Annotated in this window: 105 protein-coding genes (2 of these 105 only partly in view); 49 read left to right on the top strand and 56 right to left on the bottom strand. The window is 60.3% G+C overall.

The window, feature by feature from the left end; genetic code table 11:
* Positions 1-365, top strand: the end of a protein-coding gene (cls, locus tag AO064_RS10125) for a cardiolipin synthase (protein ID WP_064053192.1). The gene continues 1,075 nt to the left of window position 1, outside the view; only the last 365 of its 1,440 coding nucleotides appear in the window; its start codon lies off the left edge, out of view; the stop codon is at positions 363-365.
* 133 nt (positions 366-498) lie between these two features.
* On the opposite strand, the gene cfaB is transcribed toward cls, so the two are convergent.
* From cfaB to hflK (AO064_RS10085), 8 genes are all read right to left on the bottom strand, one after another.
* On the bottom strand, positions 499-1,683 hold the full coding sequence (cfaB, locus tag AO064_RS10120) for a C17 cyclopropane fatty acid synthase CfaB (protein WP_064053191.1): 1,185 nt from the start codon (positions 1,681-1,683) through the stop codon (positions 499-501).
* Between the two features lie 87 nt (positions 1,684-1,770).
* On the bottom strand, positions 1,771-2,559 hold the full coding sequence (locus tag AO064_RS10115) for an HvfC/BufC N-terminal domain-containing protein (RefSeq protein ID WP_064053190.1): 789 nt from the start codon (positions 2,557-2,559) through the stop codon (positions 1,771-1,773).
* Positions 2,550-3,395 (bottom strand): MNIO family bufferin maturase, encoded by an 846-nt coding sequence (bufB, locus tag AO064_RS10110; protein WP_046035810.1) that lies wholly within the window; start codon positions 3,393-3,395, stop codon positions 2,550-2,552. Before bufB ends, AO064_RS10115 begins: the two co-directional genes overlap by 10 nt.
* A 65-nt stretch (positions 3,396-3,460) precedes the next feature.
* Entirely contained in the window at positions 3,461-3,712 is a 252-nt protein-coding gene (gene bufA2, locus AO064_RS10105) for a BufA2 family periplasmic bufferin-type metallophore (RefSeq protein ID WP_015886627.1), read from the bottom strand.
* Between the two features lie 117 nt (positions 3,713-3,829).
* The gene (locus tag AO064_RS10100; RefSeq protein WP_064053189.1) at positions 3,830-5,716 is read right to left on the bottom strand and encodes a cation-translocating P-type ATPase; all 1,887 of its coding nucleotides are present in this window, start codon (positions 5,714-5,716) and stop codon (positions 3,830-3,832) included.
* Positions 5,713-6,747: a protease modulator HflK gene (hflK, locus tag AO064_RS10095; RefSeq protein ID WP_015886629.1), complete on the bottom strand. Its 1,035-nt coding sequence runs from the start codon at positions 6,745-6,747 to the stop codon at positions 5,713-5,715. Before hflK (AO064_RS10095) ends, AO064_RS10100 begins: the two co-directional genes overlap by 4 nt.
* A complete protein-coding gene (gene hflC, locus AO064_RS10090) occupies positions 6,744-7,730 on the bottom strand; it encodes a protease modulator HflC (RefSeq protein WP_064053188.1) in 987 nt (328 codons plus the stop codon). The genes hflK (AO064_RS10095) and hflC overlap by 4 nt, the downstream gene beginning before the upstream one ends.
* A gap of 12 nt (positions 7,731-7,742) precedes the next feature.
* Positions 7,743-9,647: a protease modulator HflK gene (hflK, locus tag AO064_RS10085; protein WP_064053187.1), complete on the bottom strand. Its 1,905-nt coding sequence runs from the start codon at positions 9,645-9,647 to the stop codon at positions 7,743-7,745.
* Between the two features lie 319 nt (positions 9,648-9,966).
* On the opposite strand from hflK (AO064_RS10085), the gene AO064_RS10080 reads away from it, so the two are divergent.
* The 8 genes from AO064_RS10080 (at position 9,967) to pbpC (ending at position 23,930) form a co-directional block, all read left to right on the top strand.
* Positions 9,967-10,590: a CDP-alcohol phosphatidyltransferase family protein gene (locus AO064_RS10080; protein ID WP_064053186.1), complete on the top strand. Its 624-nt coding sequence runs from the start codon at positions 9,967-9,969 to the stop codon at positions 10,588-10,590.
* A 10-nt stretch (positions 10,591-10,600) separates the two neighbouring features.
* Positions 10,601-12,355, top strand: a complete 1,755-nt coding sequence (locus AO064_RS10075) for a bifunctional alpha/beta hydrolase/class I SAM-dependent methyltransferase (protein ID WP_064053185.1) — start codon at positions 10,601-10,603, stop codon at positions 12,353-12,355.
* A gap of 2 nt (positions 12,356-12,357) precedes the next feature.
* Entirely contained in the window at positions 12,358-13,656 is a 1,299-nt protein-coding gene (locus tag AO064_RS10070; RefSeq protein ID WP_064053184.1) for a phosphatase PAP2/dual specificity phosphatase family protein, read from the top strand.
* Entirely contained in the window at positions 13,646-14,089 is a 444-nt protein-coding gene (locus AO064_RS10065) for a hypothetical protein (RefSeq protein WP_064053183.1), read from the top strand. Before AO064_RS10070 ends, AO064_RS10065 begins: the two co-directional genes overlap by 11 nt.
* A 9-nt stretch (positions 14,090-14,098) precedes the next feature.
* Entirely contained in the window at positions 14,099-14,719 is a 621-nt protein-coding gene (locus AO064_RS10060; protein ID WP_046035818.1) for a lysophospholipid acyltransferase family protein, read from the top strand.
* A gap of 1 nt (position 14,720) precedes the next feature.
* Entirely contained in the window at positions 14,721-15,653 is a 933-nt protein-coding gene (locus tag AO064_RS10055) for a phosphatidate cytidylyltransferase (protein ID WP_015886637.1), read from the top strand.
* A 191-nt stretch (positions 15,654-15,844) separates the two neighbouring features.
* Positions 15,845-21,649 carry an MG2 domain-containing protein gene (locus AO064_RS10050; RefSeq protein ID WP_064053182.1) on the top strand — a complete coding sequence of 1,935 codons (5,805 nt, stop codon included), beginning with the start codon at positions 15,845-15,847 and terminating at the stop codon, positions 21,647-21,649.
* Positions 21,630-23,930, top strand: coding sequence for a penicillin-binding protein 1C (gene pbpC / locus AO064_RS10045; protein WP_064053181.1), 2,301 nt, complete (start codon positions 21,630-21,632; stop codon positions 23,928-23,930). The genes AO064_RS10050 and pbpC overlap by 20 nt, the downstream gene beginning before the upstream one ends.
* A gap of 21 nt (positions 23,931-23,951) precedes the next feature.
* Here pbpC and AO064_RS10040 read toward each other — a convergent pair whose 3' ends face one another.
* The 18 genes from AO064_RS10040 to mnmG form a co-directional block, all read right to left on the bottom strand.
* Positions 23,952-24,992: a Fic family protein gene (locus tag AO064_RS10040; RefSeq protein ID WP_082893917.1), complete on the bottom strand. Its 1,041-nt coding sequence runs from the start codon at positions 24,990-24,992 to the stop codon at positions 23,952-23,954.
* 203 nt (positions 24,993-25,195) lie between these two features.
* Entirely contained in the window at positions 25,196-25,558 is a 363-nt protein-coding gene (locus AO064_RS10035; protein ID WP_064053179.1) for an avidin-fold protein, read from the bottom strand.
* A 60-nt stretch (positions 25,559-25,618) separates the two neighbouring features.
* Positions 25,619-27,451, bottom strand: coding sequence for a glutamine--fructose-6-phosphate transaminase (isomerizing) (glmS, locus tag AO064_RS10030; RefSeq protein WP_015886641.1), 1,833 nt, complete (start codon positions 27,449-27,451; stop codon positions 25,619-25,621).
* Between the two features lie 10 nt (positions 27,452-27,461).
* A complete protein-coding gene (locus AO064_RS10025; RefSeq protein ID WP_015886642.1) occupies positions 27,462-28,229 on the bottom strand; it encodes a DeoR/GlpR family DNA-binding transcription regulator in 768 nt (255 codons plus the stop codon).
* 227 nt (positions 28,230-28,456) lie between these two features.
* The gene (glmU, locus tag AO064_RS10020) at positions 28,457-29,824 is read right to left on the bottom strand and encodes a bifunctional UDP-N-acetylglucosamine diphosphorylase/glucosamine-1-phosphate N-acetyltransferase GlmU (protein WP_064053178.1); all 1,368 of its coding nucleotides are present in this window, start codon (positions 29,822-29,824) and stop codon (positions 28,457-28,459) included.
* Positions 29,825-29,947: 123 nt separating this feature from the next.
* On the bottom strand, positions 29,948-30,364 hold the full coding sequence (locus AO064_RS10015) for a F0F1 ATP synthase subunit epsilon (protein ID WP_015886644.1): 417 nt from the start codon (positions 30,362-30,364) through the stop codon (positions 29,948-29,950).
* Between the two features lie 44 nt (positions 30,365-30,408).
* Entirely contained in the window at positions 30,409-31,785 is a 1,377-nt protein-coding gene (gene atpD, locus AO064_RS10010; RefSeq protein ID WP_015886645.1) for a F0F1 ATP synthase subunit beta, read from the bottom strand.
* Positions 31,786-31,812: 27 nt separating this feature from the next.
* Positions 31,813-32,673, bottom strand: coding sequence for a F0F1 ATP synthase subunit gamma (gene atpG / locus AO064_RS10005; protein WP_003195829.1), 861 nt, complete (start codon positions 32,671-32,673; stop codon positions 31,813-31,815).
* 50 nt (positions 32,674-32,723) lie between these two features.
* Complete coding sequence (atpA, locus tag AO064_RS10000) at positions 32,724-34,268, bottom strand: F0F1 ATP synthase subunit alpha (RefSeq protein ID WP_003177064.1); 1,545 nt, start codon at positions 34,266-34,268, stop codon at positions 32,724-32,726.
* A gap of 21 nt (positions 34,269-34,289) precedes the next feature.
* Complete coding sequence (locus tag AO064_RS09995; RefSeq protein ID WP_015886646.1) at positions 34,290-34,826, bottom strand: F0F1 ATP synthase subunit delta; 537 nt, start codon at positions 34,824-34,826, stop codon at positions 34,290-34,292.
* 12 nt (positions 34,827-34,838) lie between these two features.
* Positions 34,839-35,309 carry a F0F1 ATP synthase subunit B gene (locus tag AO064_RS09990; protein WP_015886647.1) on the bottom strand — a complete coding sequence of 157 codons (471 nt, stop codon included), beginning with the start codon at positions 35,307-35,309 and terminating at the stop codon, positions 34,839-34,841.
* 57 nt (positions 35,310-35,366) lie between these two features.
* Entirely contained in the window at positions 35,367-35,624 is a 258-nt protein-coding gene (gene atpE / locus AO064_RS09985; protein WP_002555987.1) for a F0F1 ATP synthase subunit C, read from the bottom strand.
* Between the two features lie 133 nt (positions 35,625-35,757).
* A complete protein-coding gene (atpB, locus tag AO064_RS09980; protein WP_015886648.1) occupies positions 35,758-36,627 on the bottom strand; it encodes a F0F1 ATP synthase subunit A in 870 nt (289 codons plus the stop codon).
* 16 nt (positions 36,628-36,643) lie between these two features.
* The gene (locus AO064_RS09975; RefSeq protein ID WP_015886649.1) at positions 36,644-37,051 is read right to left on the bottom strand and encodes a F0F1 ATP synthase subunit I; all 408 of its coding nucleotides are present in this window, start codon (positions 37,049-37,051) and stop codon (positions 36,644-36,646) included.
* A gap of 148 nt (positions 37,052-37,199) precedes the next feature.
* Positions 37,200-38,072, bottom strand: coding sequence for a ParB/RepB/Spo0J family partition protein (locus AO064_RS09970; RefSeq protein WP_015886650.1), 873 nt, complete (start codon positions 38,070-38,072; stop codon positions 37,200-37,202).
* Between the two features lie 9 nt (positions 38,073-38,081).
* Complete coding sequence (locus AO064_RS09965) at positions 38,082-38,879, bottom strand: ParA family protein (protein ID WP_015886651.1); 798 nt, start codon at positions 38,877-38,879, stop codon at positions 38,082-38,084.
* Positions 38,880-38,897: 18 nt separating this feature from the next.
* On the bottom strand, positions 38,898-39,542 hold the full coding sequence (rsmG, locus tag AO064_RS09960; RefSeq protein ID WP_015886652.1) for a 16S rRNA (guanine(527)-N(7))-methyltransferase RsmG: 645 nt from the start codon (positions 39,540-39,542) through the stop codon (positions 38,898-38,900).
* On the bottom strand, positions 39,539-41,431 hold the full coding sequence (mnmG, locus tag AO064_RS09955; protein ID WP_043206345.1) for a tRNA uridine-5-carboxymethylaminomethyl(34) synthesis enzyme MnmG: 1,893 nt from the start codon (positions 41,429-41,431) through the stop codon (positions 39,539-39,541). The genes rsmG and mnmG overlap by 4 nt, the downstream gene beginning before the upstream one ends.
* Before the next feature lie 565 nt (positions 41,432-41,996).
* Between mnmG and AO064_RS09950 the strand changes: the two genes are divergently transcribed.
* The 3 genes from AO064_RS09950 to AO064_RS09940 all read left to right on the top strand — a co-directional run bounded on the left by AO064_RS09950 (position 41,997) and on the right by AO064_RS09940 (position 45,978).
* Positions 41,997-42,503 (top strand): sigma-70 family RNA polymerase sigma factor, encoded by a 507-nt coding sequence (locus tag AO064_RS09950; protein ID WP_064053177.1) that lies wholly within the window; start codon positions 41,997-41,999, stop codon positions 42,501-42,503.
* Positions 42,503-43,447 (top strand): FecR domain-containing protein, encoded by a 945-nt coding sequence (locus AO064_RS09945; protein WP_064053176.1) that lies wholly within the window; start codon positions 42,503-42,505, stop codon positions 43,445-43,447. The genes AO064_RS09950 and AO064_RS09945 overlap by 1 nt, the downstream gene beginning before the upstream one ends.
* A gap of 92 nt (positions 43,448-43,539) precedes the next feature.
* Positions 43,540-45,978, top strand: a complete 2,439-nt coding sequence (locus AO064_RS09940) for a TonB-dependent siderophore receptor (RefSeq protein WP_064053175.1) — start codon at positions 43,540-43,542, stop codon at positions 45,976-45,978.
* 84 nt (positions 45,979-46,062) lie between these two features.
* Here AO064_RS09940 and mnmE read toward each other — a convergent pair whose 3' ends face one another.
* From mnmE to rpmH, 5 genes are all read right to left on the bottom strand, one after another.
* Positions 46,063-47,433 (bottom strand): tRNA uridine-5-carboxymethylaminomethyl(34) synthesis GTPase MnmE, encoded by a 1,371-nt coding sequence (gene mnmE, locus AO064_RS09935; protein ID WP_064053174.1) that lies wholly within the window; start codon positions 47,431-47,433, stop codon positions 46,063-46,065.
* 79 nt (positions 47,434-47,512) lie between these two features.
* The gene (gene yidC / locus AO064_RS09930) at positions 47,513-49,195 is read right to left on the bottom strand and encodes a membrane protein insertase YidC (RefSeq protein ID WP_015886658.1); all 1,683 of its coding nucleotides are present in this window, start codon (positions 49,193-49,195) and stop codon (positions 47,513-47,515) included.
* A gap of 2 nt (positions 49,196-49,197) precedes the next feature.
* Positions 49,198-49,443, bottom strand: a complete 246-nt coding sequence (gene yidD / locus AO064_RS30165; RefSeq protein WP_003213574.1) for a membrane protein insertion efficiency factor YidD — start codon at positions 49,441-49,443, stop codon at positions 49,198-49,200.
* Positions 49,436-49,840: a ribonuclease P protein component gene (gene rnpA, locus AO064_RS30160; protein ID WP_208602902.1), complete on the bottom strand. Its 405-nt coding sequence runs from the start codon at positions 49,838-49,840 to the stop codon at positions 49,436-49,438. Before rnpA ends, yidD begins: the two co-directional genes overlap by 8 nt.
* A gap of 16 nt (positions 49,841-49,856) precedes the next feature.
* Entirely contained in the window at positions 49,857-49,991 is a 135-nt protein-coding gene (rpmH, locus tag AO064_RS30155; protein WP_003213577.1) for a 50S ribosomal protein L34, read from the bottom strand.
* A 585-nt stretch (positions 49,992-50,576) separates the two neighbouring features.
* On the opposite strand from rpmH, the gene dnaA reads away from it, so the two are divergent.
* From dnaA to gyrB, 4 genes are read left to right on the top strand one after another with little or no spacing between them, the layout of a single operon-like run.
* Positions 50,577-52,082: a chromosomal replication initiator protein DnaA gene (dnaA, locus tag AO064_RS09920; RefSeq protein ID WP_012721451.1), complete on the top strand. Its 1,506-nt coding sequence runs from the start codon at positions 50,577-50,579 to the stop codon at positions 52,080-52,082.
* Positions 52,083-52,120: 38 nt separating this feature from the next.
* Positions 52,121-53,224, top strand: a complete 1,104-nt coding sequence (gene dnaN / locus AO064_RS09915; RefSeq protein ID WP_010207719.1) for a DNA polymerase III subunit beta — start codon at positions 52,121-52,123, stop codon at positions 53,222-53,224.
* Positions 53,225-53,244: 20 nt separating this feature from the next.
* Positions 53,245-54,348, top strand: coding sequence for a DNA replication/repair protein RecF (gene recF / locus AO064_RS09910; protein ID WP_012721452.1), 1,104 nt, complete (start codon positions 53,245-53,247; stop codon positions 54,346-54,348).
* 4 nt (positions 54,349-54,352) lie between these two features.
* On the top strand, positions 54,353-56,770 hold the full coding sequence (gyrB, locus tag AO064_RS09905; protein ID WP_012721453.1) for a DNA topoisomerase (ATP-hydrolyzing) subunit B: 2,418 nt from the start codon (positions 54,353-54,355) through the stop codon (positions 56,768-56,770).
* Positions 56,771-56,875: 105 nt separating this feature from the next.
* On the opposite strand, the gene AO064_RS09900 is transcribed toward gyrB, so the two are convergent.
* A complete protein-coding gene (locus tag AO064_RS09900; RefSeq protein ID WP_046035857.1) occupies positions 56,876-57,598 on the bottom strand; it encodes a response regulator transcription factor in 723 nt (240 codons plus the stop codon).
* 295 nt (positions 57,599-57,893) lie between these two features.
* On the opposite strand from AO064_RS09900, the gene AO064_RS09895 reads away from it, so the two are divergent.
* Together AO064_RS09895 and AO064_RS09890 are read left to right on the top strand one after the other, a co-directional pair.
* Positions 57,894-58,817: a FecR family protein gene (locus AO064_RS09895; protein ID WP_064053278.1), complete on the top strand. Its 924-nt coding sequence runs from the start codon at positions 57,894-57,896 to the stop codon at positions 58,815-58,817.
* Between the two features lie 3 nt (positions 58,818-58,820).
* On the top strand, positions 58,821-61,100 hold the full coding sequence (locus tag AO064_RS09890; RefSeq protein ID WP_064053173.1) for a CHASE2 domain-containing protein: 2,280 nt from the start codon (positions 58,821-58,823) through the stop codon (positions 61,098-61,100).
* 182 nt (positions 61,101-61,282) lie between these two features.
* Here the strand turns inward: AO064_RS09890 and AO064_RS09885 are convergent, their stop codons facing one another.
* The 4 genes from AO064_RS09885 to glyQ all read right to left on the bottom strand — a co-directional run bounded on the left by AO064_RS09885 (position 61,283) and on the right by glyQ (position 65,679).
* Complete coding sequence (locus AO064_RS09885) at positions 61,283-62,053, bottom strand: lysophospholipid acyltransferase family protein (RefSeq protein ID WP_064053172.1); 771 nt, start codon at positions 62,051-62,053, stop codon at positions 61,283-61,285.
* A gap of 82 nt (positions 62,054-62,135) precedes the next feature.
* Positions 62,136-62,672 (bottom strand): D-glycero-beta-D-manno-heptose 1,7-bisphosphate 7-phosphatase, encoded by a 537-nt coding sequence (gene gmhB, locus AO064_RS09880; protein ID WP_012721458.1) that lies wholly within the window; start codon positions 62,670-62,672, stop codon positions 62,136-62,138.
* Between the two features lie 2 nt (positions 62,673-62,674).
* Positions 62,675-64,729, bottom strand: a complete 2,055-nt coding sequence (glyS, locus tag AO064_RS09875) for a glycine--tRNA ligase subunit beta (RefSeq protein WP_064053171.1) — start codon at positions 64,727-64,729, stop codon at positions 62,675-62,677.
* Positions 64,726-65,679, bottom strand: coding sequence for a glycine--tRNA ligase subunit alpha (glyQ, locus tag AO064_RS09870; RefSeq protein ID WP_003187265.1), 954 nt, complete (start codon positions 65,677-65,679; stop codon positions 64,726-64,728). Before glyQ ends, glyS begins: the two co-directional genes overlap by 4 nt.
* An 81-nt stretch (positions 65,680-65,760) precedes the next feature.
* On the opposite strand from glyQ, the gene AO064_RS09865 reads away from it, so the two are divergent.
* Together AO064_RS09865 and AO064_RS09860 are read left to right on the top strand one after the other, a co-directional pair.
* Positions 65,761-66,318 carry a DNA-3-methyladenine glycosylase I gene (locus tag AO064_RS09865; RefSeq protein WP_012721460.1) on the top strand — a complete coding sequence of 186 codons (558 nt, stop codon included), beginning with the start codon at positions 65,761-65,763 and terminating at the stop codon, positions 66,316-66,318.
* A gap of 42 nt (positions 66,319-66,360) precedes the next feature.
* A complete protein-coding gene (locus tag AO064_RS09860; protein ID WP_012721461.1) occupies positions 66,361-67,248 on the top strand; it encodes a lysophospholipid acyltransferase in 888 nt (295 codons plus the stop codon).
* A 134-nt stretch (positions 67,249-67,382) separates the two neighbouring features.
* Here AO064_RS09860 and AO064_RS09855 read toward each other — a convergent pair whose 3' ends face one another.
* The 5 genes from AO064_RS09855 to def all read right to left on the bottom strand — a co-directional run bounded on the left by AO064_RS09855 (position 67,383) and on the right by def (position 72,066).
* Positions 67,383-67,694 (bottom strand): tetratricopeptide repeat protein, encoded by a 312-nt coding sequence (locus AO064_RS09855; RefSeq protein WP_012721462.1) that lies wholly within the window; start codon positions 67,692-67,694, stop codon positions 67,383-67,385.
* 140 nt (positions 67,695-67,834) lie between these two features.
* A complete protein-coding gene (trkA, locus tag AO064_RS09850; protein ID WP_012721463.1) occupies positions 67,835-69,208 on the bottom strand; it encodes a Trk system potassium transporter TrkA in 1,374 nt (457 codons plus the stop codon).
* 22 nt (positions 69,209-69,230) lie between these two features.
* Entirely contained in the window at positions 69,231-70,541 is a 1,311-nt protein-coding gene (rsmB, locus tag AO064_RS09845; protein ID WP_046035862.1) for a 16S rRNA (cytosine(967)-C(5))-methyltransferase RsmB, read from the bottom strand.
* A complete protein-coding gene (fmt, locus tag AO064_RS09840; protein ID WP_064053170.1) occupies positions 70,538-71,491 on the bottom strand; it encodes a methionyl-tRNA formyltransferase in 954 nt (317 codons plus the stop codon). The genes rsmB and fmt overlap by 4 nt, the downstream gene beginning before the upstream one ends.
* A 68-nt stretch (positions 71,492-71,559) precedes the next feature.
* The gene (gene def / locus AO064_RS09835) at positions 71,560-72,066 is read right to left on the bottom strand and encodes a peptide deformylase (protein ID WP_005783383.1); all 507 of its coding nucleotides are present in this window, start codon (positions 72,064-72,066) and stop codon (positions 71,560-71,562) included.
* A gap of 135 nt (positions 72,067-72,201) precedes the next feature.
* Here def and AO064_RS09830 point away from each other — a divergent pair, with 135 nt between their 5' ends.
* The 3 genes from AO064_RS09830 (at position 72,202) to tsaC (ending at position 74,763) form a co-directional block, all read left to right on the top strand.
* A complete protein-coding gene (locus tag AO064_RS09830) occupies positions 72,202-72,993 on the top strand; it encodes a hypothetical protein (protein ID WP_064053169.1) in 792 nt (263 codons plus the stop codon).
* 63 nt (positions 72,994-73,056) lie between these two features.
* Complete coding sequence (gene dprA / locus AO064_RS09825) at positions 73,057-74,151, top strand: DNA-processing protein DprA (protein WP_064053168.1); 1,095 nt, start codon at positions 73,057-73,059, stop codon at positions 74,149-74,151.
* A gap of 54 nt (positions 74,152-74,205) precedes the next feature.
* Positions 74,206-74,763: an L-threonylcarbamoyladenylate synthase type 1 TsaC gene (tsaC, locus tag AO064_RS09820; RefSeq protein ID WP_012721468.1), complete on the top strand. Its 558-nt coding sequence runs from the start codon at positions 74,206-74,208 to the stop codon at positions 74,761-74,763.
* Between the two features lie 147 nt (positions 74,764-74,910).
* Here tsaC and AO064_RS09815 read toward each other — a convergent pair whose 3' ends face one another.
* On the bottom strand, positions 74,911-75,888 hold the full coding sequence (locus tag AO064_RS09815) for an NADPH:quinone reductase (RefSeq protein ID WP_064053167.1): 978 nt from the start codon (positions 75,886-75,888) through the stop codon (positions 74,911-74,913).
* A 159-nt stretch (positions 75,889-76,047) separates the two neighbouring features.
* On the opposite strand from AO064_RS09815, the gene hemF reads away from it, so the two are divergent.
* Positions 76,048-76,980, top strand: a complete 933-nt coding sequence (gene hemF, locus AO064_RS09810) for an oxygen-dependent coproporphyrinogen oxidase (RefSeq protein WP_064053166.1) — start codon at positions 76,048-76,050, stop codon at positions 76,978-76,980.
* Positions 76,980-77,798 (top strand): shikimate dehydrogenase, encoded by an 819-nt coding sequence (gene aroE / locus AO064_RS09805; protein ID WP_064053165.1) that lies wholly within the window; start codon positions 76,980-76,982, stop codon positions 77,796-77,798. The genes hemF and aroE overlap by 1 nt, the downstream gene beginning before the upstream one ends.
* Positions 77,799-77,849: 51 nt before the next feature.
* Here the strand turns inward: aroE and AO064_RS09800 are convergent, their stop codons facing one another.
* The 3 genes from AO064_RS09800 to betC all read right to left on the bottom strand — a co-directional run bounded on the left by AO064_RS09800 (position 77,850) and on the right by betC (position 81,962).
* A complete protein-coding gene (locus AO064_RS09800; RefSeq protein WP_064053164.1) occupies positions 77,850-79,418 on the bottom strand; it encodes a SulP family inorganic anion transporter in 1,569 nt (522 codons plus the stop codon).
* 96 nt (positions 79,419-79,514) lie between these two features.
* A complete protein-coding gene (choX, locus tag AO064_RS09795; protein ID WP_064053163.1) occupies positions 79,515-80,429 on the bottom strand; it encodes a choline ABC transporter substrate-binding protein in 915 nt (304 codons plus the stop codon).
* 18 nt (positions 80,430-80,447) lie between these two features.
* On the bottom strand, positions 80,448-81,962 hold the full coding sequence (gene betC, locus AO064_RS09790; protein WP_064053162.1) for a choline-sulfatase: 1,515 nt from the start codon (positions 81,960-81,962) through the stop codon (positions 80,448-80,450).
* A 103-nt stretch (positions 81,963-82,065) separates the two neighbouring features.
* Between betC and AO064_RS09785 the strand changes: the two genes are divergently transcribed.
* The 6 genes from AO064_RS09785 (at position 82,066) to AO064_RS09760 (ending at position 87,672) form a co-directional block, all read left to right on the top strand.
* Entirely contained in the window at positions 82,066-83,016 is a 951-nt protein-coding gene (locus AO064_RS09785; protein WP_064053161.1) for a choline sulfate utilization transcriptional regulator, read from the top strand.
* Positions 83,017-83,047: 31 nt separating this feature from the next.
* A complete protein-coding gene (locus AO064_RS09780; RefSeq protein ID WP_043204594.1) occupies positions 83,048-83,377 on the top strand; it encodes a DOPA 4,5-dioxygenase family protein in 330 nt (109 codons plus the stop codon).
* 96 nt (positions 83,378-83,473) lie between these two features.
* Positions 83,474-84,433, top strand: coding sequence for a 2-dehydro-3-deoxygalactonokinase (locus AO064_RS09775; RefSeq protein ID WP_012721477.1), 960 nt, complete (start codon positions 83,474-83,476; stop codon positions 84,431-84,433).
* A gap of 1 nt (position 84,434) precedes the next feature.
* The gene (locus tag AO064_RS09770) at positions 84,435-85,055 is read left to right on the top strand and encodes a 2-dehydro-3-deoxy-6-phosphogalactonate aldolase (protein ID WP_046035868.1); all 621 of its coding nucleotides are present in this window, start codon (positions 84,435-84,437) and stop codon (positions 85,053-85,055) included.
* 48 nt (positions 85,056-85,103) lie between these two features.
* Positions 85,104-86,252 (top strand): galactonate dehydratase, encoded by a 1,149-nt coding sequence (gene dgoD / locus AO064_RS09765; protein ID WP_012721479.1) that lies wholly within the window; start codon positions 85,104-85,106, stop codon positions 86,250-86,252.
* Between the two features lie 115 nt (positions 86,253-86,367).
* Positions 86,368-87,672, top strand: a complete 1,305-nt coding sequence (locus AO064_RS09760) for an MFS transporter (protein ID WP_064053160.1) — start codon at positions 86,368-86,370, stop codon at positions 87,670-87,672.
* 37 nt (positions 87,673-87,709) lie between these two features.
* Here the strand turns inward: AO064_RS09760 and AO064_RS09755 are convergent, their stop codons facing one another.
* The 4 genes from AO064_RS09755 to trpB form a co-directional block, all read right to left on the bottom strand.
* The gene (locus AO064_RS09755) at positions 87,710-89,362 is read right to left on the bottom strand and encodes an FAD-binding oxidoreductase (RefSeq protein ID WP_064053159.1); all 1,653 of its coding nucleotides are present in this window, start codon (positions 89,360-89,362) and stop codon (positions 87,710-87,712) included.
* A gap of 160 nt (positions 89,363-89,522) precedes the next feature.
* Positions 89,523-89,963, bottom strand: coding sequence for an anti-virulence regulator CigR family protein (locus AO064_RS09750; RefSeq protein ID WP_012721481.1), 441 nt, complete (start codon positions 89,961-89,963; stop codon positions 89,523-89,525).
* Between the two features lie 136 nt (positions 89,964-90,099).
* Positions 90,100-90,909 (bottom strand): tryptophan synthase subunit alpha, encoded by an 810-nt coding sequence (gene trpA, locus AO064_RS09745; protein WP_064053158.1) that lies wholly within the window; start codon positions 90,907-90,909, stop codon positions 90,100-90,102.
* The gene (gene trpB / locus AO064_RS09740) at positions 90,909-92,135 is read right to left on the bottom strand and encodes a tryptophan synthase subunit beta (RefSeq protein WP_012721483.1); all 1,227 of its coding nucleotides are present in this window, start codon (positions 92,133-92,135) and stop codon (positions 90,909-90,911) included. The genes trpA and trpB overlap by 1 nt, the downstream gene beginning before the upstream one ends.
* Before the next feature lie 110 nt (positions 92,136-92,245).
* Between trpB and AO064_RS09735 the strand changes: the two genes are divergently transcribed.
* A complete protein-coding gene (locus tag AO064_RS09735) occupies positions 92,246-93,142 on the top strand; it encodes a LysR family transcriptional regulator (protein ID WP_012721484.1) in 897 nt (298 codons plus the stop codon).
* A gap of 11 nt (positions 93,143-93,153) precedes the next feature.
* On the opposite strand, the gene AO064_RS09730 is transcribed toward AO064_RS09735, so the two are convergent.
* A complete protein-coding gene (locus tag AO064_RS09730; RefSeq protein WP_003170746.1) occupies positions 93,154-93,480 on the bottom strand; it encodes an ElaB/YgaM/YqjD family protein in 327 nt (108 codons plus the stop codon).
* 154 nt (positions 93,481-93,634) lie between these two features.
* Here AO064_RS09730 and AO064_RS09725 point away from each other — a divergent pair, with 154 nt between their 5' ends.
* Both AO064_RS09725 and AO064_RS09720 read left to right on the top strand, forming a co-directional pair.
* A complete protein-coding gene (locus tag AO064_RS09725; RefSeq protein WP_012721485.1) occupies positions 93,635-93,850 on the top strand; it encodes a dodecin in 216 nt (71 codons plus the stop codon).
* Between the two features lie 115 nt (positions 93,851-93,965).
* The gene (locus tag AO064_RS09720) at positions 93,966-94,193 is read left to right on the top strand and encodes a DUF1161 domain-containing protein (RefSeq protein WP_012721486.1); all 228 of its coding nucleotides are present in this window, start codon (positions 93,966-93,968) and stop codon (positions 94,191-94,193) included.
* A gap of 150 nt (positions 94,194-94,343) precedes the next feature.
* Here AO064_RS09720 and AO064_RS09715 read toward each other — a convergent pair whose 3' ends face one another.
* Complete coding sequence (locus AO064_RS09715; protein WP_064053157.1) at positions 94,344-95,345, bottom strand: LLM class flavin-dependent oxidoreductase; 1,002 nt, start codon at positions 95,343-95,345, stop codon at positions 94,344-94,346.
* A 218-nt stretch (positions 95,346-95,563) separates the two neighbouring features.
* Here AO064_RS09715 and AO064_RS09710 point away from each other — a divergent pair, with 218 nt between their 5' ends.
* Both AO064_RS09710 and AO064_RS09705 read left to right on the top strand, forming a co-directional pair.
* Positions 95,564-95,995, top strand: coding sequence for an OsmC family protein (locus tag AO064_RS09710; protein ID WP_012721488.1), 432 nt, complete (start codon positions 95,564-95,566; stop codon positions 95,993-95,995).
* A gap of 237 nt (positions 95,996-96,232) precedes the next feature.
* Positions 96,233-96,472 carry a DUF1161 domain-containing protein gene (locus AO064_RS09705; protein WP_010207769.1) on the top strand — a complete coding sequence of 80 codons (240 nt, stop codon included), beginning with the start codon at positions 96,233-96,235 and terminating at the stop codon, positions 96,470-96,472.
* Here AO064_RS09705 and AO064_RS09700 read toward each other — a convergent pair whose 3' ends face one another.
* Entirely contained in the window at positions 96,473-96,895 is a 423-nt protein-coding gene (locus AO064_RS09700; protein WP_046035872.1) for a PA0061/PA0062 family lipoprotein, read from the bottom strand.
* Between the two features lie 142 nt (positions 96,896-97,037).
* Here AO064_RS09700 and AO064_RS09695 point away from each other — a divergent pair, with 142 nt between their 5' ends.
* Entirely contained in the window at positions 97,038-98,081 is a 1,044-nt protein-coding gene (locus AO064_RS09695) for an aminopeptidase (RefSeq protein ID WP_064053156.1), read from the top strand.
* A 49-nt stretch (positions 98,082-98,130) separates the two neighbouring features.
* Here the strand turns inward: AO064_RS09695 and AO064_RS09690 are convergent, their stop codons facing one another.
* On the bottom strand, positions 98,131-98,826 hold the full coding sequence (locus AO064_RS09690) for an HAD family hydrolase (RefSeq protein ID WP_064053155.1): 696 nt from the start codon (positions 98,824-98,826) through the stop codon (positions 98,131-98,133).
* Positions 98,823-99,365: a gamma carbonic anhydrase family protein gene (locus AO064_RS09685; RefSeq protein WP_064053154.1), complete on the bottom strand. Its 543-nt coding sequence runs from the start codon at positions 99,363-99,365 to the stop codon at positions 98,823-98,825. Before AO064_RS09685 ends, AO064_RS09690 begins: the two co-directional genes overlap by 4 nt.
* 102 nt (positions 99,366-99,467) lie before the next feature.
* Between AO064_RS09685 and prlC the strand changes: the two genes are divergently transcribed.
* Positions 99,468-101,519, top strand: a complete 2,052-nt coding sequence (prlC, locus tag AO064_RS09680; RefSeq protein ID WP_043204597.1) for an oligopeptidase A — start codon at positions 99,468-99,470, stop codon at positions 101,517-101,519.
* Complete coding sequence (locus AO064_RS09675) at positions 101,516-101,791, top strand: YheV family putative zinc ribbon protein (protein ID WP_012721494.1); 276 nt, start codon at positions 101,516-101,518, stop codon at positions 101,789-101,791. Before prlC ends, AO064_RS09675 begins: the two co-directional genes overlap by 4 nt.
* A gap of 73 nt (positions 101,792-101,864) precedes the next feature.
* Here the strand turns inward: AO064_RS09675 and AO064_RS09670 are convergent, their stop codons facing one another.
* Positions 101,865-102,521, bottom strand: a complete 657-nt coding sequence (locus AO064_RS09670; RefSeq protein WP_064053277.1) for a phosphatase domain-containing protein — start codon at positions 102,519-102,521, stop codon at positions 101,865-101,867.
* A gap of 273 nt (positions 102,522-102,794) precedes the next feature.
* Here AO064_RS09670 and AO064_RS09665 point away from each other — a divergent pair, with 273 nt between their 5' ends.
* The 6 genes from AO064_RS09665 (at position 102,795) to AO064_RS09640 (ending at position 110,377) form a co-directional block, all read left to right on the top strand.
* On the top strand, positions 102,795-103,547 hold the full coding sequence (locus tag AO064_RS09665; protein ID WP_064053153.1) for a gluconate 2-dehydrogenase subunit 3 family protein: 753 nt from the start codon (positions 102,795-102,797) through the stop codon (positions 103,545-103,547).
* A 2-nt stretch (positions 103,548-103,549) separates the two neighbouring features.
* Complete coding sequence (locus AO064_RS09660) at positions 103,550-105,334, top strand: GMC family oxidoreductase (RefSeq protein WP_012721497.1); 1,785 nt, start codon at positions 103,550-103,552, stop codon at positions 105,332-105,334.
* 12 nt (positions 105,335-105,346) lie between these two features.
* Complete coding sequence (locus AO064_RS09655; protein WP_064053152.1) at positions 105,347-106,645, top strand: cytochrome c; 1,299 nt, start codon at positions 105,347-105,349, stop codon at positions 106,643-106,645.
* Positions 106,646-106,726: 81 nt separating this feature from the next.
* Positions 106,727-107,785, top strand: coding sequence for a PA0069 family radical SAM protein (locus AO064_RS09650; RefSeq protein WP_064053151.1), 1,059 nt, complete (start codon positions 106,727-106,729; stop codon positions 107,783-107,785).
* A gap of 227 nt (positions 107,786-108,012) precedes the next feature.
* A complete protein-coding gene (locus AO064_RS09645) occupies positions 108,013-108,744 on the top strand; it encodes a carbonic anhydrase (RefSeq protein ID WP_043204601.1) in 732 nt (243 codons plus the stop codon).
* Positions 108,745-108,829: 85 nt separating this feature from the next.
* The gene (locus AO064_RS09640) at positions 108,830-110,377 is read left to right on the top strand and encodes a SulP family inorganic anion transporter (protein WP_064053150.1); all 1,548 of its coding nucleotides are present in this window, start codon (positions 108,830-108,832) and stop codon (positions 110,375-110,377) included.
* A gap of 67 nt (positions 110,378-110,444) precedes the next feature.
* Here the strand turns inward: AO064_RS09640 and AO064_RS09635 are convergent, their stop codons facing one another.
* The gene (locus AO064_RS09635) at positions 110,445-111,092 is read right to left on the bottom strand and encodes a hypothetical protein (RefSeq protein WP_064053149.1); all 648 of its coding nucleotides are present in this window, start codon (positions 111,090-111,092) and stop codon (positions 110,445-110,447) included.
* Between the two features lie 368 nt (positions 111,093-111,460).
* Between AO064_RS09635 and coxB the strand changes: the two genes are divergently transcribed.
* The 4 genes from coxB to AO064_RS09615 all read left to right on the top strand — a co-directional run.
* Positions 111,461-112,588, top strand: a complete 1,128-nt coding sequence (coxB, locus tag AO064_RS09630; RefSeq protein WP_012721503.1) for a cytochrome c oxidase subunit II — start codon at positions 111,461-111,463, stop codon at positions 112,586-112,588.
* A 58-nt stretch (positions 112,589-112,646) separates the two neighbouring features.
* A complete protein-coding gene (gene ctaD / locus AO064_RS09625; protein ID WP_012721504.1) occupies positions 112,647-114,233 on the top strand; it encodes a cytochrome c oxidase subunit I in 1,587 nt (528 codons plus the stop codon).
* Positions 114,234-114,380: 147 nt separating this feature from the next.
* Complete coding sequence (locus AO064_RS09620; protein WP_043204603.1) at positions 114,381-114,932, top strand: cytochrome c oxidase assembly protein; 552 nt, start codon at positions 114,381-114,383, stop codon at positions 114,930-114,932.
* Between the two features lie 35 nt (positions 114,933-114,967).
* Positions 114,968-115,343: the start of a cytochrome c oxidase subunit 3 gene (locus AO064_RS09615; protein ID WP_064053148.1), read on the top strand. Its footprint extends 512 nt past the window's final position; only the first 376 of its 888 coding nucleotides appear in the window; its start codon is at positions 114,968-114,970; the stop codon falls past the right edge of the window.

The following is a 115,343-nucleotide window of genomic DNA, read 5'->3' as shown; positions in this document are numbered from 1 at the left end:
TGCTGCTGCCCTCGCGGCCCGACCACCGCATCGTCTACGCCGCCTCCAGCCTTTACGCGATCGAAGCGGTGCGCGCCGGCGTGCGGGTGTTCCGCTATACGCCGGGCTTTCTGCATCAGAAGGTGGTGTTGGTGGACAGTGAAATCAGCGCCATCGGCAGTGCGAACATGGACAACCGTTCATTCCGGCTGAATTTCGAAGTGATGTTGCTGACGGTCGACCAAGCCTTCGCCAAAGAAGTTGAGCACATGCTGCTCGACGACTTTGCCCTGGCCCATGAGGTCAGCCAGGCAGAAAGCCGCGAAACCCGCCGCCTGCAACAATTGGGCATGCGGGTCGCGCGTTTGATATCACCGATTCTCTGACAAACGACGCGGTGAACTATGTGGGAGGGGGCTTGCCCCCGATAGCGGAGGATCAGTGCCTGATGAGCTAGCTGACACACCGTCATCGGGGACAAGCCCCCTCCCACATTTGGATCTCCAACAGTGTTGAAATTCAGCGGTAGATATCTTCCCGCGTCCACGGCAGTTCATGGCTGCCATCGGCATGGGGTTTCACCGCCAGTATCTGGTGCAGGTTGATCCAGCCCCGTGCAAACGCGTACGCGCAACCGGCCAGGTACAGCCGCCAAATACGCAACGCTTGCTCCGGCACCCTCATCGCTGCCGCTTCCAGGTTGTCTTCCAGGCGCTCGCTCCAGTGGTCCAGCGTGCGCGCGTAGTGGAGGCGCAGGCTTTCGACGTCGACCACTTCCAGCCCGACTTCACTGATCTCGGCGGTCATCATCGCCAGGTGCGGCAGCTCGCCGTTAGGGAACACATAACGCTCGATAAACTCCCCGGCGCCACGGCCTACCGGACGGCCATCGGTGTGCTTGGCGGTAATGCCATGGTTCATCACCAGGCCGCCTTCGCGCACGGCGCCGTACAACGTCTTGCAGTACTCCGCCAGGTTGGCGTGGCCGACGTGTTCGAACATGCCCACGCTCACGACTTTGTCGAAACGACCGTCTTGCGGCAGGTCACGGTAGTCAAGCAGTTGCAGGTCCACCTGGTCTTCCAGGCCTTCGGCTTTCACCCGTTCCCGGGCCAGCGCCAACTGCTCCTTGCTCAGGGTGATGCCAAACACTCTGACCCCAAACTCTCGTGCCGCAAACCGTGCCAGCCCGCCCCAGCCACAGCCGACGTCGAGCAGATACTCGCCCGGCTGCAGCCGCAGTTTGCGGCACAGGTGGCGAAATTTGTCTTGTTGGGCCTGGTCGATGGATTCGCTGCCGGTTTCGAAGTAACCGCAGGAGTACGCCATGTCCTGATCCAGCCATAGCTGGTAGAACTCATTGGACAGGTCGTAATGGTAGGAAATGGCTGCTGCGTCAGTGGCCTTGTCGTGGATCGAGCGCACCGGACGACTCCCCTCGTCGTCCTCGATCAGGGCGTGACTCAATTCGTCACAGACCCGGATGACCTCGGAAATGGAGCCTTCCAGCTCCAATTTTCCCTCCACGAAGGCTTCGCCCAGTGAATCGAGCGTTGGATGGGTCAGTTGGGACACGACCGTGGGGTCCTTCACCACGATGGTCACACTGGGCTCGGGGCCCAAGTTAAATTCATGGCCGTCCCAGAGTCGAAGACGCAGCGGTAGCTGAAGATTCTGTAAGGCCGGTGGAAGTTGCGCGAGCATGAGTAATCCCCCCTTGTTTCAGACGTCTGCTGTGAGGGTAGACCATCCCAAGACAAAGTAGGAGGCTATCGATTTGATAGCGCTCTCCTATGGGGCTCGGCGCTCGAGCAAACCGTCTTGGACCCACTGTTTCAGCCATGTAACGGCCTGCAGTGGCGCACCCTCTGCGTAACTGACTGCCAACGCTGCGCACAGTTCGGCAAAGTTCCAGCCGGTCGTCACCATCCCCGCCAGGGCGCAGGCCTCTTCAGGCTCCAGGCTACGGTAATGGCACACATTCTGATGACGCCATACCAGGCAGACTTCGGTCGGAGCCAATGCCTGGCTGGCGGGAAAGGCTGACGCGTCCTTACTCGCACGCCAGATCGCTACGGTATTGAAATGGCACAGCAGCAGCTGCACCGACGGCGCCAGGGTCACCTGCAACAGCGGCCACGCTTCGGGCGGCAACACCGCCATCTCATTCAGCGTCAGCGGTTTGCCCTGCGGCGCATCAAACGCCAGGGTAAACGCCCATTCCAAACGCGCCAGTTCCGCCAGCGGCGCACTTTGCTCCGCCACCAGATGCTCAAGGATAAACGCCGGGAAACGCTCCCCTAGCCAACGCAGACTGTAGTGGGCCGAGGGATAACGGCGCACAAAGGCCTCGGTCAGCGTTGCAAACTCATCATCACCCAACCAATAGCGGATGGCATTGAAGTCATGCCGCAAAACCTCCTGCAACCGCGAGATATAGGCGTTGTGGTAAATCGCCAGGCCCGCGTCCACATCCAGCGTCGGCCCGCCCAGCAGGGTAGCCGCGAAGTCACTGTTGGCCACTGGCGTTTCGGACAACAGGTGCTGCTCGAAGGCCAACTGCCAATCGGTCAGGCGCATAACGTTCTCCTGGCCAACGCCATGGCCCCCAGTTCACGGGCCTTGCTCAGTTCGGTGAGCAGATCTTCAAAGGGTGGAAAATGGTCGTCGCGCTCCAGTAGCGTCGATACGGGTCCCAGGTGCTCAAGCGTTTGTTGATAGAGCGCCCACACCGGATCGCATACCGGGTGGTCATGGGTGTCGACCACGTAGTCGCCATAGTCCATATGCCCCGCCAGGTGCAGTTGGCGGATGCTCTGCGGTGGCAGGTTGCGGATAAACGTCCAGGCATCGAAGCCATGGTTGCGCGAGCTGACATACACGTTGTTGACGTCGAGTAACAACTGGCACCCTGTCAGATGCGCCAGGGCGTTGAGGAATTCCCACTCAGTGAATTCGTCCGCCTTGGAGCGCACATAACTGGAGACGTTTTCCAGTACCAGCGGGCGCTGCAACGCGTCCTGCACTTGGCGCACGCGGGCGGCCACGTGGTAGAGACTTTCTTCGGTGTAAGGCAGTGGCAGCAGGTCGTGCAATTGGTGCGCGCTGCCGCGACTCCAGCACAGGTGATCGGACACCCACGCCGGGCGGATTCGCTCGGCGAGCTGTTTGATTTGCTTCAGGTAATCGGTATCGAGGGCATGGGGCCCGCCGATGGACAGGGACACGCCGTGCATCACCAGGGGATAACGCTCGGCGATCGCGTCCAGGTAGTACAAGGCTTTACCGCCCTGGACCAGGTAATTCTCGGAGATCACCTCGAACCAATCCACAGCCGGCGATTGTTCAAGGATCTGTTCGTAGTATTCGTTGCGTAAACCCAAGCCGTAACCCAGGAAGGGAAGAGACGTGGCCATCATGGACTCCTGCAAACGTGTCCGCAGCGGCGGGGAACGCCGCTGCGGTTGCACTCGGCTTGCGCTTACTCGCCGACTTTACCGCCGGCGGCGTCGCAGGCAGCCTGGGTCATAGCCTTGAAACCGTGGCCCTTGCAGACAGCCTGGCCTTTGCAGGCGTTTTCAGCGGTCTTGCAGTCGTTCATGCCTTTGCAGGAAGTCACGCCGTAGCAATGAACGGTAGCGCCGGCGGCCTGTGCCTGGGTAGCGACACCGGCGAACAGAGTGGCGGCAGCGATAGCCAGGGCAGCACCGGACATAGCATTCTTGATGTTCATTGTGTAGTCCTCATCGATCAGTAGGTGGGTCGGTCTGAACGGATTGCTCAGTCTCGACACACCACTAGAGTGAGGTCCCCCAACGGCGTTACAGCCTTCCCCAAAAATTTCTGAACATTAATCTTCTAGCTTTAACAGTGGCTCCTGAAAGCGCAGCAAACGCCCGGCATTCCCCAGTACCAGCAAGGTGCTGAGGTTGTGCAGCACCGCCGCGATCATGGCGCCGGCCGCACCCAACCAGCCAAACGCGGCAAACACGACAATTGCCAAGGTCCAGCCCAGGCCGATGATCACGTTGACCTGCAACGTCTGCCGACACTGGCGGCTCAAGCGCACACAGGTACCCAGGCGCCGCAGGTCGCTGCCGATCAACACCACATCCGCCGACGCCAAGGCAATATCCGCCCCGCCCGCGCCCATAGCCACACCGACCACGCCAGCCTTGAGCGCGAGCGAATCGTTGATGCCATCCCCTACCACCATCGGCCGGAAGCCGCTGCCGATCTCGCCCAGCACGCGGTTGAGCTTGTCTTCCGGCAAGGCCTGGGCTTCGACATCGCTGATGCCCACCTCCAGCGCCAGGCTGTCAGCCACGCTCTGGCGGTCGCCGGTGAGCAACAGTTGGCGGCCGAGGCCAAGGTCACGCAGCTCTTGCAGCGCTTGGCGCGCTTCCGGCTTGACGCTATCGGCCAGCAACAGCCAAGCGAGAAACACCCCGTTCAGCGCCAACCCGGCGATGGGGCCATCGTGATTCGGGACGGCGGTGGTGAGGATACCCAGTTGCTCGAACAACTCCGGCCGACCCAAGGCCGCTTCACCCTGCTCGGTCTGCGCCACGACGCCCAGTCCCTGGCGCTCGCGAATATCCGTCAACGCCAGCATCTGTTCCTGCGTCGCCAGCCCCGCCAACGCCCGGCTGACCGGGTGGCTGCTGGCCGAGCCCAAGCTGGCCGCCAGGTTCAGCAACACCTGCCGGTCCGGCGCCGTGGTGTCGATGGCGTGCAGGCGCAAGGTGCCGAAGGTCAGGGTGCCCGTCTTGTCGACCACCAGCGAGGTCAGGTCCGCCAACTCTTCAAGGAACGCCGAGCTGCGAATCAGGATGCCATGCCGCGCCGCCACGGCGATCCCGGCAATCGCCGTGGCCGGCGCCGACAGCACCAACGCACACGGACACGCCGCCACCAGCACCGCGAGCATCGCCTGGGCGTCGTTGGTCACAAACCAGGTGACCGCCGCCAGCAGCAACACCAGCACCATATAGCTGCCGGCATACCGCTCCAGCAACCGCGTGATCGGCGGCTTGGAGCGCTCGGCGTTCTGCATCAGCGCGATGACTTTGCCCAGGGTCGACTCATTGCCGGTGCGGGTCACCTCAAGACGCAGCAGGCCGTCGAGGTTGATCGCCCCGCCAAACACCTGCACGCCCACACTCGCTTCCAGCGGCACCGACTCGCCGGTGATCGGCGCGGTGTCCAGGCTCGCCTGCCCCGATAGCACCACACCGTCGGCGGGCACGCGGTCACCGGCGCGCACTTCGACGATATCGCCAGTATTCAGCGTGCTGTTATCCACTTCGATAATGCTGCCGTCAGCCTGCACCCGCCGCGCATGGCTGCGGGTCAGTTTGCCCAGGGCATGGATCGCCTCCTGGGAACCGATCACGCTGCGCTCTTCCAGCACATGGCCAAAGATCATGATGATCGGCAGCAGCGCGGCGGTCAGCAGATCACCCGTGGCCCAGGCGCCGAGCATGGCCAGGGCGATCAGTTGGTCGGTGATCCCGTGCAGGCTGGGGAACCGCAGGCTGTACCAGGCCGAACGCATCACCGGCACGGCCACCAAGAGCGACGCGACGCCCAGCAGCAATTGACTCACGCCGGTCTGGTCAGGCGCCAGCCAGCGCCATATCAGGCCCAACACCAGCAAGCCCAAGGCGAGCATGGCCAGGGTCAATTGCCGGGCAGCGCTGCGCTGCTCGGCGGAGGTCAGCATAGGTGCGCTCATTGTTCGGCTCCCTGGATGATCAAGCGGGAGTCGTCTTTAGGATCGACCGTGGTCACGGAGCCGGCCTGGCCGAGAATCTTCGGCAGGCGCTCGCGGTAAAGGCGCAACATCAGGCCCGGGTCTTTTACCTGGGCCAGGCTGGCGACGGTGGCAGTTTGCGCCTGGGCATTGGCCAGGCGTTCGCTGGCCTGGGCGTGGGCGACTTGCACCAGGCGATCGGCCTGCTGAGTGGCGGTCTGGGTGAGTTTTTCCGCGTCGTTACGGGCATTGGCCACGGCTTTATCGGCCTGCTGGCTGGCGGTCAACACCGCATTGAACGCGTTCACCGCCGGGCCTGGCAGGCTCGATTGCACATCCACGCGGGTGACCTGGATACCCAATCCCAACCCGGTGGACGTCAACTCCGCCAAGCGTTTATTGATGCCTTGCACCAAGTCGCCGCGCAGCCGTTCACGGCGTTCGGCAGCGCCGTTATCCGTGCCGATCAATTCCGGCCTTGCCACCAAAATCGTGTCCAGGTCCCGCGCCGCCGTGAGGGCCACGGCGCTGCGGGTCACGAGTCGATCCAAGGCAGGCAACACGTGCTCGCCCTGCAGCACAAACGCATAAGGTTCGGTGACTTTGTAAAACACCCGCACATCCAGTTGCACCACGCCGGCATCGCCGGTCAGCAGGTAACCGGAACCGGCCAGTGCATCACTCAACGGCGTGGCAAACGTGGCCACGCGGTCGGCCTGGACCGCCGCGTCAGAACGCAGCAGGTTCTGCACCCTGCGCTCGATCACGCGGTCAGCGGCCGGCAACAGCACCACCTGCTCGAACGGCTGCGGCCAGGCCAGCAACAGCCCGGCATTCTGGATACGGTCGAGGGCGCCGAAATGCAGGACCACCGCACGGTTCTGCGGGTCGATCTGGCGCACATTGGAAAATGCCCAGGCCAACGCGGCCAGCACGGTCACCGCGTACAACGCCAGGAATGTCAGGCGTCCGGCCTGGATCCATGGGCTGTCCGGGCTGTCACGCTCGGTCATGGCTGGACATCCTTCGGCCCGTCCACCAAGGCGCGGAACGGCGCAGCGTCGGTGCGCAGGATGATCTTGGTGCCCGGCGTGACCACGGTGCCCAGGGTATCCAGGGAGCGCAGCAGGTTATACAGCTGCGGGTTGCCGGCGTAGGCACGGCCATAGATCTGCGCGGCCTCGACCCGCGATTGCGCTTCGATATCGGCGGCTTTCACCGTGGCATCCGCCTGCACGATGCGTGCATCGCGCTCGGCAGCGGAGCGGATCTGCGCCGCCTCACGCTTGCCCACGGCGGTGCGCTCGGTGGCGATGGTTTCCCGCTCGGCGCGCATGCGGTCGACGGTGGCGGTGAGGGTCACCGACGGCAAGGTCAGCCGTTCGATACCGATTTGGGCCACGCGCACGCCGTAGGTCGTGAGCAATTGTTGATCAATCTGCTGGCGCAACTGCGCTTCGAAATCAGCGATGCGCACCTGGCTGGCATCGGTGTTGATCAGGCTCGACAGGTCGAAGCTGGCCGCCGTGGTTTCCAGCGCCGAACCCACGAAGGTACGAATCTGCCGCGCCGCTTCGTCCGGCTGGTTCTGCACGGCGCGCATGAAGCGCTGCACATTGTCCGCATCGCCCTGTACCTGCCACGCCACGTACGCCTGCACGATGATGCGCAGGCCATCACGGGTGCCCACATCCTGCAAACCGCTGGAAGTGGTGCGCAGGCGCAGATCCACCGGGATCGCCGCTTCGAACGGCGCCGGCCAGCGCCAGCCCAGGCCCGGTTCCAGCAGCACCCGCGAGGGGTTGCCGAAGCGGGTAATCACCGTGGCCTCGCCGGACCGCACTTGCACCAGGCTGGCGGCGGCGACCGCAAACAGCACCAGCAACAGCGCCCAGGCCATGCGGCGCCACGGGAATGGGCCGGCGGCTAGTTCGTCACCGTGATGAGGGTGGTGATGGCCATGGTGATGACCGTGATCATGAGAATGAGCGCTCAACAGACCGACTCCTTATTGAACGGCTTTACGCGGCACCGAGGGATCGGCCGGCAAGGTAAAAGAACGCAGATCGATCGTCGGCGCGCTATCGGCGCCCAGGCGATGATCCAGAATGAGCAGCTTGGCGTGGGCCAGGCCTTGGCTGAGTTGGCCGAGGTATTGCTCCAGCACGAACGCTTGGCCGGCCGTGGCGTAGGCCTTTTGTTCGGCGGCGAAACGCAGGTCGGCGGCTTGGGCACCGGCATTCACTTCCCGCGCGGTGGCCTGGGCCTGATCGCGCGCGGTGCTGGCTTGCAGCAGCGCCTGGTTGGTTTGCTCGCTGGCCGCACCGCGCTCGCGGGAGATCAGGGCCTGGGCGCCGATCTGCGCGGCTTGCACGCCGTGATAAGCATTGGCGGCACCGGCCGGTGGGTGGATCGCCTCGACCACGGTCGCAAGGATTTCCACGCCGCTGTCGAGTGTTTGCAGGTCCGCCTGCACGGCGCGGCCGATCTCGTCAGCCAGGCGGGTGCGTTGTTCGCCGAGCAACTCATCAAGGGTGCGCGAGGCAAAGTCGTGCACCAGGATGCGACTGGCGGTGCTGCGGATCAGGGTCGGCACATCCGCGCTGTTGTAGGTGGCGGCCAGCGCGGCCTGATCGGTGAGGCCGATGCGGTAGACGAAGCGCACATCCATATTGACGATCTGGAAGCTCTGCTTGTCGCCGCGGCTGCTGGCGATCACTTGGGATTTGTCATTCACATGGCTGGCGTCCCACAACCGGTTGGCAATCAACGGCGGCGGGCCTTCGGCGGGGGCGAGCTCCGGGGCGGCGGCTTCACTGACACTGGTGGCCAACTCATGCACCACGCCGTTTTCCACGCTGATGACACGCCCCAACGGCCACGGTAAGCCCGCATGCAGACCGGGGCCGAACACCTCGACGGGTTTACCGAAGCGCTCATAAATCCCACGGCCTTGCAGGGGCACTTCGTGCACACCGGTGAGCGCCCAGCCTACCGCGAGCACCACCAGCAACACCGGCAGAAACGCCCGGCGCATGTAGGTAAACGCCCAGATCTGGCGCAGGTCGATGCCAAAGCGGTTGTGCAATTCATGCTGCAACGCGAGCAAAGGTTGCGGCGGCCAACGCAGCAGTCCGGCGATAAAACTTTGCGCCATCAGGCGGGGCTCGAGCCGTGGCTCGCGCGGGCTGAACAGCGACAGCACGGCCCTTAATAGAAACTCCAGCGCGACCAATGCCGGCAGCAGGCCGATCAGTGCCGCCAGGCGTAACGGCCACACCGACGCCGCACCCGCAAACAGCAGGCACACCGCACTGACCACCAGGCAGATGATCGCCACCCGGCTCAACTGCGCCAGTTGCGAGGCTTCCGGCCATTGCGCGGCGGTTTCCTGAGCGAGGCGACGCTCGAACACCAACAGGCCAAACGCCAAGGCCAGCGCCAGCGCGGCACCGATGCTTGCCGATTGACCGATCGGTGCGGCGGGTAACGCCAGGTTCCAGAATTCGATAATACTGACCAGCGCCAACAGCGACCAACCGCCAAGCCACAACACCGGCGCGCCGATCTGTTGGCCAAAACGCTCAACCAGGCGTGCGTAGCGGCCCGTGTCTTCGACCTGCACTTCAACCGCCGGTGCCTCCAACGCCTGGGTGCGCCAATCGGCCACCCACCACGCCGATTGCAACCCGGCCACCAGCAGCAGCAACGCCGACGCACAGTTGATCAGCACCACCGGCCAGATCGACAGCGGCGCAAACAGCGCGACAAACAGCGCCAACACCCAACCGGCAACGCCCAGCACCGTCAGGCTGATACCGGCCTGGCGCAATCGACGGGCATGGAACAGCCCCTGTAGAAAACGCGGAAGGCCTTCCACCGAAGCGCCGTCAGCTTCCAGATCCACTTGCATCCACTCAACGCCTGCTTGTACATAATTCGTTACGATATAACACGATGCGTGAAATTTTTGTTCGAAAAACATCGCTTTAAGCGGCACACCGTTACCCTGTGGGAGGGGGCTTGCCCCCGATAGCAGTGTGTCAGCCAACACCGGTTTCAACTGGCCCATCGCCATCGGGGGCAAGCCCCCTCCCACATTTGATCTACCGCACCGTCAAGATCGTGACTAAACCCCCATAAACACACGCCATCACTGGTGCAAGCCACATTTAATCGGCACACTCCAAAACAGTTTTTCGCGGGCCCACGGACAAGGAAGCGTCACCCCCATGATTTCGATCTATCAGCTCAAGCCGCGCTTTCAAAACCTGCTGCGTCCTCTTGTGCAGCGCCTCTACGACAACGGCACCACCGCTAACCAGATCACCGTGCTGGCTGGCGTGGTTTCCCTGCTGGTCGGCCTGTTGATCGCCAGCTTCGCCGAACACCTCTGGCTGTTTGCGCTGATTCCGCTGTGGATGATCCTGCGCATGGCCCTCAACGCCATCGACGGCATGCTCGCCCGAGAATTCGGCCAGCAGTCGCGCCTGGGTGCCTACCTCAATGAACTCTGCGATGTGATCGCCGACAGTGCGCTGATCCTGCCGTTTGCGCTGATCCCAGGTGTGAACCTGGCGCCCGTGCTGCTGGTGGCGTTGCTGGCGGTGTTCAGTGAATACGCCGGGGTGCTGGGACCGATGGTGGGTGCATCGCGCCGCTACGACGGGCCGATGGGCAAAAGTGATCGCGCCTTCGTACTCGGCGTACTGGCCACCGGCGTGGCGCTGGGCTGGCTGGGCGCCGGTTGGGTCGACGGGGTGATGTGGCTGGTCGCCGCCCTGCTCGCCTACACCCTGTTCAATCGGGTGCGCCAAGGCCTCAACGAACAACACGATACTTCCCCTTCTGCATAAGGATTTTGCGATGCGCGAACAGCAAGAGCACACCTTCAGTACCCATGATGGCGTCGAGCTTTTCTACCGGCACTGGCCGGCTGCCGCTCCAGCAGACGGCGAGCCACGCAAGGCGATTGTGTTGTTCCATCGCGGCCATGAGCATTCGGGGCGTATCGCCCATCTGGTCGATGAACTGAACCTGCCGCAGTTCGACTTCTTCGCCTGGGACGCCCGTGGTCACGGCCAGTCCCCCGGCGAGCGTGGTGACAGCCCCAGCTTCGCCACCAGCGCCCGTGATGTGCAGACCTTTTGCGACCACATCGGCACCAGCTATGGCATCGAGGAAGAGCACTTAGCTGTCATCGCCCAAAGCGTCGGTGCGGTGATTGCTGCGACCTGGGTGCACGATTACGCGCCGAAAATCCGCGCGTTGGTGCTTGCCTCCCCCGCCTTCAAGGTCAAGCTGTACGTGCCGTTCGCTCGGCCGGGCCTGGCGCTGATGCGCAAGTTTCGCGGCAACTTTTTCGTCAACAGTTACGTCAAGGCCAAGTTCCTCAGCCATGACCCGGAACGCGTAGCCTCCTACGACAGTGACCCGCTGATCACCAAGGCGATCTCGGTGAATGTGCTGCTTGGCCTGTATGAAGCGGCTGACCGGGTAGTAGCCGATGCCCAGGCGATCCAAGTGCCGACCCAGCTGCTGGTTTCGGGCTCGGACTTTGTGGTGCATCGCAAACCCCAGCAGCAATTTTTCGACCGCCTTGGCAGCCTGAAAAAAGAGCTGCATATCCTCCCCGGTTTCTTTCACGACACCCTCGGCGAACGCGACCGCGCCACCGCCGTGAACAGCGCCCGGCGCTTTATCCTGCAGAATTTCGAACACCCGCTGGACCGCGCCTCGCTGTTGGATGCGGACAAACTGGGCGCCACCTGCGCCGAATCCGAAGCCCTCGCCGCGCCACTGCCGCGCAATTCCCTGCGCGACCTGTACTGGCGCCTGACCCGCGCCAGCATGGGCCTGGGCAAGAACCTGTCGGACGGGGTGAAGCTGGGCTTCGACACCGGTTTCGACTCCGGCAGCACCCTGGACTACGTGTACCGCAACACCCCCACCGGCAAGGGCGGGCTGGGGCGGATGATCGACACCAACTACCTCAATTCCATCGGCTGGCGCGGCATCCGCCAACGCAAGCTGAACGTCGAGGAACTGCTGCGCCTGGCCATGGCCACGTTGCGGGATGAACAGCGTGAAGTGCGCATCGTCGACATCGCTGCCGGCCACGGTCGCTACATTCTTGAAGCCTTGCAGGGCGTGTCACCGCTGCCGGAATCGATCCTGCTGCGCGACTACAGCGACATCAACGTGCGCGACGGTGGTGCACTGATCCGTGAGAAAGGCCTTGGGGATATCGCGCAGTTCGTCAAAGGTGATGCGTTCGACCGCCTGGATCTGGCGGCGCTGGACCCAAAACCGACGCTGGCGGTGGTGTCCGGGTTGTATGAATTGTTCGCCGATAACGCCATGGTCGGCGGCTCATTGGCCGGACTGGCCGAAGCCGTGGAGCCGGGTGGCTACCTCGTCTACACCGGCCAACCGTGGCACCCGCAGTTGGAACTGATCGCCCGGGCGCTGACCAGCCATCGCCAGGGCCAGGCCTGGGTGATGCGCCGTCGCAGCCAGGCGGAAATGGACCAACTGGTGGAAGCCGCCGGTTTCCGTAAGATCACCCAGCGTGTGGATGAGTGGGGCATTTTCACCGTGTCCCTGGCACAGAAGATCTGAACATGCGCGAACCCGGTTTGTTGAAACCAGCGGTCCTCTGGCTGCTGCTGTTGGCGCCGCTGTTTTTCAGCACCTACGGCTTTGCCACGTGGGTGACCAGCCAGCGCAGCGACGTCGGCACGTTGGTGTTCGGCTGGGAAACCCATATGCCGTTCTGGGCATGGACCATCGTGCCCTACTGGTCCATCGACCTGCTCTACGGGTTTTCCCTGCTACTGCCCAATAGTCGGCATGAGTTGAAACAGCATGCGCTGCGGCTGCTGTCAGCCCAGGTCATTGCGGTCAGCTGCTTCCTGATCTGGCCGTTGCGCTTCACCTTCGAACGGCCGGAACTGGACGGCGTATTCGGCTGGCTGTTCGCCGTGCTGGCGGGCTTCGATAAACCGTTCAACCAGGCGCCATCGCTGCATATCGCGCTGCTGGTGATCCTGTGGGTCATGTACCAGCGCCATACCCAAGGCGTGTGGCGTTGGCTGGTGCATGGCTGGTTCGCCTTGATCGGTATTTCGGTGCTGACCACTTATCAACATCACTTTATCGACTTACCCACAGGCGCCCTCGCCGGGTGGATATGTGTGTGGCTGTGGCCGATGGAGCCCCCAAACCCACTGTTGAACGCGCGGCTGACACGGGACCCCAAGCGCAGGGGGTTGGGCATACGCTACGGGCTGGGTGCTCTGGTACTGGGCATTCTTGCCTTGGTGCTGGGCGGTGGTTGGCTGTGGATACTGTGGCCGGCGGTGTCTCTGGCGTTGATCAAGGCCAATTACGGGGCGCTGGGCGCTTCGGGTTTCCAGAAACGCGCCGATGGCCAACTGACGCCCGCCGCGCGCTGGCTGTATGCGCCGTATCTGGCGGCCGCATGGATCAACTCGCGCCTGTGGACACGCAAACATCCACAACCCGACCTGATTGTGGATAACGTCTGGCTTGGTCGAATTCCTACGACAAGCGAGCAGGCGCCCTTCAAGGCCATCGTCGATCTCTGTGCTGAATTGCCGATTAATCCACAGGGCCGCGCCTATCAATGCATCCCCGTGCTGGACCTGATCGCCCCCACGCCCGACGAATGCCTGCAAGCTGCGCACGCTATCGAGCGGCTGCGCGCCAACGGGCCCTTGCTGGTGTGCTGCGCCCTCGGCTACTCACGCAGCGCAACGGCCGTCGCCGCCTGGTTACTGCACTCCGGGCGCGCCGCGACGGTAGAGCATGCGCTGTCTATCATTCGTACAGCGCGGACCGATGTGGTCCTGCACCCCGCACACCGTCAAGCGTTGGAGGGTTTGCCCCATGCCGGCTGATATGGAACTCCAGGTGGTCGCCAGCCTATTGCGACGTGGCCGCTCGCTGGATCAGTTATCCACAGGCCTGACCTTGGTCGGCGTGTTGTTCGGCCTGGCGCAGCTGCTGATGGCGAGTATCGCGCCGATCTGCCTGCTGCTGAGCCTGTGGATGATTATCCTCGGGCTGCTGCAAAAGTACTGGGCGCTGCGCGTGGCCTTCGATGCTGACCTGTTCGCCCTGCTGGCCCGTGACATCGAGCGCACCGCAGACCTCGATCAGGCCCTGCAAACCCTTGGCCTGCAGTCGCTCAAGCGTGCCGGCCGGCCTTGGACCGAGCGTCGTCGCGGCGCGCTCAAACTGTTGCGCAAACAAGCCTGGCTACTCGGCGCGCAAGCGCTGCTGACCCTGGGCGTGATCCTCGCCAGCCCTTGGCTGCCTTTCGCCGGATAAGGAACCCCCATGTTCGAACCCGTGGTCGCCACGCTGATTACCTCTATGGCCCGCACCGTCACAGGAGCGCGCAGCCTGTGGCTGGGGTGCGCGCCGGTGCCGGTGCAACGCATCTATTTTGCCAACCACAGCAGCCACGGCGACTTTGTCTTGCTGTGGGCGTCACTGCCGCAGAACCTGCGCAAATTCACGCGCCCGGTGGCCGGCAGCGATTACTGGAATAAAAGCGCCTTGCGCCGCTACATCATCAACCGCGTGTTCAACGGCGTGCTGATCGACCGCGAACGCAAGGACCCTGGGGATAACCCGTTGCAGCCGATGCTTAACGCCCTGGAAAGCGGCGACTCGCTGATCATCTTCCCCGAAGGCACGCGCAATCTCGAAGACGGCCTGCTGCCGTTCAAAAGCGGCTTGTATCACCTGGCCAACAGTTACCCACAGGCCGAATTGATCCCGGTGTGGATCGCCAACCTCAACCGGGTCATGCCCAAGGGCCGCGTGTTGCCGTTGCCTCTGCTGTGCACCACCAGCTTCGGCGCGCCGCTGCAATTGGAAGACGGCGAAGACAAAGCCGCCTTCCTCGCCCGCACCCGCGATGCCCTGCTCGCCCTTGCCCCGGAGCATGTCTGACATGGATAGCCAAACCCTGATGTTGTTCGGCGGCATCGGCGCGATCCTGGTGCTCGCCTCGTTGATCGGCCTGATCCTCAAGCTGCGCACCCGTGGCACGCCCAACGCGGTGGTCGAAAACCTCAATGCCCGCATCAACGCCTGGTGGGTGATGGTGGTGGTGATCGGCATCGCCTTCTGGCTCGGCACCGCCGCAGTGATCCTGCTGTTCTACGCGGTGTCGTTCTACGCCCTGCGCGAATTCCTCACCCTCACGCCCACCCGCCGCAGCGACTACCCGGCACTGGTGGCCGCGTTCTACCTGGCCTTGCCGCTGCAATACCTGCTCATCTACGCCGACTGGTACGGGCTGTTCTCGATCTTCATCCCGGTGTACGTGTTCCTGCTGCTGCCAATCCTTGCCTCCCTCGGCGGCGACAGCACCCACTTCCTGGAGCGCGCCTCGAAGGTGCAGTGGGGCCTGATGATCGCGGTGTTCTGCGTGTCCTTCGTGCCCGCCCTGCTGACCCTCGACATCCCCGGCTACGAGGGCCGCAACCTGCTGCTGATCGCCTACCTGGTAATCGTGGTGCAACTGTCCGACGTGCTGCAGTACGTGTGCGGCAAGCTGTTCGGCAAACACAAGATCGCGCCGAACCTGTCACCCTCGAAGACGGTGGAAGGGTTCGTCGGCGGGATTCTGCTCTCGTCCCTGATCGGCGCGGCACTGTGGTGGACCACACCGTTCAACCCGTGGCAGTCGTTCTTGATTGCGCTGCTGATCAACCTGCTCGGGTTTGCCGGCGGCATCGTGATGTCGGCGATCAAGCGCGATCGCGGCGTCAAAGACTGGGGGCATATGATCGAAGGGCACGGCGGGATGCTGGATCGGCTGGATTCGGTGTGCTTCGCCGCGCCCATCTTTTTCCACCTCGTGCGCTACTGGTGGACCTGAGGTCACCGCTCTAAAGCCAAATGACGATCAACATGTGGGAGGGGGCTTGCCCCCGATGACGGTGTGTCAGACCACATAGTGGTAGCTGACTCGCTCTTACATGCAACACGCCTAGCGGGGCGGCGAATCGCGTCATCTTTTGTATCAAAGACGCGTGTAAGATACGCCGCACTTAGCCAGGGATGCTCACCATGTTCGATTCGTTCAAAGCGATCAGCCGCCGCATTGTCGGTGCGTTATTGACTGTGGTGGGGGCCGTCTTTGGCCAATGGCATCCGCCGGTCTGGCTGCGTGCCATCGGCCGTGGGCTGGCGAACCTGGGCAGCAAAGCCCGCGCTTATCCACGTCAAACCGGCGCCGGTTTATTAGGGCTGGTCTTGCTGGCCGCCGCCGGCTTCTATGGCTGGCACTGGTATTCCAACCTGCCGCAGCCGCATACCGCGAGCTATTCGCTGCACAAACCGAACCTCACCGATTACACCCAGCAAACACCGGTTGTGGATAACTTGCAGGTGCGTTTCGGCGAGTCCGTGGCCCCGCTGGCGGCCATCGGCAAGCCGGTCACCGAGGGCATCACCCTCAAACCCGCGGTCGCGGGCACCTGGCGCTGGGCGGATGACCGCAGCCTGTTGTTCGTACCGGAAAAAGACTGGCCCATCGACGCTCATTACACCGTCGACCTGGCAAAGAAAAACCTGCTGGCCGACGGCGTGTTGCTGGACCAATACAGCACGCAGTTTTCCACCCAACCGTTCCGCGCCACCCTGGCGCAAAACGAGCTGTACCAGGACCCGTCCAATCCGACACTGAAACAGCTGGTGGCGACCTTCCACTTTTCCCACCCGGTGGATGAAGACAGCCTACGCAAGCGCGTCACAGTGACCCTCGGCAAAGGCCTGGCCTACCGCGACGCCCAGTTGCCCAACCGCCCGGAAATCACCTTCGACGAGAAAAAACTCAACGCCTACGTACGCTCCGCCGCCCTGGCCACCCCGCTGGAAAGCACGCCGGTCAGCGCCAAGCTCGACGAAGGCATCAAGGCCCGCGACGGCGGCAACGCCAGCGCCGCCCCACTGGTGGCGGAAGTCACCGTGCCCGGTCGCTATCGCCTGACCTTCACCGGGGCCGAAGTCAGCTTTGTCGACAACGCACGTGGCGAGCCGGAGCCGGTGCTGATGTTCAGCAGCTCCAGCGCCGTAGCCGACGAAACCCTCGCTGGTAAGGTCCAGGCCTGGTTGCTGCCGAAAAAAGCCCAGGACGACACGCGTCCCTACAACAGCAACGACATTGATGACGCCCTGCTCGCCCGCAGCACCAAGGTCAACCTGACCCACGTGCCCAGCGTCGAACCGCTGAATACCTTGCACGCCTTCAAGTTCAAGGCCCCGGCAGGCCGTGCGGTGTACGTACGCGTGCCCGCCAACCTGGAAGCCATCGGCGGCTATCTGGCGAAGAATCCTACGGCGTCGCTGATCAGCATGCCGGCGTACCCGCGCACCCTGCAGTTCCTGTCTGACGGCGCCTTGCTCAGCCTCAACGGTGAAAAACGCCTGGGCTTTATGGCCCGTGGTGTACCCGGCGCCCATGTAGAAATCGCCCGCTTGCTGCCCAATCAGCTGCAACACCTGGTGGACCAGAGCAGCGGCAGCTTTGCCCGGCCGAATTTCGGCAATGAGTATTTCGATCGCATGGTCGAGCGTCAGTCGTTGGATATCCCGCTGTCATCCAATGACCCGGCGAAAACCGTCTACGACAATGTCGACCTCAGCCGCTACCTCACCGCCAATGGCGGCCGGCGCGGCATTTTCGTGCTCAAGCTCAGCCCGCAGGATGACCCGGCCCCGCGCACGTTCGAGTACGACCGCAGCAGCACCAGCGACCTGCGTTTTATCGTGGTGACGGACTTGGGCATCATCGCCAAGCGTTCCAGCGATGGCAGCCACGATGTGTATGTGCAGTCCATCGGCAATGGTTCGCCAGTCGCCGACGCGCAAGTCGACATCATCGGCCGCAACGGTTTGCCGGTGAGCAGCGGCCACACTGACGGCGAAGGCCACGCGCATTTCGCCAAGCTCGATGAACTGCGACGTGAGAAAACGCCGCTGATGTATGTGGTCACTCGCGGCAATGACCAGTCGTTCCTGCCGATCGCCCGCCAGTCCCAGCAGTTGGATTTGTCGCGTTTCGACGTAGGCGGTTTGGAAGAGGACGGCGCGATTGATCGCCTCAGCGCCTACCTGTTTACCGACCGTGGCCTGTACCGGCCGGGCGAAACGGCACATCTGGGCATGATCGTGCGCAGCGGCAACTGGAAGGGCGCACTGCAAGGCTTGCCGGTGGAGCTGCAAATCACCGACCCGCGCGGGCTGGAGGTGATTCGCCAGCCGCTGAAGCTGTCCGCCAGCGGTTTTGAGACCTTTGATTTCCCCAGCAGCGAAGTCGCCCCCGCCGGGGAGTACACCGCGACCCTGCAGTTGATTGGCGAAAAGCAAACCCGCACCGACCTGGGCAGCGTCAACTTCAAGGTCCGCGACTTCGAGCCGGACCGCATGAAGGTCAGCTTGAGCCTGCATGACACGCCTGTTCAGGGTTGGATTCCACCGGACCAGGTGGTGGCCAAGGTCACCGCCATGCACCTGTTCGGCGCTCCGGCATCAGGGCGTCGTGTCACCGCGAAGATGTCCCTGAGCCCGACGCTCGCGGCGTTTGACCGTTACCCGGATTACCGTTTCCGCCTCAACGATGCCCTGGAAGAGGCCAGCACCGAAGACCTGGCCGAAACCACGGTCGACGACAACGGCCAGGCCGTGCTCGACCTCAACCTGCAACGCTTCGCCAACAGCACCTACCGCCTTCAGGTGATGACCCAGGTGTTCGAGGCCGAAGGCGGCCGTAATGTCGCGGCGCAAAGTGCCTTGCTGGTGTCGTCCGCACCTTATCTGGTCGGTGTGAAAAGTCAGGATTCGCTGTCGTACGTCGCCAAGGATGCGCCGCGCCAGGTGCAATGGCTGGCCGTCGCGCCGGACCTTACGCCGGTGGCGGTGGACGGCCTGACCAGCGAAGTGGTCGAACACCGTTATGTGTCGGTGCTGGTGAAACAGTCCAACGGCACCTACAAGTACGAGTCGCGCATCAAGAACATCAGCCAGCCCGCCTCGCCGCTGGCGATGACGAAAGAAGGCGCCAAGCAGACGTTGAACACGTCAGCGCCGGGCGATTTCACCCTGCAACTGAAAGACGCCAACGGCAACCTACTCAACCAGATCGACTACAGCGTGGCCGGACGTGGCAACACGTCGCGCTCGCTGGAACGCAATGCCGAACTGCAATTGCGCCTGGATAAACGCAGTTACGCCACCGGTGATGAGATCGCCATCAGCATTCGTGCCCCGTATACCGGTGCCGGCTTGATCACCATCGAACGCGACAAGGTCTACACCCAGCAGTGGTTCAAGGCCGACAGCACCAACAGCGTGCAGCACATCCGCGTACCTGCGGGGCTTGAGGGCAATGCCTACGTCAACGTGCAGTTTGTGCGCGATATGGGTTCGGCCGAGGTGTACATGAGCCCGCTGTCCTACGGCGTGGTGCCGTTCAGCATCAACCTGGATGCCCGGCGCATGGCATTGAAGGTTGAAGGCCCGGCGAAGATCGAGCCGGGGCAAACGCTGGATATCAAGGTCAACGCTGACCGTCCGGGCCGCGCGGTGGTGTACGCGGTAGACGAAGGCATTCTGCAAGTGGCGCGCTACCAGACGCCGGACCCGCTGGGCTTCTTCTTCCAGAAGCGTGCGCTGGAGGTCGGCACCAGTCAGATCCTTGACCTGATCCTGCCGGAGTTCAGCCGCCTGCTCAGTGGGGCAGCCCCCGGTGGCGATACGGAAGGCGCCCTGGCTAATCATCTCAACCCGTTCAAGCGTAAACATCAGCCGCCGGTGGCTTGGTGGTCCGGGCTGGTGGACTTACCGGCCGGTGAAACCCTGCTGCATTACCAGGTGCCGGACAGTTTCAACGGCAAGCTGCACCTGTTCGCGGTGGCAGTGGACAGCGACAGTGTCGGCGTCAGCGAAGCCAATACCGAGGTGCGCGGGCCGATCGTGATCACGCCAAACGTGCCGGCCTTTGTAGCGCCGGGGGATGTGTTCAACGTCAGCGCCGGGGTGTTCAGTAACCTCGACGCGGCGGCGGACGTGAAGTTTGAAGTGCAGACCAGCGCTGGCCTGGTTGTGCAGGGCGATAAGGGCAATACCTTGTCGCTGCAACCGCGCAAGGAAGGCACAGCCGAGTTCAAGATCAAGGTCGGCGACACCCTCGGCTCGGCAGACCTGCGTTTTGTCGCGGTGCTGCCGGACGGCAAACGTATCCAGGTGGCGGAAACCACCTCGATCCGCCCTCTGAGCGAACATCGCGTTGCCCTGAGCCTGGGCCGCTTCGACAGCGCCAGCAAGGAGCTCAAACCCACTCGCGAGCTGTTCAGCCAACTGCGCGACGTGCAACTGGGCGTGGCCGCCTCGCCGCTGGTATGGGCCAACGGCCTCAAGCATTACCTGGATGACTACGGCTACGCCTGCACCGAGCAACTGGTGTCCAAGGCCATGCCGGCATTGATCTGGGGCGGCAATGCACCCGAGGCCGAACAAGCCTTCGGCAGCGCGGTACGCATGCTGCGCCAACGCCAGAACCAGGCCGGCGGCTTTGGTTTGTGGGCGGCCAACCCGGACGTGGCACCGTACGCCAGCCTCTACGCCACCGACTTCCTCATCGAAGCCAAGGAACGCGGGTTGCCAGTGCCGGAGGACCTGCTGGTGCGCTCGAATGCGTATCTGACAGACCTGGCCAATGGTCCTAGCGAAGGCCTGTCGGAATTGCGCAACCGTGCCTACGCCAGTTACCTGTTGAGCCGTCAGGGGATTCTGGTAAGTGGTGCATTGAGCGATATCCGCGAACGCTACGAAAGCTACTTCAAGGACAGCTGGCAGAACGACTTGGGCGCCGCTTACCTGGCGGCCAGTTACAAGCTGCTCAAGCAGGATCGCCAGGCCGATACGCTGTTCCGCAAAATCCCATGGCGTTCGCTTGTGGATAAGTGGGACAGCGATGGCCTGTATTATGACCCGCTGGTGCACGACGCCGAACACCTGCACCTGCTGGCGCGCCACTTCCCTGAGCTGATGGACGATGTGCCCACGGCGTTGCTGGATAAACTCGGCAAACGCCTCAACGAACAGCGTTACAACTCGCTGTCGGCGGCCCTGTTGCTGCGCGCGCTGGACAACTACGGCCAGCGTGCGCAAAGCGACATGACCCTCAAGGCCACCGCTTGGCTGGGTGACAAGCAACAGCAATTGCTGGAGATGGCCGGTCAGCCGCCTCGCACCGCGGTGCCGGGCAACACGCAAAAACTGGTGATGGAAAAATCCGACGGTCCGGCCGCGTTCTACATGCTCAGCGAAGCCGGTTTCGACAAGGGCGCCAAGCTCAAGCCGATCAACAACGGGCTGGAAATCATCCACGAATACCTCGACCTCAAGGGCGAGCCGGTGAGCAAGGTCGCCGTGGGTGATGAGTTCCTGGTACGCCTGCGCCTGCGGGCTACCGACCGCGATCAGGTGCAGCAAGTGGCCGTGGTCGACCTGCTGCCCGGTGGCGTCGAGCCTGTGTATAACTTGCCGCCGGAGCCGGAAGCCGCCAGCAGCGAGGAAAGTGAGGGTGAAGAGTCCGAGTACGTCGAAGAAGACAGCCAGGAAGAACAAAGCTGGCAAGCGCCCATCGGTGAAACCGAACTGAGCAACTGGCAGCCGGAGTATGTGGACGTGCGTGATGATCGGGTGGTGTTGTACGGCACTGCGCTGCGTGATGTAGGCACTTTCGTCTACCGCGTGCGTGCGACCAACGCCGGTACCTTCAATACGCCACCGGCCTACGCCGAAGGCATGTACGAAACCACCCTGCAAGGGCGCGGCAAAGTAGGCCAGCTTGAAATTACCAAGCCTTAAACGCCTGACGCCGCCGCTGCTCGCAGCGGTGGTGGTGCTGGCGGGGTTGCGGCTGTGGCCCCATGCCCCGCTCGAGCAGACCGTGACCTCATCGCGGGTGGTACTGGCCGACGACGGTTCGCTGCTGCGCATGACGTTGGCGGATGACGGGCAATACCGCTTATGGCTACCGCTGGAGCGGATCTCTCCTTCACTGGTCGAAGCCTTGTTGCTCAAGGAAGACCGCAATTTCTACTGGCACCCGGGGATCAATCCCCCGGCATTGCTGCGCGCCGCCATGGCCACCTACAGCGGTGGCCAGCGCCAGGGCGGCTCGACGTTGAGCATGCAATTGGCACGGCGCTTGTGGGACCTGAACACACGCCAGGTGCCAGGCAAATTGCAGCAGATGGCGTTGGCGCTGTGGCTGGAAGCACGCTACAGCAAGCACGACATCCTGGAGGCCTACCTGAACCTGGCGCCCATGGGCGGCAATATCGAAGGGGCCGAGGCGGCGAGTCGTATCTATTTCGGCAAGTCGGCGGCGCAGCTGTCGTTGTCCGAGGCGCTGGCGCTGGCGGTGATTCCCCAGCAGCCAGGCCGGCGCGCACGCTTCGGGCCGTCGCTGCAAAACGCCCGCCTGCGCTTGATGAACGACTGGCGCGAGACTTATCCACAAGACCCGCGTAACGACAGTCTGCTGCACTTGCCCCTCGAAGCGCGCAACCGCCAGCAGATCCCGTTCCTGGCTCCGCACCTGAGTGAACAGCTGCTGGCCTCCCAGGTCGGTAATGAACTGAACAGCACCCTCAACCTGCCGTTGCAACAATTGCTCGAACGCCTGATCACCGGCTTTATCGCCGAGCGACGCAGTACGGGTGTGGAAAACGCCACGGCGATCCTGATCGACAGCCGCGACCAGAGCGTCAAAGCGCTGGTGGGTTCGGCGGATTACTTATCCACAGGCATCCACGGGCAGGTCAACGGCGTGCTGTCGCGACGCTCGCCCGGTTCCACGCTCAAACCGTTTCTGTATGGGCTTGCGCTCGATCAAGGGGTGATCCACCCCATGAGCATCCTCAAAGACCTGCCGAGTCACTTCGGCTACTTCCAGCCAGAAAACTTCGACGGCAGTTTTGTCGGCCCGCTGACAGCGCGAGATGCCCTGATCCGTAGTCGCAACATCCCGGCGGTGTGGCTGGCCAGCCAAGTCAAGTCGCCGTCCTTGTACGGGCTGCTGCAACGCGCCGGAATCAAAGGCCTGCGCGACGAAAGCCATTACGGCCTGGCCTTGGCCCTGGGTGGCGGTGAGATGACCCCGGAAGAACTGGCGCAGCTGTATGTGATGCTGGCTGGCGATGGGCACCTGCGCCCGTTGCGCTATGTGCAGGAACAGCCCCAGACCACGGGCGCCCAACTGCTCACGCCCCAGGCGGCCTTTATGATGCGCGACATGCTGCGGCGCAACCCACGCCCGGATGGCCTGCCCGGCCGCCACTGGCGCACCGCGTGGAAAACCGGCACCTCCTGGGGCTTTCACGATGCGTGGAGCGCCGGCCTGGTCGGCCCCTATGTGTTAGTGGTGTGGGTGGGTAACTTCGACGGCCGACCGAACCCGGCGTTTATCGGTGCCAAAACCGCTGCGCCGCTGTTCTTCCGCATCGCCGACGCCCTGCCCCTGGCCTTACCCACGGTGGTGATCAAGCCTGACAAGCCGCCCGCTGGACTGGTGCGCATCGACGTCTGCGCCGCCTCCGGTGAACTGCCCAACCGCTGGTGCCCGCAAACCCGCAAGACCTGGTACATCCCCGGCGTGTCGCCGATTCGCGTGTCCAACCTGCACCGCCCGGTGCTGATCGACACCCGCACCGGCAAGGCCGCATGCCCGCCGTTCGAGGCGCAATACACCCGCGAAGAAGTCTTCGAATTCTGGCCAAGCGACGTGCAACGCCTGTACCGCGCCGCCGGCCTGCCAAGGCGCACACCGCCCAACGTGATGAAAAACTGCCAGCCCAACCGCGTCAGTGATTCAAGCGAAGCACCGCAGATCCGTTCGCCGTTGACCCAGGTGAGCTATCAGTTGCGCCTGTCCCAGCCGCAGGAAAGCATCCCGCTGAATGCCAACGCCGCCAGCGATGCGGCGATGCTGTATTGGTTTGCTGATCAAACCTTGATCGGCCAAGGCCCGCCGCAAACCACGCTGAACTGGCGGCCGGGCAAGTCGGGGGAGTATCGGTTGCGGGTCAGTGACGACCAAGGACGCAGTGCGGGTCGGGGGTTGAAGGTGGAGTTTGTGCCGTGATCGGGCTCTCTGTCTCCAGGCTCAGTAAAAACGCCGATGGAGATCCGGGAATATCATCTGCGCGAACCAGACAGGAAGCCCAGGAAAGATTGACCGCGACTTTGCCGAGGGCGCTTCAACCACGCCTAGATCAATCAACTTCTTAAGCTGGTCGCTCGCTACGCGATCATGCAAACCAGAAAACGTTTTAAAGTCCGCCCGAGCAACTTCCCCCTGAGTCAGCAAGATATGCACTGCCTTAGCCATTTCTTGTTTCACTCCGGACTCTACGAATCGCCCTTCAAGCCCGATCACCCTCTCAAGTCGCTGGCGTAGCGTTACAAGGTCCATCGCTTGCTCTACGTACTCCATCTGATCAATGCAGACTTGCAACATAAACTCCACAAATTCGAACAACCCACCTTGAGTCAATTGGCCACGACCGTCGAGATCCCCTCGACGTGGCCGATCGGCAGCGCGCAAGCGACCATAGTATTCGTCCTGTTTTCTCGCCAATCCTCGGGAAAGTGACCAAAGGGGCGCCGCGAGCCCCAGCCGCATCAGTTGCAAGTGCGTAATCATGCGTACCATCCGACCATTCCCATCTTCAAATGGGTGAACAAACGCGAGACGATGGTGGTAGGCAAGAGAGCTGAGAATTCGTGAGGTCAGGTCCGGTTGACTGCCATACACATACTGCAGGCGCTTGAGCATAGGAGTGACTGACTCCCACGCAGGTGCAGCATGATCGCCAACCAGGACATTACGCTCTGTTGTATCCCGCAATTGGCCCGGCGCGAGTAATCGACCATCAGTGAGTCGCAAGTCCTCATCGCGAGCACCTGCAAAAAGCCGACGATGGATCACGGATATGAATTCAGGGGCAAAGAAAACGCCCCAAGGTGCATCAATCGATTTTGGCCGTCGCATCGCACGCTCTAGCAACTCCTGAACACCGATATGACTTTCCGCCAGTTCGCGCAGCTCTTTGGATTCACGTCTCGGCATTCGCGCAGACAAGGTCGCAGGCTCAGTGTATTGACCCTCGATCAGGTTGCTGTAATAGCTATTGGTGATTCGCATCAGGCCGCCGATGCGGGCAGAAGTAATATCGGGGAGTAAACCGGTCAGTTTTCCTGCACGAAACGAAAGAGTTTCTGCCGTACGTAAAATCGACGCAGGGAAGCCGGGAGACGGCCAGATAGGCTCTACCAGTGATTGCCGGCTATAAATTTCTGCATGATTTTCTTTGCCTTTTTCCGATTTATTTTCGGATCCTTTTTGACTTACTCAACAAGCTCGACATACTCGGATTGCCCTCCTCCAATCGCCCCCGACAACCAGCCCCATACAAAACTCAGGGTAGGCCGCCCGGCTTGATCCAGGCCGACCCTGCCACGTGACCAACCGGACAGCAGCTCACCTTCCAGCGTCAGGCACTGATACAGCAGTTCAATGGTATCCACACCGGTCACTCGCCCCACTTGCGTGCCCAGGCGAATCCGCCCGCCCTGGTAAGTGCCGGAAATGGCATCACCTTCAACAAGGTAATGAAACACCGTACCCGCGCCAGATAGTCCTTGGGCGTTGTTGACGACGGTGAATCGGCGGTTGTTCAGACGTTGGTGGATCAGGGAGGGGGTTTGCATCGAGGTCGCGTCCTTTCGCGGTAGCCTGGAGACCCGGGCGGGTCTCCAGGGCGTAGCGGGTTACTCCACCGTCACCGACTTCGCCAGGTTGCGCGGCTGGTCCACGTCGGTGCCCTTGAGCACGGCAACGTAGTACGACAGCAGTTGCAGCGGGATGGTGTAGAGGATCGGCGACAGAGTGTCATTGATGTGCGGCATGTTGATGACGTGGGTGCCTTCCCCGTTGGTCATGCCAGCTTTCTCATCGGCGAACACCACCAGCTGGCCACCACGGGCGCGGACTTCCTGCAGGTTGGATTTGAGTTTTTCCAACAGTTCGTTGTTCGGCGCCACGGTGACCACCGGCATGTCGTCATCCACCAGGGCCAATGGGCCGTGTTTGAGCTCACCGGCCGGGTAGGCTTCAGCGTGGATGTACGAAATTTCCTTGAGCTTGAGTGAGCCTTCCATCGCCACTGGGTATTGCGCGCCACGGCCAAGGAACAGGGTGTGGTTCTTGTCGGCGAACAGTTCGGCGACTTTTTCCACGGTGCTGTCCATTGCCAGGGCTTCACCCAGGCGGGTTGGCAGGCGGCGCAGTTCTTCGACCAGGGTCGCTTCGACGCCTTCGGCCAGGGTGCCGCGAACCTGACCCAGGGACAGGGTGAGCAACAACAGGCCAACCAGTTGGGTGGTGAAGGCTTTGGTGGAGGCCACGCCGATTTCGCGACCGGCCTGGGTCAGCAGGGTCAGGTCGGATTCGCGCACCAGGGAGCTGATGCTGACGTTGCAGATGGCCAGGCTGGCCAGGAAGCCCAGCTCCTTGGCATTGCGCAGGGCCGCCAGGGTGTCGGCGGTTTCGCCGGACTGGGAGATGGTCACGAACAGGGTGTCGGGTTGCACCACCACCTTGCGGTAGCGGAACTCACTGGCGACTTCCACCTGGCACGGGATGCCGGCCAGTTCTTCCAGCCAGTAACGGGCAACCATGCCGGCGTGGTAGCTGGTACCGCAGGCCACGATCTGCACGTTGCGCACTTTGGCAAACAGTTCGGCAGCTTGCGGACCGAAGGCGTTGACCAGTACCTGGTTCTGGCTCAGGCGACCTTCCAGGGTGCGTTGCACCACGGCTGGCTGCTCGTGGATTTCCTTGAGCATGAAGTGGCGGTATTCACCTTTGTCGGCGGCTTCGGCACCGTCGCGGTATTGCACGGCTTCGCGCTCGACGGATTGACCGTTAACGTCCCAGATCTGCACGCTTTCACGGCGGATGTCGGCGATATCGCCTTCTTCCAGGTACATGAAGCGGTCGGTGACCTGGCGCAGGGCCAGTTGGTCGGAGGCGAGGAAGTTTTCACCCAGGCCCAGGCCGATCACCAACGGGCTGCCACTGCGGGCGGCAACCACGCGGTCGGGCTGGCTGGCGCTGACCACGGCCAGGCCATAGGCGCCGTGCAGTTCCTTGACCGTGGCCTTCAGGGCGACGGTCAGGTCGCCAAGGTCCTTGAGTTTGTGGTTGAGCAGGTGAGCGATGACTTCGGTGTCGGTGTCCGAGGTGAACACATAACCCAAGCCTTTGAGTTGCTCACGCAGCACTTCGTGGTTTTCGATGATGCCGTTATGGACCACCGCCAGGTCACCGGAGAAGTGCGGGTGGGCATTGCGTTCGCACGGCGCACCGTGGGTCGCCCAACGGGTGTGGGCAATCCCCAGGCGACCGACCAGCGGCTCGCCAAGCAGGGCTTGCTCCAACTCGCTGACCTTGCCCGGGCGGCGCATGCGCTCGAGCTTGCCGGCATTGGTGAAGACGGCCACACCGGCGCTGTCATAGCCACGGTATTCCAGGCGCTTGAGGCCTTCGAGCAGGATGGCGGTTACGTTACGTTCAGCGACTGCGCCTACGATGCCACACATGGTGTTTCTCCTAGATGATTGCCGCGCATATCAGCGTAATGCCGCGGGCTTGGATCTGGTCGCGGGCCTCAAGCGGCAGGCGATCATCGGTGATAAGGGTATGGACGCTGCTCCAGGGCAGTTCCAGGTTGGGAATCTTGCGGCCGATCTTGTCCGATTCGACCATCACCACCACTTCACGGGCGACCTCAGCCATCACACGGCTCAGGCCCAGCAATTCGTTGAAGGTGGTGGTACCGCGCTGCAAATCGATGCCGTCGGCGCCGATGAACAGTTGATCAAAGTCGTAGGATCGCAGTACTTGCTCGGCGACCTGGCCCTGGAACGAATCCGAATGCGGGTCCCAGGTGCCGCCGGTCATCAACAACACCGGCTCGTGTTCCAGTTCGCTCAAGGCGCTGGCCACGTGCAGGGAGTTGGTCATCACCACCAGGCCGGGCTGGTGGCCCAGCTCGGGTATCATCGCGGCGGTGGTGCTGCCGCTGTCGATAATGATGCGCGCGTGTTCGCGCAGGCGCATGACCGCAGCACGCGCAATCGCACGCTTGTAGACCGACACCGGTTGAGTGGCATCGCCCACAAGCTCCTGGGGCATGGTGATTGCGCCACCGTAGCGGCGCAGCAACAGGCCGTTGCTTTCCAGCGCGGCCAGGTCCTTGCGGATGGTGACTTCCGAGGTTTCGAAACGCTTGGCCAATTCGTCCACGCTGACTTCGCCCTGTTCATTGAGCAAGGTCAGGATGTTGTGGCGCCGTTGGGGTGTATTTCGTTTCGACATGGCGATGATAAGTTTCGTTTCGAAAGATAACGAAGGCAATCAAAACCTATCGGCGAAAGATCGTCAAGCAGCAAACCTCATTTTTTCAAGCTATACAAAAAAAATGTGGGAGGGGGCTTGCTCCCGATGGCGGCAGATCAGTCAACTTTGCATCGACTGAACCATCGCCATCGGGAGCAAGCCCCCTCCCACATTGGCGTTATGCTGCCTGTGAAATTGTGGATAACTCAGGTCTTTTTGATTTTGACCGGGCGTTTCCAGCCGTCGATATTGCGTTGGCGGGCTCGGGCTACGGCCAGTTGGGACTTATCCACATCCTGGTTGATGGTTGAGCCCGCGGCAGTGTTCGAACCATCACCGATAGTCACTGGCGCAATCAGCGAGTTATTCGAGCCGATAAATACGTCCTCACCAATAGTGGTCTGGTACTTGTTGGCACCGTCGTAGTTGCAGGTGATTGCGCCAGCGCCGATGTTGCTGCGAGCACCGATCACGGCATCACCGAGGTAGGCCAAGTGGCCGGCCTTCGCATCGTCACCCATCTTCGCGTTTTTCAGCTCGACGAAATTGCCAACGTGCGCCCTGGCGCCCATCACTGTCCCCGGACGCAGCCGCGCAAACGGGCCGGCATCGCTGCCCTCGCCCATCACGGCGCCGTCGATATGGCTGTTGGCCTTGATCACCGCCCCCTTGCGCAGGGTACTGTCCTTGATCACACAGTTAGGGCCGATCACCACGTCGTCTTCGATGATCACACGGCCTTCGAGGATCACGTTGATATCGATCAGCACATCGCGGCCCACGCTGACTTCACCGCGCACATCGAAGCGTGCCGGGTCGCGCAGGGTCACACCCTGGGCCATCAGGCGACGACCTTCGCGCAACTGGTAGTGGCGTTCAAGCTCTGCAAGCTGCTTACGGTCGTTGGCGCCCTGCACTTCCATCGGGTCGTGGGGTTGTTCGGTGGCGACCAGCAGGCCATCGCTCACGGCCATTTCGATGACGTCGGTGAGGTAGTACTCGCCTTGAGCATTGTTGTTGGACAGACGGCTCATCCAGTCAGCGAGCTTATTGGCCGGTACTGCGAGAATTCCGGTGTTACCTTCGGTGATCGCGCGTTGGGCCTCGCTTGCGTCCTTGTGCTCCACGATAGCCGCGACCTTGCCGTCGGCATTACGCACGATGCGCCCATAGCCGGTAGGGTCGTCCAGTTCGACGGTCAGCAGGCCCATCTGGCCAGGCACGACGTGCTTGAGGAGGCGTTGCAGGGTTTCCACTTCGATCAACGGTACGTCGCCGTAGAGGATCAACACCGTATCGGCGGTGATGAACGGCACCGCCTGCGCGGTGGCGTGGCCGGTACCCAGTTGCTTGTCTTGGAGAACAAAATTCAAGTCGTCTGCGGCGAGGCGTTCACGCACCACATCCGCACCGTGACCGATCACCACGTGAATGCGCTGTGGGTGGAGTTGTCGAGCGCTGTGGATAACATGGCCAAGCATGGAGTTGCCGGCAACCGGGTGCAGCACCTTGGGCAGGGCCGAACGCATACGGGTGCCCTGGCCCGCGGCGAGAATGACGATTTCAAGAGACATGAATGGCTACCAATCCTGGGCGGTCCGGCGTCAGACCAACGAAGTGTTTTGCTGAAAAAGAAAAAGGGTAGCCGAGGCTACCCTTTTTAATCAATCGCGCATGAAGCATGACGGCGTGGCCGCTTACTTCTTACGGATCTGCTGGAGCGTGCGCAGCTGAGCTGCAGCCTCAGCCAGACGTACAGCAGCAGCGCTGTAGTCGAAGTCCGCACCCTTTTCGTTCAGGGCTTTCTCGGCAGCCTTGACGGCTTCCTGAGCGGAGGCTTCATCCAGGTCGCCAGCACGTTGCACAGTGTCGGCAAGTACCTTGACCATGTTCGGCTGAACCTCGAGGAAACCACCAGAGATGTAAAACACCTCTTTTTCCCCGCCTTGCTTGGTCAGCGTGATCGGACCTGGCTTCAAGCTGGTGATCAACGGCGCGTGGCCCATGGCAATACCCAGGTCACCCAGGTCGCCGTGTGCAATCACCATTTCTACCAGACCGGAGAAGATTTCCCCTTCCGCGCTGACGATATCGCAATGGACTGTCATAGCCATCTGATTGCCTCAACCTGATGAGCGCCCGTTGCCGGGCGCTTGGATTACAGTTTCTTGGCTTTCTCGATCGCTTCTTCGATGCCGCCGACCATGTAGAACGCTTGTTCTGGCAGGTGGTCGTAGTCACCGTTGAGGATGCCTTTGAAGCCAGCAATGGTGTCTTTCAGGGAAACGTATTTACCCGAGGCACCGGTGAAGACTTCAGCCACGAAGAACGGCTGCGACAAGAAGCGCTGGATCTTACGAGCGCGAGATACCAACTGCTTGTCGGTTTCCGACAGCTCGTCCATACCCAGGATCGCAATGATGTCCTTCAGTTCTTTGTAACGCTGCAGCACGTACTGAACGCCGCGAGCGGTGTCGTAGTGCTCCTGGCCGATCACGTTCGGGTCCAGCTGGCGCGAAGTCGAGTCGAGTGGATCGACCGCTGGGTAGATACCCAGGGAAGCGATGTCACGGGACAGTACGACGGTGGCGTCCAAGTGGGCGAAGGTGGTCGCAGGCGACGGGTCGGTCAAGTCATCCGCAGGTACGTATACCGCTTGGATCGAAGTGATCGAACCTTCCTTGGTCGAAGTGATACGTTCTTGCAGAACGCCCATCTCTTCAGCCAGGGTCGGCTGGTAACCTACTGCCGAAGGCATACGGCCCAGCAGTGCGGATACTTCAGTACCGGCCAGGGTGTAACGGTAGATGTTGTCGACGAACAGCAGAACGTCGTTACCTTCGTCACGGAACTTCTCGGCCATGGTCAGGCCAGTCAGTGCTACGCGCAGACGGTTTCCCGGCGGCTCGTTCATCTGACCGTAAACCAGTGCCACTTTGTCCAGAACGTTGGAGTCCTTCATCTCGTGGTAGAAGTCGTTACCCTCACGAGTACGCTCACCCACACCGGCGAACACGGAATAACCGCTGTGCTCGATGGCGATGTTACGGATCAGTTCCATCATGTTTACGGTCTTGCCTACACCGGCACCACCGAACAGACCGACTTTACCGCCCTTGGCGAACGGGCAAACCAGGTCGATAACCTTGATGCCGGTTTCCAGCAGGTCGTTGCCGCCAGCTTGTTCGGCGAACGAAGGTGCTGGACGGTGAATGCCCCAGCGCTCTTCGGTGTCGATCGGGCCAGCTTCGTCAATCGGGTTGCCCAGTACGTCCATGATCCGGCCCAGGGTCGCTTTACCGACCGGTACGGAGATGGCAGCGCCAGTGTCGACAACGTCCAGACCGCGCTTCAAGCCTTCGGTGGAACCCATCGCAATGGTACGAACTACGCCGTCGCCCAGCTGCTGCTGAACTTCCAGAGTAGTTTCCGCGCCTTGTACTTTCAGCGCGTTGTAGATGCTCGGTACGCTGTCGCGTGGAAATTCCACGTCGATAACGGCGCCGATGATTTGAACGATACGTCCGCTACTCATAGCTGGATCCTCTGAATATTTGAACCGTTAAACCGCGGCAGCGCCGCCGACGATTTCCGAGATCTCTTGGGTGATCGCAGCCTGACGCGCCTTGTTGTAGATCAGCTGCAAATCGCTGATCAGATCACCGGCGTTATCGGTAGCGTTTTTCATCGCGATCATCCGCGCCGCTTGTTCAGCTGCGTTGTTCTCGACCACCGCCTGGTACACCTGCGACTCCACGTAGCGCACCATCAAGCCGTCAAGCAGCTCTTTGGCGTCTGGTTCGTAGAGGTAGTCCCAGTGGTGCTTGAGTTCCTGATCCGGAGTCGCCACCAGTGGAATCAATTGCTCCACGGTTGGCTGCTGGGTCATGGTGTTGATGAACTTGTTGGATACCACGGACAGGCGGTCAATCCGGCCTTCCAAGTACGCATCCAGCATCACCTTCACACTGCCGATCAAATCATTGATCGACGGCTCTTCACCCAGGTGGCTGATAGCTGCAACGACGTTACCGCCGAAGTTACGGAAAAAGGCCGCACCCTTGCTACCAACTACACACAGATCGATCTCGACGCCGTTTTCGCGGTTTACCGCCATGTCCTTGACCAGGGCCTTGAACAGGTTGGTATTCAAACCACCGCACAAACCACGGTCACTGCTCACTACCACATAACCCACACGCTTGACGGCGCGTTCGATCATGAACGGGTGGCGGTATTCCGGGTTGGCGTTGGCCAGATGCCCAATTACCTGGCGGATACGTTCCGCATAAGGACGGCTAGCAGCCATGCGCATTTGTGCCTTGCGCATTTTGCTGACCGCCACTTTTTCCATGGCGCTGGTAATTTTTTGCGTGCTTTTGATGCTCGCAATCTTACTGCGAATCTCTTTTGCGCCTGCCATGTAACACCTATCAGGTTAGCAAGCGGGAGCCTTGCGGCTCCCGCTGCGGCTTACCAGGTTTGGGTGGCCTTGAACTTCTCGATACCGGCTTTCATGCCAGCGTCGATATCGTCATTGAAGTCACCCTTCACGTTGATCTTCGCCATCAATTCGGCGTGATCGCGGTTGAAGTAAGCAATCAGCGCTTGTTCAAAGCTGCCGACCTTGGCGATTTCAACGTCGGTCAGGAACCCACGCTCAGCGGCATACAGCGACAACGCCATGTCAGCGATCGACATTGGGGCGTATTGCTTCTGCTTCATCAGCTCGGTAACGCGCTGACCATGCTCAAGTTGCTTACGGGTCGCTTCGTCCAGGTCAGAAGCGAACTGGGCGAATGCCGCCAGTTCACGGTACTGAGCCAGAGCGGTACGGATACCACCGGAGAGCTTCTTGATGATCTTGGTCTGAGCGGCACCACCCACACGGGATACCGAAACACCGGCGTTCACTGCAGGGCGGATGCCCGAGTTGAACATGGCCGATTCCAGGAAGATCTGACCGTCGGTGATGGAAATCACGTTGGTCGGAACGAACGCGGAAACGTCGCCAGCCTGGGTTTCGATGATCGGCAATGCGGTCAGGGAACCGGTTTTGCCGGTCACTGCGCCGTTAGTGAACTTCTCTACGTATTCTTCAGAAACGCGGGATGCGCGCTCCAGCAGACGGGAGTGGAGATAGAACACGTCGCCTGGGTAGGCTTCACGGCCTGGTGGACGGCGCAGCAGCAGGGAAATCTGGCGGTAAGCCACTGCTTGCTTGGACAGATCGTCATAAACGATCAGCGCGTCTTCACCGCGGTCGCGGAAGAATTCACCCATGGTGCAACCGGAGTACGGTGCCAGGAATTGCAGCGCAGGAGATTCCGAAGCACTGGCAGCCACGATGATCGTGTTGGCCAGGGCGCCGTTTTCTTCCAGCTTGCGAACCACGTTGGCGATGGTCGATTGCTTCTGACCGATGGCTACGTAGACGCAGAAAATGCCGCTGTTCTTCTGATTGATGATCGCGTCGATCGCCAGAGCGGTTTTACCGATCTGACGGTCACCGATGATCAGCTCACGCTGGCCACGGCCGACAGGGATCATGGCATCGACAGCCTTGTAGCCAGTCTGTACAGGCTGGTCTACCGACTTACGCCAGATCACGCCTGGAGCAACTTTCTCGACCGCGTCGGTCTCGGTGTTGCCCAGTGGACCTTTACCGTCAACAGGGTTACCCAGTGCGTCGACTACGCGACCCAGCAGTTCCTTACCAACCGGAACCTCCAGGATGCGGCCGGTGCACTTGGCGCTCATGCCTTCAGCCAGACTGGTGTACGCGCCCAATACAACGGCACCTACGGAGTCTTGCTCCAGGTTGAGGGCCATACCGTAGACGCCGCCCGGAAACTCGATCATCTCGCCGTACATAACGTCGGCCAGACCGTGAATCCGCACGATGCCGTCAGATACGCTGACGACAGTGCCTTCGTTACGGGCTTGGGAGGTCACATCGAGCTTGTCGATGCGGCCCTTGATAATTTCACTTATTTCGGAAGGATTGAGTTGCTGCATTGCTCTGCTGCCCCTTCAAACTCAAGATTTCAATGCTTCGGCAAGTTTCGCGATTTTGCCGCGAATCGAGCCATCGATAACCAGGTCGCCGGCACGGATAACAACACCACCAATCAGGGATGCGTCCTCCGAAGCTTGCAGGCGCACTTCCCGATTGAGTCGTGCACTGAGAACCTTGGCGAGTTTGTCTTGCTGTTCTTGGTTCAATGCAAAAGCACTGGTCACTTCAACGTCTACCGATTTCTCTGCTTCGGCCTTGTACAGGTCGAACAGAGCGGCAATCTCCGGCAAAAGCGGGAGACGGTCGTTTTCGGCAACGACGTGGATGAAGTTCTGCACTTTCACATCAAACTTGTCGCCGCACACTTCAATAAAAGTGGCGGCCTTGTCTGCGCTCGTCAGGCGCGGGGCCTTGAGCACGCGCTGCATGGTGTCGTCTTGCGACACTGCTGCAGCCAGGCCGAGCATGGCTGACCAAGAGGCCAGCTGCTGGTGGGCCTGGGCGTGCTCGAAGGCTGCCTTAGCGTAAGGTCGGGCCAACGTGGTCAGTTCTGCCATGATCGCCCTCGCTTAAATTTCAGCAGCCAGTTTGTTAACCAGCTCCGCGTGCGCGTTTTGATCGATTGTGGCACCGAGGATCTTCTCAGCACCGCCGACCGCCAGAGCACCCAGTTGGGCACGCAGCGCGTCTTTGACGCCGTTCAGTTCCTGTTCGATCTCGGCATGAGCCGAAGCCTTCACACGGTCAGCTTCGACGCGGGCTTTTTCAACAGCCTCTTCGACGATCTGGTTACCGCGCTTCTTGGCTTGCTCAATGATTTCAGCTGCCTGTGCTTTAGCATCGCGCAGTTGATGACCCACTTTCTCTTGGGCCAACTCCAGGTCGCGAGCTGCACGGCTGGCAGCGTCCAAGCCATCAGCGATCTTCTTCTGACGTTCGTGCAAAGCCGCGATGACCGGAGGCCACACGAACTTCATGCAAAACACTACAAAAATGAAGAACGCAACGGATTGGCCAATCAGGGTTGCATTAATGTTCACGCCAACACCTCGCTCATTCGTTGTCCATCACTCCAATCAACTCGAAAATTCGAGTGATTAGCCAGCGAGTTGACCAACGAAGGGGTTCGCGAAGGTGAAGAACAGAGCGATACCAACGCCGATCATGGTCACGGCGTCGAGCAGGCCGGCGACGATGAACATTTTAACTTGCAGCATTGGAACCATTTCTGGTTGACGCGCTGCGCCTTCCAGGAATTTGCCGCCCAGCAGGCCGAAACCAATGGCAGTACCCAGGGCGCCCAGGCCGATCAACAGTGCAACAGCGATAGCGGTTAGACCAACTACAGTTTCCATCTTTCCTCCCGACTTTTACGTCGTATGGTTTAGGTTTTTTAGATTTTAAAGCGGTAAAACAAATCGTTTCATAGCCCTGGTGGGCCACCTTCCCGTTTCACCGGGAAGGACATCAGACTAGTCGAGACTGGTCTTAATGGTTCTCTTCGTGTGCCATCGACAGGTAGACGATGGTCAGCATCATGAAGATGAAGGCCTGCAGGGTAATGATCAGGATGTGGAACACAGCCCACGCCCACTGCAGAACCACGCCCAGGCCGCTAAGCCAGAGCAGACCACTGCCGAACATCACAGCGATCAGAATGAACACCAGCTCGCCGGCATACATGTTGCCGAACAGTCGCAGCGCCAGGGAAATCGGCTTGGCGATCAGGGTCACGAATTCCAGCAGGAAGTTCACCGGAATCAGCAGGGCTTGAACGAAGATGTTCTTGCTGCCGAACGGGTGCAGGGTCAGTTCGCCGATAAAGCCGCCGATGCCCTTGACCTTGATGCTGTAGAAAATGATCAACGCAAACACCGACAGGGCCATGCCCAGGGTGGCGTTAGGGTCAGTCGTCGATACGGCACGGAATGGAATGTGCGCATCGCCCGTAATCAGGATGGCCAGCTGAGGAATCCAGTCGACCGGGATCAGGTCGACGGCGTTCATCAGGAACACCCAGACGAAGATGGTCAGTGCCAACGGTGCAATCACCGGGCTACGGCCATGGAAGCTGTCTTTCACGCTGCCATCGACGAATTCGACCAGTACTTCAACGAAGTTCTGCAAAGCACCTGGCTGACCGGACGTTGCCTTCTTTGCCGCCATGCGGAAAATCAGGACGAAGATCAGACCCAATGCGACCGACCAGCCCAGAGTGTCCAGGTGGAAAGCCCAGAAGCCCATTTCTTTGGCCTCTGCTGCGGAGTGGGCAAAGCCCCAGCCGCCATTAGGAAGCTGACCGAAGGTCAGGTTCTGCAAGTGGTGCTGGATATAGCCCGAAGCGGTTGTTTCTGCCATGGTTGCCTCAAACGCCCTAAGGTTTCGAAAGTCTTGTTTTCATTAGCAGGGGAGCGAACCAGCTGACCAGTTGGGTCAACACGAAGACGCCGAATACAGCCAGCGGCGCCAATGGCTTCACACCTGCAAAGGTCAGTGCAAACAGCACTGCCGTCAAAATCAGTTTCCCCGCCTCGCCGGCATAAAAAGACCGGACGATAGCCTGGGCTGCTCGGGCGCCGGAAAACCGAAAGGCCCTGTGAGCAAAATACATATTGGGCAGCAAGGCTATCAGGCCTCCGCAAAGTCCTGAATATCCGGCTACGACTCCATGCCAATACCAAAGCGCCAATGCGGCGATCAGCAAAACGACAAATTGAGCCAATAAAACCGGAAAAACGGCCAAGCGATGGAACGGCAACGTGTTTGGCGTGCGGGTTTCCATCACTCTTGCTCCTCAATGGTCGGCTGCCGGAAATCAATAACTTGGCATAATTTGTGCCGACAAAATGCGCGCAGAGTATAGGGGCGGTTCTGCCCCTATTCAACTGCCGGGTAGTGATTTCCGATCACGCGCTACATAAGCAAATGTTTCAGCGGATGTGAGCAAGGACGCCCTGAAGCTCATCAAGGGAGTTATATCCGATGACCAATTGTCCTTTGCCTTTCTTACCGTGGCGAATTTGCACCGCAGAGCCTAGGCGCTCGGCCAGGCGCTGCTCGAGACGTGCGATATCCGGATCAGGTTTGGCCGTTTCGACCGGTGCAGGTTTGCCGCTGAGCCATTGGCGAACCAGGGCCTCGGTCTGACGAACGGTGAGACCTCGTGCGACAACGTGTCGCGCCCCTTCAACCTGTTGATTTTCCGGCAAACCGAGCAAAGCACGGGCGTGACCCATCTCCAGATCGCCGTGGGAAAGCATGGTCTTGATGACTTCCGGCAGTGCGATCAGGCGCAGCAAGTTCGAAACGGTAACGCGGGATTTCCCCACCGCCTCGGCCACTTGTTGTTGGGTCAGCTGGAATTCCTGCTGCAAACGTTGCAGCGCGATGGCTTCTTCAATCGGGTTGAGGTCTTCGCGCTGGATGTTCTCGATCAACGCCATGGCGATGGCGGTTTCATCCGGCACATCGCGCACCATCGCCGGGATGGTGTCCTTGCCGGCCTGCTGGCTCGCGCGCCAGCGGCGTTCACCGGCGATGATTTCAAAGCGGCCACCCCCAATCGGACGCACCACGATCGGCTGCATCACGCCCTGAGCCTTGATCGAATTGGCCAGCTCTTCCAGCGCCTGCGGGTCCATGTCCCGGCGAGGCTGGTATTTGCCGCGCTGGATAAGGTCCAGGGGCAAGTGTTGCAGCTCGCGTTCGTCGGCCTGCACCGCCTGTTCTTCAAGCGATGTGACGGTCGGACCACTCAACAGTGCATCCAGTCCACGTCCGAGACCTCGTTTCTTGACGGCCATGGGGATTCCTTAAGTTGGCTGGGCTGCAGCGGTGCGTGAGTTGCGGCGTTGGCGACGAACCATCTCGCCGGCCAGCGCCAGGTAGGCAATGGCACCACGCGAAGTCTTGTCGTATGCCAGCGCAGGCATGCCATAGCTGGGTGCTTCGGCCAGGCGGATGTTGCGTGGAATCACGGTGTCGTACAACTGCTCGCCGAAGTGTTCCTTGAGCTGGGCCGACACATCATTCATCAGGCTCAGGCGCGGATCGAACATGGTGCGCAGCAAGCCTTCGATCTGCAGGTTCGGGTTGAGCAGCTCGGCAATACGCTTGATGTTATCCACAAGGTCGCTCAAACCTTCCAGTGCGTAGTACTCACACTGCATGGGGATAATCACGCCGTCGGCGGCCACCAGCGCGTTCAATGTCAGCATCGACAATGACGGTGGGCAGTCGATCAAAATGTAGTCGTAGTTCTCGCGGATCGGCGCCAATGCGCTGCGCAGACGGCTTTCTTTCATCTGCATTTCCAGCAGCACCACTTCCGCCGCGGTCAAATCGCGGTTGGCCGGCAGCAGTTGGTAACCGCCGTGTTCGGAGTAGTGCATGGCTTGGGCCAGGTCGCACTCACCAATCAGCAGGTCGTAGACCGAGTTTTCCAGGCCGTGTTTATCCACACCGCTACCCATGGTGGCGTTGCCCTGTGGATCGAGATCGATCAGCAGCACCCGACGCTTGGTAGCGACCAGGGATGCTGCGAGGTTGATGCAGGTGGTGGTTTTGCCCACGCCACCTTTCTGGTTCGCTATCGCGAATACCTTAGCCATTCTTGCTTGTGTTCCCAATCATGCCGTGCGGCGCAGTATCAGCAGATGGCGTTGGCCTTGGCAACCGGGTACGGCCAAGGCGTGTTCGCTATCGAGGTGGAAGTCTGCCGGCAATGCTAACAGCTCGTCGCTTGGATGAACGCCCTTCATTGCCAGCCAACGGGTGTCACGATCGCCCAGATGGCGGGTCCAGTTGCTGAAGTTCTCCATGCTGCTGAATGCCCGGGAAACGATTCCGTTGAAAGGCTGTTCAGGCGTGAAGCCTTCGACCCGGCTGTGGATAACTTGCAGGTTATCCAGTTTGAGTTCGAGTTTGACCTGAGTCAGGAAGCGGGTCTTCTTGCCATTGCTATCAAGGCAGGTCACTTGCGACTCGGGAAACAGGATCGCCAGCGGGATGCCGGGCATGCCGCCGCCACTGCCCACGTCGAGCCAACGGCCGTTTTCGATAAACGGCATCACGCTCAAGCTGTCGAGCAGATGGCGGGAGACCATTTCGTCGGGATCACGCACTGCGGTCAGGTTGTAAGCCTTGTTCCATTTGATCAACAGGGCCAGGTAGCCCAACAGCAATTCATGCTGGGCCGGGGTCAGGTCGACGCCCAACTGGCGCGCACCTGTGGATAACTCTTCGGCGTGTTGCGAGGTGACCAACGAACTCAAGCGCTTTGCTCCAACTGACGGCCCGCGCCGCGTTTTTTCAAATGGATCATCAACAGCGAAATCGCTGCCGGGGTGACGCCGGGGATACGTGAAGCCTGGCCCAAAGTCTGCGGCCGAGTTATCCCCAGCTTGCTTTGGATTTCTTTCGACAGCCCGGAAATTCCGGTGTAGTCGATATCCGTAGGCAGCTTGGTGTCTTCACTGGCGCGCAGGCGAGCGATCTCATCCTGCTGGCGGTCAATGTAACCGGCGTATTTGGTCTTGATTTCGACCTGCTCGGCAACCTGTGGGTCTTCTGCGCCCTGGCCGGTTACTTCGACCAGACCGGCGTAGTCGATTTCCGGACGCGACAGCAGGTTCAACAAGTTGTACTCGTGGGTCAGCGGCGTGCCGAATTTTTCCGCAATCGCGTCGCCTTGTTCAGTGCCCGGGCGAACCCAGGTGCTTTTCAGACGCTGCTCTTCGAGCGTGATGCTTTCGCGTTTTTTGCAGAAGGCTTCCCAGCGTGCGTCATCGACCAGGCCCAGCTCGCGACCTTTCTCGGTCAGGCGCAGGTCGGCGTTGTCTTCCCGCAGGATCAGGCGATATTCCGCCCGGGAAGTGAACATCCGGTACGGTTCCTGGGTACCCAGGGTAATCAGGTCGTCCACCAACACACCGATGTACGCTTCATCGCGACGCGGGCACCAGCTGTCTTTGCCTTGAGCACGCAGTGCGGCATTGGTCCCGGCCAGCAAACCCTGGGCGCCGGCTTCTTCGTAACCGGTAGTGCCGTTGATTTGCCCAGCGAAGAACAGACCGCCGATCACTTTGGTTTCCAGGCTGTACTTCAGGTCACGCGGGTCGAAGTAGTCGTACTCGATGGCGTAGCCCGGACGCACGATGTGTGCGTTTTCCATACCGCGAATCGATTGCACGATCTGGATTTGCACGTCGAACGGCAGGGAAGTGGAAATCCCGTTCGGGTACAGCTCGTGGGTGGTCAAGCCTTCGGGTTCGATGAAGACCTGGTGGCTTTCCTTGTCGGCAAAGCGATGGATCTTGTCTTCGATCGACGGGCAATAACGCGGGCCAATGCCTTCGATCACCCCGGAATACATCGGCGAACGGTCGAGGTTCGCGGCGATGATCTCGTGGGTACGTGCATTGGTGTGGGTAATCCAGCAGCTGACCTGTTTGGGGTGCTGCTCTTTGGAACCCATGAACGACATGACTGGGATCGGCGTATCGCCGGCTTGTTCGGTCATCACCGAGAAGTCCACAGAACGCCCGTCAATACGCGGCGGGGTCCCGGTTTTCAAGCGACCTACGCGCAGCGGCAGTTCCCGCAGGCGTTTTGCCAGGGCAATCGATGGCGGATCGCCGGCGCGGCCACCGGAGTAATTCTGCATACCAATGTGGATAAGTCCACCGAGGAACGTGCCGGTGGTCAACACCACGGATTCTGCCAGGAAGCGCAGGCCCATTTGCGTGACGACACCGCGTACCTGGTCCTGCTCGACGATCAGGTCATCCGCTGCTTGTTGAAATATCCACAGGTTCGGCTGGTTTTCCAGGGTTTCGCGCACGGCAGCCTTATACAGGATGCGGTCAGCCTGTGCCCGAGTGGCACGTACGGCCGGACCTTTGCGGCTGTTGAGCACGCGAAATTGGATGCCACCTTTGTCGGTCGCCATGGCCATCACACCGCCAAGGGCGTCGATTTCCTTGACCAGGTGGCTTTTGCCGATCCCACCGATGGCGGGGTTGCAACTCATGGCACCGAGGGTTTCCACGTTATGCGTCAACAACAGGGTTTTTACGCCCATGCGTGCTGACGCCAGTGCTGCCTCGGTACCGGCATGACCGCCGCCGATGACGATCACTTCAAAACGGGAAGGGAAATCCACCACGCACCTCGTGCCTGCTTATGTAGGTAATTAGGAATTGATTGGTTGAGCTGGTTTTAGAGCTTTGGCGGCAAGTATAGGGACTTAGCCCTTCCTAAAGAACCCTTTGCACAAAATTTAACCAGCTGTGGATGAATCACAGACAATAGAAATTAAAAGAGAGAAATATATTAAAGCTTTGTTTTTATGTTTATTTCTACTGAATAGCATTTCTGTGGATAGATCTCTACAGGCCTTAATTTACGTTGTGTACAGCGATTCAAAAGTCTGTGGTCATGTGGCAATGAGGCCGTTGGATAAGTGCTTTAAGCCTGTGGATTAAACAGGTGGTTATCCACAGAGGGGTTTTTGCTCAGGTTTCAGGACCTGTTATCAACTGGGCACAGGAGCGGTTATTCACAGGGCTTAATCCACAGAAATCAGTGAATCTGGCTGTATTCTGTCCACGACAATGCCAGCCGAAACCTTCCACTCGGTGGTGAGCACGGCAAAAAGAGATCTATTGTGAGAAAACCGCAGGGCAGTTAATAATAGCGATTATCATTAACCTGCCTTGTCATGCCCTATGTCCCCTTCCTCACACACGGCTGCGGTCCAGAACATCTATGAGCAGCACCATTCCTGGCTGCATGGGTGGCTCAAAGGTAAGTTGCATAACGCCTGCGATGCGGCCGATGTGGCGCACGATACGTTCGTGCGCATCCTGGGCGGGCGGCATGCGGCGCAGATCGTTGAACCGCGTGACTATTTGGCGACCATCGCCAGAGGCCTGGTGATTGATCGTTACCGTCGGCACGCTATCGAACAGGCCTACAAGCAGACCTTGGCCGAACGGCCTGAAGCGATAGCCATCAGCGAAGAAGATAAAGCCATCATCCTCGAGACGTTAGTGGCTGTGGATAAAGCCTTGTCTGCACTCGGCGAGCGGGCCCGGCGGATTTTCATGCTGTCGCAGATCGAGGGGCTGACTTATCAACAGATTGCCGATCAGCTCCAGGTCTCACTGACCACGGTGAAGAAGCACATGATCCGTGCATTGACTGAATGCTCGCTGATCATGGCCAGCTTGTAATGGCGGCGCCTGATCGCAAGACCTTCGAGGCCGCTGCCAGTTGGTATGTGCAGTTTCAATCCCAGACACCGACCGCCGCCGAGCGCCATGCCTGGCAACAATGGCTCAACGGCGATCCGTCCCATCAGGCCGCGTGGAACCAGATGGAGCAGTTGCAGCGCAGCCTCGGCGCCCTGCCCCAGGATTTCACCCGCCGCGCATTGTCGACCAGCCAGCAACGTCGCCAGGTGTTGAAGTGGATGCTGGTGTTGGGCGGTACCGGGTACCTCGGCTGGAATGTTCAGCAACACACGCCCCTTGGCAACGTATGGGCCGACTACCGGACCTCCGTGGGTGAGCGCCGACGTGTCGAGCTGGCTGACGGCACGCGAATTGATCTGAACACCCGTACGGCAATTGACGTGGTATTCGATGGGCGTCAGCGTTTGATCCGACTGCGTGAAGGTGAAGTACTTATCCACACAGGCAAGGGGGGTGGCCAAACGCCCTTTTATGTCGAGACCCGCCAAGGCCGAATCCAGGCCTTGGGCACCACATTCAACGTGCGCCAGTTGCCAGATTCCACACGTGTCGGCGTCCTGGAGGATCGGGTGAGCGTAGCGCCTGGTGACCAACCCAACCATGCGCGGCTACTCAGTGCCGGTGAAAGCGCTGACTTTGATCGCCAACACGTGGGGGTTAACCACGCGTACCGCAGCTCACAGGCGGCCTGGGTCGAGGGTCAGTTGATCGTATTGAATGCTCGCCTCGGAGAGGTGATCGAAGACCTCGCCCGCTACCGCCCTGGCGTCCTGCAATGCGACTTGGCGTCGGCACGCCTGCGTGTCTCCGGGACCTTCCGCCTGGATTCCACCGACGCGGTACTGGCCAATCTGCAGGCAACACTGCCGATCCAGGTGAAGTACTTCACCCGTTATTGGGTTTCGGTCAAGCGAATCGGTTGATCGCAAAAAATATCCGCACCAGGGGTTATCTTTTTTTTACCTGACACGGCCCTACAGGTAATCACGACGTCACCTTCAGGGCTTATCCACCTATGCGCCTCCCTTCCAAGCTCCGCCAACGACTTTCCTACCACGGTATGACGTGCAGCCTGCTGCTCGGCACGGCAGCCACCGCCAGTGTTTTGTTATCCACTGATGCCCTGGCCGCCAGCGCGGTGCAGCACTACGTCATTGCAGCCGGTCCCCTGGACAATGCCTTGAGCCAATTTGCGGCCAAAGCGAACGTGATTCTGTCTTTCTCACCCCAGCAAACCGCGCGTTTGAGCACGACCGGGCTTGAGGGCGAGTATTCGGTGGAGCAAGGCTTTGCGCTGTTGCTGCAGAACTCGGGGTTACAAGCGGTATCCCAGGCGCCCGGCAGCTATGTCCTGCAAGTCATTCCCGCAGGGCAACTCACGCTTGCGCCCACCACAGTCAGCACTTATCAACAAAGCGGTTTCAACCAGGAGATCGCCGGGGATGTGGGCTACAAGGCACAAAACAGCCGCATCGGTACCAAGACCAGCACGCCCCTGTCAGAAACACCGCGTTCGGCATCGGTGGTCACCAGCCAGCGTATCAAGGACCAAAAGTCGCAAACCCTGACGGAAGTGTTGGGCTACGTGCCAGGTATCTTCGCGCCACCTTTTGCTGCCGGCGACGGTCTGGCCGGTGACCTGTTCTTCATTCGTGGTTTCAATGCCACGGATTACGGCTACGGTTTGCTGCGAGATGGCCTACGCTTACAAGGCAATCGGTATGACACCACCAGTGAGCCGTATGGCCTGGAGCGCGTCGAAATCTTCCGTGGCCCCTCTTCCCTGCTCTACGGCGAAAACGCACCTGGCGGCTTGGTGAACCTGGTGAGCAAACACCCGACTGCCACGCCGCAAGGTGAAGTCCAGCTGGGGTATGGCTCGAATAATCGGCGTCAGTTGGGTGTGGATATCTCGGGGCCGCTCAATGACAGCGGCAATATCCTTGGCCGGGTTGTGATGCTTGGTCGAAAATCCGACACACAGACTGACCATGTGCCAGATGATCGCCTGTACATCGCCCCCTCGCTGACCCTGAATTTCGACGACTACAACACCCTCACCCTGTTAGCCAATTACCAAAAGGACCACACCAATCTCGAACTTGGCCTACCGGCCGCGGGCACCTTGCTGAAAAATCCCAATGGCAAGCTGTCCAAGCACACCCTGCTCGGCGACCCGGACTGGAACACATTTGAACGTGAAGCCTGGAGCACCGGTTACGAATTCAGCCACAGCTTCAACGATGATTGGCAGTTCCGTCAGAACTCGCGGTATATGCAGTCCCGCATCAACCGTCATGAAACCTGGCCCAGCGCGCTGAATAACCGCGGATTCGGTACACAACTGAACATGACCGCCTACGACCGCTACAACAAGTCGATGGTGTATTCCCTGGATAACCAGTTGGAAGGCAAATTCCAGGTGGGTGGCCTGGAAAACACCGTGCTGTTGGGTGCCAGCTATGACCGCACCTCTTTCAATCAGGATTGGGATGCCGGTTTCGCCGGCACCATCAATGTGTATAACCCCGTGTATGTGCGTGATCCACTTACGCCCGTGGCGGTGCAAAACACCTTGCTCGAGCAGCAGATGAAAGGCGTTTATGCACAGATCCAGAGCAAGTATGACCACTGGCTGTTCCTGCTGGGTGGTCGTCAGGACTGGGTCGACAGCGATTTCCGCGACAAGGTCAACAAGGCCAGCAACACCGGCTCGGAAGACCGCAAGTTCACCTACCAGGGCGGGGTGATGTACCAGTTCGACAACGGCCTGACGCCGTACGTCAGCTACTCCACCGCATTTGTGCCGGTGCAGCAGATCTCCAATGCCGGTTCGCCGCTGAAGCCGATTACCAGCAGCCAGTACGAAGTGGGTGTGAAGTACGAGCCGATCGGCTGGGATACGGCGATGACCCTGTCGGTGTATGACCTGCGCAAGGAAGACGACACCTACCTCGACGCCACCACCAACAGCTATCGCCAGGTGGGCGAAAGCCGGGCTAAAGGTGCGGAAGTCGAGGTGAACAGCAATATCACGCCCAACCTGAATGTGACGGCCGCCTACACCTACACTGACGCTCGGATTACCAAGGATTCGGCTACATCGCTGGTCGAAGGGCACCAGATGACGGGGGTTCCACGCAACCAGGCTTCGGTGTGGAGCAAGTACCGATTCCTTGATGGCCAACTCAAAGGCTTGTCCCTGGGCGGCGGTGTGCGTTATTTCGACAGCACCTTTTCCTACACCGCGCCAACGCTGTACGGGAAGTTGGATGCAGGAAGCGTCACCTTGGTGGACGCAGCCGTTGGCTATCAGATCGACAAACATTGGTCTGTGGACGTGAACGCCAAGAACCTGTTCGACAAGGAATATGTATCTGGTTGCAACGACGCAGGCCGCTGCTATTGGGGTGAAAGCCGTACGCTGCTTGGGACGGTTTCGTACAACTGGTGATAGATGAGGGCCTGAAGAATTCTGCCGTTCTTCAGGCCGCTATCGCTGGCAAGCCAGCGCCTACAGGGGGTGTGGATAACTTGGTTATTTGCCGATGCAGAAGCTGGAAAATATCCGCCCCAACAAATCATCGGAGCTGAATGCGCCGGTGATTTCTCCCAGCAGTTGCTGCGCCTGGCGTAAATCCTCAGCCAGCAGCTCCCCTGCCCCCGCCAAGGTCAATTGCGCCCGACCATGCTCCAACGCTGCGCTCGCATGACGCAACGCCTCTAGATGCCTGCGGCGCGCACTGAAGCTGCTTTCCGAGGTCTGCTCGTAACCCATGCACGCCTTGAGGTGGTCGCGCAGCAATTCCAGACCTTCACCTGCTGATTTCGCGCTCAAGCTTAGAGTGACATGGCCATCCGCGCTGGTTTCCATGGCAATGGCTTCACCCGTCAAGTCGGCTTTGTTGCGAATCAAGGTGACTTTGGCCGGGTCCGGCCGTTGCTCGAGGAATTCCGGCCACAATGCAAAAGGATCCGCAGCCTCGGGCGCCGTGGCATCCACCACCAGCAACACCCGATCCGCTTCGCCGATGGCTTTGAGTGCGCGTTCCACGCCGATCTTTTCCACCTGATCGTCGGTATCACGCAAACCTGCTGTGTCGACTACATGCAGTGGCATGCCGTCGATGTGGATATGTTCGCGCAGGATATCCCGGGTGGTACCGGCAATCTCGGTGACGATGGCGGCTTCACGCCCCGCCAGCGCATTGAGCAGGCTGGATTTACCCGCATTCGGCCGCCCAGCGATCACCACCGTCATGCCGTCACGCAGCAGCGCGCCTTGCCCCGCTTCGCGCAGGACTGTGGATAACTCATCACGAACTTTATCCAGCATCGCCAATACGTGGCCATCGGCGAGAAAGTCGATTTCTTCCTCGGGAAAATCAATCGCGGCCTCGACGTAAATACGCAGGCTGATCAGTTGCTCGGTCAAGTTATGCACACGCAGGGAGAACGCGCCCTGCAGCGAGCGCAGTGCATTACGTGCAGCCTGTGCAGAACTGGCTTCGATCAAATCAGCAATGGCCTCAGCCTGAGCCAGGTCGAGCTTTTCATTGAGAAAGGCCCGTTCGCTGAATTCACCTGGCCTGGCCAAGCGACAGCCCAGTTGCAGGCAACGTTGCAGCAACATATCCAGGACAACCGGGCCACCGTGACCCTGTAATTCCAGGACATCTTCCCCGGTAAACGAATTCGGGCCTGGAAAATAGAGGGCCAAACCCTCGTCCAGCACACTTTGGTCAGCATCCAGGAACGGTCCGTAATGGGCATAACGTGGCTTCAATTCACGGCCGCTGATAGCGTTGGCTGCAACGCTTGCGAGCGGCCCGGAAATTCTAACGATGCCGACACCGCCGCGACCTTGAGCGGTAGCGACAGCAGCGATGGTTTCACGAGGTGCGCTCATCAGCAGATTCCAAAACAAAAGTGACGGAAAGCAAAACGCCCCACTAGGGGGCGTCTTGAGTGGTTATCCACAGAGTAAATTACGCCGCGGCTTTTGCAGTAGCCGCTTCGATTTTACGTGTGATGTACCACTGTTGAGAGATAGACAACACGTTGTTGACCACCCAGTACAGCACCAGACCGGCTGGGAACCACAGGAAGAAGAAGGTGAAGATGATTGGCATCATTTTCATTACCTTGGCCTGCATCGGATCCGGCGGAGTCGGGTTCAAGCGCTGCTGGATGAACATGGTTGCGCCCATGATGATCGGCAGGATAAAGAACGGGTCTTTGATCGACAGGTCAGTTATCCACAGCATGAACGGCGCCTGGCGCATTTCCACGCTTTCCAGGAGTACCCAGTACAGCGACAGGAACACCGGCATCTGCACCAGAATCGGCAAGCATCCACCCAGCGGGTTGATCTTCTCTTTCTTGTACAGCTCCATCATGGCCTGCGACATCTTCTGCCGGTCATCGCCATGTTGTTCTTTCAGTGCCGCCAGTTTCGGGGCCACGGCACGCATACGCGCCATCGACTTGTAGCTGGCTGCCGACAGAGGGAAGAAGATCCCCTTGATCAGCATGGTCAGGAAGATGATCGACCAGCCCCAGTTACCGACGATGCTGTGGATATGTTGCAGCAGCCAGAAAATAGGCTGGGCAATGAACCACAGGAAGCCGTAATCCACAGTCAGTTCCAGACCTGGGGACAACTCTTTGAGCACGGCCTGGCTTTTCGGACCGGCGTACAGGGTAGCGCTGGTTTCAGCCTTGGCACCGGGTGCGACGGTCAACGCCGGGCCAGTAAAGCCGATGATGTAGTTACCCTGGCTGTCCTTGCGGGTTTGAACCAGGTTCGCATCACCTTTGTTCGGGATCCAGGCGGTCACGAAGTAGTGTTGCAGCCAAGCAACCCAGCCACCTTGAACGGTTTCTTTCAGCGAGCCCTTGTCGATATCTTTCATCGACACTTTTTTGTACGGCTCGTTACTTGTCCACAGGGCAGCGCCCAGGTAAGTCGCGGTGCCGGTGGCGGTGCTGGAAGAAGGATCGGAGCTGGCGTCACGCTTGAGCTGGGCAAACAGGTTGCCGCTCCACGGTTTGCCGCTTTCGTTGTCGATCAGGTAAGTGACCTTCAAGTCGTACAAACCACGGGTGAAGCTGAAGCGCTTGATGTAGTTGACGCCGTCGAGGCTGAATTTCAGGTCGACGTTCAACTGGTTCTGGCCATCAGCCAGTTGATAAGTCTTCTGCTCGGTCGAATAAACCGGACGACCGGTAGCACGTGCATCCGGACCGTTGGTGCCGGTCAGGCCGCTTTGCGCCAGATAAGTACGCTCACCACCGTTATCAAACAGTTGGAACGGAACATCCGGATGGTCTTGGCGACGTGGATACAGCGGCAGTTTCAACTGCGCAATATCACCACCTTGTGGGTCGATAGCCAGGTCGAGCACATCCGTTTTGACGTGGATGAGGTCTTTATTGGTGACCACTGGCGTTTCTAAAGGGGCGCTTGTCTCGCCATTCGCGCTGGGAACATCGGCACTCGCGGACGCATTGTTACCCAGCGGGGTGTCCGGAATAGCCGGCGCAGCCTGGTTGGTAGCAACATTCTGAGTCGGCAGGGCAGCCTGGCCATAGTCCTGGTTCCACTTAAGAACCATGACGTAGGACACGATTGCCAGGGCGACGATCAGGATCGTGCGTTTAATATCCATGATTACTCGGCCATCGAAGAAGAACGGGAGGTAGGGATAGGTGGAACCGGGTCATAACCACCGGGATTCCACGGATGACAGCGACCTAAACGACGAAAGGTCAGCCAGCCACCGCGCAGAAGACCATGGTTTTCTATGGCCTCTAACGCGTAGCAGGAACAACTGGGGTAGAAACGACAGTGGTTGGCCATCAGAGGACTAATGGCATAGCGATAAAACTGGATCGGAACGAGGGCCAGTTTACGCATCAAGGCTGTCTACCCCTACAGTTTCGGTGCTGACTGCTGGTGCTGGCTTGTTGGTACGCGCCAAACGTTTCCAGAGCTTGCCGAAATGCTGAATCAATTCGGGGCTTTCTACGTCCCCCAAGCCTTTGCGCGCGACGATAACAATATCCCAACCAACCAGAGTGTCCTGGTGGAGGCGAAACGATTCGCGCATCAGACGCTTGAGGCGATTGCGCTCAACGGAGAGCTTTACGCTCTTCTTGCCGATCACCAACCCGAGACGGGGGTGATCCAGATCGTTGTTACGCGCAAGGAGCAGGAGATTTTTCCCCGGAACCTTGCCGGTGGGGGAGTCAAAGACTGCCTTGAAATGCCGGGGGGTTAGCAGACGCTTTTCCCGACTGAAGTCCTGACTCACCACCAGTACCGGATTATCAAACTGCCAGACGCGCACGACCTTTGGCGCGACGACGCGACAGGACAGCACGGCCGTTCTTGGTAGCCATGCGAGCACGGAAACCGTGGGTGCGGGCGCGTTTGATGGTGCTTGGTTGGAAAGTACGTTTCATGGCGTTGTTACCTGGTTCGTCCACAACGGGCCGGAATGGCCCCCGTTTTAAGAGACCGGCGATTCTAGTGAAAGCAAGCCTCTAGGTCAATTTCCAACCAGCTTTTCCTTTAATTAGATCTCTGCAGCCGATTTGCCCTTTTGCGTCCGCGCCGCTTCCACGGGCAATGCCATAGATATAAAAATAAAGAAGGAAGTTATTTAAAGCTTTTTTGTAAAGCTTATAAAAGCTAGGCAGGCGATCATCTGTTGATAACTGCCTTGAGGCCATGTTCTACGTGATGTACAGAGAATGACAACACGGGGGAGAAACGGTGCTCTGCCTGTGCTGCGCTGTCGGATAAGCTGTGTGTGGAATGGGTTGTTATCCACAGGCCAGTTACCCACAGACTTTCTCCCCCACTTGTGCAACGACCTTAGGTGGGCTTATCCACAGAGCTTATGCACAGACCATTGGTCGCCTTTATTACCCTTAAGACGTTGATTTTGGCCGGTCCGTGATCAACCTACATGTGGATAAGTGGGCGGCTCGCCGCTACAATGGCGGCTGTTTTTGCCTCACCGGCTTTCAACTTAGGGGATATCCGTGTCAGTGGAACTTTGGCAGCAGTGCGTGGAGCTTTTGCGCGATGAGCTGCCTGCCCAGCAATTCAACACCTGGATCCGTCCACTACAGGTCGAAGCCGAAGGCGACGAGTTGCGTGTTTACGCGCCCAATCGTTTTGTTCTCGACTGGGTCAACGAGAAGTACCTGAGCCGCGTGCTCGAATTGCTCGATGAACACGGCAACGGCCTCGCACCCGTGCTCTCCTTATTAATAGGCAGCAAACGTAGCTCCGCACCTCGTGCTGCGCCGAACGCGCCATTGGCCGCTGCTGCGTCGCAAGCCCAGGCGGCACCGGTTGCCAGTACACCTGCGCCGGCTCCTTCCAAATCGTCTGCGAAGAAAAATGCAGCCGAGAATGAAGAACCGTCGCGCGATAGCTTCGACCCGATGGCCGGTGCCAGCTCCCAGCAAGCCCCGATCCGGGCCGAACAGCGCACCGTTCAGGTTGAAGGCGCGCTCAAGCACACCAGCTACCTTAACCGCACGTTCACGTTCGAGAATTTCGTCGAAGGTAAATCCAACCAGCTGGCTCGTGCAGCCGCCTGGCAGGTCGCCGACAACCCCAAGCATGGTTACAACCCACTCTTCCTTTATGGTGGCGTCGGCTTGGGTAAGACTCACTTGATGCACGCTGTGGGTAACCACCTATTAAAGAAGAACCCGAATGCCAAGGTCGTGTACCTGCACTCGGAGCGCTTCGTGGCTGATATGGTCAAGGCCCTGCAGCTCAATGCCATCAATGAATTCAAGCGTTTCTACCGCTCGGTTGATGCGTTGCTGATCGATGACATTCAATTCTTTGCCCGTAAAGAGCGTTCCCAGGAAGAGTTTTTCCATACCTTCAACGCCTTGCTCGAAGGTGGCCAGCAGGTCATCTTGACCAGTGACCGTTATCCGAAAGAGATCGAAGGTCTGGAAGAACGCCTGAAATCGCGTTTCGGCTGGGGCCTGACTGTTGCAGTAGAGCCGCCGGAACTCGAAACCCGCGTCGCGATCCTGATGAAAAAGGCCGACCAGGCGAAAGTCGACCTGCCTCACGATGCTGCGTTTTTCATCGCTCAACGCATCCGCTCCAACGTGCGTGAGCTGGAAGGCGCACTCAAGCGGGTCATCGCGCACTCGCACTTCATGGGCCGCGACATCACCATTGAGTTGATCCGCGAGTCCCTGAAGGACTTGTTGGCACTTCAAGACAAGCTGGTGAGTGTGGATAACATCCAGCGCACCGTGGCCGAGTATTACAAAATCAAGATTTCCGACCTGCTGTCCAAGCGCCGTTCGCGCTCGGTAGCACGTCCCCGTCAGGTGGCCATGGCACTCTCCAAGGAGTTGACCAACCACAGCCTGCCGGAAATCGGCGATGTGTTTGGCGGGCGTGACCACACCACGGTCTTGCACGCGTGCCGCAAGATCAATGAACTTAAGGAATCCGACGCGGATATTCGCGAGGACTACAAGAACCTGCTGCGTACACTGACAACGTGATGACACCAGCGCAGCTTATTAAGGCAAGGGACTAGACCATGCATTTCACCATTCAACGCGAAGCCCTGTTGAAACCCCTGCAACTGGTCGCAGGCGTCGTCGAGCGCCGACAGACCTTGCCGGTGCTCTCCAACGTATTGCTGGTGGTCGAAGGCCAGCAATTGTCCCTGACCGGTACCGACCTGGAAGTCGAGCTGGTTGGTCGTGTGCAGCTGGAAGAGCCCGCCGAACCTGGCGAGATCACCGTGCCGGCGCGCAAGCTGATGGACATCTGCAAAAGCCTGCCGAACGACGCGCTGATCGACATCAAGGTTGATGAAGCGAAGTTGGTCGTCAAAGCCGGTCGCAGCCGCTTCACCCTGTCCACTTTGCCGGCCAATGATTTCCCGACGGTGGAAGAAGGTCCTGGTTCGCTGACCTGCAGCCTGGAGCAAAGCAAACTGCGTCGTTTGATTGAGCGCACCAGTTTCGCCATGGCCCAGCAGGACGTGCGTTACTACCTCAACGGCATGCTCTTGGAAGTGTCGGAAGGCATTATCCGCGCTGTGGCTACCGACGGTCACCGTCTGGCGATGTGCTCGATGCGTGCTGATATCGGCCAGCCGGACCGTCACCAGGTGATCGTGCCACGCAAGGGTATCCTTGAGCTGGCGCGTCTGCTCACTGAGCCGGAAGGCAATGTCAGCATCGTGTTGGGCCAGCACCACATTCGCGCTACCACTGGCGAGTTCACCTTCACTTCCAAACTGGTCGACGGCAAGTTCCCGGATTACGAGCGCGTGCTGCCTAAAGGCGGTGACAAGCTGGTACTCGGTGATCGCCAGGCCTTGCGTGAGGCGTTCAGCCGTACCGCGATTCTGTCCAACGAAAAGTACCGTGGTATCCGTCTGCAACTGGCCAACGGTCAGTTGAAGATCCAGGCGAACAACCCGGAGCAGGAAGAAGCGGAAGAAGAAGTGGGCGTCGACTACAATGGCGGTTCACTCGAGATTGGCTTCAACGTGAGCTACCTGCTGGACGTACTGGGTGTGATGACCACCGAACAGGTTCGCCTGATTCTGTCGGACTCCAACAGCAGCGCCTTGGTACAGGAATCCGACAACGACGACTCGGCTTACGTTGTCATGCCGATGCGCCTGTAACCATGCTCAGCAGAAGCTAGATGTCCCTCAGTCGCGTCTCGGTCACCGCGGTGCGCAATCTGCACCCGGTGACCTTCTCCCCCTCCCCTCGCATCAATATCCTCCACGGCGCCAACGGCAGTGGCAAAACCAGCGTGCTGGAAGCCATTCATCTGTTGGGACTTGCCCGTTCCTTTCGCAGCGCTCGCCTGTTGCCGGTCATCCAGTACGAGCAATTGGCGTGCACGGTGTTTGGCCAAGTTGAGCTGGCTGAGGGTGGGCACAGTAGCCTGGGGATATCCCGTGATCGCGGCGGAGAGTTTCAAATTCGCATTGATGGGCAAAATGCTCGCAGTGCTGCGCAGTTGGCGGAAATCCTGCCGCTGCAATTGATCAACCCCGACAGTTTCCGTCTGTTGGAAGGTGCGCCAAAAATCCGCAGGCAATTCCTCGATTGGGGAGTGTTCCACGTGGAACCACGCTTTATGGCCACCTGGCAGCGCTTGCAGAAGGCCCTGCGGCAGCGGAACTCATGGCTGCGGCATGGTACACTTGACGCCGCTTCGCAAGCGGCCTGGGACCGGGAACTGTGCCTGGCCAGCGACGAAATAGATGAATACCGCCGTGCCTATATCAAAGCCTTGAAACCAGTCTTTGAGCAGACCTTGAGTGAGTTGCTGGATCTCGAGGGGCTGACACTGAGTTACTACCGTGGTTGGGACAAAGAGCGCGAGCTGAGTGCAGTGCTCGCCACGTCCTTGCAGCGGGATCAGCAAATTGGCCATACCCAGGCCGGACCCCAGCGGGCTGATTTGCGTCTTAGATTAGGCGCACACAATGCTGCGGACATCTTGTCCCGTGGCCAGCAGAAGTTGGTGGTGTGTGCACTGCGTATCGCACAGGGGCATCTGGTTAGCCAGGCCCGACGCGGACAGTGTATTTATCTGGTGGATGACTTGCCGTCTGAACTGGACGAGCAGCACCGCCGCGCGTTATGCCGCTTGTTGGAAGAATTACGCTGCCAGGTGTTTATCACCTGTGTAGACCACGAATTATTGAGGGAAGGCTGGCAGACGGAAACGCCAGTCGCTTTGTTCCACGTGGAACAAGGCCGTATCACCCAGACCCACGACCATCGGGAGTGAAGGCATGAGCGAAGAAAACACGTACGACTCGACCAGCATTAAAGTGCTGAAAGGTTTGGATGCCGTACGCAAACGTCCCGGTATGTACATTGGCGACACTGATGACGGTAGCGGTCTGCACCACATGGTGTTCGAGGTGGTCGACAACTCCATCGACGAAGCTCTGGCCGGTCACTGCGACGACATCAGCATTATCATCCACCCGGATGAGTCGATTACTGTGCGCGACAACGGTCGCGGCATTCCGGTAGACGTGCACAAAGAAGAAGGCGTTTCGGCGGCAGAGGTCATCATGACCGTGCTTCACGCCGGCGGTAAGTTCGACGACAACTCCTATAAAGTCTCCGGTGGTTTGCACGGCGTGGGCGTGTCGGTTGTGAACGCGCTGTCCGAAGAACTGATTCTGACGGTTCGCCGTAGCGGCAAGATCTGGGAACAGACTTACGTCCACGGTGTTCCACAAGAACCGATGAAAATCGTCGGCGACAGCGAGTCGACCGGTACGCAGATCCACTTCAAGCCATCGGCTGAAACCTTCAAGAATATCCACTTCAGCTGGGACATCCTGGCCAAGCGTATTCGTGAATTGTCCTTCCTCAATTCCGGTGTGGGTATCGTCCTCAAGGACGAGCGCAGCGGCAAGGAAGAGCTGTTCAAGTACGAAGGCGGTCTGCGTGCATTCGTTGAATACCTGAACACCAACAAGACTGCGGTCAACCAGGTGTTCCACTTCAACATCCAGCGTGAAGACGGCATCGGCGTGGAAATCGCCCTGCAGTGGAACGACAGCTTCAACGAGAACCTGTTGTGCTTCACCAACAACATTCCTCAGCGCGATGGCGGCACTCACTTGGTGGGCTTCCGTTCCGCATTGACGCGTAACCTGAACACCTACATCGAAGCCGAAGGCTTGGCCAAGAAGCACAAAGTCGCCACCACCGGTGACGATGCCCGCGAAGGCCTGACCGCGATTATCTCGGTGAAAGTGCCGGACCCTAAGTTCAGCTCCCAGACCAAAGACAAGCTGGTGTCCTCCGAGGTGAAGACCGCGGTGGAACAGGAGATGGGCAAATACTTCTCCGACTTCCTGCTGGAGAACCCGAACGAAGCCAAGCTGGTCGTCGGCAAGATGATCGACGCTGCACGTGCCCGTGAAGCTGCGCGTAAAGCCCGTGAGATGACCCGCCGTAAAGGCGCGCTGGATATCGCTGGCCTGCCAGGCAAACTGGCTGACTGCCAGGAGAAGGACCCTGCCCTCTCCGAACTGTACCTAGTGGAAGGTGACTCTGCTGGCGGTTCCGCCAAGCAGGGTCGTAACCGTCGCACCCAAGCCATCCTGCCGTTGAAGGGTAAGATCCTCAACGTCGAGAAAGCCCGCTTCGACAAGATGATTTCTTCCCAGGAAGTTGGCACCTTGATCACGGCGTTGGGCTGCGGTATCGGCCGCGACGAGTACAACATCGACAAGCTGCGCTACCACAACATCATCATCATGACCGATGCTGACGTCGATGGTTCTCACATCCGTACCCTGTTGCTGACCTTCTTCTTCCGTCAGTTGCCGGAATTGATCGAGCGCGGCTACATCTATATCGCCCAGCCGCCGTTGTACAAAGTGAAAAAGGGCAAGCAAGAGCAATACATCAAAGACGACGACGCCATGGAAGAGTACATGACGCAGTCGGCCCTGGAAGATGCCAGCCTGCACTTGAACGACGAAGCCCCGGGCATTTCCGGCGAGGCCTTGGAGCGCTTGGTTAACGACTTCCGCATGGTCATGAAAACGCTGAAGCGCCTGTCACGCCTGTACCCTCAAGAGCTGACCGAGCACTTCATCTACCTGCCGTCCGTGAGCCTCGAGCAATTGGGTGACCATGCACACATGCAGGAATGGCTGGCCCAATACGAAGTGCGCCTGCGCACCTCGGAGAAGTCCGGCCTGGTGTACAAAGCCAGTCTGCGTGAAGACCGTGAACGTAACGTGTGGCTGCCAGAGGTCGAACTGATCTCCCACGGCCTGTCGAACTACGTCACCTTCAACCGCGACTTCTTCGGCAGCAATGACTACAAGACCGTAGTAACCCTGGGCGCGCAACTCAGCACGCTGCTGGACGACGGCGCTTATATTCAGCGTGGCGAACGCAAGAAGCAGGTCAAGGAATTCAAAGAAGCCCTCGACTGGCTGATGGCCGAAAGCACCAAGCGTCACACCATCCAGCGATACAAAGGTCTGGGCGAAATGAACCCGGATCAGCTGTGGGAAACCACCATGGACCCGGCTCAGCGTCGCATGCTGCGCGTGACCATCGAAGACGCCATTGGCGCGGACCAGATCTTCAACACCCTGATGGGTGATGCGGTCGAGCCTCGTCGTGACTTCATCGAGAGCAATGCTTTGGCGGTGTCTAACCTGGACTTCTGATTCAGGTAAACAGCTGAACCCAAAAGGCCAACGCTTAGCGTTGGCCTTTTTTATTGGGCAGTTTTCGGTGATCTACAAAATGCTCCACGTGGAACATCAGCATTTTCAGCCTTCAGAAGCGGCTGCCACGCTCTCCAATCGGTACCCATACCCGTAGATCGTCAACAGCTGCCAGCCCCGGTCTGCGGTCAACCCCAGCTTATTGCGCAACCGATAGATATGCGTATCGAGCGGCCGCGACGACACCATTTCTTCATGGGTCCAAAACCGCTCGTAGAGGTACTCGCGAGACAATGGCCGTGCCAGGTTGGCAAACAGGCAGCTCGCCAGCCGGTATTCACGTTCGGTAAGGTTGATAGGTTTACCCGCCCGCGTTACGGTCAATTCAGCATCATCAAACGTCAGGTCATTGAAGCTTTGTACTTCATGGGTCGCTGACTTCTGCAGCCCGTGTCGACGCAGAACAGCCGTCACTCGCGCTTTCAGTTCATTGGGGCGAAAGGGTTTGCTGACGTAGTCGTCCGCACCGCTGTTCAGCGCAGTCACGATATCGCTCTCGGCGTCACGGCTGGTGAGCATGATGACGGCGGGTGGCGACTCCATGTGCTCACGCGTCCAGCGCAGCAGTGCGATACCGGTAATATCCGGCAGTTGCCAGTCGAGGATCAGCAGGTCAAACGTCTCCCGACGTAGCTGGCGCAGCAGGTCTTCCCCACGTTCGAAGCAATGCAGAGTCCAGGGCTGTTCGACGGTGCTGGGGATTTGTCGCAGTGTCTGTTCCACCCGGCGCAGTTCCGCGGGTTCGTCATCCAATATTGCGACACGCATGGGTGGGTCCTTTCGTCTTGAAGTACGGCAGCCGTCGGCCGGTTTCGTTTATGGGCACGGACTGCGCAGATGCCGGCCATGGAATCTGAATAATTGTGCTCAGATTCGTTGGCCCTTGGATCTCTCGATACGCTGAGACCAATGAGGGTTTAATCCATTGAACGTCCTCGCCACCGATGTAGGAAAGATACCGGCTCCCGACCATAAGGAAAAGGATCAGCCGACGCATGCGCTGCCGTAAACTCTTGCGTGCTGATGTCAGTTGCCCTCTGGAACCCCAACCTTGATGAGCGCCATGATCCTTTCTCCGAACCGCTTGCGCCGCGCCCTCCCCCCATTGTTGATCATGGTGGTCAGCTCTGTGGGGGCGGCAGCCAAGGTTCGTTCGCCTTATATCGATGACAACGTTCTGTGCCGAGCCCAGCCTTTACCGGCGATTGTCCAGCATCTCACGGGTGAGGCGTGGAAACTCGATGCCAGGGGCACGGCGAGCCCCTTGCTGGAAGGTATAACCATCGATGAGCAGGAAGGTGTGAAGACATCGGCTTCGGCGTTCGTCAGCCTGTTGCTCGGTGACGGATCCAGGGTGGTATTGCCCTCCAGTTCCCAAGTGCGATTGCGTCTGGAAAAGAAGCAGTCCATTCCCCAGGTGGTGCTTGAGCAAGGCCAGGCCGAGGCGTATGTGATCAAACGCATCAGCGACCATGACCGTTTCCAGATCGTGACGCCAGTGGGTGTGCTGGGTGTGCGTGGCACGCACTTCCGGGTGCGCAATGACGCTGAGCAATCGGTACTGGAAGTGTTGGACGGACAGGTCGCCGTCAACCGCGAGGTTAAGACCAAGTCGGTGGAGCAAGAGGTAAAAGTAGGCGCCCGGCAAGGTCTGCTCTTCAAGAAACAGGGCGATTTGAAACCCGTTGAATTACTCGCCGCGCCCACGCTTGTGGGACAAGATGGCCAGAAAGGTGATGCACCGGTCTGGAGTCTGTACCTTCGGCCATTGCCCGGCGCACAGATGTACCGGGCTCAGGTCGCCACCGACAAGGCCTTTATGAATATCAAGCAGGAAAACTTTTCCGCTGCGCCGAAAATGAGCTTCACTGGGCTCAAAGCCTCGTTCTATCACGTGCGCTTGTCGGCGTATGACGAAAACGGCCTGGAGGGAGAAACCGGGGTCTATGACATCTTCTACTACCCACCTACCGCTCAGGCACGTTGACCTATGATGCTTTGGGGCAAGGCCGAGAAACGTCAACCCACCCATGCCCAGCGCTTGTTCAACGGCTTGGTGCGTGAGTGGCTGTGGATTGGTTTGCTACTGCTGCCCGTCACCGCCTACCTGTCGGTGAGCCCAGGCCTGGCTTTGAATAATCCGTTGTACGACAGCCTGCGCCGCCTCACGCCTCTGCCTGTAGACCCGCGCATCCTGCTGGTGACCATCGACGATTCCAGCCTGAAAAAACTCGGCCAATGGCCCTGGCCGCGCAGCCTGCACGCTGACCTGATCGACCGTCTGAGTGCGGCGCAACCGGCGGGTATCCTGTTCGATGTGATCTTCAGTGAGTCCGGCGATCCGGCTAATGACAAACGCCTGGCCGAGGCGGTCTGCAATGCCGGCAATGTATTGCTGCCGTTGGTGCGTGAAGGCACAGCGAGCTACAGCCAACCCAGTGCACAGATGCTGCCACTGCTTAAATGTGCCAAGGGCGTAGGTCATATCAATGTCGAGGCAGACAGCGACGGCGTTGTCCGTAGTTTGTTTATGCGTGAAGGTCCACCCGATGCCCCCGCGCCGCAGCTCACCTGGCTGGCCTACGAGATGAGTGGCGAGTTATCAGAGATGCCGGGTGAGCCTCAGCCGTTGGTAGCCCAACCCTGGCATCGTGAACATTCAATCCGCATCCCCTTTATCGCGCCGCATAGTCATTTTCCCAGCGTGTCCTACGTCAGCGTATTGCGTGGAGAAGTACCTCCAGAGCAACTGCGCAACCGGCTGATCCTGGTGGGGTCGACGGCATCCGGGATGGGTGATCGATTTGTCACGCCCCTCTCCTCCACGGTGGGCACCACGGCCGGTGTGGAGATCCAGGCCAATGTGCTCAATGGCTTGCTGCAAGGTCGCATTATCGTGGATCTTCCGGGCTGGCTGGCGGCATTGATGGCGACCGCCCTCGTGGCGTTGCTGCTGGGCCTGCTGCTCTACCGTCCACGCTACGCGCTGTGGATGACCCTCGGCTGCATGGCCGGCGCGTTGCTCGGTTCCTGGGCCCTGTTGCGTCTTGGCCACTGGTGGTCGCCTGCGGCCTGCCTGATTGGGTTGTTGCTCAGCTACCTGATCTGGAACTGGCGTCGCCTCAGTGTGATCATCGCTTACTTCGGCTGGGAACTGACACGCCTGGATAACGAACCCAAAGTCCTGCCTGAACGCCGCCGAGCGCCCGCCAGCAAAGGCGATGTATTGCAGGCGCGTATCTTCGCCCTGGAGCAGGCCGTAAGCCGCACACGCGACACCCGGCGCTTCATGGCTGACGGCCTGGAGTGCCTGCCGGTGGCGACACTGATCACCGACCCTAAAGGCAATATCCTGCTGGCCAACCGTATTGCTCGCGAGGTGTTCGGCAATGACCTTGTCACCGAAAACTTGCTGGAGCAGTTGGCGGACCTGGGCTACCCGCCGCTGCACAACGGTGTGCGCCCTGCTCTCTCAGCGATGGAGCTGGTGGAGTTCCGCGATATCCACCAACGCAGCCTGCGCATGGAACTGGCGCCCATGCTCCCCGCCGAAGGTGATGTCGCACTTGGCTGGCTGCTGAGCCTCACCGATTTGAGCAAGGAGCGCGAAGCCCAGCAACACCGCGAGACGATGTTGCGGTTCCTCTCCCACGACCTGCGTGCGCCGCACTCGGCGATCCTCGCGCTGTTGGATGTGCATGACGGTGAGTCGCCGGTGTTCGCCAAGATCGAACAACAAGTTCGGCGCGCCTTGAGCCTCACGGAATCCTTCGTCCAGTTGGCCAAGGCTGAGGCTGACGGTTACCAGTTCCAGCCAACATTGTTCGCCATGTTGGTGATGGACGCCTTTGATCAAGTCGCGTTGATTGCCCAGCTCAAGGGTATTCATTTGGTTCACGACTTGGATGAAGCCGACGAGGGCATGGTGTCTGCGGACCAGTCACTGCTCACTCGTGCGTTGTTCAACGTGCTGGAGAACGCGATCAAATACTCGTCCTCCGGTACCACCGTGAGGTTGCGACACAGCAGTGCGCAAGGCTGGTTGGAATGCCGTATCAGTGACCAGGGACCGGGGATTGCCGCGCAGGACCTGCCTGAGCTATTCAGCCAATACCGTCGTTTTGATTCCGCCCAGGGCAGTGAGGGCTTGGGGTTGGGGCTGACCATGGTCAAGGCGGTGGTTGAGCGCCACGGTGGGCGCATCAGCTGTGAAAGCGTGGTAGGCAAAGGCACCACGTTCAGCCTGCAATTGCCCCTGTTGGACGACTGAAAAAACGTACTTTTCTGCTGTGCATAAAAAACCGGTCACAAGGACCGGTTTTTTTATACGAAAAAAACTTATGCACGTTTTTCGTGATTTTATGAGCTTAGGAAATATGTAAGTAAATCAGCTTCTTAAGAGTCAAAAAGCACAATTCGCCAACAAACCGTGCACAGGTTATCCACAGATGGTCAGATCACCGGAGTGTCGACTACAACCGGCTCTGGCGGCAGTGAGCCCATGGCCCGTTGCTGCGCTTCATTCCATGCCGCAGCACGGTCATTCAGTGCGGCAATGGCACGTGGCCCTTCACCTTCGGCGTACATGGGTTCACCGATCACCACCGTGATGGTGCCCGGGCGTTTGGTCCAGCCAGTCTTTGGCCAAAACTTGCCGGCGTTATGAGCAATCGGCAACACGGGCAGGTTAGCGTTGACCGCCAATGCGGTACCGCCGCGTGAGAACTTGCCTACGGTGCCGTAGGGCACGCGAGTACCTTCGGGGAAGATCAGCACCCACACGCCATCCTTGAGCAGCTCGTCGCCCTTCTTGGCCACGTGTTTCAGGGCCGCCTTGGGGTTGTCACGGTCGATGGCGATCGGACGCAGCATGGCCATGGCCCAGCCGAAGAACGGCACGTACAGCAATTCACGCTTGAGCACTTGGCTCAGCGGAGAAAAGTACGCCGAGAGAAAGAACGTCTCCCAGGTGCTCTGGTGGTTCGACAGAATCACGCAGGGTTGGTCCGGGACGTTTTCCGCGCCTTTGATCTCGAAGCGAATGTTCAGGAACACCTTGGTCAGCCACAACGCACAGCGGCACCAATAGACGTTGATAAAACGATAGCGCGCCTTGAACGGCAGGAACGGCGCGATAAAAAAGCTCAGGGTGCACCAGAGAAACGAACTGGTGCCCAACAGCAGGTAAAAGAAAAAGGTTCTGATGGCCTGCAAAATCGACATGGCGGCATTTACCGTTGCGGGACGCGGCCCGCCTGTTAAAAGCGCACTCCCGAACAGTCCTTGGTCAGGAAGTCGAGGGCGGCTAGTTGTTGATAAGTTCTGCGGCAACGGCCGCCAGATCGTCAAAAATCAAGGTGCCTACCGGCAGGTTTTTCGCCTGGGTCTTTTCGCCTTTCCCGGTCTTAACCAAAACTGGCTGAGAGTCGACGGCTTTGGCCGCCTCCAGGTCACCGAGGCTGTCCCCGACGAACCATATCCCAGCCAAAGGCACCTTGTAATGTTCTGCAATGGTTTTCAACATGCCGGGCTTGGGTTTGCGGCAATCGCAGCCCTCATCCGGCCCGTGGGGGCAGTACACCACCAGCCCCACCTCACCGCCCTGCTCGGCCACCAACGTGCGCAAGCGCGCGTGCATGGCGTCCAGGGTGGCGATGTCGTAATAACCGCGGGCGATACCGGACTGGTTGGTGGCGATGGCCACCGTCCAGCCGGCTTTGCTCAACTGCGCGATGGCCTCGATCGAACCGGGCAGTGGAATCCACTCCGCCACCGACTTGATGTAAGCGTCGGAGTCGTAGTTGATCACCCCGTCCCGATCGAGAATCAGCAGTTTCAGCATGGTCAGCTCAGCGTCGAAATGTCAGCGATATTGACGAACAAGCCACGCAGGCGCGCCAGCATCGCGTAACGGTTTTTTCGCACGCCGGCATCTTCGGCATTGATCATTACCGCTTCAAAGAACGCATCCACCGGCTCGCGCAAGGTCGCCAGGCGCGCCAACGCTTCGGCATAGTTGCGTTCGGCGATCAGCGGCTTCACAGCGTTTTCAGCCTTGGCGATGGCCGAGTTGAGCGAGAACTCCTTGGCATCGGCGAACAAGCCAGGGTCGACGTCGGCGTTGCCCAGGCCTTCGGCCTTGCTCAGCAGGTTCGACACACGCTTGTTCACGGCGGCCAGGGCATCGGCTTCCGGCAGTTTGCGGAAGGCCTGCACGGCTTGTACGCGTTGGTCGAAGTCCAACGCCGAACCCGGCTGCAGGGCACGTACCGACAGGTACACCGACACGTCCACGCCTTCGTCTTCGTAACGCGCACGCAGGCGGTCGAACACGAACTCCAGCACTTGCTCGGCCAGGCCGGCCTGCTTGACCTTGGCACCGAACTGGCCGACGGCGAACACCACGGCCTGGGTCAGGTCGAGGTCGAGCTTCTTGTCGATCAGGATGCGCAGTACACCCAGCGCCGCACGGCGTAAGGCATACGGGTCTTTGCTGCCGGTTGGCAACATGCCGATACCGAAGATACCCACGAGGGTGTCCAGCTTATCGGCGATTGCCACGGCTGCACCGGTCAGGGTGGTCGGCAGTTCAGCACCGGCACCGCGCGGCATGTACTGCTCGTTCAACGCCAGGGCGACATCGTTCGGCTCGCCGTCGTTGAGGGCGTAGTAGTAGCCGGCAACACCTTGCATTTCCGGGAACTCGCCGACCATCTCGGTGGCCAGGTCGCACTTGGACAGCAGGCCTGCACGCGCAGCCCAGGCCGCGTCGCCACCAATACGTTGTGCAATATAGGCGGCCAGCTTGGAAACCCGCACAGCCTTGTCATAGACGCTGCCCAGTTTTTCCTGGAACACCACGTTCTGCAGGCGCAGGTTGAAGTCTTCCAGCTTCTGCTTCTTGTCTTGCTTGAAGAAGAACTCGGCGTCGGTCAGGCGCGGGCGAACGACTTTCTCGTTACCGGCGATGATCTGCTGCGGGTCCTTGCTCTCGATGTTGGCCACGGTGATAAAGCGCGGCAGCAATTTGCCGTCCACGTCCAGCAGGCAGAAGTACTTCTGGTTGTCCTGCATGGTGGTGATCAGGGCTTCCTGCGGCACGTCGAGGAAACGTTCCTCGAACGAGCACACCAGCGGCACCGGCCATTCAACCAGCGCGGTCACTTCGTCGAGCAGGCTTGGCGGCACGATGGCGGTGCCTTCCTGCAGGCGGGCCAGCTCTTCGGTGCGCTTGCTGATCAGCTCGCGACGCTCGTTGGCATCGGCCAGCACGTAAGCGGCGCGCAGGTCGGCGGCGTAGTTGGCTGGCGAGGTGATGCGCACGGCTTGCGGGTGATGGAAGCGGTGACCACGGGAGTCACGGCCGGCCTTCTGGGCAAGGAGGGTGCAGTCGATGACTTGGTCACCGAGCAGCATCACCAGCCATTGGGTTGGACGCACGAACTCTTCCTTGCGTGCACCCCAGCGCATGCGCTTGGGGATCGGCAGGTCGTTCAGGGAGTCTTCAACGATGGTCGGCAGCAGGCTGGCGGTCGGCTTGCCGGTGATGACCTGGCTGAAACGCAGTTTCGGGCCGCTCTGGTCGATCTCGCTCAGCTCCACGCCACACTTCTTGGCAAAACCAAGGGCGGCCTGGGTCGGGTTGCCTTCGGCGTCGAACGCCGCCTGGCGCGGCGGGCCGTCGAGGTTGATGCTGCGGTCCGGTTGCTGGGTTTCCAGCGCGGTCAGCAACACGGCCAGGCGACGTGGCGCGGCATAGACTTTCTTCGCTTCGAACTTCAGGCCAGCGCTGTGCAGGCCTTTTTCGATACCGGCCAGGAACGCGTCGGCCAGGGTATTGAGTGCCTTGGGTGGCAGCTCTTCGGTGCCCAGTTCAACCAGGAAATCTTGAGCACTCATTGTGCAGCCTCCAGCTTAGCCAACACTTCATCACGCAGGTCCGGGGTTGCCATCGGGAAGCCCAGCTTGGCGCGAGCCAGCAGGTAGGCTTGGGCGACGGAACGCGCCAGGGTGCGCACACGCAGGATGTATTGCTGGCGCGCGGTTACCGAGATGGCACGGCGCGCGTCCAGCAGGTTGAAGGTATGCGATGCCTTCAACACCATTTCGTAGCTCGGCAACGGCAACGGCTGGTCCAGTTCGATCAGGCGCTTGGCTTCGCTTTCATAGAAGTCGAACAGTTCGAACAGCTTGTCGACGTTGGCGTGTTCGAAGTTGTAGGTGGACTGCTCCACTTCGTTCTGGTGGAACACGTCGCCGTAGGTGACTTTGCCGAACGGGCCGTCAGCCCACACCAGGTCGTAGACCGAATCCACGCCTTGCAGGTACATGGCCAGGCGCTCGAGACCGTAGGTGATCTCGCCGGTCACCGGGTAGCACTCGATACCGCCCGCTTGCTGGAAGTAAGTGAATTGCGTCACTTCCATGCCATTGAGCCAGACTTCCCAGCCCAGGCCCCAGGCGCCCAGGGTCGGCGATTCCCAGTTGTCTTCGACAAAACGGATGTCGTGGACCAGTGGGTCCAGGCCCACATGCTTGAGCGAGCCCAGGTACAGTTCCTGGAAGTTGTCCGGGTTCGGCTTCAGTACCACCTGGAACTGGTAGTAATGCTGCAGACGGTTCGGGTTTTCGCCGTAGCGGCCGTCAGTCGGGCGACGACTGGGCTGCACATAAGCGGCGTTCCAGGTTTCCGGGCCGATGGCCCGCAGGAATGTAGCGGTGTGGAAAGTGCCGGCGCCTACTTCCATATCGTAGGGCTGAAGTACCACACAACCTTGCTCGGCCCAGTATTGCTGGAGGGCGAGGATCAAGTCTTGGAAGGTACGCACGGCTGGCGTAGGCTGGCTCACGAAATTCACCTGTTACTTGGGCTGCGATTTAAAGAGCGGGAGTATACCCGATTCGGCCGCGCCACCATCCCCTGGAGCCTTATGCCACGCTGCTTTTGGTGTTCTGAAGATCCGCTGTACATGGCTTATCACGATCAGGAGTGGGGAACGCCGCTGCGCGATGCGCAGGGTCTGTTCGAGTTGCTTTTACTCGAAGGGTTCCAGGCGGGCCTGTCTTGGATCACCGTTTTACGCAAACGCGAGCATTATCGAAAGGTCTTGTTCGGTTTTGATGCGCAGCGGTTGGCAAAGCTGACCGATGCCGAAATTGAAGCGTTGATGCTGGATCCGGGCATCGTACGCAATCGCCTCAAGCTGAACGCCACCCGCCGCAACGCCGCCGCCTGGCTGGCGCTGGAGGACCCGGTCGGGTTGCTCTGGTCCTTCGTCGGCGGCGTGCCCAAGGTCAATCATTTCAAGGACCGCAGCGAGGTCCCGGCGATCACGCCGGAGGCTGAAGCCATGAGCAAAGCCTTGAAAAAAGCCGGCTTTACCTTTGTCGGCCCCACCATCTGTTACGCGTTCATGCAGGCCTCGGGCATGGTCATGGACCACACCCAGGACTGCGACCGTTACGCGGACCTGGCCAACGCCGGTTAGAATGCCGGCTTTGCGCACCACACACACGATCAGGAGTGACCTGTGGAAAAGTTTAAAGGCGCCTTGCTGGTAGGCGCTCTTCGATTGTTTGCCTTGCTGCCCTGGCGCGCTGTCCAAGCGGTCGGTACGGCGATTGGCTGGATCATGTGGAAAACCCCCAACCGTTCCCGCGACACGGTGCGGATCAACCTGTCCAAATGCTTCCCCGATATGGACCCGGCTGCACGCGAGCGCCTGGTTGGCCAGAGCCTGAAGGACATCGGCAAGTCCCTCACCGAAAGCGCCTGCGCCTGGATCTGGCCGGCCCAGCGCTCCATCGACCTGGTGCGCGAAGTCGAAGGCCTGGAAGTGCTGCACGAAGCCCTCGCCTCGGGCAAAGGCGTGGTCGGCATCACCAGCCACTTGGGCAATTGGGAAGTGCTGAACCACTTCTATTGCAGCCAGTGCAAACCGATCATTTTCTACCGGCCGCCGAAGCTCAAGGCAGTGGATGAGTTGCTGCGCAAGCAGCGCGTGCAGTTGGGCAACCGCGTAGCGGCGTCGACCAAGGAAGGCATCCTCAGTGTGATCAAGGAAGTGCGCAAGGGCGGCCAGGTGGGAATCCCGGCCGATCCTGAGCCTGCTGAATCCGCCGGGATCTTCGTGCCGTTCTTCGCCACCCAGGCACTCACCAGCAAGTTCGTGCCGAACATGCTCGCCGGCCACAAGGCGGTGGGCGTATTCCTGCATGCGCTGCGGCTGCCGGATGGCTCGGGCTACAAAGTGATCCTGGAAGCGGCGCCGGAAGACATGTACAGCACCGACACCGCCACGTCCTGCGCAGCGATGAGCAAGGTGGTGGAGCGATATGTCGGCGCTTATCCGAGCCAGTACATGTGGAGCATGAAGCGCTTCAAGAAACGCCCACCGGGTGAAGAGCGGTGGTACTGACTGCCACTGGTTCAGGACCAGAATAGGGCTAAATGTGGGAGGGGGCTTGCCCCCGATTGCGGCCTATCAGCTACAGATACATTGGCTGACACACTGCCATCGGGAGCAAGCCCCCTCCCACATTTGAATCCCACTCAAGCTTGGCGGTCGAGTTTTCTCAGGAACACCGTCATCTCTTTCTCGGCCTGTTTGTCGCCATGGGCCTGGGCCGCTTCGATACCCTTCTCCCACGCCTGTCGCGCGGCGTCACTGTCACTCTGCGCTTGGTGAGCCTTGCCCAACAACTTCCACGCCGCCGAATACTTCGGATCGAACTCGACGCACTTCTGCAAATGCTCCGCCGCCTTGGCGTTGTCCTTCAGGTCTAGATAACCCTTGCCCAAACCAAACCGCAGCAGCGCGTTATCCACACCCTTGGCGAGCATTTTTTCCAGGGATTCGAGCATTTATTGTCACCTTGCGTGAAAGAAGGCTGTTGTGGCGAGGGAGCTTGCTCCCGCTCGAGTGCGAAGCGCTCGCAAAATCTATGGTACCGCTACGCAGTCCAACGGGAGCAAGCTCCCTCGCCACAGTGGAATACTCCGATTTAGAAGAAGCTCAACCCCACGTGGAACAGTTTCTCCACATCGCGGATATGTTTTTTATCCACCAGGAACAAGATCACATGGTCTCCGGTGGCGATCACCGTGTCGTCGTGGGCAATGATCACTTCTTCATCACGAATGATCGCGCCAATGGTGGTGCCCGGTGGTAGGCCGATATCGCGGATTGCCTTGCCGATCACCTTGCTCGATTTCGAGTCACCGTGGGCAATCGCCTCGATGGCTTCCGCCGCGCCCCGACGCAGGGAGTGCACGCTGACGATATCGCCACGGCGTACGTGGGCCAGCAGGGTGCCGATGGTGGCCAATTGCGGGCTGATGGCGATGTCGATATCACCGCCCTGGATCAAGTCCACATAGGCCGGGTTGTTGATGATGGTCATCACCTTCTTCGCCCCCAGCCGCTTGGCCAGCAGCGACGACATGATGTTGGCTTCGTCATCGTTGGTCAGGGCCAGGAAGATATCGGCGTCGGCGATGTTTTCTTCCATCAGCAGGTCGCGGTCCGAGGCGCTGCCTTGCAGTACGACGCTGCTGTCCAGGGTGTCGGATAAATGCCGGCAGCGTGCTGGGCTCATCTCGATGATCTTCACCTGGTAGCGGCTTTCGATGGCTTCGGCCAAGCGCTCGCCGATCTGCCCGCCACCCGCGATGACGATGCGTTTGTAGGTCTCGTCGAGGCGGCGCATTTCGCTCATGACGGCGCGAATATTCGCCTTGGCGGCGATGAAAAACACCTCGTCGTCAGCCTCGATCACCGTATCGCCCTGGGGCAGGATCGGTCGGTCACGGCGGAAAATCGCCGCGACGCGGGTTTCCACATTCGGCATGTGTTCACGCAGCTGCCGTAGTTGCTGGCCCACCAGCGGGCCGCCGTAATAGGCCTTCACCGCGACCAGTTGCGCCTTGCCACCGGCAAAGTCGATCACCTGCAGAGCGCCGGGGATCTCGATCAGGCGCTTGATGTAGTGGGTGACCACTTGCTCCGGGCTGATCAACACGTCCACCGGAATCGCGTCGTTGTCGAACAGCCCGGCGCGGGTCAGGTAGGCCGCTTCGCGCACACGGGCGATCTTGGTCGGCGTGTGGAACAGCGTGTGGGCGACCTGGCAGGCGACCATGTTGGTTTCATCGCTGTTGGTCACGGCGACAAGCATGTCGGCATCATCCGCACCCGCCTGGCGCAGCACCGTCGGGAACGACGCGCGGCCCTGCACCGTACGGATGTCCAGGCGGTCGCCGAGGTTGCGCAGGCGCTCGGCATCGGTGTCGACCACGGTGATGTCGTTGGCTTCGCTGGCCAAATGTTCAGCCAGCGTACCGCCGACCTGCCCTGCCCCAAGGATGATGATTTTCATCCGGTCACTCCCTTAAAACCATTCAGCCGCGCGCGGCGGCGATCTTGATCAGTTTGGCGTAGTAGAAGCCATCGTGTCCGCCTTCTTGCGCGAGCAATTGGCGGCCGTGGGGCTGCTTGATGCCGGCTGTGGTGGCAAGGTCCAGCTCCCGTGCGCCGCTGGTACGGGCGAGAAAGGCTTCGATCACCTCGGTGTTTTCGGTCGGCAAGGTGGAGCAGGTGGCGTAAAGCAGGATGCCGCCGACGTCCAGGGTCGGCCACAGTGCGTCGAGCAGCTCGCCTTGCAGTGCGGCCAGGGCGGCGATGTCGTCGGGTTGGCGGGTGAGCTTGATGTCCGGGTGGCGACGGATCACACCGGTGGCTGAGCACGGCGCATCAAGCAGGATGCGCTGGAACGGTTTGCCGTCCCACCAGGTGGCAGTGTCGCGGCCGTCGGCAGCGATCAGCTCGGCGCTGAGGCCCAGACGGGCGAGGTTTTCCCGCACACGTACCAGGCGCTTGGCTTCCAGGTCGACAGCGACCACCCCGGCCAGGTCTTTTTCGACTTCCAGGATGTGGCAGGTCTTGCCGCCCGGTGCGCAGCAGGCGTCGAGCACGCGTTGGCCGGGCGCCAGGTCGAGCAGGTCGGCGGCCAGTTGCGCCGCTTCGTCCTGCACGCTGATCCAGCCTTCGGCAAAGCCCGGCAGGCTGCGGACGTCGGCGGCGGCTTCCAATACGATGCCGTCGACGCTGTACACGCACGGCGTGGCGTTGATACCGGCAGTGGTGAGCAGTTGCAGGTAGGCGTCACGGCTGTGGTGACGACGGTTGACCCGCAAAATCATCGGCGGGTGCGCATTGTTCGCCGCGCAGATGGCCTCCCATTGCTCAGGCCAGAACGCCTTCAGGGACTTTTGCAGCCAGCGCGGGTGGGCGGTGCGCACCACGGGGTCATGTTCCAGCTCGGCCAGCAGCGCTTCGCTTTCGCGCTGAGCGCGGCGCAGTACGGCGTTGAGCAAGGCTTTGGCCCAAGGCTTTTTCAGCTTGTCGGCGCAACCGACCGTCTCGCCAATCGCGGCGTGAGCGGGTACGCGGGTGTAGAGCAATTGGTAGAGGCCGACCAGCAGCAGCGCCTCGACATCCGCATCGGCCGCCTTGAAGGGTTTCTGCAACAACTTGGCCGACAGCGCCGACAAGCGTGGCTGCCAGCGCGCCGTGCCAAAGGCCAGGTCCTGGGTGAAGCCGCGATCGCGGTCTTCGACCTTGTCCAACTGCGTGGGCAACGAACTGTTCAGCGACGCCTTGCCGTTGAGGACGGCGGCGAGAGCCTTGGCGGCGGCCAGACGTGGATTCATTGGGCGACCACTCCAAGGACGGTGCCCAGGGCGAATTTCTCACGACGGCTGTTGAACAAATCGCTGAAATTAAGCGCCTTGCCGCCAGGCAATTGCAGACGGGTCAGGCACAGCGCCTGTTCACCGCAAGCGACCAACAGGCCGTCCTTGCTGGCGCCGATGATTTCACCGGGAGCGCCTGCGCCCTCGGCGAGGGTCGCGGCCAGCACTTTCAAGGCTTCGCCGTTGAGCGTGCTGTGGCAGATCGGCCACGGGTTGAAGGCGCGTACCAGGCGCTCCAGTTCCACGGCCGGGCGGCTCCAGTCGATGCGTGCTTCGTCTTTGTTCAGCTTGTGGGCGTAGGTGGCCAGGCTATCGTCCTGGACCTCGCCTTCCAAGGTGCCGGCAGCCAGGCCGGCGATGGCCTGGATCACGGCAGGCGGGCCCAGCTCGGCGAGGCGGTCGTGCAAGCTGCCACCGGTGTCTGCGGCGGTGATCGGGGTGGTGACTTTCAGCAGCATCGGGCCGGTGTCCAGGCCCGCCTCCATGTGCATTACGGTCACGCCGCTCTCGCTGTCACCGGCCTCGACGGCACGTTGGATCGGCGCCGCACCGCGCCAACGTGGCAGCAATGACGCATGGCTGTTGATGCAACCCAGGCGCGGGATATCCAGTACCGCTTGCGGCAGGATCAAACCGTACGCCACGACCACCAGCAAGTCCGGGTTCAGCGCCGCCAGCTCGGCCTGGGCCTCGGCGTTGCGCAAGGTCGGTGGTTGCAGCACGGGAATGTTGTGCTCCAGCGCCAACTGCTTCACCGGGCTCGGCATCAGTTTTTGCCCGCGCCCGGCCGGGCGATCCGGCTGGGTGTACACCGCGACAACGTCATAAGGGCTGGCGAGCAGCGCCTTGAGGTGTTCGGCGGCAAATTCGGGGGTACCGGCAAAAACAATGCGCAGTGGCTCGGTCATGGGAGGTCTCGGTTAAAAGCAGTCACAAAAGAAAAAGGCTTGCCGCAGCAAGCCTTTGGAAGGGGGCATCAAGCTTGCTGGCGATGCTTTTTTTCCAGCTTCTTCTTGATCCGGTCGCGCTTGAGCGTGGACAGGTAGTCGACAAACAGCTTGCCATTGAGGTGGTCGCATTCGTGCTGGATGCACACTGCCAGCAGGCCTTCGGCGATCAGTTCGAACGGCTTGCCGTCGCGGTCCAGGGCCTTGATTTTCACGCGCAGCGGGCGTTCGACGTTCTCGTAGAACTCCGGCACCGACAGGCAACCTTCCTGGTATTCGCCCATCTCGTCGGTCAGCGGTTCGAACTCTGGGTTGATGTACACCCTTGGTTCGCTGCGATCTTCCGACAGGTCCATGACCACGACGCGAAGATGCACGTTGACCTGGGTCGCGGCGAGGCCGATGCCCGGCGCTTCATACATTGTTTCAAACATGTCATCGACCAACTGACGAACCTTGTCGTCCACTACGGCCACCGGTTTGGCGATCGTGCGCAGGCGCGAGTCGGGGAATTCGAGGATGTTCAAAATAGCCATAAGCGTAATTGCTGCACATGTGAGGTAGAGGCAAATCGGCGTTGGGATGGACCCAAACAGCCGGTGTGAAACGTCCGGAGGCCGCGAAGGCTCTGGCATTTCACGCGAACGCACATAATAAAGGAGATTCACCCCATGAGGAAATCGCTACTCGTCTTGCTGCTGTGGGCCCCGCTTGCTATGGCCCCGCTTGCCATGGCCTTGGTGCCGCAGCCCGCCCAGCGCCTGGATCAACCGACGCAACAGGCCATCCAGCGCTTTTTACTGCATAACCGCATTCTTGATTCGCCCCACGACCTGGACAGCGCACCCTACATCGTCGCCGCTGATGCTGGCCGAGTGCTGGGCGCGAATGGCGAGCAGGTGTATGCCCGGGGCGTCCTGGACCCTTCCCAGCCAAGTTATGGAATATTCCGGCGAGGCAAGACCTACACCGACCCGCAAACCCGAGAGCTGTTGGGCATCAATGCCGACGACATCGGCACTGCCCGGTTCGTAACGGCGGGCGACCTCACCACCCTGGCCGTGCAGCGGATCACCCAGGAAGTGCGCCCCGGTGATCGCCTGCTACGCGCGCAATCTTTCGTCGACCCGGCAACCCTTGCGGTCACGCCTACAGCGCCATTCATCGAAGGGCAAATCATCGATATCCCCAAGGGTGTCACCCAGATCGGCGTACTCGACGCGATAACCCTGAATAAAGGCCGCCGCGACGGCCTGGTTGAGGGCCAACTGCTCAACGTGATCAAGACCGGCGCCAGCGTACGCGACAGCCTGACGGGCGCGCCAACCCAACTTCCTGATGAACGCGCCGGCACCCTGCTGGTATTTCGCACCTACGAAAAGCTCAGTTACGCCCTGGTGCTCAGTGCCACACGGCCGCTGGCCGTGACGGACCGTTTCGAGACTGCCCATCAAACACAATAAATAGCCTGCTAAATAAGTTACCAACAGAGTTATCCACAGCTTGTTCCGGTCAAGGATGATCAAATGAATCCGATAAACTGTCATGAAATATCCCCGTCAGAACTAGAAGCCCGACTACGCTTGCACAGGCTGCCTGAGCTGGGTCCGAAGCGTTTTCGCTTACTGATCGAAGCCTTCGGGTCTGCGTCGAAGGCTATCAGCGCGCCTGCCAGTGCCTGGCGTTCGTTGGGGGTGCCAGCCATCAGTGCCGATGCCCGGCGCAGCCATGAAGTCCGCGACGGTGCCAGTGCGGCATTAGCCTGGCTGGCGTGTGAGGGCCAGCATTTGCTGATGTGGGACCAGCCGGACTACCCCGCGCTGCTCGCCCAGATTGATGACGCGCCACCGCTGTTATTTGTCGCTGGCGACCCTTTGATCCTGGAAAAACCGCAACTGGCGATGGTCGGCAGTCGCCGTGCTTCTCGCCCCGGCATGGACACGGCGGCTGCGTTTTCCCGCAGTTTGGCGAGCGCCGGTTTTGTCATCACCAGCGGTCTTGCATTAGGCATCGACGGCGCAGCCCATCAAGCGGCATTGGATGTGGGCGGCCAGACAATCGGCGTGCTCGGCACCGGGCTCGAAAATTTTTATCCACAGCGCCACAAACGGCTGGCGGCGGCGATGATTGATCAGGGCAGCGCCGTGGTTTCCGAGTTTCCCTTGGACGCCCCGCCCCAGGCCGGCAACTTTCCCAGGCGGAATCGGATCATCAGTGGCCTGTCCCTGGGCGTGCTGGTGGTGGAAGCCAGCATGGCCAGTGGTTCGCTGATCACTGCGAAACTGGCGGCCGAACAGGGGCGCGAGGTGTATGCGATCCCCGGCTCCATCCATCATCCCGGTGCCAAGGGCTGTCACCAGTTGATCCGCGATGGCGCCGTGTTGGTGGAAACCATCGAGCACATCCTGGAGGGCTTGCGCGGTTGGCAGGCGCTGTCGCGCCCTACGCCGATGCCGGTCGTGCATCCACTGGTGGCGCTGCTGCACGCGGCGCCCCATACCAGTGAAGGCCTGGCGATTGCCAGCGGTAGGTCGTTGCCCCACGTGTTGGCGACCCTTACCGAGCTGGAGCTGGAGGGCCAGGTCATCTGCGAAAGCGGGCGCTGGCTTGCGCGCTGCTAGGTTTTGTAACGAAGATCGGTAAACTGCGCAGAGCTTTAGTCTGGAGAGTCAACAATGGTCAACCGGTGGCGTGTGCTGGAAACCGCACGAGAAATTCGCGCAGGCGCGGTGATTGCCTATCCAACCGAAGCGGTTTGGGGCCTGGGCTGCGATCCGTGGAACGAAGAAGCAGTGGACCGTTTGCTCGCCATCAAGAACCGTTCGGTGGACAAGGGCCTGATCCTGGTGGCGGACAACATCCGTCAGTTCGACTTCCTGTTCGAAGACTTCCCGCAGGATTGGATCGACCGCATGGCTAGCACTTGGCCTGGGCCGAACACCTGGCTGGTGCCTCATCAGGGCCTGCTGCCGGAATGGGTGACAGGTGTGCACGACACGGTGGCGGTGCGGGTCACGGACCATCCGCTGGTGCGGGATCTGTGCTCGCTGGTGGGGCCGTTGATTTCCACCTCGGCCAACCCTCAAGGCCGCCCGGCGGCCCGCACACGGATTCGCGTGGAGCAGTATTTCCGTGGGCAGGTGGATCTGGTGTTGGGTGGCGCCCTGGGTGGGCGCAAGAACCCGAGCCTGATTCGCGATCTGGTGACGGGTGAGGTGGTGCGGCCTTCGTAGCGCTTTTGTGGCGAGGGCGCTTGCTCCCGTTGGCCTGCGAAGCAGGCCCAAAGCCAGCGAATGCGGTTTATCTGAAAAAACATCATCGCCTGTTTTGGGGCCGCTTCGCGGCCCAACGGGACCAAGCTCCCTCGCCACAAGGGGCAGTCAAGGCAGCAAAATTGTTGAGCCTGTGGTCCGGCGTCCCGACAACTCCGTCTGCGCCTTCGCCGCATCCGCCAGCGCATACCGCTGGTTGATATCAATGCGCACCTTGTCGCTCTTGATCATCGAGAACAGGTCATCCGCCATCGCTTGCAGGTTCTGCGGGTTGTTGGCATAGGTCGCCAGGGTCGGTCGGGTGACGTACAGCGAGCCTTTGGCCGACAGAATCCCCAAATTCACCCCGTCCACTGCGCCTGACGCATTGCCGAAGCTCACCACGAGCCCACGTGGCGCCACGCAGTCCAGCGATGTCAGCCAGGTGTCCTTGCCGACGCCGTCGTACACCACCGGCACCTTTTTGCCGTCAGTCAACTCCAGCACGCGCTGTGCGACATCTTCCTTGCTGTAGTTGATGGTTTCCCAGGCACCGAGGGCTTTGGCCACTGCGGCTTTTTCCGGCGAACTCACGGTACCGATCAACTTCACGCCCAGGGCCTTGGCCCATTGGCAAGCGAGCGAACCCACGCCACCGGCGGCGGCATGGAACAGAATAGTTTCACCGGCCTTCACTTCGTAGGTCTGGCGCAGCAGATACTGCACGGTCAGGCCCTTGAGCATGGCGCCGGCGGCTTGTTCGAAGCTGATGTCGTCCGGCAGGTGCACCAGATTGGCGGCGGGCAACACATGCAGTTGGCTGTAGGCACCCAGCGGGCCGCTGCCATAGGCCACGCGGTCGCCGACCTTGAATTGGGTGACTTCGCTGCCAACCGCGTCGACCACACCGGCGCCCTCTGCGCCCAACCCCGATGGCAATGCGGGCGGGGCGTACAGACCGCTGCGGAAATAGGTGTCGATGAAGTTCAGGCCGATCGCCTCATTACGCACGCGCACCTGCTGCGGGCCCGGCTCCGCCGGGGTGTAGTCCACATACTCAAGCACTTCGGGGCCGCCATGGGCGCTGAACTGGATACGTTTTGCCATCTGCCTTCTCCTTGGGTCGAATTCGCGTAGCCCACTATCCCACTCCTAAGCTTGATCTTCGTCAACTGCGGCGCAATGGGGTGCAGTGGTATCCTGTGCGCCCATTTGCCGCCGATGCCCAATGGCCTCGCGTAGCTTTGCCCGATTCAAGGTGATGCCATGACTACCCGCACCGAGGCTGTAAAGGCCTACCTGCTTGACCTGCAAGACCGCATTTGCAGCGCCCTGGAAACCTTCGAGACGGACACTCGCTTTATCGAAGACGCCTGGACCCGGCCAGCTGGCGGCGGTGGTCGCACCCGTGTGATCGAAAACGGTTTGGTGATCGAAAAAGGCGGCGTTAACTTTTCCCACGTGTTTGGCAGCGGTCTCCCACCCTCGGCCAGCGCGCACCGGCCTGAGCTGGCCGGCCGTGGCTTTGAGGCCCTGGGCGTGTCGCTGGTGATCCACCCGCACAACCCTCACGTCCCCACGTCCCACGCCAACGTACGGTTTTTCATCGCCGAAAAAGAAGGCGAAGAGCCGGTGTGGTGGTTTGGGGGCGGCTTCGACCTCACGCCTTACTACGGCAACGAAGAAGACTGCATCCACTGGCACCGCGTGGCCGAGCAGGCCTGTGCGCCGTTCGGTCCGGACGTGTACTCACGCTACAAGGCATGGTGCGACACCTACTTCCATATCAAGCACCGCAACGAACCGCGCGGCATCGGCGGCCTATTCTTCGATGACTTGAACGAGTGGGACTTCGACACCTGCTTCGCCTTCATCCGCGCCATCGGCGACGCGTACATCGATGCTTACCTGCCGATCGTGCAACGCCGTAAGGCTATGGCCTATACCGAGCAACAGCGTCAGTTCCAAGAGTTTCGCCGCGGCCGCTACGTTGAATTCAACCTGGTCTACGACCGTGGCACCCTGTTCGGCCTGCAGTCGGGCGGGCGCACCGAGTCGATCCTGATGTCGCTGCCGCCGCAAGTGCGCTGGAGCTACGACTGGAAGGCCGAGGTCGGCAGCGAAGAAGCGCGCCTTACCGACTACTTCCTGCAAGACCGCGACTGGCTGGGCCTTACTGCGCCTAAGGCGGCGGTCTGATGGACCGTTATGTGGTGTTCGGCAACCCCATCGGCCACAGCAAGTCGCCGCTGATCCACCGTATGTTCGCCGAGCAGACCGGCGAGCAACTGGACTACAGCACCTTGCTGGCGCCTTTGGAGGATTTCACCGGCTGTGCCCGTAAGTTTTTTCAACAGGGTCGTGGCGCCAACGTCACCGTGCCGTTCAAGGAAGACGCCTACCGCTTGGCCGACATCCTCACCGAACGTGCTCAACGCGCTGGCGCGGTGAATACCCTGAGCAAGCGGCCCGACGGTAGCCTGCTGGGCGACAACACCGACGGCGCTGGCCTGGTGCGTGACCTCAAGGTCAACGCCGGGCTGAGCCTGCGAGGCAAGCGCATCCTGCTGCTGGGCGCCGGTGGCGCGGTACGTGGCGCGCTGGAGCCGTTACTGGCCGAGCAGCCTGCCTCGCTGATCATCGCCAACCGCACCGTGGAAAAGGCCGAGTTGCTCGCCGAGTTGTTCGACGATCTGGGCCCGGTGTCTGCCAGCGGTTTCGATTGGCTGCGTGAGCCGGTGGACGTGATCATCAACGCCACGTCCGCCAGCCTGTCAGGCGATGTACCGCCGATTGCCGGCAGCTTGATCGAACCGCGTAAGACGTTTTGCTACGACATGATGTATGCCAAGGAACCGACAGCGTTCTGCCGCTGGGCGACTGAACAAGGCGCGACGGTGGCGATGGATGGTTTAGGGATGTTGGTGGAACAGGCAGCGGAAGCGTTCTTCCTGTGGCGCGGTGTGCGTCCGAAGTCGGCGCCGGTGTTGGCCGAATTACGCCGCCAATTGGCCTAACCTCAATTCAATGTGGGAGGGAGCAAGCCCCCTCCCACAGTTGAACTGCATTCAGTCTTGAAAGTGAATGGGGCATTGGTCGGCCCCTTCCAGTTTCCTCAACTCTTCCACCACTTGCGGCCTGGCCCGGCGCAACGTCAGGCTACGCCCCAAGCCCTTCAAGCGCCGCGCCTCCTGGTGCAGCATCTCCACCCCGGAATAGTCGATAAAGTTGATCTGCTGCGCCTCGATCACCACCCGCTCGCCCTGTAAACGTTGGAGGCGCACTTGCAGGTAGTGGCTGGCGCCGAAAAAGATCGAGCCGCCCACCCGCAACACATCCTCATCGCCATCGCGCCATTGCTGAACCCGTGGTTGCGAGGTGCGCTTGAGGTAGAAGAACAGCGACGCCAGCACCCCGGCATAAATCGCGGTTTGCAGCTCCAAGAGCAAGGTGGCGACGCACGTCAGGCCCATCACCACAAACTCGGCGCGACTGACGCGGAACAACGCACGAATGCCGCGATGGTCCACCAACCCCCAGCAAATCAGCAGGATGCTCGCGGCCATGCTCGGGATCGGAATGTGTGCGATCAGCGCCGCACCAAACAATGCGAACAACGCCACCCACAGTGCGGAAAACACCCCGGCCAACGGCGAGCACGCGCCCGCCTCATAACTGAGGCCCGAGCGCGTAAACGAACCGGCTGACAAGTAGCCGGAAAAAAAGCCGCCAACGATATTGGATAAACCCTGCGCGCGAACCTCTTGGTTGGCATCGAGCAATTGTTGCGAACGCGCCGACAGCGAGCGGGCAATCGACAGGCTGGTCACCAGCCCGAGCATGCCCACCGCCACGGCGCTGGGCAGCAGGCGCAGGATCATGTCCAGGTCCATCGGCAACGGGCTGAACGGCGGCAGCTTGCCAATAAACGAACTGACCAGCGCCACATGCCCGAACATCGCCGGCCACAACCACGCCACCAGGCTGCCCAACGCCAGCGCGATCAACAGCGTCGGCCAGCGGGGCACCAGGTACTTGAGCAGTGCGCCCACCAGTAGAGTCCCTAGCCCGAGGGCAAGGGATGCATGGTCCCATTCGCCGCTGTGGTGGATCAGTGCCAGCAGGCTATTGATCGCCGTGGCCTGGCTCGGCAGATCCAGCCCCAACAGGTTGGGCAACTGCCCCAGGGCAATCACCACGGCGGCGCCCAGGGTGAAACCGAGCACCACCGAATGGGAGACGAAATTCACCAGCGCGCCGAAGCGCAGCATGCCCAGCAGCCACTGGAAAACCCCGGCGAGGAAGGTGAGCAGCAAAATCAGGGTGATGTACTCCTGGGAGCCCGGCACGGCCAAGGGACTGACGCTGGCATACAGCACAATGGAAATCGCCGCCGTAGGCCCGCAGATCAGGTGCCAGGATGAACCCCAGAGGCACGCGATCAGCACCGGGATGATCGCAGCGTACAGGCCATATTCGGGGGGCAGGCCGGCGATCAGTGCGTAGGCAATCGACTGCGGCAACGCGAGAACCGCGCCACTGAGGCCGACGATTGCATCCCGGCCGACGCTGGCGCGGGTTTGGCGCGGGAGCCAGCTGAGGAAGGGGAACAGTGTGTGGCGGTTGGGCCGGGGCATCGCAGACTCGGTTTAAAGGTTTAGCGCAGAATATCAGTCCAGATCAGTTCCCGTGGGAGGGGGCTTGCCCCTCCCACATCTGGATTGCATCAAGCGTTAGAGTTTGGCTTTAACTGCAGAGAGTGCGTCTTTGCCATCCAGTGTTTTTACACCCTCCAGCCACTTGTCCAATACCGCCGGGTTGGCTTTGATCCACGCCTTCGCCGCCTCGGCGTTGCTGACCTTGTTATTGGCCACCTGCGCCATGATTGCGTTCTCCATCTCCTGGGTAAAGCTCAGGTTGGTCAGCAGTTTCCCTACATTCGGGCAGGCCTGTGCATAGCCCTTGCGGGTCAAGGTATACACACTGCCGGTGTCACCAAAATATTTCTCGCCACCCTTGAGGTAGTGCATTTTCAATTGCACGTTCATCGGGTGCGGGGTCCAGCCGAGGAAGGTCACGAATTTCTGCTTCTTAACAGCCCGTGATACTTCGGCGAGCATCGCCTGTTCGCTGGATTCCACCAGCTTCCACTGGCCGAGATCAAAGTCGTTTTTCTTGATGATTTCCTGCAACGAGATATTTGCAGGTGCACCGGAGCCGATGCCGTAGATCTTCTTGTCGAACTTGTCGGCAAATGTGTTCAAGTCGGCGAAGTCATGCACCCCGGCGTCCCACACATAGTCCGGCACGGCGAGGGTGAACTCGGTGCCGTCTAGGTTTTTCGCCAGTTGCACCACATCGCCATTAGCCACGAACTTGTCGTAGAAGCCTTGCTGCGCCGGCATCCAGTTACCCAGGAACACATCCACCTGGCCGTCCTTGAGCCCCCCGAAGGTGATCGGGACCGCGAGGGTGTCGACCTTGGCCTTGTAGCCCATGCCGGTCAGTAAAAAACCGGTGATGGCATTGGTGGCCGCGATATCGCTCCAGCCTGGATCGGCCATCTTTACCGTTTCGCAGCTGGCGTCCGCGTACACGTTGGCGCTACTCAGTACCAACATACCCAACACCACAGTTAACTTTTGCATGGCCTTCCCTCTGACTATTTATTGGTTTTGGCAGGGTTGTGGATAACGTGCCTTGCGCTCCAGGTCGTCGAGGTCGATATGGTTGCGCATGTATTGCTGACTGGCGTCCACCCGTGGCTGGTGATCCCAGCTCTTCAGCTTGCCTTGGGTCAGTGCTTCAAACACCAGACGGCGGCGGCGTTGGCTGGCGAGCACCTGTTGGTGGATCGCCGGGATGTCCCATTTGGCCCGCGCCTCGTCCAGGAAGGCTGCAAACAGCGCCTGATGCGGCGGCGACTGGCTGAGTTCTTCCTGTTCCCGAGGGTCGTTGTGTACATCGAACAGTAGACAAGGGTCGTCTTCGCTGTAGATGAATTTGTAGGCGCCACGGCGAATCATCATCAGCGGGCTGATGGTGCCTTCGGCCATGTATTCGCCGAACACCTCGTCGTGCCCGCCCTGCCCTTGCAGGTGCGGGACCAGCGAACGGCCGTCCAGCGGCAGGCGCGGGTCCAGCTCGCCGCCGGCCAGTTCCACCAGGGTCGGCAACAGGTCGGCAGTGGACACGGCTTTGGACACGCGGCCTGCCGCGAATTGCCCCGGCGCACTCACCAGCAGCGGCACGCGGGCGGCCATTTCAAACCAGTGCATTTTGTACCAGAGGCCGCGCTCGCCGAGCATGTCGCCGTGGTCGCCGGAGAAGATGATGATCGTGTCGTCGGCCAGGCCGGTGTCTTCCAGGGTTTGCAGGAGCTTGCCGACATTGCTGTCGATGTAGCTGCACGCGCCGAAGTAGGCACGGCGTGCATCACGGATCTTATCCACAGGCAGCGGCTTGTCCCATAGGTCGTAGACCTTGAGCAGGCGCTGGGAGTGTGGATCGAGATCGCCCTGCACGGGTGTTGTAGGCAAAGGGATGTCAGCGTCGTCGTACAGGTCCCAGAACGGCTTGGGAATCGTGTAGGGGTCGTGGGGGTGGGTCATCGACACGGTGAGGCAGAACGGCTGGTCGCCGTCCTCGCGGATATGGTCGAACAGGTATTGCTGGGCCTTGAACACCACCTCTTCGTCGAAATCCAGCTGGTTGGTGCGCACGCACGGCCCGGCTTGCAGCACCGACGACATGTTGTGGTACCAGGTGGGGCGCACGTCCGGCTCGTCCCAGTTGACGGCCCAGCCATAGTCGGCGGGATAGATGTCGCTGGTCAGGCGCTCTTCATAACCATGCAGTTGGTCTGGCCCGCAGAAATGCATCTTGCCCGATAACGCCGTGCGGTAACCGAGGCGGCGCAGGTAGTGGGCGTAGGTCGGCACATCGGCGGGGAAATCGGCGGCGTTGTCGTAGGCGCCGATCTTGCTCGGCAATTGCCCGCTCACCAGCGTAAAGCGCGAGGGTGCGCACAACGGGCTGTTGCAGTAGGCAGCCTCGAACACCACGCCCTGGGCGGCGAGGCGGCTCAGGTTCGGCAACTGGATCGGGGAAGGTCCGTAGAACGGCAGCATCGGCGCGGCCATTTGATCGGCCATGATGAAAAGAATGTTCTTGCGCTTCATGATCTATCGGCATTCCATAGGCGGTGTTTATGCGAATGAGCATGCAGCCCATGGAAAATGGGGTAAAGCCCACCCAAAGCAATGTCTAGGATAAGCACAGCTTATGTATGAAGCCCTCGGTGACCTGTCCCTCGATTTGCTGCGCGCGTTCGAAGCGGCAGCGCGTCACCGCAGTTTCACCGCCGCCGCGATGGAGCTGGGCACCACCCAGCCCGCGATCAGCCAGCAGATCAAGCGCCTGGAAGAACAGCTGGCGATCCGTCTGTTTGATCGCATCTACCGGGGCATCGAGCTGACCGATGCCGGTGCCCTGTTGTTCGAGCATGTGCAGGGCGGTTTGCAGGCCATCAACGCGGGCCTCAGTGCGATCACGCAGCAGGATCAGCACGAAGTGCTGCAAGTGGCCACCGACTTCGCATTCGCCGCCTATTGGCTGATGCCGCGTTTGCATCGCTTTCACGCGGCCAACCCCCAGGTGGATGTGAGCCTGGTGACCAGCGAACGCAACCACGCCACGTTGCGCAGCGACATTGACGTGGCAGTGCTGTTTGGCGACGGGCGTTTCAAGCAGGGCGACAGCCTGTGGTTGTTCAACGAGGAAGTGTTCCCGGTGTGCAGCCCGCAGTGGCTGAAGGATCAGGCCACACCGCTGACTGTACAAAATTTGCACGATTTCCCCTTGCTGCACCTGCGCCAGGAAAATAACAGCCAGTGGTTCGACTGGAGCGGCGTGTTTCGCGAACTGGGCATCGCCACGGCGCCCACGCCCGGCCAACTGCGCTTCGACAACTACACTCTGCTGATCCAGGCCGCGATTGCCGGCCAGGGTGTGGCCATCGGCTGGCGCCATCTGGTGGATAACCTGTTGGAGCAGAACTGGCTGTGCCGACCGCTGAGCGACACCGTCATCTCGCGTTTCGGCTATTACGTGGTGCAGCCCCAGCGCAAACGCCGAGGGCAGCTGGTGGAGCGCTTTGTCGACTGGCTGGTGGCCGAGCAGGCCAGCAGCGCGCAGTCGCTGACCGGGCTGGCCCTGCCGTCGATTGCGGTCTAGCATCTGGCGCCTATTGGATTCGGAGTCCGTCATGCAACGTATCAAGGGTTACCACGCCCATATCTACTTCGACGCGAACACTATCGAACAGGCGCGCACCTTGTGCGAAGACGCCGCCAAGCTTTTCCCGCTGCGCATGGGGCGCGTGCACCAACGGCCGGTAGGCCCGCACCCGGACTGGAGCTGCCAGTTGGCGTTCGATGCCGAATACATCGGCGTGGTGCTGCCGTGGCTGGTCATCCATCGCAATGGGCTGGTGGTGTTCCTGCACCCGGATACCGGCGATGACCTGAAGGATCACACCGACTATGCCATCTGGATGGGCGCCATGCGGGAACTGAACTTGTCAGCCTTTTCCTAAACTACATCCCTAAATATGGGATTGATATTTATATATTGAGACTTCCTCGCGCGTAGGTTTATATTCGCTGCATCCGCTCAGAACTCAGGTGAAGCGATGCAGGCGCAATTGATCGCGCTCGATTGGGGGACCAGCTCCCTTCGTGCTTATAAACTCGGCCCCGCAGGCGTGGTGCTGGAACAGCGCTCGCTGGCGTGGGGCATCATGCATTTGCCCAGCGAGCCGCGGGTTATCGCCGGTGTTCACTGCAGCGATGGCTTCGAGTTGGCGTTCGATGCAGCCTGCGGCGATTGGCTCGACGCCGCGCCCACCCTGCCGGTGATCGCCTGTGGCATGGTCGGCAGCGCCCAGGGCTGGAGCGAAGCGGCCTACCGCAACACCCCGGTCGACGTGGCGAGCCTGGGCCAGGCCCTGCACCGGGTACGCAGCTTGCGTGGGGTCGACGTGCATATCGTCCCAGGTGTGATCGAGCAGGTTGGCTTGCCCAACGTGATGCGCGGCGAAGAAACCCAGGTATTAGGCGTGCTGCAAGGGCTGGGCGTCGATGGGTTGATCGGCCTGCCCGGCAGCCATTCCAAATGGGTCGAAGTGGTCGAAGGCTGCATCACCCACTTCGACACCTTCATGACCGGCGAGCTGTTCGCGGTGCTGAGCAAGCACAGCATCCTCGGGCGCACCCAGCAACCTTGCGAGCATTTCCAGGCCGAAGCCTTTGACCGAGGCGTGCACGTGGCGCTGTCGACGGACGGCGAGCGCGGTGTGCTGTCGACCCTGTTCAGTGCACGCACCCTCGGGCTCACTGGCGCACTCGCCCCCGACCAGCAGCCCGACTACCTCTCCGGGCTGCTGATTGGCCATGAACTCGCCGGCTTGCCCGGCAGCGCAAAACACACGCCGATCGTCCTGGTCGGCGCCGCTCCTCTCTGCGCCCGTTATCAACGCGCCCTTGCCCTTTGCGGCTTTGCCCACGTCAGCCTGGCGCAGGAAGCCACCGAGCGTGGCCTGTGGCAACTGGCCGTAGCGGCCGGGCTCACTCAACCTGTATCGGAGGCCTGACATGCTCAAGCAAGCACTCGCGCAAAACGGTTTGATCGCCATCCTGCGCGGCATCCGCCCGGACGAAGCCGAGGCCGTTGGCCAGGTGCTGTACCAGGCCGGGTTTCGCGTGATCGAAGTTCCGCTGAATTCGCCTGACCCTTACACCAGCATCCGCACCCTGCGCGACAGCCTGCCCGCCGATTGCCTGATCGGTGCCGGTACGGTGTTGCTGCCTGAGCAGGTCGAGCAGGTGAAGGCGGCCGGTGGCCAGGTGATCGTAATGCCTCACAGCGATGCCAAGGTGTTGCGTGCCGCGAAAGCGGCGGGGCTGTTCCTGTCGCCGGGCGTGGCGACGCCGACCGAAGCCTTCGCCGCATTGGCCGAAGGCGCCGACGTATTGAAGCTGTTTCCGGCTGAGCAAATGGGCCCGGCGGTGATCAAGGCGTGGCTGGCGGTATTGCCGGCCGGCACCTTGCTGCTGCCGGTGGGCGGCATCACCCCGGACAACATGCAGGTGTTCATCGACGCCGGCGCCAAAGGTTTCGGGCTGGGTTCCGGGTTGTTCAAACCGGGTATGACAGTGGATCAGGTAGCGAGCCGCGCCCAGGCTTATGTCGCCGCCTGGAAAGCCCTGAGCTGACTTCAAGTTCCGCGCCCACAGGCGCCGCATCTATAAGAGAGATAACAGATGAAAATCACCAAACTGACGACCTTCATCGTCCCGCCGCGCTGGTGCTTCCTCAAGGTCGAGACCGACCAGGGCGTGACCGGCTGGGGTGAGCCCGTGGTCGAGGGCCGCGCCCACACCGTGGCAGCTGCCGTCGAAGAGCTGTCCGACTACCTGATCGGCAAAGACCCCCGCAATATCGAAGACATCTGGACCGTACTCTATCGTGGCGGCTTCTACCGGGGCGGTGCCGTGCACATGAGCGCCCTCGCCGGTATCGACCAGGCGCTGTGGGACATCAAGGGCAAGGCCCTCGGCGTTTCCGTCAGCGACCTGCTCGGTGGCCAGGTGCGCGACAAGATTCGCGTGTACTCGTGGATCGGCGGCGACCGCCCGGCCGACACCGCCCGCGCCGCCCAAGAGGCCGTGGCCCGTGGCTTCACGGCGGTAAAAATGAACGGCACCGAAGAACTGCAGTTCGTCGACAGCTTCGAAAAAGTCGACCTGGCCCTGGCCAACGTGGCCGCCGTGCGTGATGCCGTCGGCCCCAACGTCGGTATCGGCGTCGACTTCCATGGCCGGGTGCACAAACCCATGGCCAAGGTGCTGATGAAGGAGCTGGACCCGTACAAATTGATGTTTATCGAAGAGCCGGTGCTCAGCGAAAACTACGAAGCGTTGAAAGAACTGGCACCGCTGACCAGCACGCCGATTGCCCTGGGCGAACGCCTGTTTTCGCGCTGGGACTTCAAGCGCGTGCTCAGCGAAGGTTACGTCGACATCATTCAGCCGGATGCGTCCCACGCCGGTGGCATCACCGAAACCCGCAAGATCGCTAACATGGCCGAAGCCTACGACGTGGCCCTGGCCCTCCACTGCCCGCTGGGCCCGATTGCCTTGGCAGCCTGCCTGCAACTGGACGCGGTCTGCTACAACGCGTTTATCCAAGAGCAAAGCCTGGGCATTCACTACAACGAGAGCAATGACCTGCTCGACTATGTGAAAGATCCGCGAGTCTTCGACTACGACAAAGGCTTCGTGAAGATCCCTAACGGGCCGGGCCTGGGCATTGAGATCAACGAGGAATACGTGATCGAACGCGCGGCCATCGGCCACCGCTGGCGCAACCCGATCTGGCGCCACGCCGACGGCAGCTTCGCCGAGTGGTGATTTTCCTCTGAACAAACGCGGTTAGAGAATGTGGGAGGGGGCAAGCCCCCTCCCACATTTACCTCGTTTCTTCAGTCAGATCTGTCCTCAATAAACATAAGAAGAGGCATCCCCCATGCACCCTGAGTCCTTCACCGGGCAGGCTTCTCTCGTCACGCCTACCAGAAAGCGTTTTTTCATCATGGTGCTGCTGTTTATCACCGTGGTGATCAACTACCTCGACCGCAGCAACCTGTCGATCGCAGCGCCCGCGCTGACCAGTGAACTGGGCATCGACCCGGTGCACGTCGGGCTGATTTTCTCCGCGTTCGGCTGGACCTACGCCGCCATGCAAATCCCCGGCGGCTGGCTGGTGGACCGCGTGCCGCCGCGCATTCTCTACACCGCTGCGCTGCTGTTGTGGTCCATTGCCACCGTGATGCTCGGCTTCGCTGCCAGCTTTATCGCGCTGTTCGTGCTGCGTATGGCGGTGGGGGCGTTGGAAGCCCCGGCTTACCCGATCAACAGCCGTGTAGTCACCACGTGGTTTCCCGAGCGCGAGCGCGCCACGGCGATTGGCGTGTACACCTCCGGGCAGTTTGTCGGGCTGGCGTTTCTCACGCCGGTATTGGCTTGGCTGCAGCACGCATTTGGCTGGCACATGGTGTTTGTCGCCACGGGCGGCGTGGGCATCTTGTGGGCGGTGATCTGGTACGCGGTGTATCGCGAGCCCAAGGATTTCAAAGGCGCCAACGCCGCGGAGATCGAGCTGATCCGTGAAGGGGGCGGGCTGGTGGATATGCAGGCGAAAACGGTCAAGGCGCCGTTCAGCTGGGTCGACCTGGGCATCGTGTTGAGCAAGCGCAAACTCTGGGGCATCTACCTCGGTCAGTTCTGCCTGAACTCCACGCTCTGGTTCTTCCTGACCTGGTTCCCGACCTACCTGGTGAAATATCGCGGCATGGACTTCATCAAGTCCGGCCTGCTGGCGTCGTTGCCGTTTCTCGCGGCGTTTGTCGGCGTGCTGTGTTCCGGGGTGTTTTCCGACTGGCTGATTCGTCGCGGCGCGTCGGTGGGGTTTGCGCGCAAGTTGCCGATCATTGGCGGGTTGCTGATTTCCACGGCGATCATCGGCGCCAACTACGTGGACTCGACGGCGTGGGTGATTGCGTTCCTGGCGGTGGCGTTCTTCGGCAATGGCCTGGCCTCGATTACCTGGTCGCTGGTGTCGACACTGGCCCCCGCACGCTTGCTGGGATTGACCGGTGGCGTGTTCAACTTTATCGGCAACTTGGCGGCAATTACCACGCCGATTGTGATTGGCTTCCTGGCCAGTGGCGATTCGTTTGCGCCGGCGATCACTTATATCGCGGTGCTGGCGTTGCTGGGCGCGCTTTCCTATGTGTTGCTGGTCGGTAAGGTGGAGCGAATCGAGTTGTAGGAAAACGGGCGACCTTAGGGTCGCCCGTTGTGTGGGCTCAAGGCACTGACATCTCGTTACGGAACACATTCAGCGGGTCCCAGCGTTGCTTGGTGCGTCGCAGGCGGCTTTCGATAATGGTGTTGGGGAAGAAGATCCCATACCAGTTCGGGTTCTTGTCGTTGGCGGGGTTGCCACGGACGTAGGTCATGTCCAGGTCCGGATAGTTGATGTAACAGCCCTCGAACTCGGGGGCGTCCGGCGCTCCGGTGGCGAAGGCGTCGTAAAACAGCCCCCTTATCCAGTTGGCATTGGCCTGATCGGCTGCAGCACTAGGGTGGCGCCAGTAGCACTGCGGTTGCCACTTGAGGTACGAGGAGCGCTGTCCCGCCGACGTTTGCGCCAGTGTCGGGCCATCCATCGCGTTGATGCGTCCACCGAAGGACTGTATCTGGATCAGGCTTTGAGTCAGGTGACGGTCGGGATCGTCCCGCGTCAGGGTTTTCCAGATGGCCTCCAACACCTGCGGTGTGAAGCCGCCCTTCTGATAGGCGGACTTATAACGTCCCCGCTGATTGTCGCCGGATCCGTTCAGCGACTGGGTTGCGTACAGCCAGTCGAGGCGTCGGGCCGCTTCATGGGCGGAGTGCAGCGAGTTGACCGGGCGCCCCTGCTGAGTGTCTCGCGGCTGATGCACCACGTGGAACGGCAAGAGAGACTCCGTCGCCTCTACGCCCGCCGCTGCCAGCATACGGTTGACGAAGTCATCGAAGGGCGCAAGGTCATCGAGCCCTCCGTCTTCGTCGACATAATGGATGCCCAGCGTCACATTGCCGGTATTCAGATGGCGCATCTCCAGCTTCGTCGCCAGGCCCCAGGTCGATGGGGCGGCCTGATTGACCGCAAACCACGCCTGATAAGCGTGCAGCAGGCGTTCGAGTGCGGGTCGAGTGAGGGTCGACCAATCCCACTCCAGCGCCAGCCAGAGGACTTCCTTTGGCGCTTGGGGCAGTGTTTTGAAATAGTAGCTGGTGATGATGCCGAACTGCCCGCCACCGGCGCCGCAACACGCTGCGAACAGGTCAAGCTCGGCCGGGTCGGTGCTGTCCCGGGAGACATGCCTCGGTTCGAGGCCTGAACCCGTTGCGTTGGCGACCAATATATCCACGCCATCCAGCCAGTCACAGACCAGGCCGTACTTGCGTGACAGCAATCCGTAGCCGCCGCCGCATATGTGCCCACCCAGGCCAACTGAATAACAGGAGCCGCTGGGCAGCGCCATCTCGGCCATTTTGTACAAGGCGACGGTGGTCTCCCAGTTCTGGCAGCCAGCCTCCAAGCGGAATCTATAGCCGTACGGCAACCCTGGCACCAGCACAGAACCGATTTTTCCGGCGGCGTCGTAGGCTATTTTGTTCATTTGCCCGATATCGAGAATCGACAACTGCTCATCGGGGCTGTCGGGCATCTTGTTGGAGACAAATCCTTCGTAGCAATGGCCTCCGCTGCGCACCGTTATCCGGGCATTGGGGGCAGCCAGGGCTTGGGCGGCGGCATCGATAATGTCCTGGGGGCTGTAACACAGGTAAATCAGGTTGGCGCCGTTGGGCGATGATTCACCCTGCACATTGTCCAGTGGCCAGCGTGGGTTGAAGCCTTTTTGCAAGGTTGAGTGACGGCGGTCCAGATTGTTGACGAGGTCAAATGCCATGATGTGCTCCTGGGAGACAAAAATGGCTTCTGATGCAGCTAACTTAACGACCGATAGGCAGGTAATGCGTGGCTTTCAGGTGGTTAGACGGCAATAGGCAAGAAGCGCTGAGGGATGAACGTCATGTTCATCCCTCAGCCTAGCTGAGAAAACGGCGGCGTTAATTTAATACGCCGTCGAGAATCTCGTAGACGATGCCGGTGCCCACCGCGATCAACACCACGTCCGGCCCGGAACGGCGCCATTCATAACCTGGATACACCGGGAGGCGCGCCAGGGCACGGTTGTCCAGGCGCTCGCCGTAATAACCACGAGGCAACGGCTGGCCACGCACCAGGCGTACATTCGGCGGCGGCGGCGCGCCACGGGAGAACTGGCCGTGGTTGTCGTGGATGATCTGCCGAACCGGGCCAAAGTCCTGGGGTGGGCCGCCGCGACGGTTATCCGGCGGGCCGCGATGGTCGTCGCCACGTTGTTCGTGCTGGCCTTGCGGGCCGCCACGGTCTGGGCCGCCTTGGTCATAAGGCGCGGCCTGCACCAGGGCGCTGGCGCCAAGCACCAGCACGCCAAGGCCCGCAATCACGGATTTGGGCATTTTCATCGGGTATTCCTCAGGGCACACCTACAAAAAAGGGATCTCGAACACGGTTCGAAATCCCTTGGTCTTGCTGTTTAGGCCGTGCCCGAGCGGGTTGATTCCTCTGTATCAGGAACTTTACCTACTGGTTACGGAGCCTTTACTTACGAGCGTTACGAACGCCTTCCGACAGCGCCGCACACAGGCTCAACACGCCGTCGATGGCTTGCTGGTCGTTGCTGGCGTTGGCGATGTGATCGATCAGCGCCGAACCCACCACCACTCCGTCGGCCAGACGGGCGATGGCCGCCGCTTGTTCCGGCGTACGGATACCGAAGCCGATGCTGATCGGCAGGTCGGTATGACGACGCAGACGGGTCACGGCTTCCTCGACGTGTTCCAGGGTCGCGGCGCCGGCACCGGTCACGCCGGCCACCGACACGTAGTACACAAAGCCGGAGCTGCCGTTCAGGACTGTCGGCAAGCGCACATCGTCAGTGGTCGGCGTGGTCAGGCGGATAAAGTCGATGCCGGCGGCCTGAGTCGGGTCGCACAGCTCGCCGTTATGCTCAGGTGGCATGTCGACCACGATCAGGCCGTCGACCCCGGCTTCCTTGGCGTCAGCGATGAACGTAGGCACACCGTATTTATGGATCGGGTTGAAGTAGCCCATCAACACCAGCGGCGTGTCGTTGTTGTCCTTGCGGAACTCGCGAACCATTTGCAGGGTTTTCACCAGGTTCTGCTTGGCTTCCAGCGCGCGGATGTTGGCCAGCTGGATCGCCGGGCCGTCGGCCATTGGGTCGGTGAACGGCATGCCCAGTTCGATCACATCGGCGCCGGCGGCCGGCAAACCTTTGAGGATCGCCAGGGAGGTGTCATAGCCAGGATCGCCAGCAGTGACGAAGGTCACCAGGGCGGCGCGATTCTGTTCTTTCAGCTGCGCAAAGCGGGTTTGCAGGCGGCTCATCAGTGTTTCTCCTGCTTAGCGGTTTCCATATGGTGCATCACCGTCTGCATGTCTTTGTCGCCACGGCCCGAGAGGTTGACCACCATCAGGTGATCCTTCGGCAAGGTCGGTGCACGCTTGAACACTTCGGCCAGGGCGTGGGCGCTTTCCAGTGCAGGAATGATCCCTTCCAGGCGGCAGCATTTGTGGAACGCGTCCAGGGCTTCGTCGTCGGTCACCGAGGTGTACTGGACGCGGCCGATGTCATGCAACCAGGCGTGTTCAGGGCCGATGCCGGGGTAGTCCAGGCCTGCGGAAATAGAGTGGGCGTCGATGATCTGGCCGTCGTCGTCCTGCAACAGGAAGGTGCGGTTGCCGTGCAGCACGCCCGGTACGCCGCCGTTGAGGCTGGCGGCGTGCTTGCCGGTCTCGATGCCGTAGCCGGCCGCTTCAACGCCGATGATCTCGACGCTGGTGTCATCCAGGAACGGGTGGAACAGGCCCATGGCATTGGAACCGCCGCCGATGCACGCCACCAGGCTGTCCGGCAGGCGGCCTTCCTGGGCTTGCAACTGGTCGCGGGTTTCCTTGCCGATTACGGCCTGGAAGTCACGCACCATGGCAGGGTACGGGTGCGGGCCGGCCACGGTGCCGATCAGGTAGAACGTGTCGTCGACGTTGGTCACCCAGTCACGCAGGGCTTCGTTCATCGCATCTTTGAGGGTGCCGGTGCCGGCCACCACCGGGATCACTTCGGCGCCCAACAGCTTCATGCGGAACACGTTGGCTTGCTGGCGCTCGATGTCGGTGGTGCCCATGTAGATCACGCATTGCAGGCCAAAGCGAGCAGCCACGGTGGCAGTGGCCACGCCGTGCATGCCGGCGCCGGTCTCGGCGATGATGCGTTTTTTGCCCATGCGCCGTGCCAAAAGGATTTGGCCGATGCAGTTGTTAATCTTGTGCGCGCCGGTGTGGTTCAGCTCTTCGCGCTTGAGGTAGATCTTGGCGCCGCCGCAGAACTCGGTCAGCCGCTCGGCGAAATACAGCGGGCTTGGACGGCCGACGTAGTCGCGCTGGAAGTAGGCCAGTTCTTCTTTGAATGCCGGATCGTCCTTGGCCGCTTCGTATTCGCGGGCCAGGTCGAGGATCAACGGCATCAGGGTTTCAGCGACGTAACGGCCGCCGAACGCGCCAAACAGGCCGTTGGCGTCTGGGCCGTTGCGTAGATCGGTCTGGGACTGAGTCATGGGAGGCTCCAGGTAAGCATTCGTGTGAAAAGCAATGACGGCCACTCTACCTCTGACGTTCCACGCTGAAAACCGATAAGATCGCCGCAACCTGTCAGGAAAACTCACAAATGAGCCGAGACCTTCCGCCCCTTAACGCCTTGCGTGCCTTTGAAGCGACAGCGCGGCTCAATAGCGTCAGCCAGGCCGCCGAGCAATTGCACGTGACCCATGGCGCCGTCAGCCGTCAGTTGAAGGTGTTGGAAGAGCACTTGGGTATCAGCCTGTTCGTCAAGGATGGGCGTGGCCTTAAACTCACAGATTCCGGCGTGCGTTTGCGTGATGCCAGCGCCGAGGCGTTCGACCGGCTGCGAGATGTGTGCGCCGAGCTCACCCAAAGCAGCGCCGATGCACCGTTCGTGCTGGGTTGCTCGGGTAGCTTGCTGGCACGCTGGTTGATCCCGCGCCTGGGGCGCTTGAACGCCGACCTGCCGGATTTGCGCCTGCACCTCTCGGCGGGTGACGGTGACCTCGACCCCAGGCGGCCGGGTCTGGATGCCTTGCTGGTATTCGCAGAGCCGCCGTGGCCGGCGGATATGCAGGTGTATGAACTGGCCAGCGAGCGCATCGGGCCTGTGATGAGCCCACGGTATGCCGGCTACGAGCACTTGCGCCAGGCTCCCGCCCAGGCCTTGTGTGATGAAGCGTTATTGCACACCACCTCCCGCCCGCAAGCCTGGCCCAGTTGGGCGCAGCAACACGGCATCGCGCCCGGCGCACTGAAGCATGGCCAGGGGTTCGAGCATTTGTATTATTTGCTGGAGGCGGCGGTGGCGGGATTGGGGGTGGCGATTGCACCCGAGCCATTGGTGGCAGAGGACCTGCGAGCAGGTCGCCTAGTGGCGCCGTGGGGGTTCAGTGAAACCCCGGCGCACTTGGCGTTGTGGCTACCCAAGCGCGCCGCAGACGGGCGCGCTGGGCAACTGGCGCAGTGGCTCAAGGCTGAGCTGTTGCGCGAGCCGGTTTAGCCGGTAAACAATCAGTCACCACGTTTGCACAGCAGATAAGCAGCCAGCAGACCCAGTGCACCGACAGCGACGCCGGCTGTGGTCCATGGGTGCTCTTGTGCGTAATCCCGGGTGGCAACACCGGTTTCGCGGATTTTGACTTTGCTTTCTTCGTAGGCATCGCTGATCAGGTGACGGGAGTGCTTGAGGGCATTCTCGGCGTTGCTTTTCAGGGCCTTCAACGTTTTGCGCGACTCATCGGACGCATCGTCCTTGAGGCTCTCCAGAGACTTGAGCAGGCTCGAAATCTCGGCTTCCATGCTTTCCAGCGATGCTTTGCGTAAAGAAGTGTTAGCCATTTGGACTCTCCTGAAGTGATTGAGTGGCGTGTGTAGATACCGACTGCGGCCGTTTCAGAAAGTGCAGTAAATCTGAACTTTCAGGTAGGAACCGTCGCCTGAAGCAGTACGAACATTGACTGCTACGCTCACTAGAGACCTCAGGAGAAACGCCATGTCTGATCATCACACGTACAAGAAAGTCGAACTGGTGGGTTCATCGACGACCAGCATCGAGGACGCCATCAACAACGCAATCGCCGAAGCCAACAAGAGCATCAAGCACTTGGAGTGGTTTGAGGTGGCTGAAACCCGTGGCCACATCAAAGACGGCAAGGTTGCGCACTATCAGGTCACCCTCAAGGTGGGATTCCGAATTGCCAGTAGTTGATCGCATCGGTTGAACTTGCCGACTGGCCGATTGCCATAACCTGCGCTACAACCAATGGGTGCCGATGCCACGAGCGTCGGCACGCTCTTTTTGATCAGCGCAAGGAAAGTAACGGATGAAGAAGTTCCTGTTAGCGGTAGGTTTGTTGAGCATTGCCGGCACAGCCCTGGCGGCGGGCAAGCCTTGTGAAGAGCTGAAAAGCGAGATTGCAGCGAAAATCGACGCCAAGGGCGCTTCGGGTTATTCGCTGGAAGTGGTGGATAAAGGCGCTGCAGCCGATGGCTACACCGTAGTCGGCAGCTGCGAAGCCGGCACCAAGGAAATCGCCTACAAGCGCGGTTAACCTCGTGCTCCAGACATAAAACCGACGTACTTGTGGCGAGGGAGCTTGCTCCCGCTGGAGTGCGCAGCGCTCCGTTTTTTGGGGCCGCTACGCAGCCCAGCGGGAGCAAGCTCCCTCGCCACAAGTGCGTCGGTTTTTTTCGCCTGGGATTTAGCCTTTCATTACTTGCGCAAGCAGCTCGTAGGAATGAATCCGGTCAGCATGCTCGTACAGGTCGCTGGTAAAAATCAGCTCGTCGGCGCCGGTTTGCTCGATCAACACTTCCAGTTTGGCGCGGATCTTCGCTGGGCCACCGACCATCGCCAGGCCGAGGAAGCTGCCGACCGCCTCTTTTTCATGGGGCAACCACAGGCCATCCATGCTGTCGACCGGAGGGCGCTGCACCAGGCTCTGCCCGCGCATGAGCGCGAGAATGCGTTGGTACACGGAGGTCGCCAAGTAGTTCGCCTGTTCATCGTTGTCCGCCGCAACCAACGGAATGCCGAGCATCACGTAGGGCTTGTCCAGCACGGCCGAAGGCTTGAAGTGGTTGCGGTACACGCGGATCGCTTCATGCATCAGGCGCGGTGCGAAATGCGAGGCGAAGGCGTAAGGCAAACCGCGCTCACCGGCGAGCTGCGCACTGAATAGGCTGGAGCCCAGCAGCCACACCGGTACGTTGGTACCGGTGCCCGGCACGGCGATCACCCGTTGGTCAGGCGTACGTGGGCCGAGGTAGGCCATCAATTCGGCTACGTCGTCCGGGAAGTCATCGGCGCTGCCGGAGCGTTCACGGCGCAGGGCGCGGGCGGTCATCTGGTCGGAGCCGGGCGCGCGGCCCAGGCCCAGGTCGATACGGCCGGGGTAGAGACTTTCCAGGGTACCGAACTGTTCGGCAATCACCAGAGGCGCGTGGTTGGGCAGCATCACACCGCCGGAACCGACGCGAATGGTCGAAGTGCCACCGGCCAGGTAACCCAGCAACACCGAGGTGGCCGAGCTGGCGATGCCGTCCATGTTGTGGTGTTCAGCCACCCAGAAACGGTTGTAGCCGAACTTTTCCACGTGCTGGGCCAGGTCCAGTGAATTGCGCAGCGACTGCGCCGGACTGCCGTTGGCCCGCACGGGCACCAGGTCGAGGGTCGAGAACTTTACGTCGGACAGCGATTTCATAAGCCTGCTTCTCCAATGGGGGCGCAGGCTTCTTAGACGAACCAAAACCTGCCGCATCATGTGCATGTTCTATGCAATGAGGGCATATACCCGAGATTCAATAGCGAGCGTAGAAATTTCCTACTAAATCGCTAGGTTTCTCCGACAAGATGAACTTTGCCGGGCCGTCTATCCTCAGAACCCTTACTGACGCAAAACCACCGTTCGAGGAGACCGCTATGAGTATCGTTAAAAAAGCATCCGCGCATTGGGAAGGTGACCTGAAGACTGGCCTGGGTTCCATTTCCACGGAAACCGGCGTGCTGCGTGAAGCGCCCTACGGCTTCAAGGCCCGTTTCGAGGGCGGTAAGGGCACCAACCCGGAAGAATTGATCGGCGCAGCCCATGCCGGCTGTTTCTCCATGGCGTTTTCCATGATTCTTGGCGATGCCGGGCTCAAGGCTGACAGCATCGACACCCAGGCTGAAGTGACCCTGGACCAGGTTGAAGGTGGTTTTGCGATCACCGCCGTGCATTTGATCCTTAAGGCCAAGATTCCCGGCGCGAGCCAGGCGCAGTTCGATGAACTGAGCAAAAAGGCCAAGGAAGGGTGCCCGGTGTCGAAAGTGCTGAACGCGAAAATCAGCCTGGATGCCACCTTGGTTGGCTAACGCAGCAGGTCCAATGTGGGAGGGGCGGTGCGACGATTCGACTTGCCCCCGATAGCGGTGAAGCAGTCAACATCTCTGTTGCTGATCGACCGCCATCGGGGGCAAGTCGAATCGTCGCACCGCCCCTCCCACATTTAGTTCTGCGTTGGATCAGAACTCGTGTTTTGTAAGTGTGGTCCTATTACCATGCAGCCTTAGCCGCACACTCGTGCGCAATGCATTCAGGGAGCTTCAAACATGAAACGTTTTGCCTTGGCAATCATCTGCGGTGTATTGGCCACCTCGGCTGTGGCCGCACCCAAAGACTGCGAAGAGCTCAGGAAAGAGATCGAGGTCAAGATCCAGGCTAACGCGGTTCCGTCCTACACCCTGGAGATCGTCAGCAAGGAAGAAGCCGACAAGCACGACAGCGCCATGGTTGTCGGCAGCTGTGAGAACGGCACCAAGGCCATCGTCTACCAGAAGAACAACGACTGATCAGAGGCAGTTGACGCTGCGTTCTTCCGCGAGCAACTGACGCGCCGAGTCATACAACCGGATATTGGGTGTGAAGGCCAGCGAGCGCCCTTCCAGCACATAGCGCTGGCCGGCCTGGAAGTGATCGTATTCCAGGGTCATGAAGCAGGTGCGGTACATCATCTGGCTCAGCCCACCCAAACCGCCGCCCGCGGGGACTTCAAAGTCGAAACGCACCATCAGTTCATGATGGCCGGGCGGGAACTGGAAGAAACGCCCGTCATCCAGGTTCTTGCCGTCCAGACGCTGCGCCATTACCAGCTTGGACCCCGGCGTCGGCGTGGTGAAATCGACCCAGGCTTGCTGCGGGTCCACCGGCGGTACGGGCGTGGTGGTGCAGGCACTAAGGAACAGGGCGGCGACGGGAAACAAGAGCTGACGCATGGCAGGCACTCGACGCAAAGAGAGAATTGAGCCCGGCGCCGACGGCAGCAGACTTCCTATGAGTATAAACACTTCATGCGATGGAAAAATTCCGTGCGGGCGCGATAGTCTGGCGAGCAAATTACCCAGGAGCGGTAGGGGCATGGTCAGGCGTTTTCTTCCAGGGTTGATGGTTGTGCTGCTCAGCGGCTGCTCCAGTGTCAGTTATTACGGCCAGTTGGCCAGTGGTCAGTGGCAATTGCTACGCGCCCGGGAGCCGGTGGCGCAGGTGATTGCCGACCCTTCCCGCCCAGCGTTATTGCGCGAGCATCTGGCGCAATCGCAAAAGGCGCGCACGTTCGCCAGTGAACACCTGCACCTGCCCGACAACCAGAGTTACAGGTTGTATGCCGACATCGGCCGGCCCTATGTGGTCTGGAACGTCTTCGCCACGCAGGAGTTTTCCCTGTCACCCGAAACTCATTGCTTCCCCATCGCCGGCTGTGTGGCCTATCGCGGTTACTACAACCAGGGCGCGGCGCGTGGCGAAGCCGCGTTGTTGAAGCAGCAGGGCATGGATGTGTCGATCGGTGGCGTCGAGGCCTATCCCACCTTGGGCTGGTTCAACGACCCGATCATGAATTCAATGATGAACTGGGGCGATGAGCGCCTGGCCACGCTGATCTTCCATGAGCTGGCGCACCAGCGTTTCTATGTGAAGGATGACACCGAGTTCAACGAGTCGTTTGCCAATTTTGTCGAGCAGGAGGGTACGCGCCAGTGGCGTGCTGCACGCGGTTTGGCAGCGGATAGCCTATCGACGTCGAAGCAGCGTGATCAATTTATCCAGTTAGTCCTCGATACCCGTCAACGTTTGGAAAAGCTCTACGCCCAACCGTTGGCAGCTGATGCGATGCGTCAGGCCAAGGCGGATCAGTTCGAGCGTTTGCGCGCCGAATATCGGCACATGCGCGATCACCAGTGGGGCGGGGATAAGCGTTATGACGCTTGGGTCAATCAGCCCATGAACAATGCGCGGCTGTTGCCGTTTGGGCTGTATGACCAGTGGGTGCCAGCGTTTGCGGCGTTGTTTGCGCGGGAAGGTGGGGATTGGGTGAGGTTTTATGCGGCGGTGGAGAAGCTGGGTGGGTTGCCGGTGGGGCAGCGCAAGGCGGCGTTGAGGCAGTTGGAAGGGGGTGGTCTTTAGGGCCTCATCGGGGGCAAGCCCCCTCCCACATTTGAACGGCGTATACAGATCAACTGTGGGAGGGGGCTTGCCCCCGATGAGGCCCTAAAGACCGCTGCAAAAACGCCTGATGCATCTGTGCCAGCGTCTCGAAATGCCAAGTCGGCGCCTCGGCATTCAACTCTTCAAAACTGCCAAACCCATACCCCACCGCCGCCGAATCCAGCCCATTGCTGCGCGCACCGATCAGGTCATGCTTGCGGTCACCAATCATCAGGGTGGTGCTCGGGTCCAGGCCTTCTTCGCTGATCAAATGCGCGATCAGCTCGACCTTATTGGTACGCGTGCCGTCCAATTCGCTGCCGTAGATCACCTTGAAGTGCTTGGCGAAATCGAAATGCCGGGCGATCTCGCGGGCAAATATCCACGGCTTGGACGTCGCCACATAGAGCTGGCGGCCCTGGCTGCCCAGGTCTTCCAACAGCGGCATCACGCCGTCGAATACCCGGTTTTCATACAGGCCGGTGACCTTGAAGCGCTCGCGATAGAAATTCACCGCTTCCCAGGCCTTGGCCTCGTCGAAGTCGTAGAACTGCATGAAGGCTTGCAGCAACGGCGGGCCAATGAAGTGTTCCAGTTTGCTCAGGTCCGGCTCGTCGATACCCAGCTTGCCGAGGGCGTACTGGATCGAGCGGGTGATGCCCTCGCGCGGGTCGGTGAGGGTGCCGTCCAGGTCGAACAGCACGGTTTGGTAAGGCAGGCTCATCGGTCGAATCCTTCAGCCAGGTGCAAGTCTTTGAGCTTCACGTAGTTCGCGGCGCTGTAGGTGAAAAAGGCGCGTTCCTTGTCAGTCAGTGGGCGGACCTGTTTAACCGGGCTGCCGACATACAAAAAACCGCTTTCGAGTTGCTTGCCCGGCGGCACCAGGCTGCCGGCGCCGATGATCACGTCGTCCTCAACCACGGCGCCGTCCATCACGATGCTGCCCATGCCGATCAGGATGCGGCTGCCCACGGTGCAGCCATGCAGCATGACTTTGTGGGCGATAGTGACGTCGTCGCCGATCAACAGCGGGAAACCGTCCGGGTTGAAGGGGCCTGCATGGGTGATGTGCAGCACGCAGCCGTCCTGCACGCTGGTACGCGCACCGATGCGGATGCGGTGCATGTCGCCACGGATCACGGTCAGTGGCCAGACCGAGCTGTCGGCGCCGATTTCGACATCGCCGATCACCACCGCCGAAATATCGACAAAAGCCCCGGCGCCCAGGGCCGGCGTGTGGTTCTGATAGGTGCGAAGGGTCACGATAGCCTCTCTCTCTTCTGCTGATAGCTGCGGTGGACGTTGATTGTAATTAAGATGGCCCCATCTTTGTTCTTACCTGTTTCTTCAGCCAAGGTGCCAACCGTGAGCGCGAACAACCCTCTTCTGCAGTCCTACGACCTGCCGCCGTTCTCGGCGATCCGTGCCGAGCACGTCCAGCCGGCCATCGAACAGATCCTCGCCGACAACCGCGTTGCCATCGAAGGCATCCTGCAAAGCCAGGGTAAAAACCCGACGTGGGCCGGCCTGGTCCTGGCCATGGATGAACTGAACGACCGCCTGGGCGCCGCCTGGAGCCCGGTCAGCCACCTTAATGCCGTGTGCAACAGTGCCGAACTGCGCGAAGCCTATGAAGGCTGCCTGCCGGCGTTGAGCGCCTACTCCACCGAGATGGGCCAGAACCGTGCGCTGTTCCAGGCCTTTGAAGCCCTGGCCAACAGCCCGGAAGCCGCCGGTTTCGACGTGGCGCAAAAAACCATCTTGGAACATTCTCTGCGCGACTTCCGCTTGTCGGGTATCGATTTGCCGCCCGAGCAGCAAAAACGCTACGCCGAAGTGCAAAGCAAACTGTCCGAGCTGGGCAGTAAGTTTTCCAACCAGTTGCTGGACGCCACCCAGGCCTGGACCAAACACGTGACCGATGAGGCCACCCTCGCCGGCCTGACCGACTCAGCCAAGGCGCAGATGGCTGCTGCTGCCCAGGCCAAAGGTCTCGACGGCTGGCTGATCACCCTGGAGTTCCCGAGCTACTACGCGGTGATGACCTACGCCCAGGACCGCGCCCTGCGTGAAGAAGTCTACGCGGCCTACTGCACCCGTGCGTCGGACCAAGGCCCGAATGCCGGTCAGCATGATAACGGCCCGGTGATGGAACAGATCCTCGACCTGCGTCAGGAGCTGGCTCAGTTGCTGGGTTACGCGTCGTTCTCGGAACTGAGCCTGGCCACCAAAATGGCTGAGTCCAGCGACCAGGTGCTGAGTTTCCTGCGTGACCTGGCCAAGCGCAGCAAGCCGTTTGCCGCCCAGGACTTGCAACAGCTCAAGGCTTACGCCGCCGAACAAGGCTGCGCCGACCTGCAAAGCTGGGACAGTGGTTTCTACGGCGAAAAACTCCGTGAACAACGCTACAGCGTGTCTCAGGAAGCCCTGCGCGCTTACTTCCCGATCGACAAAGTGCTCGGCGGCCTGTTTGCCATCGTGCAGCGTCTGTACGGCATTGAGATCGCCGAGCAGAAAGGCTTCGACACCTGGCACCCGGATGTCCGCCTGTTTGAAATCAAGGAAAACGGCCAGCACGTCGGCCGCTTCTTCTTCGACCTGTACGCCCGCGCCAACAAGCGCGGCGGTGCCTGGATGGACGGCGCCCGCGACCGTCGCCGCACGATTGACGGCGTGCTGCAAAGCCCGGTGGCCAACCTGGTGTGCAACTTCACCCCGGCCGACAGCGGCAAGCCAGCCCTGCTGACCCACGATGAAGTCACCACGCTGTTCCACGAGTTCGGCCACGGCTTGCATCACCTGTTGACCCGTGTTGAACACGCTGGTGTGTCCGGCATCAACGGTGTGGCCTGGGATGCGGTGGAGTTGCCGAGCCAGTTCATGGAGAACTGGTGCTGGGAGCCGGAGGGCCTGGCGCTGATCTCCGGTCACTATGAAACCGGTGAGCCACTGCCCCAGGACCTGCTGGAAAAAATGCTCGCAGCCAAGAACTTCCAGTCCGGCCTGATGATGGTGCGCCAGCTGGAATTCTCGCTGTTCGACTTCGAACTGCATGCCACCCACGGTGACGGCCGCAGCGTGGCGCAAGTGCTCGAAGGCGTGCGCGATGAGGTGTCGGTGATGCGTCCGCCGGCCTACAACCGCTTCCCCAACAGCTTTGCGCACATCTTCGCCGGGGGGTACGCCGCGGGTTACTACAGCTACAAGTGGGCCGAAGTGCTGTCGGCGGATGCCTTCTCCAAGTTCGAGGAAGACGGCGTGCTCAATGCCGAAACCGGCCGTGCGTTCCGCGAAGCCATCCTGGCACGTGGCGGTTCCCAGGCACCGATGGTGCTGTTCGTCGACTTCCGCGGACGGGCGCCATCGATTGACGCACTCTTGCGCCACAGCGGCCTGAGTGAGGACGCGGCAGCATGAGCGAAGGGCCTGTGATTACCAAAAAGCAATTTATCGCCGGGGCGGTCTGCCCGGCGTGCAGTGAGCCGGACAAGCTGAAGATGTGGACTGAGGACAACGTACCGCATCGCGAGTGTGTGGCCTGCGGGTATACAGACACCCTCAATGACCAGGGGCTGTCGGTGCCCAAGGAGTTGGGGACGCGGGTGAATACCTCGGCGCTGAAAGCGCCTGCGGACCCTAAGGTGCAGGCGGTGCAGTTTTTCCCCAACCCGAAGCTCAAGAAAGAGTAACGTCGGGTGCCCGCTCCCTGTGGGAGCGGGCTTGCCTGCACCGCGGGCACGTCCGGCGCTCACAGCACGTGCACTACGGTACTTTTTCGTCCTTGCCCGTTGTCGTGATCCAATCTTTCATCGAACACAGCGCAAACGCACTGGTGCTGCAATCGCCACTCGCCAACGCCGTGCGCAACTTGTCGACATCGGCGCGCATCATGTAGCGAACGCCGTCCTTGAAGCCATTACTGGTGCCGAAACCGCCCAAGGTCATTTCGTTCAAGGCATCTTCTTTGCTCCATCCCTGGATCACCACCCGATACATCGCCGCCATCAGGCCGGTACGGTCAGAGCCGTGCTTGCAATGCATCAGCACAGGGCCGTTGGCCTCGGCTTCCCGGATGGCTCTCAGTGCCGCCAGCACGTCGGAGTCATCTACGTGGTTGGTGCGATAACTCAGCTGTACCTGTCGGATGTTGGGGGACTTGAGCCAGTCGGCATCGGATTCCGGTAGGAAATTGATCACGGTGCCAATCTTCAGTTTTTCCAGCAGAGGCGCCGCGTTGCCGTCCGGTAGCGCGCTGCGGTAGAGCGTGGGCGTCATCTGGTGAAGGTTGTATTGGTTGCCCACAGGCTGCGCCCATTCGGCTGAACGGATGGACGTGGGCTCGTCGGCGTGGGCGTAAGCGCTGGTGAAGAGTGCCATGAGCGCGAGGCCCACACCCGACAACCATTGATTCTTGAGCATCTGTGACATGACCGGGCAGAAGGGTGGAGAGGGTGCTCAGCTTCGTCTGCCGGGGGTCAATGAGGCGTGAGGTGCTCGTCAAAGAATCGTGAATCCCTCAGTCTTTAGTCGCTGAAACGATTCTCTACATCCTTAGCCTGCTATCATTTGTAACTATTGATTGCCGCTGCGTTCTATCTCCTTGGATCTTTTGGATCCAACTCGCTGCTCAAAAACACCAAGCCACTCCCAGAAGCGGCTGATAAACCCGTGACCACATGATGAGGTGCCACCATGTCTGATCAAGATCAAGACAACCCCCGGCGTGACTTTTTGCGCAAATCCTTGACCTTGATCCCGGTGGTCACGGTTGCCAGCACCGGCCTTGGCGGTTCGATGCTGATGGCGACGCCTGAACCCGTCCAGGCTGCGCCTGCCAAGCCTGTGGCTGACGAAAAAGCCTACGAGCCGACTTACTTCACGGCCGAGGAGTGGGCGTTTATCAACGCCGCCGTCGAGCGTTTGATCCCCGCTGACGCCCAAGGCCCGGGTGCCCTGGAAGCCGGTGTGCCGGAATACATCGACCGCCAGATGAATACGCCGTATGCCAGCGGAGCCCTGTGGTTCATGCAAGGCCCTTTCAACGCCGATGCGCCGCCGGAAATGGGTTGGCAGAGCAAATTGGTCCCCAAGGAGATCTACCGCTTGGGTATTGCCGCGACGGATGCCTGGTCGAAGGCGTTCAACGGTAAGGTTTTTGCTGCGCAAGACAGCGCTACCCGAGACGATATGTTGCGCCGCCTGGAGGCTGGCGGTGGCGAAGTTGCTGCGCATTTCGAGGCGGTGCCGTCGAAGATGTTCTTCAACCTGTTGCTGCAAAACACCAAGGAAGGGTTCTTCTGCGACCCGATTCACGGTGGCAACAAAGGCATGGTCGGCTGGACCATGATCGGCTTCCCCGGCGCCCGCGCCGATTTCATGGACTGGGTGGAACGCAACGAGCAGTACCCCTTTCCGGCCGTTTCAATCCGTGGCGAGAGGGCATAAGCGTGGCGACCATCATGAAGAAAGTGGATGCAGTGATCGTAGGCTTCGGCTGGACCGGCGCGATCATGGCCAAGGAACTGACGGAAGCGGGCCTCAACGTGGTCGCGCTGGAGCGCGGCCCGATGCAGGACACTTACCCGGACGGCAACTATCCCCAGGTCATCGACGAATTGACCTACAGCGTGCGTAAGAAACTCTTCCAGGACATCTCCAAAGAGACGGTGACCATTCGCCACAGCGTGAATGACGTTGCCCTGCCTAACCGTCAGTTAGGTGCGTTTTTGCCGGGCAATGGCGTGGGGGGCGCGGGCCTGCACTGGTCGGGCGTGCATTTCCGGGTCGACCCGATCGAGCTGCGTATGCGCAGCCATTACGAAGAGCGCTACGGCAAGCAGTTCATTCCCAAGGACATGACCATCCAGGACTTCGGCGTCAGCTATGAAGAGCTGGAGCCGTTTTTCGACTACGCGGAAAAAGTCTTCGGCACCTCCGGCCAAGCCTGGACCGTGAAAGGTCAGCGAGTAGGCGAAGGCCGTGGCGGCAACCCGTATGCACCGGATCGCTCCAACCCGTTCCCACTGGAAGCGCAGAAGAACACCGTCTCCGCACAGCTGTTTCAGAAAGCGGCCGCCAGCGTGGGTTACAAACCCTACAACCTGCCGTCAGCCAATACATCGGGGCCTTACACCAACCCCTACGGCGCGCAGATGGGCCCGTGCAACTTCTGTGGCTTCTGCAGTGGCTACGTGTGCTACATGTATTCCAAGGCTTCGCCGAACGTGAACATCCTGCCGGCGCTGCGCCAGGTGCCGAACTTTGAGCTGCGGCCCAATTCCCACGTGCTCAAGGTCAACCTCGACAGCACCAAGAGCAAGGCCACCGGCGTGACGTATATCGACGCCCAGGGCCGCGAATGCGAGCAGCCGGCCGATCTGGTGATTCTCGGTGCCTTCCAGTTTCACAACGTGCGCTTGATGCTGTTGTCGGGCATCGGCAAGCCCTACGACCCGATTACCAATGAGGGCGTGGTGGGCAGGAACTTCGCCTACCAGAACATGGCGACCATCAAGGCGTTCTTCGACAAGGACACCCACACCAACAACTTCATCGGTGCGGGCGGTAATGGCGTGGCCATCGATGACTTCAACGCCGATAACTTCGACCACGGGCCTCACGGCTTCGTGGGCGGTTCGCCGATGTGGGTCAACCAGGCCGGCAGCCGACCGATTGCCGGCACCTCCAACCCGCCGGGTACCCCGGCCTGGGGCAGCGCGTGGAAGCGCGCCACCGCCGATTACTACACCCACCAAGTGTCGATGGATGCCCATGGCGCCCATCAATCCTACCGGGGCAACTACTTGGATCTGGACCCGGTTTACCGCGATGCCTACGGCCTGCCGCTGCTGCGGATGACGTTCGACTGGCAGGAAAACGACATCAAGATGAACCGCTTCATGGTCGAGAAAATGGGCAAGGTCGCCGAGGCGATGAACCCCAAGGCGATTGCCGTGCTTGGCAAAAAGGTTGGTGAACACTTCAACACCGCGTCCTACCAGACCACCCACCTCAATGGCGGTGCGATCATGGGCACCGACCCGAAAACCAGTGCGTTGAACCGGTACCTGCAGTGCTGGGATGTACACAACGTGTTTGTCCCAGGCGCCTCCGCGTTCCCACAAGGCTTGGGCTACAACCCCACCGGCCTGGTGGCGGCGCTGACCTATTGGTCGGCCCGGGCGATCCGCGAGCAGTACCTGAAAAACCCCGGCCCACTGGTTCAGGCATAAGGAGCGATGACCATGAAAGCACTTGTTATCGCGACCTTCGCCCTGTTCAGCAGCTGCTCGGTGAGCGCCGCTGACACTGACTTGATCAAGCAAGGGGAATACCTGGCCCGCGCCGGTGACTGCGTGGCCTGCCACACCGCCAAGGGCGGCAAACCCTTTGCCGGCGGGCTACCGATGGAAACCCCCATCGGTGTGATCTATTCCACCAATATCACCCCGCACAAGACCGGCCTGGGCGACTACAGCTTCGAAGACTTCGACAAGGCCGTGCGCCATGGCGTCGCCAAGAGCGGTAGTACGCTTTACCCGGCGATGCCCTACCCGTCTTACGCACGCGTCAGCGACAGCGATATGCAGGCGTTGTATGCCTATTTCATGAAGGGTGTTGAGCCCGTCGCCCAGGAGAACAAGGACAGCGATATTCCCTGGCCCTTGAGCATGCGTTGGCCGCTGGCGGCGTGGCGATGGATGTTTGCCCCGTCTGTCGAAGAGCATCCGGTGCAGGCCGCTGCCGATCCGGTGATCAGCCGCGGCGCTTACCTGGTGGAAGGCCTCGGCCACTGTGGCGCGTGCCATACGCCACGGGCGTTGACCATGCAGGAAAAAGCCCTGAGCGCCACTGACGGCAACGCGTTCCTGTCCGGCAGCGCGCCACTGGAAGGCTGGATTGCCAAGAGCCTGCGCGGTGACCACAAGGACGGCCTCGGCAGTTGGAGCGAGGAGCAACTGGTGCAATTTCTCAAGACCGGTCGCAGTGATCGCAGTGCGGTGTTTGGCGGCATGAGCGATGTTGTCGTCCACAGCATGCAGTACATGTCGGAAAATGACCTCACGGCTATCGCCCGTTACCTCAAGAGCCTGCCGGCGGTGGACCCCAAGGATCAGCCGCACCCTTACGACAAGCAGGTAGCGGATGCCCTCTGGAAAGGCGATGACAGCCAGCGCGGCGCCTCGGTGTATATCGACAACTGCGCCGCCTGCCACCGTACCGATGGCCATGGTTATACACGCGTGTTCCCGGCGTTGGCGGGCAACCCGGTGTTGCAGACGGCGGATGCCACATCGTTGATCAACCTCGTGTTGAACGGCGGTACTCTGCCGGCTACCCATGCGGCGCCGTCGACGTTCACCATGCCGGCGTTCGCCTGGCGCCTGTCTGACCAGGAGGTGGCCGACGTGGTCAGTTTCATCCGGGGTAGCTGGGGCAATAAAGGCGCGCCGGTGACCGCCAGCGACGTGGAGAACCTGCGCCAGAACGACATGCGTACCACCTCCGGTGATGACCTGGGACAAGTGACGCAAAAGCACTGATCCCTCCCTGGCCGCCAAACGGCACTGGTCAGAAACCTCGCGCCTCGATACTGTATATAAAAACAGTATCGAGGCGCTTTCATGTCTACTCCGCTGCCACCCCGAGGCCGGGGCACGGCCACCAACCTGCACAACCGCTTTGCGCCGACTGTCAGCGTGGCCGAAGACGACGGCTGGTTCCAGGAAGTGCCGCCGACCCAGGGCACCGAAGTGCGCATCGAAACGGCCAAGACCATCATCACCCGCAACAACTCGCCGGACTTGCCGTTTGATCGGTCGATCAACCCCTACCGTGGCTGCGAGCACGGCTGCATCTACTGCTATGCGCGGCCCAGCCATGTTTATTGGGACATGTCGCCGGGGTTGGATTTCGAAACCAAGCTGATCGCCAAGACCAACGCTGCCGAGGTGCTGGAGCAGCAACTGTCAAAGCCGGGCTATGTGTGTGCGCCGATCAACCTCGGTTCTAATACCGACCCGTACCAGCCGATCGAGCGCGAGTACACCATCACCCGGCAAACCCTGGAAGTGCTGCTGCGTTATCGCCACCCGGTGACGATCATCACTAAGGGGTCACTGATTTTGCGCGACCTGGACCTGCTCACCGAGCTGGCCCGCCAGCGACTGGTGGCCGTGATGATCAGCCTCACCAGCCTGGATGATGAACTCAAGCGCATCCTCGAGCCACGCACGGCGGCGCCCAAGGCGCGGTTGCGGGCGATTCGGGTGATGCGTGAAGCCGGGATCCCGGTGGGCGTGCTGTGCTCGCCGATGATCCCGATGATCAACGACAGTGAATTGGAAAGCCTCTTAACCGAAGCCCATGCCGCTGGCGCGCAAAGTGCCGCATACATGATGCTGCGCCTGCCGCTGGAGGTGGCGCCGTTGTTCGAGGAGTGGCTGGCGGCGCATTACCCGCAACGCGCGGCCCACGTGATGAGCCTGGTGCGTCAGGTGCGCGGCGGTGAGGTATACGACAGCCGCTTCGGTGTGCGCATGCGTGGCGAAGGGCCGTTTGCCGATTTGCTGGCGCAGCGCTTCAGCAAGGCGATCAAGCGCCTGGGGCTCAACCGGCGGGAAGGCTTCAACCTCGATTGCAGCGCCTTTTGTCCACCGGGCAGGCAGATGGCTTTGTTGTAGACTGAAGAGGTGAAAGGCGAAATCCCTGTGGGAATGGTCGCGTTTTGATATCACTGAAAGCCGCGAGATAGAGCGGTTCATTCAGTTTGAGTTAAGTTTCGACGGTTACCTTGTTCAGCGAGTGACTGATGAGTCGGCGGCCCGGTTTGTAGCGTTTACAACTATTGCCTTGGCCTGACGTCGAACTGAGCTGAAAACTCCCCCTGCATTAATCAAGAGGATGAATCATGAGTGACAAGGATAAACAGCCGTTGGCTGCGTCGGCTTCTGCCTCTCCGGTGGCTGAAACCGCCGATGCAGCGCTGCAGCATATCGTTGACGGCTTTTTGCATTTCCATCACGACGTCTTCCCACAGCAGGAAGAACTCTTCAAGAAACTCGCCACGGCGCAGAGCCCACGGGCGATGTTTATCACCTGCGCGGACTCGCGCATCGTGCCTGAGCTGATTACCCAAAGCTCACCGGGCGACCTGTTCGTAACGCGTAACGTCGGCAACGTTGTGCCGCCATACGGCCAGATGAACGGCGGTGTTTCCACGGCCATCGAGTACGCGGTTCTCGCCTTGGGCGTGCAGCACATCATCGTCTGCGGGCACTCCGATTGCGGCGCTATGCGGGCGGTCCTCAATCCCGCCAGCCTGGAGAAGATGCCGACGGTAAGGGCCTGGCTGCGGCACGCCGAGGTCGCCAAGTCCATGGTCGAGGACAACTGCGACTGCGCCAATGAAGGCGAAAGCATGAAGGTGCTGACCGAAGAAAACGTCATCGCCCAACTGCAGCATTTGCGTACCCACCCTTCCGTGGCCTCGCGCATGGCCAATGGTCAACTGTTTATCCACGGTTGGATCTACAACATCGAGACCAGCGAAATCCGCGCCTACGATGCCGACCAGTCGGCGTTCCGACCGTTGGGCGGCGAAGGGCCAATTCCTTCCGCGACGCCTAAAGCGCGCTTCTAAAACACTTCCCTGCCGGGTAAAGCGGTGGCTGCCATGGACGCAGCCAGGCTTTACCGCGCCCGGTAAATGCCTCGGGAGAGTCATCATGCGTGCTGCTCAATTGAAAGCTGTAATACCTCGAGAGCTACTCGCCTCGGTGGTCGTGTTTCTGGTCGCCCTGCCCCTGTGCATGGGCATCGCAATCGCTTCCGGCATGCCGCCGGCCAAGGGCCTGATCACTGGGATCATCGGGGGCCTGGTGGTGGGTTGGCTGGCCGGCTCGCCGTTGCAGGTCAGCGGCCCGGCGGCGGGTCTGGCGGTGTTGGTGTTCGAGCTGGTGCGCCAGCATGGGATGATGATGCTTGGGCCGATCCTGCTGCTGGCAGGCTTCCTGCAGCTGGTGGCCGGGCGTCTGCGCCTGGGGTGCTGGTTCCGCGTCACGGCCCCGGCAGTGGTGTATGGCATGCTGGCGGGCATTGGCGTGCTGATCGTGTTATCGCAGATACACGTGATGCTCGATGGCGCGCCCAAGCCTTCGGGTCTGGATAACCTGGCGGGTTTCCCCGCGGCGTTGGCTGAGGCGATCCCGACCTTGGGTGGCGGATTGGGCTGGCAGGCAGGATTGCTCGGTTTGTCGACGATGCTGGTGATGTACGTCTGGGATAAATTCCGCCCGCAGAAGCTGCGCTTTGTGCCCGGCGCCTTGCTGGGTGTGGGCCTGACCACCGTCGTCAGCCTGGTGCTGGCGTTGCAGATCAAGCGTGTGGAAGTCCCGGAGAACCTTGCCGATGCCATCGATTGGCTGCGCCCCAGTGATCTGCTGAACCTTGCCGATCCGCAGTTGCTGATTGCGGCCTTCGCCGTGGCGTTTATCGCGAGTGCCGAGACGTTGCTTTCCGCCGCCGCGGTAGACCGCATGCACAGCGGGCAGCGTTCCGATTTCGATAAGGAATTGTCTGCTCAAGGTGTAGGCAACATGCTGTGCGGCCTGGTAGGTGCGCTGCCGATGACCGGTGTGATCGTGCGCAGCTCGGCCAACGTACAGGCCGGTGCTACCACCCGCCTGTCGGCGATGTTCCACGGTGTGTGGCTGTTGGGCTTTGTATTGCTGCTGTCGAGTGTGTTGCAAAGCATTCCGGTGGCGAGCCTGGCCGGCGTGTTGGTGTACACCGGGATCAAGCTGGTCGACATCAAGGCGTTCAAAGCCCTCGGGCGCTATGGGCGCATGCCGATGTTTACGTACGCGGCGACGGCCTTGGCGATCATCTTTACCGACCTGCTGACCGGCGTTCTGGTGGGCTTCGGGTTGACGCTGGTCAAGCTGGCGCTCAAGGCGTCACGGCTTAAGGTCAGCTTGATCGACTTGCCCCAGGACGGTGAGATGGAGCTGCGTCTGATCGGTGCGGCGACCTTTCTGAAAGTGCCGGCGTTGACCCAGGTATTGTCGACGGTGCCTGCGGGAAGCACTGTGCATGTGCCGCTCAATAACTTGAGCTATATCGACCATTCCTGCCTGGAGTTGCTGGAGGAGTGGGGACGGGCGAATGCGGCGAAGGGTTCAAGGCTGGTGATCGAGGCGCGTGGGTTGAAGCGCCGGTTGGAAGGTCGGGTGAGGACGACGACAGGAATGGGTTCGGCGGCTTCTACTGGCTGACTAAAGCGGATCAAAATGTGGGAGGGGGCAAATCCCCTCCCACATTTGGTCGTGTCAGACTGAAAGTTTAAGCCGGCTGATCCAACGCCAACTCAACCCCCAACTGCCGCGACAGGCACGGCCAGCGCTTCCACGCCGCTTCCGTGTCCGGGCTCTTCAGTTGTTCGCGATAGGCCTCGACCGACTCCAGCGCAAAGCTGTCTTCGTTGAGCATTTCATCCACCGCGTGGTGCACCGCTTCATCCAGCTGGTTGGCAAACGCTTCGCCGATCAGTTGATGGGCGATGACATTGGCCACGGTGGTATCCGCCGGAATCAACGGCTGACCGAAATGCTTGATATACAGATCGTTTACTTCTTCCACCAGGCGATGAGCCAGGTAAGCCTCGTCCAGCAGGCCATCGAGCCCTACATGGCCAGCCAGGATAGCGGGTGGTTGCAGGAAAAAATGCTCGGCGATCTTCAGCACCGGCTTGATCTGGCTTTCGATACCGGCCTCGCGGGCCACATCGTTGGCGGCGTCCAGCAACTCCGGGACGAGGTCGATGTAGGCGGTCACAAAGCGGGACATGACAATGTTGCGATCACCGTCAGCCAGGGCGATGGCCGAATGCAGGTGCGGCAATTGTTTTTCCAGCTGCTGGGCCAACTGGCCCGTGCTGGCTTCGTGTTGATGGGCACGGGAAATCTGCTCGCGCAATGCGGCGGTGTTCATGAAGGCTCCAGTCATGCAGGCGTAGGAATAGGGAGAGGATAAGGTAGCTCGTTTATACGAGCGCCTCAGACGCATTTGTCATAATTATTTCATGGTTATGCGCGGGCGTTATATCGAATCGCGATAGATAACGGGATAAACGATTCCGCTGCCTATTTCATTAGCCTGAAACACCTCATTTTTGCTCATTTACCCCTACACATTGCGGGGTTGCAGAGCGTGTCTATACTCGGGTTTGTACGCGATTAGCTGATGACGCCAGACTGCATAAGCAGGCAAGGCTAAGCGGTTGTAAGCAGTATGGAAGCCGCTCCCTTCGACGCAGGTGCATACCGGCGGGATAACAAGAACGATAAGGGGAACCCGCAATGATGCGACATCCACACGTTTGGATGGGCCTCCTGTTGTGGTCGGTATTCGGCCAGGCGCACGCCGCCTGGACAACGAATATGGCGCCAGGGGCGACAGAAGTCAGTCACGCTGTGTTCGACCTGCACATGACCATTTTCTGGATCTGTGTGGTGATCGGCATCATCGTGTTTGGCGCGATGTTCTGGTCGATGATTGTTCATCGCCGGTCCACAGGGCAGGTTGCGGCCAAGTTCCACGAGAGCACCACCGTGGAGATCCTCTGGACCGTTGTGCCGTTGTTGATCCTGATCGCGATGGCCATTCCGGCGACCAAGACCCTGATCAATATCTACGACAGCAGTGAGTCGGATATCGATATCCAGGTCACCGGCTATCAGTGGAAGTGGCATTACAAATACCTGGGCCAGGATGTGGAGTTCTTCAGCAACCTGGCCACGCCCGCCGAGCAGATCCACAACCAGGCCACCAAGGGCGAACATTACCTGCTGGAAGTCGACCAGCCGCTGGTGTTGCCGGTGGGGGCCAAGGTGCGCTTTCTGGTGACCGCCGCCGACGTGATCCACTCCTGGTGGGTGCCGGCGTTTGCGGTCAAGCGCGACGCCATCCCCGGCTTCGTCAACGAGGCGTGGACCCGCGTGGAGAAGCCTGGCATCTACCGTGGCCAGTGCGCCGAATTGTGCGGCAAGGACCACGGTTTCATGCCCATCGTGGTCGAGGTCAAGTCCAAGGCCGACTACGAAACCTGGCTAGGCGAGCGCAAGGAAGAGGCCGCCAAGCTCAAGGAGCTGACCTCTAAAGAGTGGACGCTGGAAGAGCTGGTAGCCCGTGGCGACAAGGTCTACCACACCACGTGCGTGGCCTGTCACCAGGCCGAAGGCCAGGGCCTGCCACCGATGTTCCCGGCACTCAAGGGCTCGAAAATTGCCACCGGACCGAAGGAAGGCCACCTGAGCCTCGTCTACCACGGCAAGCCCGGCACCGCGATGGCGGCCTTCGGCAAGCAGCTTTCGGAAGTGGATATCGCCGCCGTAGTGACCTACGAGCGCAATGCCTGGGGCAACAACAAAGGCGACATGGTCACGCCTAAAGACGTGCTGGCCATCAAGCAGGCGGAAAGCAAATGACCTACTCCAAGGCGTTTACCTCGACCCGCCCCGCCCACTCGCTTGCAGGAGAACGGCCATGAGCGCTGTGATCGATGACCATGGTCACGCCGACCATGCCCACGGCCCCGCGAAGGGCTTGATGCGCTGGGTGCTGACCACCAACCACAAAGACATCGGCACCCTGTACCTCTGGTTTGCCTTCTCCATGTTCCTGCTCGGCGGCTCGTTCGCCATGGTGATCCGGGCCGAGCTGTTCCAGCCCGGCCTGCAGATTGTCGAGCCGGCGTTTTTCAACCAGATGACCACGATGCACGGCCTGATCATGGTGTTCGGCGCGGTGATGCCGGCGTTCGTCGGCCTGGCCAACTGGATGATCCCATTGATGATCGGCGCGCCCGACATGGCCCTGCCGCGCATGAACAACTTCAGCTTCTGGCTGCTGCCGGCGGCGTTCCTGCTGCTGGTCTCGACGCTTTTCACGCCGGGCGGCGGGCCGAACTTCGGCTGGACGTTCTACGCACCGCTCTCCACTACCTATGCGCCGGAAAGCGTGACGTTCTTCATCTTTGCCATCCACCTGATGGGCATCAGTTCGATCATGGGCGCGATCAACGTGGTCGCGACCATCCTCAACCTGCGCGCACCCGGCATGACATTGATGAAAATGCCGCTGTTCGTCTGGACCTGGCTGATCACTGCGTTCCTGCTGATCGCGGTGATGCCGGTGCTGGCCGGTTGCGTAACCATGATGCTGATGGACATCCACTTCGGCACCAGCTTCTTCAGCGCGGCCGGCGGCGGTGACCCGGTGCTGTTCCAGCATGTGTTCTGGTTCTTCGGCCACCCCGAGGTGTACATCATGATCCTGCCGGCCTTCGGCGCCGTCAGCTCGATCATCCCGACCTTCTCGCGCAAGCCGCTGTTTGGCTACACCTCGATGGTCTACGCCACGGCGAGCATCGCGTTCCTCTCGTTTATCGTGTGGGCGCACCATATGTTCGTGGTCGGCATTCCGTTGGTGGGCGAGTTGTTCTTCATGTACGCCACCCTGCTGATCGCCGTCCCGACCGGGGTGAAGGTCTTCAACTGGGTCAGTACCATGTGGCAGGGCTCGCTGACCTTCGAGACGCCGATGCTGTTCGCCGTGGCCTTCGTGATTCTGTTCACCATCGGCGGGTTTTCCGGGCTGATGCTGGCGATTGCGCCAGCGGACTTCCAGTATCACGACACCTACTTCGTGGTGGCGCACTTCCATTACGTACTGGTGCCCGGCGCGATCTTCGGCATCTTCGCCTCGGCCTACTACTGGCTGCCGAAATGGACCGGCCACATGTACGACGAAACCCTGGGCAAGCTGCACTTCTGGCTGTCTTTCGTGGGCATGAACATGGCGTTTTTCCCGATGCACTTCGTCGGGCTGGCGGGCATGCCGCGGCGGGTGCCGGACTACAACCTGCAATTCGCCGACTTCAACATGGTTTCGTCGATTGGCGCCTTCATGTTTGGCGCTACGCAGATCTTCTTCCTGTTCATCGTGATCAAGTGCATCCGTGGCGGCGCGCCGGCGCCGGCCAAACCGTGGGATGGCGCCGAAGGCCTGGAGTGGAGCATCCCCTCGCCGGCTCCATACCACACCTTCACCACGCCGCCGGAGGTCAAATGAACACGCCTTGGCACTGCGTACACGGCCAATGTGGGAGGGGGCTTGCCCCCGATGGCGGTGTGTCAGCCGACATCATTATTGGCTGTAAAACAGCTATCGGGGGCAAGCCCCCTCCCACAATAGCCTCATTCACATTGGGTGGGCGTCATGGCTGAATCCTTGCCGATCAAGCGCCTGGTCACCCGCCTGCTGATCCTGGTGGTGGCGATGTTCGCCTTCGGCTTTGCGCTGGTGCCGATCTACGACGTGATGTGCAAGGCGTTCGGCATCAACGGCAAGACGGCCGGGCAATACGAGGGGTCGCAGGTGGTGGACCCAACGCGCCAGGTGCGTGTGCAATTTTTGTCCACCAACGCCATCGACATGGTCTGGGATTTCTACGCCAAGGCTGACGAAGTGGTGGTCAACCCAGGCGCGGTGACCGAGATGTTGTTCGTGGCCTACAACCCCACCGACAAACCCATGACCGCCCAGGCCGTACCGAGTATTTCCCCGGCCGAAGCGGCGATGTATTTCCACAAGACCGAGTGCTTTTGCTTCACCCAGCAAGTGCTGCAGCCAGGCCAGCGTATCGAGATGCCAGTGCGCTTCATTGTCGACCGTGACATGCCCAAGGATGTGAAGCATTTGACCCTGGCGTACACGCTGTTTGATATCACTGCGCGCCAACCGCCTGTGGCTGTGCACACCGGGGGCTAGCTACTGTTTGCCCGCTCAATCAGGAGAGCGAATACATGTCGACTCATGATACGTACTACGTACCAGCGCAAAGCAAATGGCCGATAATTGCCACGATTGGCATGCTGGTCACCGTGTACGGCCTGGCCGTGTGGTTCAACGACCTGAAGGCGGCGCGCCCGGAATCCCACGGCCCGTGGATCTTTTTCATCGGTGGCCTGCTGGTGGCCTACATGATGTTTGGCTGGTTCGGCGCGGTGATCAAGGAAAGCCGCGCCGGTTTGTACAGTTCTCAGATGGACCGCTCGTTCCGCTGGGGCATGACGTGGTTCATCTTTTCCGAAGTGATGTTCTTTATCGCATTCTTTGGTGCGCTGTTTTATGTACGGCACCTGTCCGGCCCTTGGCTGGGCGGCGAAGGGCATAAGGGCA

Origin of the sequence: Pseudomonas marginalis (genome assembly GCF_001645105.1) — a bacterium.
GTDB lineage: Bacteria > Pseudomonadota > Gammaproteobacteria > Pseudomonadales > Pseudomonadaceae > Aquipseudomonas > Aquipseudomonas petroselini.
The sequence above is the reverse complement of the archived record's forward strand: the minus strand, read 5'-3'. Positions and strand labels throughout refer to the sequence as shown.

Bases quoted from the DNA above. Each gene is read 5' to 3' on its own strand.
- AO064_RS09730 (WP_003170746.1), bottom strand. From the start codon at position 93,480: ATGGCTAACACTTCTTTACGCAAAGCATCGCTGGAAAGCATGGAAGCC.
- AO064_RS09970 (WP_015886650.1), bottom strand. From the start codon at position 38,072: ATGGCCGTCAAGAAACGAGGTCTCGGACGTGGACTGGATGCACTGTTG.
- atpD (WP_015886645.1), bottom strand. From the start codon at position 31,785: ATGAGTAGCGGACGTATCGTTCAAATCATCGGCGCCGTTATCGACGTG.
- hflK (WP_064053187.1), bottom strand. From the start codon at position 9,647: ATGCAAGTGGATCTGGAAGCTGACGGCGCTTCGGTGGAAGGCCTTCCG.
- AO064_RS09650 (WP_064053151.1), top strand. From the start codon at position 106,727: ATGTCTACTCCGCTGCCACCCCGAGGCCGGGGCACGGCCACCAACCTG.
- AO064_RS09690 (WP_064053155.1), bottom strand. From the start codon at position 98,826: ATGAGCCTGCCTTACCAAACCGTGCTGTTCGACCTGGACGGCACCCTC.
- AO064_RS09635 (WP_064053149.1), bottom strand. From the start codon at position 111,092: ATGAACACCGCCGCATTGCGCGAGCAGATTTCCCGTGCCCATCAACAC.
- AO064_RS09670 (WP_064053277.1), bottom strand. From the start codon at position 102,521: ATGCTCAAGAATCAATGGTTGTCGGGTGTGGGCCTCGCGCTCATGGCA.
- AO064_RS09770 (WP_046035868.1), top strand. From the start codon at position 84,435: ATGCTCAAGCAAGCACTCGCGCAAAACGGTTTGATCGCCATCCTGCGC.
- rsmB (WP_046035862.1), bottom strand. From the start codon at position 70,541: ATGAATCCACGTCTGGCCGCCGCCAAGGCTCTCGCCGCCGTCCTCAAC.
- recF (WP_012721452.1), top strand. From the start codon at position 53,245: ATGTCCCTCAGTCGCGTCTCGGTCACCGCGGTGCGCAATCTGCACCCG.
- bufB (WP_046035810.1), bottom strand. From the start codon at position 3,395: ATGGCCACGTCTCTTCCCTTCCTGGGTTACGGCTTGGGTTTACGCAAC.
- AO064_RS09755 (WP_064053159.1), bottom strand. From the start codon at position 89,362: ATGGCATTTGACCTCGTCAACAATCTGGACCGCCGTCACTCAACCTTG.
- AO064_RS09865 (WP_012721460.1), top strand. From the start codon at position 65,761: ATGCCACGCTGCTTTTGGTGTTCTGAAGATCCGCTGTACATGGCTTAT.
- AO064_RS09705 (WP_010207769.1), top strand. From the start codon at position 96,233: ATGAAACGTTTTGCCTTGGCAATCATCTGCGGTGTATTGGCCACCTCG.
- trkA (WP_012721463.1), bottom strand. From the start codon at position 69,208: ATGAAAATCATCATCCTTGGGGCAGGGCAGGTCGGCGGTACGCTGGCT.
- AO064_RS09715 (WP_064053157.1), bottom strand. From the start codon at position 95,345: ATGAAATCGCTGTCCGACGTAAAGTTCTCGACCCTCGACCTGGTGCCC.
- betC (WP_064053162.1), bottom strand. From the start codon at position 81,962: ATGAAGCGCAAGAACATTCTTTTCATCATGGCCGATCAAATGGCCGCG.
- AO064_RS09750 (WP_012721481.1), bottom strand. From the start codon at position 89,963: ATGAAAATGCCCAAATCCGTGATTGCGGGCCTTGGCGTGCTGGTGCTT.
- hemF (WP_064053166.1), top strand. From the start codon at position 76,048: ATGACTACCCGCACCGAGGCTGTAAAGGCCTACCTGCTTGACCTGCAA.
- AO064_RS10040 (WP_082893917.1), bottom strand. From the start codon at position 24,992: ATGCGAATCACCAATAGCTATTACAGCAACCTGATCGAGGGTCAATAC.
- hflK (WP_015886629.1), bottom strand. From the start codon at position 6,747: ATGACCGAGCGTGACAGCCCGGACAGCCCATGGATCCAGGCCGGACGC.
- yidC (WP_015886658.1), bottom strand. From the start codon at position 49,195: ATGGATATTAAACGCACGATCCTGATCGTCGCCCTGGCAATCGTGTCC.
- AO064_RS10065 (WP_064053183.1), top strand. From the start codon at position 13,646: ATGCCGGCTGATATGGAACTCCAGGTGGTCGCCAGCCTATTGCGACGT.
- rpmH (WP_003213577.1), bottom strand. From the start codon at position 49,991: ATGAAACGTACTTTCCAACCAAGCACCATCAAACGCGCCCGCACCCAC.
- AO064_RS09965 (WP_015886651.1), bottom strand. From the start codon at position 38,879: ATGGCTAAGGTATTCGCGATAGCGAACCAGAAAGGTGGCGTGGGCAAA.
- atpA (WP_003177064.1), bottom strand. From the start codon at position 34,268: ATGCAGCAACTCAATCCTTCCGAAATAAGTGAAATTATCAAGGGCCGC.
- tsaC (WP_012721468.1), top strand. From the start codon at position 74,206: ATGGTCAACCGGTGGCGTGTGCTGGAAACCGCACGAGAAATTCGCGCA.
- AO064_RS09735 (WP_012721484.1), top strand. From the start codon at position 92,246: ATGAGCCGAGACCTTCCGCCCCTTAACGCCTTGCGTGCCTTTGAAGCG.
- AO064_RS09995 (WP_015886646.1), bottom strand. From the start codon at position 34,826: ATGGCAGAACTGACCACGTTGGCCCGACCTTACGCTAAGGCAGCCTTC.
- AO064_RS09710 (WP_012721488.1), top strand. From the start codon at position 95,564: ATGAGTATCGTTAAAAAAGCATCCGCGCATTGGGAAGGTGACCTGAAG.
- AO064_RS09785 (WP_064053161.1), top strand. From the start codon at position 82,066: ATGTATGAAGCCCTCGGTGACCTGTCCCTCGATTTGCTGCGCGCGTTC.
- AO064_RS09900 (WP_046035857.1), bottom strand. From the start codon at position 57,598: ATGCGTGTCGCAATATTGGATGACGAACCCGCGGAACTGCGCCGGGTG.
- AO064_RS09950 (WP_064053177.1), top strand. From the start codon at position 41,997: ATGTCCCCTTCCTCACACACGGCTGCGGTCCAGAACATCTATGAGCAG.
- AO064_RS10115 (WP_064053190.1), bottom strand. From the start codon at position 2,559: ATGCGCCTGACCGATTGGCAGTTGGCCTTCGAGCAGCACCTGTTGTCC.
- dnaN (WP_010207719.1), top strand. From the start codon at position 52,121: ATGCATTTCACCATTCAACGCGAAGCCCTGTTGAAACCCCTGCAACTG.
- atpB (WP_015886648.1), bottom strand. From the start codon at position 36,627: ATGGCAGAAACAACCGCTTCGGGCTATATCCAGCACCACTTGCAGAAC.
- AO064_RS09725 (WP_012721485.1), top strand. From the start codon at position 93,635: ATGTCTGATCATCACACGTACAAGAAAGTCGAACTGGTGGGTTCATCG.
- trpA (WP_064053158.1), bottom strand. From the start codon at position 90,909: ATGAGCCGCCTGCAAACCCGCTTTGCGCAGCTGAAAGAACAGAATCGC.
- AO064_RS10035 (WP_064053179.1), bottom strand. From the start codon at position 25,558: ATGCAAACCCCCTCCCTGATCCACCAACGTCTGAACAACCGCCGATTC.
- gyrB (WP_012721453.1), top strand. From the start codon at position 54,353: ATGAGCGAAGAAAACACGTACGACTCGACCAGCATTAAAGTGCTGAAA.
- choX (WP_064053163.1), bottom strand. From the start codon at position 80,429: ATGCAAAAGTTAACTGTGGTGTTGGGTATGTTGGTACTGAGTAGCGCC.
- AO064_RS10080 (WP_064053186.1), top strand. From the start codon at position 9,967: ATGATTTCGATCTATCAGCTCAAGCCGCGCTTTCAAAACCTGCTGCGT.
- AO064_RS10075 (WP_064053185.1), top strand. From the start codon at position 10,601: ATGCGCGAACAGCAAGAGCACACCTTCAGTACCCATGATGGCGTCGAG.
- atpE (WP_002555987.1), bottom strand. From the start codon at position 35,624: ATGGAAACTGTAGTTGGTCTAACCGCTATCGCTGTTGCACTGTTGATC.
- glyS (WP_064053171.1), bottom strand. From the start codon at position 64,729: ATGAGTGCTCAAGATTTCCTGGTTGAACTGGGCACCGAAGAGCTGCCA.
- AO064_RS09830 (WP_064053169.1), top strand. From the start codon at position 72,202: ATGAGGAAATCGCTACTCGTCTTGCTGCTGTGGGCCCCGCTTGCTATG.
- AO064_RS09775 (WP_012721477.1), top strand. From the start codon at position 83,474: ATGCAGGCGCAATTGATCGCGCTCGATTGGGGGACCAGCTCCCTTCGT.
- AO064_RS09800 (WP_064053164.1), bottom strand. From the start codon at position 79,418: ATGCCCCGGCCCAACCGCCACACACTGTTCCCCTTCCTCAGCTGGCTC.
- AO064_RS09720 (WP_012721486.1), top strand. From the start codon at position 93,966: ATGAAGAAGTTCCTGTTAGCGGTAGGTTTGTTGAGCATTGCCGGCACA.
- AO064_RS09760 (WP_064053160.1), top strand. From the start codon at position 86,368: ATGCACCCTGAGTCCTTCACCGGGCAGGCTTCTCTCGTCACGCCTACC.
- AO064_RS09665 (WP_064053153.1), top strand. From the start codon at position 102,795: ATGTCTGATCAAGATCAAGACAACCCCCGGCGTGACTTTTTGCGCAAA.
- glmS (WP_015886641.1), bottom strand. From the start codon at position 27,451: ATGTGTGGCATCGTAGGCGCAGTCGCTGAACGTAACGTAACCGCCATC.
- coxB (WP_012721503.1), top strand. From the start codon at position 111,461: ATGATGCGACATCCACACGTTTGGATGGGCCTCCTGTTGTGGTCGGTA.
- AO064_RS09945 (WP_064053176.1), top strand. From the start codon at position 42,503: ATGGCGGCGCCTGATCGCAAGACCTTCGAGGCCGCTGCCAGTTGGTAT.
- AO064_RS09815 (WP_064053167.1), bottom strand. From the start codon at position 75,888: ATGGCAAAACGTATCCAGTTCAGCGCCCATGGCGGCCCCGAAGTGCTT.
- AO064_RS09675 (WP_012721494.1), top strand. From the start codon at position 101,516: ATGAGCGAAGGGCCTGTGATTACCAAAAAGCAATTTATCGCCGGGGCG.
- AO064_RS10015 (WP_015886644.1), bottom strand. From the start codon at position 30,364: ATGGCTATGACAGTCCATTGCGATATCGTCAGCGCGGAAGGGGAAATC.
- dgoD (WP_012721479.1), top strand. From the start codon at position 85,104: ATGAAAATCACCAAACTGACGACCTTCATCGTCCCGCCGCGCTGGTGC.
- yidD (WP_003213574.1), bottom strand. From the start codon at position 49,443: ATGCGTAAACTGGCCCTCGTTCCGATCCAGTTTTATCGCTATGCCATT.
- AO064_RS10050 (WP_064053182.1), top strand. From the start codon at position 15,845: ATGTTCGATTCGTTCAAAGCGATCAGCCGCCGCATTGTCGGTGCGTTA.
- aroE (WP_064053165.1), top strand. From the start codon at position 76,980: ATGGACCGTTATGTGGTGTTCGGCAACCCCATCGGCCACAGCAAGTCG.
- AO064_RS10060 (WP_046035818.1), top strand. From the start codon at position 14,099: ATGTTCGAACCCGTGGTCGCCACGCTGATTACCTCTATGGCCCGCACC.
- AO064_RS09655 (WP_064053152.1), top strand. From the start codon at position 105,347: ATGAAAGCACTTGTTATCGCGACCTTCGCCCTGTTCAGCAGCTGCTCG.
- atpG (WP_003195829.1), bottom strand. From the start codon at position 32,673: ATGGCAGGCGCAAAAGAGATTCGCAGTAAGATTGCGAGCATCAAAAGC.
- bufA2 (WP_015886627.1), bottom strand. From the start codon at position 3,712: ATGAACATCAAGAATGCTATGTCCGGTGCTGCCCTGGCTATCGCTGCC.
- ctaD (WP_012721504.1), top strand. From the start codon at position 112,647: ATGAGCGCTGTGATCGATGACCATGGTCACGCCGACCATGCCCACGGC.
- AO064_RS09700 (WP_046035872.1), bottom strand. From the start codon at position 96,895: ATGCGTCAGCTCTTGTTTCCCGTCGCCGCCCTGTTCCTTAGTGCCTGC.
- def (WP_005783383.1), bottom strand. From the start codon at position 72,066: ATGGCTATTTTGAACATCCTCGAATTCCCCGACTCGCGCCTGCGCACG.
- cfaB (WP_064053191.1), bottom strand. From the start codon at position 1,683: ATGCTCGCGCAACTTCCACCGGCCTTACAGAATCTTCAGCTACCGCTG.
- trpB (WP_012721483.1), bottom strand. From the start codon at position 92,135: ATGACTCAGTCCCAGACCGATCTACGCAACGGCCCAGACGCCAACGGC.
- AO064_RS10070 (WP_064053184.1), top strand. From the start codon at position 12,358: ATGCGCGAACCCGGTTTGTTGAAACCAGCGGTCCTCTGGCTGCTGCTG.
- AO064_RS09640 (WP_064053150.1), top strand. From the start codon at position 108,830: ATGCGTGCTGCTCAATTGAAAGCTGTAATACCTCGAGAGCTACTCGCC.
- AO064_RS09855 (WP_012721462.1), bottom strand. From the start codon at position 67,694: ATGCTCGAATCCCTGGAAAAAATGCTCGCCAAGGGTGTGGATAACGCG.
- AO064_RS09645 (WP_043204601.1), top strand. From the start codon at position 108,013: ATGAGTGACAAGGATAAACAGCCGTTGGCTGCGTCGGCTTCTGCCTCT.
- gmhB (WP_012721458.1), bottom strand. From the start codon at position 62,672: ATGCTGAAACTGCTGATTCTCGATCGGGACGGGGTGATCAACTACGAC.
- mnmE (WP_064053174.1), bottom strand. From the start codon at position 47,433: ATGAGCGCACCTCGTGAAACCATCGCTGCTGTCGCTACCGCTCAAGGT.
- dprA (WP_064053168.1), top strand. From the start codon at position 73,057: ATGAATCCGATAAACTGTCATGAAATATCCCCGTCAGAACTAGAAGCC.
- AO064_RS09975 (WP_015886649.1), bottom strand. From the start codon at position 37,051: ATGGAAACCCGCACGCCAAACACGTTGCCGTTCCATCGCTTGGCCGTT.
- fmt (WP_064053170.1), bottom strand. From the start codon at position 71,491: ATGACCGAGCCACTGCGCATTGTTTTTGCCGGTACCCCCGAATTTGCC.
- AO064_RS09885 (WP_064053172.1), bottom strand. From the start codon at position 62,053: ATGTCGATTTTGCAGGCCATCAGAACCTTTTTCTTTTACCTGCTGTTG.
- AO064_RS09780 (WP_043204594.1), top strand. From the start codon at position 83,048: ATGCAACGTATCAAGGGTTACCACGCCCATATCTACTTCGACGCGAAC.
- AO064_RS10025 (WP_015886642.1), bottom strand. From the start codon at position 28,229: ATGTCGAAACGAAATACACCCCAACGGCGCCACAACATCCTGACCTTG.
- AO064_RS09695 (WP_064053156.1), top strand. From the start codon at position 97,038: ATGGTCAGGCGTTTTCTTCCAGGGTTGATGGTTGTGCTGCTCAGCGGC.
- AO064_RS09890 (WP_064053173.1), top strand. From the start codon at position 58,821: ATGATGCTTTGGGGCAAGGCCGAGAAACGTCAACCCACCCATGCCCAG.
- AO064_RS09620 (WP_043204603.1), top strand. From the start codon at position 114,381: ATGGCTGAATCCTTGCCGATCAAGCGCCTGGTCACCCGCCTGCTGATC.
- glmU (WP_064053178.1), bottom strand. From the start codon at position 29,824: ATGTCTCTTGAAATCGTCATTCTCGCCGCGGGCCAGGGCACCCGTATG.
- AO064_RS09940 (WP_064053175.1), top strand. From the start codon at position 43,540: ATGCGCCTCCCTTCCAAGCTCCGCCAACGACTTTCCTACCACGGTATG.
- AO064_RS09895 (WP_064053278.1), top strand. From the start codon at position 57,894: ATGATCCTTTCTCCGAACCGCTTGCGCCGCGCCCTCCCCCCATTGTTG.
- AO064_RS10055 (WP_015886637.1), top strand. From the start codon at position 14,721: ATGGATAGCCAAACCCTGATGTTGTTCGGCGGCATCGGCGCGATCCTG.
- AO064_RS10100 (WP_064053189.1), bottom strand. From the start codon at position 5,716: ATGAGCGCACCTATGCTGACCTCCGCCGAGCAGCGCAGCGCTGCCCGG.